The organism is Moritella sp. PE36, from assembly GCF_000170855.1.
In the GTDB taxonomy this organism is placed as follows: Bacteria; Pseudomonadota; Gammaproteobacteria; order Enterobacterales; family Moritellaceae; genus Moritella.
Genome location: NZ_ABCQ01000002.1, coordinates 1 through 115,343, shown reverse-complemented (window position 1 = coordinate 115,343; position 115,343 = coordinate 1). Strand labels below are relative to the sequence as shown.

Annotated in this window: 94 protein-coding genes, 1 tRNA gene, 2 pseudogenes and 1 riboswitch (1 of these 98 running past the window's edge); of the genes and pseudogenes, 50 read left to right on the top strand and 47 right to left on the bottom strand. The window is 41.2% G+C overall.

Translation table 11 applies throughout. From position 1 onward, the window contains the following. The 9 genes from PE36_RS02190 to PE36_RS23655 all read right to left on the bottom strand — a co-directional run. Positions 1 to 99, bottom strand: partial view of an AMP-binding protein gene (locus PE36_RS02190; RefSeq protein WP_006030306.1) — the beginning only. The gene continues 1,428 nt to the left of window position 1, outside the view; only the first 99 of its 1,527 coding nucleotides appear in the window; it begins with the start codon at positions 97 to 99; its stop codon lies beyond the left edge, outside the window. Between the two features lie 15 nt (positions 100 to 114). Beyond that, positions 115 to 1,008 (bottom strand): TauD/TfdA family dioxygenase, encoded by an 894-nt coding sequence (locus PE36_RS02185; protein WP_006030305.1) that lies wholly within the window; start codon positions 1,006 to 1,008, stop codon positions 115 to 117. Positions 1,009 to 1,279: 271 nt separating this feature from the next. Then, positions 1,280 to 1,657 (bottom strand): VOC family protein, encoded by a 378-nt coding sequence (locus tag PE36_RS02180; protein ID WP_006030304.1) that lies wholly within the window; start codon positions 1,655 to 1,657, stop codon positions 1,280 to 1,282. Continuing rightward, positions 1,626 to 2,555 (bottom strand): DMT family transporter, encoded by a 930-nt coding sequence (locus tag PE36_RS02175; RefSeq protein WP_006030303.1) that lies wholly within the window; start codon positions 2,553 to 2,555, stop codon positions 1,626 to 1,628. Before PE36_RS02175 ends, PE36_RS02180 begins: the two co-directional genes overlap by 32 nt. 1 nt (position 2,556) lies before the next feature. Beyond that, positions 2,557 to 3,978, bottom strand: coding sequence for an amidase (locus PE36_RS02170; RefSeq protein WP_043993655.1), 1,422 nt, complete (start codon positions 3,976 to 3,978; stop codon positions 2,557 to 2,559). A gap of 58 nt (positions 3,979 to 4,036) precedes the next feature. After that, positions 4,037 to 4,972, bottom strand: a complete 936-nt coding sequence (locus PE36_RS02165; protein WP_006030301.1) for a hypothetical protein — start codon at positions 4,970 to 4,972, stop codon at positions 4,037 to 4,039. Between the two features lie 99 nt (positions 4,973 to 5,071). After that, the gene (locus PE36_RS02160; protein WP_006030300.1) at positions 5,072 to 6,007 is read right to left on the bottom strand and encodes an NADP-dependent oxidoreductase; all 936 of its coding nucleotides are present in this window, start codon (positions 6,005 to 6,007) and stop codon (positions 5,072 to 5,074) included. A 165-nt stretch (positions 6,008 to 6,172) separates the two neighbouring features. Then, positions 6,173 to 6,907 (bottom strand): LuxR family transcriptional regulator, encoded by a 735-nt coding sequence (locus tag PE36_RS02155; RefSeq protein ID WP_006030299.1) that lies wholly within the window; start codon positions 6,905 to 6,907, stop codon positions 6,173 to 6,175. A 206-nt stretch (positions 6,908 to 7,113) separates the two neighbouring features. Then, entirely contained in the window at positions 7,114 to 7,779 is a 666-nt protein-coding gene (locus PE36_RS23655) for a thermostable hemolysin (protein ID WP_006030298.1), read from the bottom strand. A gap of 442 nt (positions 7,780 to 8,221) precedes the next feature. On the opposite strand from PE36_RS23655, the gene PE36_RS23650 reads away from it, so the two are divergent. Continuing rightward, entirely contained in the window at positions 8,222 to 8,854 is a 633-nt protein-coding gene (locus PE36_RS23650) for an acyl-homoserine-lactone synthase (RefSeq protein WP_006030297.1), read from the top strand. 163 nt (positions 8,855 to 9,017) lie between these two features. Here PE36_RS23650 and PE36_RS02140 read toward each other — a convergent pair whose 3' ends face one another. Continuing rightward, a complete protein-coding gene (locus PE36_RS02140) occupies positions 9,018 to 9,767 on the bottom strand; it encodes a hypothetical protein (RefSeq protein WP_006030296.1) in 750 nt (249 codons plus the stop codon). Positions 9,768 to 10,013: 246 nt separating this feature from the next. Here PE36_RS02140 and PE36_RS02135 point away from each other — a divergent pair, with 246 nt between their 5' ends. The 8 genes from PE36_RS02135 (at position 10,014) to PE36_RS02100 (ending at position 20,039) form a co-directional block, all read left to right on the top strand. Continuing rightward, a complete protein-coding gene (locus PE36_RS02135; protein WP_006030295.1) occupies positions 10,014 to 10,763 on the top strand; it encodes an AfsA-related hotdog domain-containing protein in 750 nt (249 codons plus the stop codon). Next, complete coding sequence (locus PE36_RS02130; RefSeq protein WP_006030294.1) at positions 10,750 to 11,451, top strand: HAD family phosphatase; 702 nt, start codon at positions 10,750 to 10,752, stop codon at positions 11,449 to 11,451. The genes PE36_RS02135 and PE36_RS02130 overlap by 14 nt, the downstream gene beginning before the upstream one ends. A gap of 569 nt (positions 11,452 to 12,020) precedes the next feature. Further along, positions 12,021 to 13,019 carry an aldo/keto reductase gene (locus tag PE36_RS02125; RefSeq protein ID WP_006030293.1) on the top strand — a complete coding sequence of 333 codons (999 nt, stop codon included), beginning with the start codon at positions 12,021 to 12,023 and terminating at the stop codon, positions 13,017 to 13,019. Between the two features lie 97 nt (positions 13,020 to 13,116). Further along, positions 13,117 to 14,622, top strand: a complete 1,506-nt coding sequence (locus PE36_RS02120) for an FAD-dependent monooxygenase (protein ID WP_006030292.1) — start codon at positions 13,117 to 13,119, stop codon at positions 14,620 to 14,622. Then, positions 14,619 to 15,965 carry a condensation domain-containing protein gene (locus PE36_RS02115; protein WP_006030291.1) on the top strand — a complete coding sequence of 449 codons (1,347 nt, stop codon included), beginning with the start codon at positions 14,619 to 14,621 and terminating at the stop codon, positions 15,963 to 15,965. The genes PE36_RS02120 and PE36_RS02115 overlap by 4 nt, the downstream gene beginning before the upstream one ends. Beyond that, the gene (locus PE36_RS23645) at positions 15,949 to 17,763 is read left to right on the top strand and encodes an alpha/beta fold hydrolase (protein ID WP_052298048.1); all 1,815 of its coding nucleotides are present in this window, start codon (positions 15,949 to 15,951) and stop codon (positions 17,761 to 17,763) included. The genes PE36_RS02115 and PE36_RS23645 overlap by 17 nt, the downstream gene beginning before the upstream one ends. 22 nt (positions 17,764 to 17,785) lie before the next feature. Further along, positions 17,786 to 18,688 carry an EamA family transporter gene (locus tag PE36_RS02105; RefSeq protein WP_006030289.1) on the top strand — a complete coding sequence of 301 codons (903 nt, stop codon included), beginning with the start codon at positions 17,786 to 17,788 and terminating at the stop codon, positions 18,686 to 18,688. A gap of 1 nt (position 18,689) precedes the next feature. Next, complete coding sequence (locus PE36_RS02100) at positions 18,690 to 20,039, top strand: hypothetical protein (RefSeq protein ID WP_006030288.1); 1,350 nt, start codon at positions 18,690 to 18,692, stop codon at positions 20,037 to 20,039. 234 nt (positions 20,040 to 20,273) lie between these two features. On the opposite strand, the gene PE36_RS02095 is transcribed toward PE36_RS02100, so the two are convergent. Next, positions 20,274 to 20,816: a hypothetical protein gene (locus PE36_RS02095; protein WP_043993653.1), complete on the bottom strand. Its 543-nt coding sequence runs from the start codon at positions 20,814 to 20,816 to the stop codon at positions 20,274 to 20,276. A 156-nt stretch (positions 20,817 to 20,972) separates the two neighbouring features. Continuing rightward, positions 20,973 to 21,060 (bottom strand) — tRNA-Ser (locus tag PE36_RS02090). Between the two features lie 277 nt (positions 21,061 to 21,337). On the opposite strand from PE36_RS02090, the gene traF reads away from it, so the two are divergent. From traF to PE36_RS02065, 5 genes are all read left to right on the top strand, one after another. Beyond that, the gene (gene traF, locus PE36_RS02085) at positions 21,338 to 22,501 is read left to right on the top strand and encodes a conjugal transfer protein TraF (RefSeq protein ID WP_006030286.1); all 1,164 of its coding nucleotides are present in this window, start codon (positions 21,338 to 21,340) and stop codon (positions 22,499 to 22,501) included. A 171-nt stretch (positions 22,502 to 22,672) separates the two neighbouring features. Continuing rightward, the gene (locus PE36_RS02080; RefSeq protein ID WP_006030285.1) at positions 22,673 to 23,494 is read left to right on the top strand and encodes a crotonase/enoyl-CoA hydratase family protein; all 822 of its coding nucleotides are present in this window, start codon (positions 22,673 to 22,675) and stop codon (positions 23,492 to 23,494) included. Positions 23,495 to 23,511: 17 nt separating this feature from the next. Continuing rightward, positions 23,512 to 25,965 carry a GNAT family N-acetyltransferase gene (locus PE36_RS02075; RefSeq protein WP_006030284.1) on the top strand — a complete coding sequence of 818 codons (2,454 nt, stop codon included), beginning with the start codon at positions 23,512 to 23,514 and terminating at the stop codon, positions 25,963 to 25,965. Then, positions 25,958 to 26,884, top strand: coding sequence for a LysR family transcriptional regulator (locus PE36_RS02070; protein WP_006030283.1), 927 nt, complete (start codon positions 25,958 to 25,960; stop codon positions 26,882 to 26,884). The genes PE36_RS02075 and PE36_RS02070 overlap by 8 nt, the downstream gene beginning before the upstream one ends. Before the next feature lie 68 nt (positions 26,885 to 26,952). Beyond that, positions 26,953 to 27,564, top strand: coding sequence for a LysE family translocator (locus PE36_RS02065; protein WP_006030282.1), 612 nt, complete (start codon positions 26,953 to 26,955; stop codon positions 27,562 to 27,564). Between the two features lie 96 nt (positions 27,565 to 27,660). Here PE36_RS02065 and PE36_RS02060 read toward each other — a convergent pair whose 3' ends face one another. After that, a complete protein-coding gene (locus tag PE36_RS02060; RefSeq protein WP_043993651.1) occupies positions 27,661 to 30,465 on the bottom strand; it encodes an insulinase family protein in 2,805 nt (934 codons plus the stop codon). Between the two features lie 287 nt (positions 30,466 to 30,752). Here PE36_RS02060 and sixA point away from each other — a divergent pair, with 287 nt between their 5' ends. Both sixA and PE36_RS02050 read left to right on the top strand, forming a co-directional pair. Next, entirely contained in the window at positions 30,753 to 31,265 is a 513-nt protein-coding gene (gene sixA, locus PE36_RS02055; RefSeq protein ID WP_232286513.1) for a phosphohistidine phosphatase SixA, read from the top strand. Positions 31,266 to 31,422: 157 nt separating this feature from the next. Next, the gene (locus tag PE36_RS02050; RefSeq protein ID WP_006030279.1) at positions 31,423 to 31,620 is read left to right on the top strand and encodes a DUF1107 family protein; all 198 of its coding nucleotides are present in this window, start codon (positions 31,423 to 31,425) and stop codon (positions 31,618 to 31,620) included. A gap of 105 nt (positions 31,621 to 31,725) precedes the next feature. Here the strand turns inward: PE36_RS02050 and PE36_RS02045 are convergent, their stop codons facing one another. Further along, complete coding sequence (locus PE36_RS02045) at positions 31,726 to 31,992, bottom strand: hypothetical protein (protein WP_006030278.1); 267 nt, start codon at positions 31,990 to 31,992, stop codon at positions 31,726 to 31,728. A 64-nt stretch (positions 31,993 to 32,056) separates the two neighbouring features. Beyond that, a complete protein-coding gene (smrB, locus tag PE36_RS02040) occupies positions 32,057 to 32,683 on the bottom strand; it encodes an endonuclease SmrB (RefSeq protein WP_006030277.1) in 627 nt (208 codons plus the stop codon). 76 nt (positions 32,684 to 32,759) lie between these two features. On the opposite strand from smrB, the gene prmB reads away from it, so the two are divergent. Further along, positions 32,760 to 33,689: a 50S ribosomal protein L3 N(5)-glutamine methyltransferase gene (gene prmB, locus PE36_RS02035; protein ID WP_006030276.1), complete on the top strand. Its 930-nt coding sequence runs from the start codon at positions 32,760 to 32,762 to the stop codon at positions 33,687 to 33,689. Between the two features lie 106 nt (positions 33,690 to 33,795). Here the strand turns inward: prmB and PE36_RS02030 are convergent, their stop codons facing one another. Further along, complete coding sequence (locus PE36_RS02030; RefSeq protein WP_232286512.1) at positions 33,796 to 34,353, bottom strand: hypothetical protein; 558 nt, start codon at positions 34,351 to 34,353, stop codon at positions 33,796 to 33,798. A 442-nt stretch (positions 34,354 to 34,795) separates the two neighbouring features. On the opposite strand from PE36_RS02030, the gene aroC reads away from it, so the two are divergent. Next, positions 34,796 to 35,884: a chorismate synthase gene (gene aroC / locus PE36_RS02025; protein ID WP_006030274.1), complete on the top strand. Its 1,089-nt coding sequence runs from the start codon at positions 34,796 to 34,798 to the stop codon at positions 35,882 to 35,884. A gap of 122 nt (positions 35,885 to 36,006) precedes the next feature. On the opposite strand, the pseudogene PE36_RS24950 reads toward aroC, so the two are convergent. Further along, positions 36,007 to 36,416, bottom strand: a pseudogene (locus PE36_RS24950) (DDE-type integrase/transposase/recombinase); the annotation flags it as partial. Positions 36,417 to 36,554: 138 nt separating this feature from the next. On the opposite strand from PE36_RS24950, the gene galE reads away from it, so the two are divergent. Genes galE through galM form a run of 4 tightly spaced genes read left to right on the top strand, consistent with a single transcriptional unit; the run spans position 36,555 to position 41,017 of the window. Then, positions 36,555 to 37,565 carry a UDP-glucose 4-epimerase GalE gene (galE, locus tag PE36_RS02020; protein ID WP_006030273.1) on the top strand — a complete coding sequence of 337 codons (1,011 nt, stop codon included), beginning with the start codon at positions 36,555 to 36,557 and terminating at the stop codon, positions 37,563 to 37,565. 4 nt (positions 37,566 to 37,569) lie between these two features. Beyond that, entirely contained in the window at positions 37,570 to 38,619 is a 1,050-nt protein-coding gene (locus PE36_RS02015) for a UDP-glucose--hexose-1-phosphate uridylyltransferase (protein ID WP_006030272.1), read from the top strand. Between the two features lie 46 nt (positions 38,620 to 38,665). Then, a complete protein-coding gene (gene galK, locus PE36_RS02010) occupies positions 38,666 to 39,826 on the top strand; it encodes a galactokinase (protein WP_043993650.1) in 1,161 nt (386 codons plus the stop codon). Positions 39,827 to 39,871: 45 nt separating this feature from the next. Further along, complete coding sequence (gene galM / locus PE36_RS02005; RefSeq protein WP_083797964.1) at positions 39,872 to 41,017, top strand: galactose-1-epimerase; 1,146 nt, start codon at positions 39,872 to 39,874, stop codon at positions 41,015 to 41,017. A gap of 31 nt (positions 41,018 to 41,048) precedes the next feature. Here galM and PE36_RS02000 read toward each other — a convergent pair whose 3' ends face one another. From PE36_RS02000 to PE36_RS01990, 3 genes are all read right to left on the bottom strand, one after another. Next, positions 41,049 to 41,435: a hypothetical protein gene (locus PE36_RS02000; protein ID WP_006030269.1), complete on the bottom strand. Its 387-nt coding sequence runs from the start codon at positions 41,433 to 41,435 to the stop codon at positions 41,049 to 41,051. Between the two features lie 51 nt (positions 41,436 to 41,486). Further along, entirely contained in the window at positions 41,487 to 41,843 is a 357-nt protein-coding gene (locus PE36_RS01995) for a cupredoxin domain-containing protein (protein WP_006030268.1), read from the bottom strand. Between the two features lie 62 nt (positions 41,844 to 41,905). Then, positions 41,906 to 44,161, bottom strand: a complete 2,256-nt coding sequence (locus PE36_RS01990) for a heavy metal translocating P-type ATPase (RefSeq protein ID WP_006030267.1) — start codon at positions 44,159 to 44,161, stop codon at positions 41,906 to 41,908. A 253-nt stretch (positions 44,162 to 44,414) separates the two neighbouring features. Here PE36_RS01990 and PE36_RS01985 point away from each other — a divergent pair, with 253 nt between their 5' ends. Further along, positions 44,415 to 44,609, top strand: coding sequence for an SHOCT domain-containing protein (locus PE36_RS01985; protein ID WP_006030266.1), 195 nt, complete (start codon positions 44,415 to 44,417; stop codon positions 44,607 to 44,609). 62 nt (positions 44,610 to 44,671) lie between these two features. Next, complete coding sequence (locus PE36_RS01980; RefSeq protein ID WP_043993646.1) at positions 44,672 to 44,908, top strand: DUF2933 domain-containing protein; 237 nt, start codon at positions 44,672 to 44,674, stop codon at positions 44,906 to 44,908. 94 nt (positions 44,909 to 45,002) lie between these two features. Here PE36_RS01980 and PE36_RS01975 read toward each other — a convergent pair whose 3' ends face one another. Together PE36_RS01975 and PE36_RS01970 are read right to left on the bottom strand one after the other, a co-directional pair. Continuing rightward, positions 45,003 to 46,343, bottom strand: coding sequence for a septum formation initiator (locus PE36_RS01975; RefSeq protein ID WP_006030264.1), 1,341 nt, complete (start codon positions 46,341 to 46,343; stop codon positions 45,003 to 45,005). Between the two features lie 554 nt (positions 46,344 to 46,897). Next, positions 46,898 to 48,184, bottom strand: coding sequence for a sphingomyelin phosphodiesterase (locus tag PE36_RS01970; RefSeq protein WP_006030262.1), 1,287 nt, complete (start codon positions 48,182 to 48,184; stop codon positions 46,898 to 46,900). A gap of 353 nt (positions 48,185 to 48,537) precedes the next feature. Between PE36_RS01970 and PE36_RS01965 the strand changes: the two genes are divergently transcribed. Together PE36_RS01965 and PE36_RS01960 are read left to right on the top strand one after the other, a co-directional pair. Next, positions 48,538 to 49,905 (top strand): sodium-dependent transporter, encoded by a 1,368-nt coding sequence (locus PE36_RS01965; RefSeq protein ID WP_006030261.1) that lies wholly within the window; start codon positions 48,538 to 48,540, stop codon positions 49,903 to 49,905. A 274-nt stretch (positions 49,906 to 50,179) separates the two neighbouring features. Then, positions 50,180 to 51,160: a porin gene (locus PE36_RS01960; RefSeq protein ID WP_006030260.1), complete on the top strand. Its 981-nt coding sequence runs from the start codon at positions 50,180 to 50,182 to the stop codon at positions 51,158 to 51,160. Positions 51,161 to 51,286: 126 nt separating this feature from the next. On the opposite strand, the gene ybaK is transcribed toward PE36_RS01960, so the two are convergent. The 9 genes from ybaK to PE36_RS01915 form a co-directional block, all read right to left on the bottom strand. Beyond that, the gene (gene ybaK, locus PE36_RS01955) at positions 51,287 to 51,757 is read right to left on the bottom strand and encodes a Cys-tRNA(Pro) deacylase (RefSeq protein ID WP_006030259.1); all 471 of its coding nucleotides are present in this window, start codon (positions 51,755 to 51,757) and stop codon (positions 51,287 to 51,289) included. A gap of 52 nt (positions 51,758 to 51,809) precedes the next feature. Continuing rightward, positions 51,810 to 53,684: a monovalent cation:proton antiporter-2 (CPA2) family protein gene (locus PE36_RS01950; protein ID WP_006030258.1), complete on the bottom strand. Its 1,875-nt coding sequence runs from the start codon at positions 53,682 to 53,684 to the stop codon at positions 51,810 to 51,812. 437 nt (positions 53,685 to 54,121) lie between these two features. Further along, positions 54,122 to 54,928, bottom strand: coding sequence for a tryptophan synthase subunit alpha (gene trpA, locus PE36_RS01945; protein ID WP_006030257.1), 807 nt, complete (start codon positions 54,926 to 54,928; stop codon positions 54,122 to 54,124). Further along, positions 54,928 to 56,118 (bottom strand): tryptophan synthase subunit beta, encoded by a 1,191-nt coding sequence (gene trpB / locus PE36_RS01940; protein WP_006030256.1) that lies wholly within the window; start codon positions 56,116 to 56,118, stop codon positions 54,928 to 54,930. Before trpB ends, trpA begins: the two co-directional genes overlap by 1 nt. An 11-nt stretch (positions 56,119 to 56,129) precedes the next feature. Further along, the gene (gene trpCF / locus PE36_RS01935) at positions 56,130 to 57,518 is read right to left on the bottom strand and encodes a bifunctional indole-3-glycerol-phosphate synthase TrpC/phosphoribosylanthranilate isomerase TrpF (RefSeq protein ID WP_006030255.1); all 1,389 of its coding nucleotides are present in this window, start codon (positions 57,516 to 57,518) and stop codon (positions 56,130 to 56,132) included. A 43-nt stretch (positions 57,519 to 57,561) separates the two neighbouring features. Beyond that, the gene (gene trpD / locus PE36_RS01930; RefSeq protein WP_006030254.1) at positions 57,562 to 58,617 is read right to left on the bottom strand and encodes an anthranilate phosphoribosyltransferase; all 1,056 of its coding nucleotides are present in this window, start codon (positions 58,615 to 58,617) and stop codon (positions 57,562 to 57,564) included. A 3-nt stretch (positions 58,618 to 58,620) separates the two neighbouring features. Next, positions 58,621 to 59,226: an aminodeoxychorismate/anthranilate synthase component II gene (locus tag PE36_RS01925; protein ID WP_006030252.1), complete on the bottom strand. Its 606-nt coding sequence runs from the start codon at positions 59,224 to 59,226 to the stop codon at positions 58,621 to 58,623. Between the two features lie 10 nt (positions 59,227 to 59,236). Further along, positions 59,237 to 60,868 carry an anthranilate synthase component 1 gene (locus tag PE36_RS01920; protein WP_006030251.1) on the bottom strand — a complete coding sequence of 544 codons (1,632 nt, stop codon included), beginning with the start codon at positions 60,866 to 60,868 and terminating at the stop codon, positions 59,237 to 59,239. Then, the gene (locus tag PE36_RS01915; protein ID WP_006030250.1) at positions 60,843 to 61,064 is read right to left on the bottom strand and encodes a hypothetical protein; all 222 of its coding nucleotides are present in this window, start codon (positions 61,062 to 61,064) and stop codon (positions 60,843 to 60,845) included. Before PE36_RS01915 ends, PE36_RS01920 begins: the two co-directional genes overlap by 26 nt. Before the next feature lie 148 nt (positions 61,065 to 61,212). On the opposite strand from PE36_RS01915, the gene PE36_RS01910 reads away from it, so the two are divergent. The 6 genes from PE36_RS01910 to PE36_RS01885 all read left to right on the top strand — a co-directional run bounded on the left by PE36_RS01910 (position 61,213) and on the right by PE36_RS01885 (position 66,037). After that, complete coding sequence (locus tag PE36_RS01910) at positions 61,213 to 62,085, top strand: PHP domain-containing protein (RefSeq protein WP_043993644.1); 873 nt, start codon at positions 61,213 to 61,215, stop codon at positions 62,083 to 62,085. Between the two features lie 100 nt (positions 62,086 to 62,185). Further along, positions 62,186 to 62,806 (top strand): L-threonylcarbamoyladenylate synthase, encoded by a 621-nt coding sequence (locus PE36_RS01905; protein WP_006030248.1) that lies wholly within the window; start codon positions 62,186 to 62,188, stop codon positions 62,804 to 62,806. A gap of 3 nt (positions 62,807 to 62,809) precedes the next feature. Further along, positions 62,810 to 63,595 (top strand): ScpA family protein, encoded by a 786-nt coding sequence (locus PE36_RS01900; RefSeq protein WP_006030247.1) that lies wholly within the window; start codon positions 62,810 to 62,812, stop codon positions 63,593 to 63,595. A 14-nt stretch (positions 63,596 to 63,609) separates the two neighbouring features. Then, entirely contained in the window at positions 63,610 to 64,176 is a 567-nt protein-coding gene (gene scpB / locus PE36_RS01895) for an SMC-Scp complex subunit ScpB (RefSeq protein ID WP_369751258.1), read from the top strand. 91 nt (positions 64,177 to 64,267) lie between these two features. Continuing rightward, complete coding sequence (gene rluB, locus PE36_RS01890; RefSeq protein WP_006030245.1) at positions 64,268 to 65,275, top strand: 23S rRNA pseudouridine(2605) synthase RluB; 1,008 nt, start codon at positions 64,268 to 64,270, stop codon at positions 65,273 to 65,275. Between the two features lie 213 nt (positions 65,276 to 65,488). Then, positions 65,489 to 66,037, top strand: coding sequence for a hypothetical protein (locus tag PE36_RS01885; protein WP_006030244.1), 549 nt, complete (start codon positions 65,489 to 65,491; stop codon positions 66,035 to 66,037). Between the two features lie 122 nt (positions 66,038 to 66,159). Here PE36_RS01885 and PE36_RS01880 read toward each other — a convergent pair whose 3' ends face one another. Together PE36_RS01880 and PE36_RS01875 are read right to left on the bottom strand one after the other, a co-directional pair. Then, complete coding sequence (locus PE36_RS01880) at positions 66,160 to 68,691, bottom strand: cache domain-containing protein (RefSeq protein WP_006030243.1); 2,532 nt, start codon at positions 68,689 to 68,691, stop codon at positions 66,160 to 66,162. A gap of 227 nt (positions 68,692 to 68,918) precedes the next feature. Then, the gene (locus PE36_RS01875) at positions 68,919 to 70,181 is read right to left on the bottom strand and encodes a mechanosensitive ion channel family protein (protein ID WP_006030242.1); all 1,263 of its coding nucleotides are present in this window, start codon (positions 70,179 to 70,181) and stop codon (positions 68,919 to 68,921) included. Positions 70,182 to 70,484: 303 nt separating this feature from the next. On the opposite strand from PE36_RS01875, the pseudogene nhaD reads away from it, so the two are divergent. Beyond that, a pseudogene (gene nhaD / locus PE36_RS01870) lies at positions 70,485 to 71,923 on the top strand (sodium:proton antiporter NhaD). Positions 71,924 to 72,048: 125 nt separating this feature from the next. On the opposite strand, the gene PE36_RS01865 reads toward nhaD, so the two are convergent. After that, the gene (locus PE36_RS01865) at positions 72,049 to 74,193 is read right to left on the bottom strand and encodes an MFS transporter (protein WP_083797961.1); all 2,145 of its coding nucleotides are present in this window, start codon (positions 74,191 to 74,193) and stop codon (positions 72,049 to 72,051) included. Positions 74,194 to 74,530: 337 nt separating this feature from the next. Here PE36_RS01865 and PE36_RS01860 point away from each other — a divergent pair, with 337 nt between their 5' ends. Together PE36_RS01860 and PE36_RS01855 are read left to right on the top strand one after the other, a co-directional pair. Beyond that, the gene (locus PE36_RS01860; RefSeq protein WP_006030238.1) at positions 74,531 to 76,768 is read left to right on the top strand and encodes a TonB-dependent hemoglobin/transferrin/lactoferrin family receptor; all 2,238 of its coding nucleotides are present in this window, start codon (positions 74,531 to 74,533) and stop codon (positions 76,766 to 76,768) included. Between the two features lie 270 nt (positions 76,769 to 77,038). Beyond that, positions 77,039 to 79,510, top strand: coding sequence for a DNA polymerase II (locus tag PE36_RS01855; RefSeq protein ID WP_006030237.1), 2,472 nt, complete (start codon positions 77,039 to 77,041; stop codon positions 79,508 to 79,510). 168 nt (positions 79,511 to 79,678) lie between these two features. Here PE36_RS01855 and PE36_RS01850 read toward each other — a convergent pair whose 3' ends face one another. After that, positions 79,679 to 80,305 (bottom strand): arylesterase, encoded by a 627-nt coding sequence (locus PE36_RS01850; RefSeq protein WP_006030236.1) that lies wholly within the window; start codon positions 80,303 to 80,305, stop codon positions 79,679 to 79,681. Here PE36_RS01850 and PE36_RS01845 point away from each other — a divergent pair. From PE36_RS01845 to PE36_RS01830, 4 genes are all read left to right on the top strand, one after another. Continuing rightward, on the top strand, positions 80,304 to 81,137 hold the full coding sequence (locus PE36_RS01845) for an ABC transporter ATP-binding protein (protein WP_006030235.1): 834 nt from the start codon (positions 80,304 to 80,306) through the stop codon (positions 81,135 to 81,137). The two genes, PE36_RS01850 and PE36_RS01845, sit on opposite strands and share 2 nt — an antisense overlap. Continuing rightward, positions 81,134 to 83,650 (top strand): ABC transporter permease, encoded by a 2,517-nt coding sequence (locus PE36_RS01840; protein WP_006030234.1) that lies wholly within the window; start codon positions 81,134 to 81,136, stop codon positions 83,648 to 83,650. Before PE36_RS01845 ends, PE36_RS01840 begins: the two co-directional genes overlap by 4 nt. Before the next feature lie 129 nt (positions 83,651 to 83,779). Continuing rightward, on the top strand, positions 83,780 to 86,188 hold the full coding sequence (locus tag PE36_RS01835) for an EAL domain-containing protein (protein ID WP_157517739.1): 2,409 nt from the start codon (positions 83,780 to 83,782) through the stop codon (positions 86,186 to 86,188). A 118-nt stretch (positions 86,189 to 86,306) separates the two neighbouring features. After that, positions 86,307 to 87,245, top strand: coding sequence for a DUF4382 domain-containing protein (locus tag PE36_RS01830; RefSeq protein WP_006030232.1), 939 nt, complete (start codon positions 86,307 to 86,309; stop codon positions 87,243 to 87,245). Between the two features lie 93 nt (positions 87,246 to 87,338). On the opposite strand, the gene ribB is transcribed toward PE36_RS01830, so the two are convergent. From ribB to nagB, 5 genes are all read right to left on the bottom strand, one after another. Continuing rightward, a complete protein-coding gene (ribB, locus tag PE36_RS01825) occupies positions 87,339 to 87,992 on the bottom strand; it encodes a 3,4-dihydroxy-2-butanone-4-phosphate synthase (RefSeq protein WP_006030231.1) in 654 nt (217 codons plus the stop codon). A gap of 108 nt (positions 87,993 to 88,100) precedes the next feature. Further along, positions 88,101 to 88,373, bottom strand: a riboswitch (FMN riboswitch). Positions 88,374 to 88,959: 586 nt separating this feature from the next. Continuing rightward, the gene (gene yciH / locus PE36_RS01815) at positions 88,960 to 89,289 is read right to left on the bottom strand and encodes a stress response translation initiation inhibitor YciH (protein WP_043993643.1); all 330 of its coding nucleotides are present in this window, start codon (positions 89,287 to 89,289) and stop codon (positions 88,960 to 88,962) included. Positions 89,290 to 89,435: 146 nt separating this feature from the next. Continuing rightward, entirely contained in the window at positions 89,436 to 90,659 is a 1,224-nt protein-coding gene (locus PE36_RS01810) for an ROK family protein (protein WP_006030228.1), read from the bottom strand. Positions 90,660 to 90,661: 2 nt separating this feature from the next. Continuing rightward, the gene (nagA, locus tag PE36_RS01805) at positions 90,662 to 91,798 is read right to left on the bottom strand and encodes an N-acetylglucosamine-6-phosphate deacetylase (RefSeq protein WP_006030227.1); all 1,137 of its coding nucleotides are present in this window, start codon (positions 91,796 to 91,798) and stop codon (positions 90,662 to 90,664) included. A gap of 4 nt (positions 91,799 to 91,802) precedes the next feature. Next, on the bottom strand, positions 91,803 to 92,612 hold the full coding sequence (gene nagB, locus PE36_RS01800; RefSeq protein ID WP_006030226.1) for a glucosamine-6-phosphate deaminase: 810 nt from the start codon (positions 92,610 to 92,612) through the stop codon (positions 91,803 to 91,805). Positions 92,613 to 92,903: 291 nt separating this feature from the next. On the opposite strand from nagB, the gene nagE reads away from it, so the two are divergent. Both nagE and tpx read left to right on the top strand, forming a co-directional pair. Beyond that, positions 92,904 to 94,358: an N-acetylglucosamine-specific PTS transporter subunit IIBC gene (gene nagE, locus PE36_RS01795; RefSeq protein ID WP_043993726.1), complete on the top strand. Its 1,455-nt coding sequence runs from the start codon at positions 92,904 to 92,906 to the stop codon at positions 94,356 to 94,358. Between the two features lie 267 nt (positions 94,359 to 94,625). Next, a complete protein-coding gene (gene tpx, locus PE36_RS01790; protein ID WP_043993724.1) occupies positions 94,626 to 95,123 on the top strand; it encodes a thiol peroxidase in 498 nt (165 codons plus the stop codon). Between the two features lie 115 nt (positions 95,124 to 95,238). Here tpx and PE36_RS01785 read toward each other — a convergent pair whose 3' ends face one another. After that, the gene (locus tag PE36_RS01785) at positions 95,239 to 97,152 is read right to left on the bottom strand and encodes an ATP-dependent DNA helicase RecQ (RefSeq protein ID WP_006030223.1); all 1,914 of its coding nucleotides are present in this window, start codon (positions 97,150 to 97,152) and stop codon (positions 95,239 to 95,241) included. A gap of 144 nt (positions 97,153 to 97,296) precedes the next feature. Here PE36_RS01785 and PE36_RS01780 point away from each other — a divergent pair, with 144 nt between their 5' ends. Continuing rightward, positions 97,297 to 97,926 (top strand): outer membrane beta-barrel protein, encoded by a 630-nt coding sequence (locus tag PE36_RS01780; protein WP_006030222.1) that lies wholly within the window; start codon positions 97,297 to 97,299, stop codon positions 97,924 to 97,926. 132 nt (positions 97,927 to 98,058) lie between these two features. Here the strand turns inward: PE36_RS01780 and PE36_RS01775 are convergent, their stop codons facing one another. Together PE36_RS01775 and PE36_RS01770 are read right to left on the bottom strand one after the other, a co-directional pair. Then, the gene (locus PE36_RS01775) at positions 98,059 to 99,597 is read right to left on the bottom strand and encodes a PAS domain-containing methyl-accepting chemotaxis protein (RefSeq protein ID WP_006030221.1); all 1,539 of its coding nucleotides are present in this window, start codon (positions 99,595 to 99,597) and stop codon (positions 98,059 to 98,061) included. Between the two features lie 202 nt (positions 99,598 to 99,799). After that, positions 99,800 to 101,035, bottom strand: a complete 1,236-nt coding sequence (locus PE36_RS01770; protein ID WP_083797960.1) for a benzoate/H(+) symporter BenE family transporter — start codon at positions 101,033 to 101,035, stop codon at positions 99,800 to 99,802. A 132-nt stretch (positions 101,036 to 101,167) separates the two neighbouring features. Here PE36_RS01770 and PE36_RS01765 point away from each other — a divergent pair, with 132 nt between their 5' ends. The 4 genes from PE36_RS01765 to PE36_RS01750 all read left to right on the top strand — a co-directional run bounded on the left by PE36_RS01765 (position 101,168) and on the right by PE36_RS01750 (position 103,651). Then, a complete protein-coding gene (locus PE36_RS01765) occupies positions 101,168 to 101,812 on the top strand; it encodes a helix-turn-helix domain-containing protein (RefSeq protein WP_006030218.1) in 645 nt (214 codons plus the stop codon). Positions 101,813 to 101,929: 117 nt separating this feature from the next. Then, entirely contained in the window at positions 101,930 to 102,469 is a 540-nt protein-coding gene (locus PE36_RS01760) for a GNAT family N-acetyltransferase (protein WP_006030217.1), read from the top strand. An 81-nt stretch (positions 102,470 to 102,550) separates the two neighbouring features. Then, positions 102,551 to 103,183: a type B chloramphenicol O-acetyltransferase gene (gene catB / locus PE36_RS01755; protein WP_006030216.1), complete on the top strand. Its 633-nt coding sequence runs from the start codon at positions 102,551 to 102,553 to the stop codon at positions 103,181 to 103,183. Between the two features lie 48 nt (positions 103,184 to 103,231). Further along, on the top strand, positions 103,232 to 103,651 hold the full coding sequence (locus PE36_RS01750; RefSeq protein WP_006030215.1) for a GNAT family N-acetyltransferase: 420 nt from the start codon (positions 103,232 to 103,234) through the stop codon (positions 103,649 to 103,651). Positions 103,652 to 103,747: 96 nt separating this feature from the next. On the opposite strand, the gene PE36_RS01745 is transcribed toward PE36_RS01750, so the two are convergent. Further along, on the bottom strand, positions 103,748 to 105,778 hold the full coding sequence (locus tag PE36_RS01745; protein WP_006030214.1) for an FAD-dependent oxidoreductase: 2,031 nt from the start codon (positions 105,776 to 105,778) through the stop codon (positions 103,748 to 103,750). Positions 105,779 to 105,953: 175 nt separating this feature from the next. After that, positions 105,954 to 106,982, bottom strand: a complete 1,029-nt coding sequence (locus PE36_RS01740) for an AraC family transcriptional regulator (RefSeq protein ID WP_006030213.1) — start codon at positions 106,980 to 106,982, stop codon at positions 105,954 to 105,956. Positions 106,983 to 107,282: 300 nt separating this feature from the next. Between PE36_RS01740 and PE36_RS01735 the strand changes: the two genes are divergently transcribed. Further along, positions 107,283 to 108,593, top strand: coding sequence for an acetyl-CoA hydrolase/transferase family protein (locus tag PE36_RS01735; RefSeq protein WP_006030212.1), 1,311 nt, complete (start codon positions 107,283 to 107,285; stop codon positions 108,591 to 108,593). A 181-nt stretch (positions 108,594 to 108,774) separates the two neighbouring features. Here the strand turns inward: PE36_RS01735 and PE36_RS01730 are convergent, their stop codons facing one another. Both PE36_RS01730 and PE36_RS01725 read right to left on the bottom strand, forming a co-directional pair. Then, positions 108,775 to 109,260, bottom strand: a complete 486-nt coding sequence (locus tag PE36_RS01730; RefSeq protein WP_083797959.1) for an ankyrin repeat domain-containing protein — start codon at positions 109,258 to 109,260, stop codon at positions 108,775 to 108,777. A 141-nt stretch (positions 109,261 to 109,401) separates the two neighbouring features. Next, positions 109,402 to 112,254 carry an FAD-binding and (Fe-S)-binding domain-containing protein gene (locus tag PE36_RS01725; RefSeq protein WP_006030210.1) on the bottom strand — a complete coding sequence of 951 codons (2,853 nt, stop codon included), beginning with the start codon at positions 112,252 to 112,254 and terminating at the stop codon, positions 109,402 to 109,404. Positions 112,255 to 112,418: 164 nt separating this feature from the next. On the opposite strand from PE36_RS01725, the gene PE36_RS01720 reads away from it, so the two are divergent. From PE36_RS01720 to PE36_RS01710, 3 genes are all read left to right on the top strand, one after another. After that, the gene (locus PE36_RS01720) at positions 112,419 to 113,324 is read left to right on the top strand and encodes a LysR family transcriptional regulator (RefSeq protein WP_006030209.1); all 906 of its coding nucleotides are present in this window, start codon (positions 112,419 to 112,421) and stop codon (positions 113,322 to 113,324) included. Between the two features lie 66 nt (positions 113,325 to 113,390). Beyond that, on the top strand, positions 113,391 to 114,320 hold the full coding sequence (nudC, locus tag PE36_RS01715; protein WP_043993717.1) for an NAD(+) diphosphatase: 930 nt from the start codon (positions 113,391 to 113,393) through the stop codon (positions 114,318 to 114,320). 89 nt (positions 114,321 to 114,409) lie between these two features. Next, on the top strand, positions 114,410 to 115,343 hold a 934-nt coding region (locus PE36_RS01710; protein WP_006030207.1), incomplete at its 3' end, for a LysR substrate-binding domain-containing protein.

The window sequence follows — 115,343 nt, the reverse complement described above, 5'->3', positions numbered from 1 at the left end:
ATCTATTGATAAACTAGTACCACAACGTTTGAATATTGGGCGATTTTCAGCAGAATTAATAAATTCTTTTATCTGAGCACTTAAAGTAATATTTTTCATTGTCTATTCCTTTATTTATGCCACATAACTTAGGGCATTGTAGAGCTCTCTATCAGTATCGATAATTTCTCTTCGCCCGTGCATAACCCGTGTATTGTCTAGTAAGACGATGTCATGATCTTGCCATTCGATATTACGGGTTTGTTTGTCGGTTTGTTGCTCGATGTGTTGCCAGATAGCGTCAGGAATAGGATCATCATTTTCCATGGTGATCATTGGCTTCTCATAGTTAAAAGAAGGGCCTAACAAACTATTTGAGAATCCCGTAGTATCACTGAATAACGATTTTCTCACTGCCCATACCGAAAATTCAGAATACACATCGTCACTTTCTAGCAAGGTGAATTTTTGCCCATCGACCTTGTTACCTAATATTTGTAAGTGAGAAAAGGTCACATCTTCAGGTGATTTAATGCCATCGAGTTCACTATGGGTATATTTTTTCCACAATTTTTCGGGTAAACAACGGGCATACTTAATACGCTGACCAGCGAATAAGTTTTGTGCTGCTTTATTTAATGTCGGCCATACCGCATTGCCGTCGCAGTATGTCGTTTGAGAACCGTGCTTAGCTGCTTTTTTGCAATAAAACCACGCCAGGTGAGGTAAGATTGGCGCATTGCCGTTTTCTAAATGCAAGCCGACCTTATCAGTACCTGCATCCACTAACTGGGCACTGTCAGTGGCATGATTTCGCGCAGGGTCCAGAGTTACCCGGGTGCTCACCGTTTTAACTAAGGAAGAAAATGCTTCGATGCTAGTATCAAAGCCACGAAACAATACCGCGCCATATTCACTGACCCAGTCTAAAACCTGATTTTTAGTTAATTCACTCACTTGGCTATTTGCTGATGTTGCTTCAACAACCTGAATGTCTCCGGGTTTTCTTGCTAGCAATATATAACTCATATCAATATTCTCTCTGTTTATTAGGATGAGTAATATAATAAATGCAGGACAAAAATAGAAAACTGTACTATTAAACAGGTATTGGTTTTTTTGTGGCTTTATTTAAACTAGAAATCAAATACCAACTCATGCCATAGCTGATTGGAAGTGCTTGAAATTAAAGATAGAAATGTATCATCGAGAAGCTTTAAGAATCGAACTGAAAAGCCTAACCCCGGTAAAATACCGGGGTTAGGCTTAACTTAACGGTTAGAATTAAATATAGAATGTGTTACAAGCCTCCTCCCCATACCTCCGATATTTCAATTTCATAGCCATTGGGGTCGAGAATATAAAGAGAACGTGACTTTTCCCAGTCCAAAATACCGTTATATTTAATCGTTACCTCCATCTTTTCACAGGCCTCCATCGCATCTTCAAAATTGTTAACATGCAGAGATACATGTGAAAAACCATGTTTGTTATAACCATCAAAACCTGATACCTGATACAAGGCCAGTTTTGCCTGATTATTACCGATAATTTTACCTTTCACTGCCGGCATATCCCTGAGTTCTTCAAAGCCAAATAACTGATGATAAAATTCACATGACTTGGCCAGATCGATAACCTGCAGATTAATATGGTCTATTCCGTTGACTTGTAACATTATTTTTCTCCTGAAGTTTGGGTGAGGTGCTTTTTCCAGCAAAGGAAAAATCCAACTGATATAGATAAATAGAACTGATGATAATGAGTAAACTGATGAATATCCTGTTATCTAATCCGGTATCAGCCACTAACATAGACAACAAGACCCCGACTGTTGGTACTAAATAATTACTAAAAGAAGCAAAAGTTGGCCCTTTATTCATAATCAGCGTCATAAAGAGCACATAAACTAAACCACCACAAAATACCCCGAGGTACAATACCGATCCGATACTGGCAGTACTTGGCATTACTGTTGGCATCGTTCCCCAAATCAGCGCCATAGGGATTAATTGTATAGCGGAAACTGCGATAACATCTCTTGCTAAAACAATAGGATGTAAATGCTGCAAGCGTTTTACTAGGAGTAAACTCAAGGCAAAACTTGCCGCCGCAATTAATATTGCGATTGAACCGGAAAAATCCGTTAACCCCTGATGTTGTAGCTGTGGCCAGAACAAATATAATAAACCGCTAAAACCGATCAAACTACAAACGACTGCTTTAAGAGTCATCCTCGTGCCCGCTAAAACTACAGGGGCCAGTAATAACGTTATCAGAGGATTTGTACCAGTGATCACCGCAGCAAATGCCGACGGGGTTGTTTGCTGTCCCCAGGCCACCAGTAAAAATGGCAAGGTCGCCTCAAGTAGACCAATTAAAATGATAAGTGGCCAGTTACCAGGGGAACGCTTCAATTTAAGCATGTAACAAATCAGAATTAGGAATAGAGCGCCAATACCTGATCGCAATGCGGCGATCCAAATGACATCAATCTCTCCTATAGCAACCTCGTTAAAAACGTACTGAGATCCCCAAATGACGCCACAGGCGATCAACATTAATATACTTTTCATGTTAAATATCCTTTAGTTGGTTGCGGGTAAGTTGGTACCCGCCAAAGCGTCTTTCCAGATATTTAGCGACAGCTAACACCTGATGTTCACACCATAAACGACCCACAATTTGAATACCGATAGGAAATCCATTTTTATCGGCACCAATATTAACCGTTGCTACCGGCTGCCCGGTTAAACTATAGGCCATGGTATAGGCGAACTGACGAATATTATGACTCGATTCGTTGTGTTTAAATGCCGCTGTTGGTGTTACTGGGCATAAGGTAATATCGTACTGCTGACTGAATGCATTCATATTGAAATTATATATATCCCAACTACGTAAGCGCCCCCTGAGTTCAGTCACGCCGATATCACAGGATTTTGCCGCGTTGAGAAATGCATTAAACAAAGGGGATGTGGTTTTTGTACCTAATAGTTCGGCTCCTTTGGCCCAACTGAGACCAGAGTCGGCACCAAAAGCAATCATCTCCAGCGCTAACCCTTCAACTTGCTCTAAGCAATCAGGCCTTGCCCATTCACATGATTTTGTTTTACCGTCAAGGGCGTCTGCCGCTTTGGCAATGGCAGCTTTCACTGATTGATCCGGCGTAACTAAACCGTTGTCATCGTACCAGGCAACCGTTAAGTCGGATAAATCGACATCCTGATAATTTTCCAGTGCCACTGGCGGTGAGTTTGGGTCTACTTGATCTGGGCCATGGGTGATTTCCAGTAATAAAGCAACATCATCAACATAACGCCCCATTGGACCATAAGAAGCTGTTCTGACATGTAAGCCTGCGCCTTCCTGAGGTAAACGACCTGTTTGCGGTAAACGACCCTGAGTCACTTTAAGACCGGCGATACCACAATAACTCGATGGCACCCGAATACTGCCCATAGAATCAGACCCCATTCCTGCGGGAGAACAACCTGCACTAATAAGAGCTGCTTCACCACCACTGCTTCCCCCCGGAGAATAATCGCTGTTAAAGGGATGATTGGTACGCCCGTAAAGTAAATTATCGGTTTCAAATGCCATTAATAATTCAGGGGTATTAGTGATCCCTAAAATTAATGCTCCTTGCTGCTTTAAGCGTGCCACTATGGTGGCATCGCGGTCTGCGACGAACGCTTTTAAACCTGATGTACCTAAGGTGCATACAAACCCATTCACCTTGCACATGTCTTTGATAGATAATGGAATGCCGTGTAAACGCCCTAATTGTTCACCATTTTTAACCGCAAGGTCGGCCGCTTTCGCCTCTGTTCTTAGTAAGTCAAAATCTGCCGTTTGTACCAAGGCATTAATTTTGGGATTAATACGTGTTATTTCAGCGATATAATGTTCCGTGACCTGTTCACTGCTGAGCTGCCCTTGGGCAATCAGGGCGACCATTGACGTGATGGAAAGTGATGGGATATCTATTAAATTCATTTATCTGTCCTTAGTCGATAAAGCCTCTTATAGACGGCCTTTTAGCTATACCACGTATTTAATCTTCAATTTTTTCCAATTTATTGATTGGGAACATCATTTGATCATGAATTACGATGCCTGGAGGCTGGGTACTCTGGTAAGTAGAACCATCTTTATTGATTACTGTAGATAATGCAGTAGTGATAAATGATGATGCACCCGTAATTGATGCATTTGGATGATAGCTAATGATTAAATATAATAATTCGCTGTTATCATCACTTGGACGTAACGGGCAACCGTTAACCCGTTTTTCATAACGGGCGCGACCATGTTTATCTGTGATCATCACATTAGGAAGGCCACCAAATGGCTGTACCACTAAAGAACCTTCTTTGTCCCAAACACCTAACATTGAATACATTGAATTAGGGAATAATTTTCTAAAGCGGGCAACTGTTTTTGCGGAGCCGTCGTCGTAACAGATAAATTGATAATTGCCACGAGCCTTAGACCATTCACCTAAGGTTATGTCATCCTGAGGCCCGTCAAAATAAGGCACAGGGTTAGAATGTGTTGGACGGGTACGATCAATATAACCATGGTTACCCACCAAGTCTACGTAGGTCGGTTTGTCCATTAATTTCACGTTTTTTAATCGTGAATCTGCATCTGGCATATCTAAAAATGATTGTAACCAGGCAACATTAATCGGATCTGTAGTTGACGCTAAAATAGTATCGTCATTACAGTTTTCTTCACTGAGTAAAATGGCATCCTGCGCCTGTGGGTCCGGATCGTATTGGCCAACAAACTGAAAAGATAAATCATTTAACGAGGCATAAGCGTCTGGAAATTTAAACAACTTTTTACCGCAGTAATTATTTACACCTGTCGTCAGGTGACCTTTGATGACTTTGTGTTCGATGACGTTCGATTTATAATAGTCAGCGCTGACAGAAAAAGTGGTTATTGCCGATAAAAGCAGAGGTAATATAGATAAAATTTTCATAGTACTTCCTTATACTAATTGCAGATAGGGCAGGCCGGAATTTGGCCGCCCATAAATATCATTTTGTTGTAACAGCGTTTTCTTTTGCCATATAAGGAATTAGATATTGATAACTATTTTTCCGCGCACATGTTCTGTTTCAGAAAGTGCATGTGCCTGAGCAATCTGCTCAAACGGCATTTCTGAAATAGCTGGTACCTGGATTTCATTATTGTCGATTAAGGCTCCGATTTTTGTCAGATGTTCACCGTTAGGCATCACCATGACGCGGGCATGTTCAAAAGTAAATTGTTCAGGGATGTCGTGCTCTTTTAAGGTGGTGATATATTTTCCTTTGGCGTTAACTTTGTCATAAATACCAGCAACATCGTTATCAACGATATCGAAAACTACATCAAAGGTTGCAAGGGTTGTAAGATAATCAGGTGTTTTGTAATCCACCACATTATCGGCGCCAAGTTCACGTAAATAATCATGATTAGCCGCAGAAGCTACCGCTGTAACCTTAGCGCCTAATTGCTTGGCAAATTGAACGGCAAAACTGCCTACACCGCCACTGGCACCATGTATCAAGATAGAATCACCTGCGCTGAGTTGCGACACCTCATAAATTGCCTGCCATGCCGTTAATGACGTCAACGGAACAGCTGCAGCCTGCGCAAAACTAATGGTTTTCGGTTTATAAGATACGGCACTGGCATCCACAGCTACAAACTCGGCATAGGCCCCGTCACGAGTTAAATCACTGAAAGAATAAACTTCGTCACCTACCTTGAAGTTATTGATATTCTCACCAACCTGGGAAATTCGACCTGCGATATCCCAGCCTAAGGTTAACGGTAATTGGTGTAAATCTTCATCAGCCAACCAACCTTCACGCACTTTCCAGTCAACTGGATTTACGCTGGTATTAACCACTTCAATTAATACTTCGTCGGCTGTGATTTCAGGTAAGGTGATTTGTTCGGTACGTAACGTGTGTTGTCCGCCATATTCATGGATACGAACTGCTTTCATTAGTGGATTGGTTTTCATAGTATTTCCCCATTGGTTTATGTTAATTAATCTCAGTGGGTAAATATTATGTTGTTATGGATTATCAGACACCTGTCCTTTAAGTCAGGCAAGGCGATTATTTATAAATGATGTTCATCCCTGTGGGAAAAGTGAGGCCTTACGAGTGTAATGGACTTGGTATGATTAAACGGAAACCAAACCAAAATGAATTGCCCTAGCGATTGCTTGAGAGCGATTTACAACCTCTAGTTTTTTGAAAATATTAGAGAAATGAAATTTAACAGTACGCTCTGAAATAGCTAAAATCAGTGATGTATCCCAATTACTTTTACCTTCTTTAGCCCAGTTAAGTACTTCTAATTCACGTTTTGACAAATTGGGCTTCCATAAACTTTTACGTATGTTTTCCCCCTGACGATTAAATACTTCATGAATATGAGGTGCAATATATTCAATTAATTGATTATGTTCTGCGTCCAGACTGCTTTCCGGTATCACTAAAGAGATCAAGGTCGAACCAACATCCGTTTTAACCAGTATGGAAAGACCGTCACTACCAACATATTTTTTCGACATTTGTTTAAAATCGTCGCTTATATAGTTAGCTTGACTCGTCGCTGTACGCCAGTCGACAGCCGATGTGGTATTTGCAATTGCGCTTAGTATCGGATCTTGATTGAAAAACTTACGCTGAAAGTAAATTTCCTGCCACTCCTCACTGAGATTTTGAGTGAAAATTTGTTGTTTTGCCGTTAAAGCAAATTCTATATTTGTATCGATAGCAATAGTGGCTGCTTGAAAGGGGATCAGTTCATTGGTTTTCGTCAGAATATCCGATATAGAATCCGAATTACTGTTTGCTCTGATACAAGTATCAGCAATATCTAAGAGCTTAATCAGCTTATTTTTGTCTTTCATAATGATGTCCCTATCATTAAATAATTTATATTGGGTTATTAGCACTTAGCTCCCTTGCTCTAACTATATTACTTTATAAGTAAATACACACGATAAAATCAATTTATAATAACAAGTTATTAACAATTGGTAACAATTGCTTAGCAATGTATGACTAAAAAACCTTTAGATAAAAAATTATCTACGAGTGACGTTGTTTATCATGATCAGGCTGCGCTTAATAACTTTTGGCTGACGGGCTCATTTATCTTGATCACATCTATATTAAACCGACCAAATTGTAAAGGTAAGGTGCTTTGGGCGCTAGCAAGAATATCAACGAGGAAGACTGTCGGTCTATGATCGTAATATGATCCCCATTTATGTCGCTGCTCCATCGGTAACTTACTGATATCGGCGACGCCAATAGGATGATAGATATAACCTAGTTTATTGATTATCTTTTCAACAACAGGGGTTAAGGTAACCAGAGTAAATTTCATTCCTTTTGACCATAAGATTTGTGGCAACGTTTCTAGTAATTTATATGCCGCAGTTTTATAGCCAAAAGAAGAAAATGAGCCAATTTCACAAATTTGAGACCGAACAATCTCAGTACCTGCAAATTCAGAAGCAATCATCTCTATTGAATGATCTATATATTTTTCTGAAAACAATGATCCAAATTTCGGATAGGTGACGCCATAAGCGCCAGCAAAATCTTCTTTACTAAAATTACTCACCTGCATCGCAACAAATTCATCCGGCGTTGGTTCAATATGAGCTTTATGTATCGAGAGATAAGATTCGGACACGAGCTTAGCAAGGCTTTTATATTCCTCACTACCTTTACCTACAGTGTAAATGGTACCGCTGCTTGTTAATAATTGCATTTCTGTCTCCTACTAATGATGAACGTTACAACTAGATTAAACGCCAAAAAACAGAAAGTGAATTTCATTATGTTTCAACATCTTACGAGGTGTTTTCACCGTATATCATTGCTTTGAAATGTAAACATGAATGATGGATGAAAGTGCACAGCCCTTATTCATGAGCCATAGTCGAGTGAAATATAGCAATCGATTAAACAACAATTCTTTACGTCTGACCTGAACTACACAGTAAACACAAGCGCAAAAACAGATGAAAAGCCAATAAATATAAGCACGTTCATTGATTAGAATTGGCGTGAATTGCCACTTATCTTCCCCCCTGTACAGTGGTACAGCTGACCTTACGGTCGGTTATTTCGAATACCAAAATTGATTACATTTAACTCAAGAAAACAAGCTAATTAATCAAAAGTTTTATTCGACCAAAGGATGATAAGTCATGGAAAACAATATTTTTATGCAAGAAAACGGTTTTGAGTTAGCAGTAGCAAAAAGCCATACATTATTAAAAAATTGCTTTAAGTTACGCCATGATGTTTTTGCTAAAGAGCTTGGATGGGTTGCCGAAGAAGAGGATAATTTAGAAATCGACAAATTTGACTTTACCAGTAATCATATACTGATTTCTCAAAACCAAAAAGTGAACGCTTATATGCGTATAACTCCTCAACATACCCCTTGGTTATTAACAGACACCTTCTCATTTTTACTTAACGAAGGTAAAGAGCATAAATTTCTTGATAATAGTGTCGAGGTAACGCGACTTGCTGTTGATGAAAAATTTCGTCGACTTAAGTTACATCAGCAGTTTACGTTATGTGATATGTTGATCAAAGGTTTGCTGAAATTTTCATTAGAAAACAATATTAAGCATTGGTATATAGTGGTTTCCCAGGAAATATTTGCTTTACTTAACCATCGAGGGCTTGATTGTAAGCAACTAGGTAAAACCACGATCATGCCAGATAGTGTAAGAACCATTGCTGCCCGTATCGATGTAGAAAGCTTTATCGAAAATTGTCCGGATTATTATTTAGATTACAATATTCTAGAAGAGCAATTTGTGGCGTGATTTTTTGATAACTTAGGCTTGACCTGATTGAAGACCTTGAAGTGATTTTTTTAAAATCAAAAGAGTTACCGACTTTATTTTATTTAAGGTGCACCCCTAATTAAAGCTGGCAACGCTCTGTTTTTATAATTAAATATCAGTCTCAAATCGAGACTAACATAGGTTAATCTATTGGGTAATAAGGAAAAGGATTATTATAGTTGATTTCTGGCCTTAGCTCGGTAAACATTGATTTCACGACTAATTTGTCTATGGTCCATTTACCCGTTTCTGTGGCGATAACACCTAAAGTATTATTACTCATAAACAGTTGTGGTCCGAGGGTTGGCTCGAACGGTAACACCACATCCGTTGACTGAATGATTTCCTGATGCACTAAAACATTAAAATTAAACTCCATGCGGCCAGTACCTGGTTTATTACCCGGTTGATAATGGCTGACATAAAAAGAGGTCGGTGAAAAAATAGCATTTTGTCGTAATTGTGCCAGCCCCTCAGTGGCAATGCTTATGGTCGAGTCTATGCCTGTAGATAGCGATCCATTTAAGTCTAATTCTATATTTGGATTAACGATATCGTAAAAACATTCATTTACTTGCGCCATTCTTTCCAGATTATATTTTTGATTCGAAGCTTCCGGAATACATAAAAAGAAACGTCTAACGATTTGACTACCTTCAAAGTAAGCATGCTGTTTATTTAAACTAGCAAGAAATGTCTTATTTCTTAATCCGCGTCTAAGCATTTGCTTACTGACATGATTTTTATTAAAACTATTTTCATCAACAGTATATTGCTCTAAATATTCATCCTGAATATATTGCTGATAATTATCTTCTTCAGCCATAACTGCAGATGTTGATAAGGCAAACGTTGTTAGTAAAGTGAGTGTTTTATTGATGCTTGTTTTCATTCATATACCCTTTGAATTGAAATTTAATTTAAGTTTGTAGTGCTTGATTCGTGATGAGATAACTATAATCACTCACTGGATGAAATGGTATTTCAGTCTGTTTCATCACCAATCTCTCCCTATTTCAATTTCATCGTTTGTTCCCGAAATGTTTCGATAGCTTGCGTAATTAACTTCTGGCTGTTGTTCCTTTAAAGTGTTGTTCATGTTTTGAATTTAATTTTTAGACCTTTATAGGAGCAAGTTATGAATATTGAAAATATGATTATTGTTGGAGATAAATTTGAGTTTTTTGCGGAAAATGAGGGCGTATTAACGGTGAGTGAAGCGCTACATATATTAAGAAACAATTTAATAACGGATAAAAATATTCGTTTTAAACTAGGGCAAGGTCTTAATGAGGCTCAAGTTTCTTTATTGATTAAGACTGCAAAAAATGTGGGGTTAAGTAACTTATTAGAATTTAAGGAAACGGTTAAATCAGGGCGAAAGTATGTGCATAAACATCAGCCTCGAAATTCAATGTTAGGTCTACCGCGCCGGATATGTGAAAGTAAATTCGAGATAGATGTCATTATTGATGATGCTTGTGATGAAATGAGTGATCATGTTACCGGGCACCATGTACAGGGCATGGTGATTACAGAAGCTACCCGTCAGGCATTTTTAGCCATCACTGAGGCATTCTTTCTTAAAGAAGATGATTTCTCCAGCTACTTTGTGATTAATTCTTTAAATTCACAGTACTTGAATTTTGCGTTTCCGTTACCGATGACCATTGAATATGAAATAAAAACTCATAAAGTAAAAAAACAAGGCGTTCACTATTTTGATGTGGTCATGAATGCGGTGCAAAACGGCGTTGTTTGTGCAGAAGTATCTACAAGTTTTAGCACTTATAGCTCACAGTGGCTGAAGAAAAAAGAAGAGGTGATGGCATGTGATGCAATCAAATATATTCTAAATAATAAGGAATCGCAAAATGTGGCAGCATAATCTGGTAACGACCAAACCTTGTGCTTTTTTCGATGTTGATAACACCTTAATTTCAATTAAAAGTATGTTCAGTTTTATGAACTACTTGCAACGAGAATCTAACCTGATCTCTGCTGAATTGATAGATGAGGTGGACGTTAAGCTTAAATACTTATTTGCTGAAAGTACCCCGAGGGAGCATATTAATGAATATTATTACAGCCTCTTTAACGGTATTTCGGTGAACGCTTTGGTTAAGGAGGCTCAAGCCTGGTATCTGAGTGTCTGCGGGCAAGCCGATTTTTTTCACCAACACACGTTAGCACGGCTAAGGCATCATCAGGAAGAAGGTTATAATATAGTGTTTGTTTCGGGTTCAGGGCTAGCGATGTTACTACCTTTAGCTGAGCAATTAAATGTGAATGCGATTTTATGTGCCCCTCAGACAAAAGCTGGTGGAAAGTATATGGGCACCCTGTACGATCTGCCTTGTATCGGGGAGGGCAAGGCACATTATATTCGCCGTTTTTTTCAGCAATTTGATAATGCAGATGTTAGTGAAATTTCAGTCGCTTATGGTGATGATATCAGTGATTTCCCTATGTTGGATAGCGTAGGGAAAGGCTGCCTGGTAAACCCTGAAGATAAGACTCTGCTGGCAAATAAAACCAAATATTTTTCAGTACTTACGGCTGGTGTTGTGCGATAAAAAAGGGGGTGGTCGTTGGATTTTTATTTTTGTATTTCACAGGTTCGCGGTCAGAGCCGCCAACCTGTGAATTGACCCTGAGTCGATAATAAGATATGACGATGCCAGCCTGATTTCCCAATAACCGGAGTTAAAAAACCGGCCTTACTCATCTATCGAATCCAAAACCCTCTCTTAATGTTAATTGAAAAAATCAATGAACCTCCACTCTGAATGGTAAACCTTAGTCTATTTCAAATTCAGCTCATCTTAATTGGTATTGATACACTGTTAAAACGATTATTCAATCAAGCCATAAAATAAAATGGAAGTCATCACTTCAGAAATAAAACTTACCTTGCCTGTACCTCTAGTCAGTAGGCCGAAAAAATTAATTCAGTAATATAGCGATAACAAAGAATTAGCTGAACGAATTTTAACCCTGGTCATAACCAATGAATACGATGCTGGTAAAAATTAAACCGGATATCGAGGGGACATCAGGCTAAATATTGTTTGTTAGAGTTGTGTCATTAAGTCAAGGCTCATTGATTGAGTCAAATTAATTTTTATTAAATGAGGAAATTGTTATGGGTAGAAGTATCGCAAATAAAACTGTGGCGGCTGTTGGTTTAGGTTGTATGGGCATGAGTGAATTTTATGGTGATCGTAATGATCCTGAGTCATTAAAAACACTTCATGCGGCACTTGATATGGGTTACAACCATTTCGATACCGCTGATATGTATGGCGCAGGACATAATGAAGAGCTTGTTGGACAGTTTGCTAAAGAGCTAGGTTCAAAGCGTGATGATGTCGTTATTGCATCAAAATTTGGTATTCGTCGTGACCCTAATGATAAATACAACTTGATTATTGATAACACGAAAGCCTATGTAAAAGCAGCATGTGAAGCATCGTTGAAACGTCTAAATGTCGAGACCATTGATATTTATTATATGCATAGACGTAACGCAAATACCCCTATCGAAGAGCCTATGGAAGCACTCGCTGAATTGGTTAAGGAAGGTAAAATTAAATCTATCGGTTTATCTGAGGTATCGATAGAGACCCTTGAACGTGCGAGTAAAGTTCATCATGTAGAAGCATTACAAAGTGAGTATTCATTATGGTCCCGAGACGTTGAACAGACAATTTTGCCGGCCTGTAAAGCGTTAGGAACTAACTTTGTCGCCTATAGTCCGTTGGGTCGTGGTTTTTTAACCGGCGGTATAACTAAGGCTGATATTCAACAGGCTGATGTTAACAAGGATTTCCGTGCGAAATTACCTCGATTCCAGGAAGAAAATATCGTTAAAAATCTCGAGCTTGTCGCTAAAGTTCAGGAGCTAAGTAAAGAGTTAAATTGTACTCCAGCACAATTATCACTGGCCTGGTTGTTAAAGCAATATGACAATTTACATGTTATTCCGGGAACTAAACGAGTGAAATATCTGGGAGATAACTTTGGTGCATTACAAGTTGATTTAAGCCCCAAAATAATCACGACCTTAAGCAGTATTTTTTCCAGCGACAACATTTATGGCGCTCGTTATCCTCAGGCTATTCTAGACGGGACTAACTTGTAAATTTAACGTTATCCAAGTGATAAAACTCTTTTAATATTATCGGCTCTAACCTTGATCTAGGGGGAGAGTCTGATTTTTACCATAAGGTCGATTACTTATGAATCAGGAAGTTCTCATTGTTGGTGGCGGACCAACCGGCATGATTACCGCATTACAGTTACATCGATTTGGAATCCCTTTTAGAATTATTGAACAACGTAATAAACAATGTTCTGGCTCTAAAGCCCTAAGTGTTAACCCTGCTACTTTAGATATGCTAGCGGATTTGGGAATAGCAGAATCTTTATTAAAAAAAGGTCAGAAAAATCCTATAGTTAATTTGGTTTATGATGATAAACGCTTATTTAAATTGGATTTTAAACGGGTATCGGCCACATACCCTTATTTTTTAATGCTGCCACAACCGGATACAGAAGCTGCAATGGAAGACAAACTCCGTGAATTGGGTTATCAAATCGAACGGGGCACAGAGCTAGTTTCATTAGAGCAAACCGGGCAAGCAGTGCAGGTCAGGTTAAATACTCGTGATGGAGAAGAAAACCGGGAATACCGTTATGTAGTCGGTTGTGACGGCGCAAACAGTAAAACTCGTGAACAGATTTCATTACCTTTCAGTGGTTATGACTATGATCTGCATTTTATTCTGGCGGACGTTAAGTTAACTTGGGATAGAGATTTAACACAAAGCTATTACTACATAAAAGAACAAGGGTTTATTATTGTTTTACCTTTAACTGAAGGCTATCACAGGATCGTGATTAAAGCCGATGGCCCTATAGCGAAAAAAAATAAACCAACCTTAGATGATATTAAGCAAGCCATCGCCAAACTAGATGTTGATATTAAAATATCAGAACCTACCTGGTTATCTGCTGCGCCTTTTTATAATCGAGCCACACCCTCTTTTCGTCGTGGTAATGTTTTTATTGCTGGCGATGCCGCGCATTTATTTAGCCCTATCGGTGGTTTTGGTATGAATACCGGGATAGGAGACGCGTTTAATTTAGGCTGGAAATTAGGTTATGTACTTAATGGTTTAAGTTCTGAAGCCTTACTTGACAGCTATACAGAGGAACGCCATTGGAATGCAGAGCAATTACTGAAGGTTACCGACCTCAATACTTCAATGATCGCGGGTTTAGACCGCCATCAACTGGAAGATGAAACCAAGTTCTTACCTCTGGTTCGAAATCGTGGCTTCATTAAGGAATTCCCTATGTTTTCATCTGGTTATAAACTTAATTACAGTAAAAAACCGCTTGACCCTGAGCAAAAATATAATGTTGGCAGTTTATTGGCAAGCATCAATTTTTCAGCGGACTTATCGACATTTATCACAGGGGGAGGCAAACACAGTTTGATTGTAAATGATGCTATAACCTCCAATCATTTACAGGCTTTGGAACTCGCTATTCAGGTAAGCTTTGGTGCATCAGTTCGAGTGAATAAACTTAGCGATCCTCAGTATAAGCTGTTAACGGCGGATCAATTTATTTTGGTAAGGCCCGATAACATCATTGAATATGTGGGTGATACCGGAAATATCGCGGACTTTATAGCAAGTTTGTCAGTATATTATTCAAATGTGGCGGCTGCAGCATGAATCATACTAGCCTTATTCGCCCGTTGGGATCGATTGAAAGCCGAATGGCTGTAATGCATGAGTTGGCTGGAAATACCCAGACCACATCGGTGGTTGATCTTGATGTAATGTTAGATCAAGCTAGATTAAAAATTGCAGTTGATTTGTGGCTGCAAACCTTTGAGATATTATCAAGTCGGTTGGTGACAACAAAATCCTCCTTTGAACTGCATAAGACTCATCATGAAGCTGAGTCAATATTTAGCAAGATTACATTAAGTGATAATTATGATTTATCGCATGCAACAACTGTTTGTCTAAATAGTTTGTTATTAGCGAATAAAGCATTAGTTGCAGTGGTCTTGCTAGAAGATGCTAAAAAACAATGTAGCCATATTGCCCTGACTTTCCATCATTCAATTGTTGATGGTTTATCTATTGCCACCTTGGTTGAATCATTATTAGGTTATTATCAAACGGGGGTTAACAGCTTAGCGAGGAATAAACAAACTGTCGCACCGGCTCTAGAACAATTTTTGTCCCTGCAAGAAAAGGGCGTAACGGAAAAAAAATTACTCAAGACTGTCACTAACGAAACGTCGATTGCGAGTAAAGAAACCCCTGATGATCTTCCAGTTGAATTAATAGTACCTCAGTGGAAGGTAGAAGAAAGTGTTGAAATATCAAGACGTAGCAGTGCTTATCTTGAAACTTGTTTTGATCACCAAACAATGCTGCAATTAAAGGTCGTCAGCAAAGAATTAAATTCAACACTGAATACTTTGTTGACCTACGCTTTTTGTCGAGCGATCGCCGAACTGCAACAACGCAATTCAATAAGTTGTCTGACGGCGGTATCTTTACGTAACCGTGTACAAGCGGGCATTAATGACGATGTGATTGGTTGTTATATCAAAGTACTACCTCATACAGTATCAGTATCAACATCATTAAATTTATTTATTGACAGCTACCAGCAGAAACTAAGCAGCAGTGCCCAACAACTTACATCGGTGCAAGATGATATTAGCTTAGCGCTATTACGTCAGAGAGCAAAAAGTTTGCAGCGCATCAAAGCGTTTTCACATGATGTTGCTATGACTAACCATGGTCAGCTTAATTTAATGCAAGACTATGAAAATTTTAGCATTGTTGGTTATCGTAACCTTGCTAACCGTAATGGTGGTAATTTTGCAATCGCATTGCATATTGCTAGCTTAGATCATCAAATGAGCTGTGCATTTACCTATAGTATACCTTTGCTGAATACTCAGACAGCTGAAAAAATTCAAGTATTGTTTGAACAAAATATCAAACGGATCCTGTCAAAAAAACATGGAGTTAAATATGAAAAGGCTATATAAATCACTGCCTTCAGGCACTGTTAGTTATCTGGAAACGACGGGGGTCGGACCGACATTATTATTTTTACATGGTAATTCTTCCTGTGCTGAAGTGTTTCACCATCAGCTAAGTCATTTAGGTAAAAGCTACCGCTGTATCGCTCTAGATTTCTTAGGGCATGGTGAATCTTCTGCGGCTAAAAATAATAGTTCATATGGTTTTTCCGGTTGCGTAATGCAAATTATTGAGTTTATCGATGAACTGCAACTGGAAAACATTATCGTCATCGGGCATAGCCTCGGTGGCCACGCTATTGTTGATGCCTTACCTAAGCTTAACTGTGTTGCTGGGATCTTATTGGTAGGCGCTCCGCCATTTAACAGTAAAACAGCCACTGACGCATTTTTACCTGAACCCACTAGTGGCTTGATTTTTTCCAATGAGCTAAATGATGAGCAGATAATTGAGATGGCTCAGCAGTTTGCCAATGAAGACGTATTACCTTTAGCTGATTGGATCAAAGTGGTTAAATCGATTAACAATACTCATCAGGATGTACGCCCTGGCATTTTAACCGGTTTCACCTTAGATGAATTACAAGATGAAATTCAAATATTGCAACGCACTGATATCGCAAAAATGAGTATCGTCGGCGAACTGGATGGATTCATTAATAATGAGTACTTTAATCAACCCGAACTGCAAGATATTTTTGCCGAAAATAGCTTGTTTATTGCCGACTGTCATCACTGCCCTCATATTGAGTCTCCAGTTATTTTTAATCTACATTTAGAACGTTTTATAAAACAATGTTTTCCAGAGCAGATAATTCGTAGTTTTATATTAGATAAAAAAGTTAAAACGGGAATATTTATTGAACGCTATATGCCATTGCCCAAGCCTGGAACAAACCAAGTAGCAATCAGGGTTAAAGCGAGCAGTGTAAACCCTTTTGACTACAAGATAAGCCGGGGCGAGTTACCGCACTTAGAACCAGAATATCCTACAGTACTGCATTCTGATGTCGCTGGTATTGTTTTGGCAGTTGGTGACGAGGTCTGTGAATTTGAACCCGGTGATCGAGTGTATGGGTGCGCCGGTGGCGTTGCTAGGCGTCAAGGCGCATTAACCGATGTGATGCTGGCCGATAACTGGAGCATTAGTAAAATGCCTGAAAACTTGGATTTTCAACAGGCCGCGGCATTACCTTTAGTTGCCATTGCAGCTTGGGAAGGGCTGGAGGCCGCTGGCATCAACGGTGAGATGAAAGTATTGATACATGGTGGTACTGGTGGTGTTGGTCATATAGCTATTCAGCTGGCGAAGCAACTGGGAGCGTCTGTTTATGCCACCGTTGGCTCGGAAGAAAAAGAAAAATTAGCCCGAGAGCTAGGCGTCGATGATACTGTGAATTATAAAATGGAAGAGGTTGAAGATTATGTTAATCGCTTAACCGGAGGTTGTGGTTTTGATTTGGTTTTCGATACTGTTGGCAATAGTAATATCGACAAATCACTATCCGCCTGTAAAGTTGGCGGCCATGTGGTAATGACTTTAGCCGATGGTAATGTTGATCTTACTATAGCTGCAGGCAGAAAGTTAAACTTACATTTTATCAATGTCTTATGGCCAATGCTATCGGGGCGTGATACCGAGTCTTATCGCTATATATTGAAAAAAATAAAAACGCTTATTGAACGTGACGAGCTAAAACCGTTACTGGATGATAAACAGTTTTCATTTGAGCACGCTGAATTTGCGCATCAATTTGCAGCTTCTGGGGCTGCTATTGGAAAAGTAATATTAGTAAACGAATAAATAATTAAACAGGAAGCTAATTATGACCTATTCGAGATCAAACATTACCCTAGCGCTGCTAGCTAATATCTGTGCCTTTTTTCTCTGGTCGCTGGCGACATTAATTTTCAACGCCTTGTCCACCATTGATAATTTACAGGTACTGGCTTTTCGTATCATTTTTTCGATGATGTTTTGTGGTTTATTATTAATACTAATCCCCTCGACCTGGCAGATTATTCGTCAGCTAAATAAGAATGAGTGGCAGGTATTATTTATCAGCAGTGTGCTGATATCGAGTAACTGGTATTTAGTCATTTTTAGTATCAGTTTAAATCAACTTAGTTCAGCCAGCTTTGGTTATTTCCTGGCGCCGCTATTAAGTGTAGCTTTACTTAAATGGCGTCAAAAAGAAGGTGTTACCCGGGCTGAAATGATTGCAATGAGTTTATGTTTTCTTGGTGCGGTAATTGTTGTTAATGAGCGTTATACCGACTCACTGCCTTGGATTAGCATTACCATCGCCGTAACTTTTGCCTATTACTCGGTACTAAAGAAAACGAAGGCCATCGCACCATTAGCAACACTCACGGTTGAAACGGGTTTTGCTGCAGTGCCTGCACTGATTTTTATCGTCTTGAATTTCACTCAATTGAGTTTTAATTTTAGCGCGAGTCAGTGGGGGTTATTGCTCTCACTTGGTGCGATAACAACGTTACCAATATTGCTTTACATTGGCAGTGTTGTTTTTTTATCGGCAACTACCATAGGGTTGCTGCAGTATCTAAACCCCACGTTAATGCTATTTGTGGCGATAGGGATTTTTGGTGAAGATATATCTACAGGTGTTCTGAGAGGATTTTTCATTCTTTGGTCAGGCATCGCGGTATACGGTATTTGTTCTGTCTACGATACTGTAAATACCACAACAGCAAGGAAGAACTAAAATGAAAAATGATTGGAATAAATATATTTACCCAGAAAGCTTTCATGGTTTTATTGATGCAAGTAGCCATCAATATAATGGGCCACTGTTAAATGCTTTTGGCGAACAAAGAGGAGAAAACCTAGTTAACTTGAGTCAACAAGCTGAGTTTGATGGGCAATTACTCGATATAAGCCTGTTAAGCGGTTTATATCATCACCAACACGTTTGGGGTAAAGTTTCCTATGAACAGCTTAGATATTACTTCACCTCGGAAGAATCTGTAGTACATCATCAGATTTATGTGGAGCTTAATTTGGACGAGATATCGAGTTCAGCAGCTATAAATCGTTGCGCAGAATTATTGGAGTATTTTATTGACACTGGTGAAGTAAGTATCCGATTATTACTTAAAAATGCCTTTCAAATATCCCAAAGTCAGCTGATTAAAATTGTCAGAATGTGCGAATTGTCCGGTGTACAGCGTATTTGTTTTAATGATGATTTGTCGTTATTTTCTCCTTCGGGAATTAAACGTTTTTTAGCGGCGTTAAATGCCACTAATTATTCAAAATCATTAGAATTTGAATGTGCTTTTTCTGGCGTTGGATTCCACACTAAGGAAAACGCAATTATGGCGATAACTTCGGGTATTAATTATATACATGTTACCGCCAGTTATTTAGAACTTGCCTATCAAGCATTGCCTGTCACCTTGTTAATGCAAGCGTTTAGCAACCACAACGAACCCTTGAATAAGCAGGCTTTGCAGAGGTATATTATGTATCTTCATGGGCTTACCGTTGATGATTCATCTTTAACCCACATTGGAGCTGATACGGTAAATGATGATGTAAATAGGGGGGCTGTAGCGAATATGCTAAAAAATAATAGCGTGCCGGAGGTTGAATTAAGCAACAATATCGCCATTCGTTTTGATGTAAGCGCCAACGACTGGCATGTTAAAATGCAATTGATGGTTAATGGTGTGATTGAGGAACTTGGTGAACGCGTTCATCATTATGTACTCTTATTACTTGCTAGGGAATATTACCAGCAATATCAAACGATGTTAACTCGTGATGGTCATGTCGATCCTTTATTGGTTGGCTGGGTGGAACGAGAAGCTTTGCATCAGATGATCGGAGATAATGAAGCACAGTTTAATGTTAAATTATGTCGAGCCAAAAAGCATATTATCGGTGCGGCAGAAAAGCTTGGGTATATTGAATACCAGCCTCTATCAACAAGACAAGGCGCTATTCGACTCAATTGTGGTAATGTGACTGTAGTACAGGGATCAAAAATTGAATTTGAAATGGAAAATTGGCAGTTTATTGATAGTCATTATACGGAGCTTAAACAAGCTTAATTTGTGTGATGTAATGGATGCCTCAGCACCAAATATGGGCAGTTTATACCAAACTTAATTGCTGGTATTAAGACTGATGAGGCATTCATTATAACATTAAAGTGATTGGCATTGGTCTCGCTAAAAACGGATTTAAAGTTTGCGTTTACCTTGCTGATAAATCATGTAGGGTTAATCCCTGTTCAGCATGTTATAAGCTGACTCGCATCAAATCGGTTATGTGACTACGCCACTTCAACCCTCGATGATTGGAATTATAGCGGTATTTTGTGCGAGTGAAAATTCAATCAGTTCCAGCATTTTATCTTGGATCATCGGCAGACTTCTAGCCTCTACAGCAGCCGCTAAAGGTTTATTAAGAGAGGTGCTATAACTACGATAACCTTGCTTAATTGGAATAGACATAGACATAGGAATGCCTTGGGCAACACCACCACCAATTAACTCGATTGCTTGTGCTGTAATAAATACGGTTTTAGGGTCGTGAATCGGTTGGAAAATAATACCATTCTCATCTGAGCGAACCATGATCCCTGATAGATCCGGTCTCCAGCTCTCATCTAACTGCGGCATGAATCGCCATGCACAATGCCAGTCTTGGCATACAGACGGTCTTTTGGTATAGATCTTACAGCCGCCTTTTTCCATTAAATTTTTACAGACTTGATCGGCAGGCTTTTTAAAGTTTTCATCATCAATCTGAAGTACAACGCAGCATGCTGTGCATTCTCCACATTCTCGACCGGCAACTAAATTTGATTCGTTATTTTTACTCAATTTTTTACCTACGTACGACAATTTAAAAATGAAAGATATCTGCTACGTTAATATTAATTCATCTAAGAAAAGATACAAAGAACAATGGTGGTATTATTAGTTTTACTGAATTTCAGGTACAAAAAAAGATGCGCTAAGCATCTCAATGTAGTTTGATGGCGGTGACGGAGAGATTCGAACTCTCGAAAGGTTACCCTTTACACGCTTTCCAGGCGTGCTCCTTCAGCCACTCGGACACGTCACCTAATCAGAATGTTATATAAAATATAACGATGCGTACTGTAGGTAATCACCTCGTAAAGGTCAATCAAAAACTCATATTTGCAGTTTGACTGCTGCATTACTGAGCATAAAAGTCTGTAAAAGCCACTCGTGACTAACCCTTAAGCAAGGTATCGTGCTGTTTTTTTGTGTGAGTACACGAAATTAACTAAAGTTGTTAGCTGAAATGACGATATAAACCTTATAATTTGTGCGATGGAACATGTCGCTATTCAAATATCATAAGGATTCATGATCTGATGAAAACTCAACTCAGCCAATCATTATTGTTGTCTTTATCATTGGGCATTGCCGTTACAAGTTGCCAACTTTCTGCAACCGAGTTCGACGCGCGCTCATATGCAATGGGTGGAGTAGGTGTTACTACTGCAGATTATGTTACTGCTTCTTTCCACAATCCTGCGATGGCCGCCAAGCATGACGTACGTGATGACTTTGGTTTATTAGCCCCGGTACTGGGTATTCAATTCGATGATCCTGATGAATTATTCAATGATGCCTCAAATCTTTATGATGTTATTGCTAATGCGAACTTACCTGCTGATGCTTTGATCGTTGATGCCGCATTAACCCAACTTGCGGGCGATAAAGCCTATTCAGAAGCGGGTTTTGGTCTGGTTGCTTCTGTGCCAACGCGTTATTACTCCACCAATGTGTTTATTAAAGGTTATGCCGATGCCTTTTTGTTTGCCGACGTCTTAGATAATGATCTGGCTGATACCGATGTTGATTCTAAAATGAGTGTCTATGCTATTTCGGTGGTTGAATTTGGCATGACCTTCGCGCGTAAGTTCGATACTCGTTATGGTGGCATGCACTTTGGTATATCACCGAAATACAATATTATTTCAACCTATAATTACTCACAAACTATCGACAATTTTGATCCGGATAAATACAAAGACGGTGCGAGCAGTGATAAGAAAGGCTTCAACCTTGACTTAGGTATGGAAGTTGGCCTGTTATATGGATTAAGCGCGGGTGCTGTAGTGAAAAATTTGATCCCGCAAGAAGTGGATTTAAAACCGATGAACGGGTCAAGCGCGAGTTATAATCTACACCCTGTTGTGACCACAGGGCTAAGTTGGAGTAGTGATTATGCAACGCTGGCTATGGATATAGATATAAATAAAACCCAGCGTTATGAAGATGTCGTTAGCTTGTCAGGGGTCAATGATGATTTTGATGATACCCAGATGCTGAAGATTGGTGCAGAATTTGGTTTGCAGTCGGCAATGCAACTGCGTGCTGGTTATACCAACGATTTGCAAGGTAACAAAGGGCAGGTATTCACGGCTGGTATTGGCTTGTCACCATTTAATGTTTTCCACCTTGATCTCGGCGCCAGTTATGGCGGTTCAAATAAATTTGGCCTAGTAGCACAAACCATGCTGTGGTTTTAAACACCTAATTCGGGCATTTGCTCTAAGCATGTAAAAACTTGAGATATGTCATAAACTAAAGTCACTCTTTGCTCTACTATCTTGTTATACGATTTATTATTGAATCGCATATCAATTGCATTAAATGAACATTTATTTATTGCGATTGGTATCACACAAGGAATGTAAGAGATGCCAAATAGTCAAGTTGCCGCACAACAACCACGTGTTACCGTGGAAATTATCGATGAAGTGGCGATAGTCACCCTTAATCGAGGCCCTAAATATAATGCGTTAGACATGGATATGTTTTATGCATTAGATAATACTGCGACAGAACTCGCTAGTAATAAAGCCATCCGAGCAGTGATCATACGCGGTGATGGTAAGGTGTTCTGCGCGGGTCTTGATGTCAAAAGTATTATCAAAAACCCCCTCAATCCCGGTAAACTCTTAAAACGTGAAGAAGGCGAGCTGGCTAATCTTGCACAAAAGGTGGGTTATCTGTGGCGTCAAATTCCGGTGCCAGTCATTGCTGTGACTCATGGTGTGTGTTTTGGTGGTGGTTTACAAATAGCGCTCGGTGCAGATTTTCGTTATAGCACGGCTGATTGTGAATTCTCGGTGATGGAAATTAAATGGGGATTAATTCCTGATATGAGTGGCATGGTCACCATGCGTGAACTAACCCGTATTGATATTGCTAAAGAGCTAACCATGACGGGGCGTAAGTTTAGCGGTATCGAAGCTGAGAAGTATGGTCTGGTTACTCATGTTTGTGATGATCCGATGGCGGCGGCGATGACCTTTGTCGAGAGTCTCAAAACCCGTTCACCAGATGCGATTGTCGCAGCGAAATCGTTACTTAACGAAACATGGGTGGCATCAGAGCAAGCAGTATTAGTAATGGAAACTCAAACCCAGAGAAAAGTCATGGGTAAGTGGAATCAAATTGTGGCTGTAACTCGTAATTTTGTCAAAAAATCATTACCCTATAGAAAACGTAGTATTTAACAGGCGGTCTTATAACTATGTCCCAACTGAATATTAAAGCATTATTAGAACCTTCATCAATTGCCGTTATTGGCGCTAAAAATAGCACCGAGAGTATTGGTTATTGGGTCGTTAAAAATTTAATTGCCAGTCAGTATGATGGTCCGATTATGCCGATATCATTAAAGGCTAATAATGTCTGTGGGATTTTAGCGTATGAAAAACCGAGTGATTTACCGATAGCGCCGGATCTTGGCGCAATCTGTACACCGATTCGTTTTGTTGCCAAGATCGTGAAAGAACTGGGCGAGGTTGGTTGTAAAGCGGTTATTTTATTTAGCGATGAACCTTATGAAGGCAATGCTGATACCTGGGAAAAGATTGGCTTAATCGCTGCAAAATACAATATCCGAGTATTAGGGCCGAGCAGTTTAGGGGTATTAAATCCACGCCTAAAATTAAATGTCAGCTTGGCTCATGTTGCCCCGCCAGCTGGTGATGTGGCGGTTATTTCACAATCGGCCGCGTTTGCTACATCTATGATTGATTGGGCTGAAACCCGTGGCGTTGGGTTCTCCTGTTTTATTTCTATTGGTACGCGGATTGACGTTAACTTTGCTGATTTGATTGATTATTTAAGTCGTGATCGCTTTACTAAATCGATCGCGCTGTATGTCGACAATATTATTGATACCCGTCGTTTTATGTCTGCAGCCAGAGCCGCGGCATTTAAAAAACCGATTGTGGTGGTGCGTTCAAGTTCCAACATCGGTGGCGCAACGGCGTTACTACAAGACCGCCGCAATAAGATCTCTTATAACACCGCTTACACCGCCGCATTCCAACGCTCGGGGATGTTACGGGTGAATGATACCTTCGAGTTACTATCTGCTATCAAAACCATTGCGACGGTCAAACGTTCTGTGCGTGGTGATAAAATGTTGATCATCTCCAATGGTGGCTCTCCAGCCTATATGGCCATTGATGTATTGATTAAATCAGGCTGTAAATTAGCTGAATTAAGTTATGAAACCGAGCAGAAATTGTTAAAAGCCCTGCCGGGTAAAATTACCAGCATGAACCCGATTAATATTCTCGGTGGTGTTGATGCCGAGGCATACAGTAAGGTGATAGATATTGTGTTAGAAGATGCACAGTATGATGCCTTATTAATTATTCATGCACCGCAGGTGACGGAAGAGTGTCATATCACGGCAGAAAAACTGATCCCTCAGCTGGTTAAAAACAACAAAAAAGGCCCGATTATATTCACGTCATGGATGGGCGAAACCAGTGGGCGTATTGCCCGTCAAACCTTGATTAAAGCTGGTATTCCGTCATACGGCACACCGGAAGTCGCAGTCAATGCCTTTAATTATATTGTTAAGTTTAGACGTCACCAAAAGCAACTGATCCAAACACCTGAGACATTAGCTGATTTAAATCCTGGCTTGATTGCTGACGCTAAGATCATGGTCGACAAAGCCATGCGTATCGGCGTCAAAGAAATTAACGACAAAGGGATTAACTTATTACTCAGTGCATACGGCATTATGTCAGATACGACGTTAACCAAAGATGAGGTAAATAAGCTTCGGATTGAGGTGATTGATGACGCTGCGTTTGGGCCAATTATTTGCCTAGGCGAAGCGGGTGGAGACTGGGATATCGATCAAGATGCTGGTGTGGCTTTACCACCGCTGAATATGGCGCTATCTCGTTACCTTGTTGTCGGCGCTATCAAGCAAGGCATTATTCGAGAACGCAGTTTATCGGTACGCTTAAATATGGACGGACTCTGTGAGATATTAACCCGTATATCTCAGATGATTATTGATTTCCCGATGATAAAGTCGATCTTGTTGGAGCCATTAGAATTAGGACGTACTGCTTATAACATCAAGGTAGATAACGTTAGCATTGGCCTACGTGGTCGCCGTTCACAGCAAAAATTAGCGATCTTACCCTACCCGAAAGAGCTTGAAAGTATCTATACCATGAAAAATGGTAAAGCGGTATTATTAAGACCTATTCGTCATGAGGATGAACCAGAGCATCAAGCATTTGATTCTTCATTAACCGCAGATGATCGTTATTTACGTTATTTTGGCGCACGTTCTAAATTCAGCCACTTTGAAATGGCAATGCTAACGCAAATTGATTATGAACGTGAGATGGCCTTTATTGCCAGTGCGAAAAACCCGATGGGTCAGCCTGAAACATTAGGGGTGGTACGGGCAATTTTTGATTGGGATAAGTCTGAAGCCGAGTTTGCCATTTCAGTACGTTCAGATCTAAAAGGGCAGGGCTTAGGTAAAGCATTAATGTTGAAAATCATTGAGTTTTGTCGTCAATTAGGCTTAAAAAATATGGTCGGATTCACCATGCCAACCAACTCGGGCATGATTAAGTTATCGAAATATTGTGGCTTTAAAGTGACAATGGATTATCGTGAAGGCAACGCAGATTTAAAATTAAAGTTAAATGATTAATTTACAACGTATCAACCTAAACTTATTACTCAGTTTGCAGTACTTGTTGCAAGAGCAGCAAGTGACGGCGGCAGCACAGCGTCAATACATCACTCAATCGGCAATGAGTAAAAACCTGGCTAAGTTACGCGAGATATTCGCCGATCCTTTGCTCATTAAAATGGATAATAAAAGTCAGTTAACCGAAAAAGCCAAGCAGTTAAAACCCGAGCTGGCGCAAATTTTGAATAACATCGATGGTTTATTGATGACTGGGGGCTTTGACCCCTTGCAATCACAGCGTGAATTTACAATTGCTTCAACCGATTATGTCACCGATTATATTTTGCCAGCGGCGCTTGCTCATTTGTATCTGCATGCACCAAATATTAAACTTAATCTCACCTATTGGGATAAGTTTACCCTGGCAGCGATGGAGCGTGGTGAGATTGATTTAGGCGCCACGATTATTCGTCCTGAACATAAACACCTTTCCTATTTACCGCTAGAGAAAGATAACTACGTGTGTATTATGCGCCAAGGGCACCCGTTAGAAAATGAAGTATTAACGTTAGCGAATTATACGCAATATCCACATAGTATTATTACCTCGGGTGCGGATAAAGCCAGTGACATTGATGTGGCGTTATCAGCACAAGGGCTATTTAGAGAGGTGGCATTACGCATCCCATCTTATTCTTCGGCCTTTAGCATTTTAGCTAAAACTGACCATTTATTAACCATCCCCAACTCTATAGCCGATAAATTGATCATCGGTGAGCAATTTATTCGCAAAGATTTACCCATTAAATTACCTATTTTACAGGCCGCAATCATCTGGCACCCCCGTTTTGACCATGATTTGGCGCATAAATGGCTGCGTGATGAATTATATGCTCAATTAACTATCAACATTCCAAATGGGACTGCTGATAAGTAGGATAAGTCATTTTATTCATTTCAACTTACATTCTATGATTACCTCAACGCAATGGAGTGGTGATCAACATGTACGAAATAATAGTGTCATTATTAATTATTAACTTTTTTGGCATGCTCAGCCCTGGGCCTGACATGATGTTGGTCTTAAAATACGGTAGCCTAAGTGCGAAACGCGCTGCTTGGTACTGTGTTGGCGGTATCATTAGTGGTTTGGCTGTGCACATTATGTTAGGTTTATTCGGTATATCGTTTCTTATTTCGAGCAACCCTATGTTGTTCAACGTGGTGCGTTGGTTCGGTGCCGGTTACCTTATTTATATTGGTATTAAATCATTGCGTGCAGGGAAAAGCGAAATAGCGGTTGATACGAGTTCATTAGTTTTTAGTCCTGGGAAAGCTTATTTAGACGGTCTGCTGTGTAATTTATTAAACCCTAAGATCTTGATGTTCATGGTGGCAGTATTCAGTCAGGTGATTGCACCGGAAACACCAACATCAGATAAGTTATTAATCAGCTTGTCCATCTTCTTAGAAACCGCGGTACTGTGGTCATGTTTCATCATATTGCTTAATCGTGGCTCGTTAAAACAAATGCTTAATCGCTATCAAGATAAGATCAATAAAGCCACAGGTGGTCTGTTAATTACGTTAGGTGGCTTCATTGGTTTAAGTAGCTAACGCTATTTAGAACCGATCAAGCTTAAAAAGAAAGGCGCTGTGGGTGAGTAACCGACAGCGCCTTTTTTGTGCTTGTTATGTTAGTTCTGTTTAGCGCTACAGCTCAAAGATATTACTTTGCTGCTGGAAGGCTTGTACATCAGCAATATAGGTACCTTCAAACTTTTCTACATGACGTTCTTCGTAGTCATCTTCATCGTCATGTTTATTACCTTGGTTAATTGTCGCCATTATCAAGCGGTCTGAGGTGCGAGACTTTAACTCCACCATGAAGCGAATCAGGTCGACACGTTCAATTTTTTCCAATTCTTCGGCAATTTTATCGGACTTGTTAAAGTCTTTATCTTTAATGCCAATAGCATGCCACAGACGTTTACTTTTACCGTTTATATTAGCGTCAGGTTCGCGTAATTTAGACACTAATCCCTGCTTACTGGATTGCCATTGCTGCTCGGTAAAGGAGATCATCCCGAACGGGAAGAAATCAATAAAATCATTGATCGCATTGAGCAGTTTTGTTGGTTGCGTATGGGGTGATTGTACGTACAACATCAATCCTGCATGACGATTAAGCGGGATGTTACCGGTCCCGACGACATAACCCAATTGTTGCTGGGTGCGCAGTTCATAGAAAAATTTCGATGACATAACATGATTTGCCAAGCTGTAATAGGCCAATTCTTTGGGTGATATTTTCGGTGCTTGGTAGTACACAATCAGCGCCGAATCGTTATGTTCAACAGCCACTTCGTGTACCAAAGAACCAGTATCCTGGATATCCACCAACTTACGTATTGTCTCTTTACCTGGCGTGCTAATTGGATGCAGTTTATCTTTGACGTATTGACCTATCTCTAACGCTTGAGATTGATGCCAGTCACCGTGTATCAATATTTCCACACTGATGTTTTGATATATTTTTTCCAGATACTGCGGTAATTGTTCCTGCTTAATACCCACCAAGGCTTTAGCAAGACGCTCACTTGACGGATTATTCGGTTGCAGCAGTGAGGTTAACTCTGAAAACAAGCGATTGATTGGTTTCGCTTGTTTCTGGTTTTCCCACGAAATAAGTAACTGGTTACGAATACTCGAGAAGGTCTCATTATCAACGGTTTGTAAGTGACGATGACCAATGATCAGTTTTAATAACTCGAACTGTTTCTGCGCAAACCCGGCAAGGTGTAAGGTAAATCCGCCTTGATGGGCGTAGATATGGTAATTAATACCGGCAATTTCGGCTTGATAAGTCAGGCTATTTAATTGCTCCATCAATAGCTCAACCGCTAATCGGGTCATGGCTATATTATGGGTATTGGCAATGGCGTATTCACTATCAATTGAAATGAAGATATTACCTTTTGGCAGGTGGAACTCATGTTCTTGCATAAACCAAGTTTTAAACCCTTCACTCTCATCAATTAAACGGGGTTGTTCAGTGAGATTGGCTTTATCAAGCGCAAGGGCTTCTAAAGTCGAGCTCATGAATAGGTTTTTAATTGGTAGCGCTAGGCGGTCATCAATCTCTACATTCGCCCAGCGTTGTTGCTGGCTAGGTGTAAATGCATCAACGCGATAAGGGGTATCATACCAAGCGGCCTTTTTATCGGTCTCTAAGTTTGGTGCTGATATCATCAAGCGCATATTTGTCGGGTTAAGCTGCTGCAAGAAGAAACGACACGCCTCAATATCAAACCCAGTCATCATATAATCGCCGTAAATCACATGCTCAGGCTGATAGATATGCAAGTTTTGTGATAGGTGTGACACATTTTTAACGGCGGATATTTTTTCTTGGTAGCGAAAAGCTTGTTCCAAGAAATTTTTCTTCTCGTCATAGCGCCACGCCTGTAAACCTTGCTCGGTGATCAGTTTGATATATTGCAGGCAAAACTCAACAATCTCGGTGATATGGTTAAAACCATCACTGGTTAAACCGACAATGACATTATAATCTTTAAAGTTAGCGCCGCTTTGACCACTGCCTGCTGATAACGCGGTTACCCAGCCTTTACGTTTCAGTAATGACAGTAAACTGCCATCGGTTTCATCACCGATTAGCTGGCTAATGTAACTCAGTGGTTTAATTTGGTAGTAGGGTACGATATCGCCTAGCGGGAAGCAGATGTATAATTTTTTATGGCCGCTGAGCGATTCCACCCAAATAGCTTGTTGTAATTGCGCTGTTGTATATAGCGGGGTTGCTAAAGGAACTGCATTGATCCCGCGATTAGGCACAGTCGAGAACATTTCCCTAAGCATGTGTTCTTGCTTATCGAGTGTCAGTTCGGATTGGATCACTAACTTCATTAAGGATGCGCAGTAATGTTGCTCATAAAATCGTAACAATTCATCACGCAAAGTGTAGCTTTCGGTGTCGGCTAATGTCGTGAGGTTACCCACCGAGAATTTACTAAAAGGGTGGGTTGGATTAACGGTTTCTTTGTGTGCTTGGTAGAAGCGACGTACATCATCTTTAAGCTTTAGTTTATATTCAGAATCAACAGCGTGACGTTCGCGTTCTAACAAATCCGCATTAAAGCTTGGCGCGATAAAAAATTGAGCGAAACGGTCTAGGGCGTTATGGAAATAGCGATTGTTAATATCAAAATAATAGTTGGTATATTCGGTGCCGGTCCAAGCGTTGTTACTGCCACCATGCATGGAAATAAACGACTGGTATTCGCCGGGTTTTGGGTGTTTTTCAGTCCCCAGAAATAACATATGTTCGAGTAAGTGCGCAAGCCCTTCATGCTGCAAGGGATCATCAAAATGACCAACGGCAACGGACATGGATGCGGCTGACTTTTTACATTGATCATCTTGGATCAGTAATACAACTAAACCATTAGGGAGCGTGATGTGACGATATTGTTTGTAATCATTAGGGCTAGTTATCAAGGTGAATGCTCCATGTGATGACTGCATCAGAAAAAGAGTTTAAATTAGATCGGCTTCAAAGAATGGCCAATTTAAAATGCAGTAATGAATGCTGAGGTTTAATCTTACTGAATAAAATTGATACCGCGCGATGGCGATACCGCTTACTCATAATATAAGTTCAGTATGGCGCGAAAATAGCAGTAAGTAAGTATTTTTTGAAAACAATGTTTAAAAACATAAGCTAAACGTGATTTTTAATATTTTTGTCATCAAGTTGCGCTACCATGCAATCGTTTTAAGGCGCTGTGTTAATATCTATACAGTATTCAATAGATAATATGCGTGGTGGTATGAAGATTTATATTATGCGACACGGTCAAGCAGGACTGTATGCCAACAGTGATGCTGAACGTGAATTAACGGGCACAGGACGACAACAATCCGCTGATATGGCTAGTTGGTTAAGTGCAATTGAACCGACGTTAGATTGTGTATTACATAGCCCATATGTACGAGCTGCACAAACTTGGCAAGTTATCGGGAACTTTTTCACCGTAAACAAAGTCCAAGTATGTGAAGACATCACCCCTTATGGTGATGCCGAATTTATTGCTGATTATATTCGCGCACTAGTCGCAGAATATAACTATGAAACCATATTGTTAGTTTCGCATTTACCTGTAGTGAGTTACCTCACTGCTGCATTAACAAATGGTAAACACATGCCTGCTTTCGCAACGTCAGCGATTGCTTGTTTAGAATTAAATGAAAATGATTGCCAACTGAAGTGGTTAGAGACATCTCACAGTATAAGTTAGTATGTTGTTTAATAATGCATATTATGAATGGTGCTTATACTTTGCACAACGGTTATTGTAGTGTTAAATAGCTTTGCATTGATGTTTTGTTAGTATATTATGCCGCCTCTGTTTGGGTACTTGGATGGTACTTATATAAGCGTATAAAGGAGTGCTAATGCGTAGTTTTAAACAGTTTAACTCGTTCCGTATTGCAAAATATGTAAAGAGTTTTTTTCGTGGAACCCTCTATGTCACAGGTTTGGGATTATTAGAGTTCCAGCAAGGTATGTTAATCATGCCGAGCAACGCAGGTAACAATGTTAAAATGCGTATCTCGGAAGTGAATCGTGAAATTAAACGATTTGCGGTTTAACAGACTGAGCTTGAAAGGTTAGTGTTATGCACTAACCTTTTTTTGTGCCTGTCGTTTGGTACTGAACTATAAACAGCTCGGTACTAAACGATAAAAACGTTGATGTTAACCGATAAACATAGACACATTAAATGCCACCGTAATGAGCAGAAAAAGCAGCATCATGATGATGACATTGTAACGTTTTAGAAAGCTTAGCCTTGGATGTTTCTCGTTGAAATCTGCAGCTGATGCCGCCTTTTTCCTTACCTTCTCAGTTTTGATTCGGTGCAATTTATCCTTGGTCTGCATTGCTTGTTCAAGTTGTACCAGACGCTCATTGTTTTCTTTTTCTAGTTCTGCAAACCACTGATCTTGTTTATCAGTCACCATACTTGTATACCTTTATTACCTTCGCGATAATCATCAATAAATGCTGCCAACACGTGGCAGACAATTAACAGAAGTCTTCTTTCGTTGTCAGCTCAATCAAGATGGATATGGCTGCACTGCCACCCCAGGTCTTGGTTGCTTGATGAAATGCTTCAATATCAGGATGCTGGGCTAACCACATTGGTAATTGGCGTTTAAGAATATTTTTACCATGACCATGCATGATGTTACAGCAGCGAATATGCTGTTTACGGCATTCTGCGATTAATGCTGATATTTCTACCTTGGCTGTTTCTTGGCTTAAACCATGTAAGTCTAACAGCAGCTCAGGCTCGTAATCACCACGACGCAATTTCTTCAACTCATAAGGTGAAACGCCATCTCGTATATAGCGAGTTGGGCCTTCGTCAGCAATATGTGGTTCAAATTGATCGGAGAAAAAATGTTCACGTTGCGCTGATTCTTGTCGGATTGAATCATTTGCTTGCGTTTTCGGTTTATTTGCCCTGATTTTTGTTTTGCGTATGGTATCCTGTGCCAAAGGTTTTATACCTTTCATACTATCAGAGAAAAGAGCGTGTTCATCTGGTTTCAACGCTGCTTGCGATACTTTCACTTGCGCCGCTTGTGCCTGTTCTTTTGCTACATCTATTTGCAGCAACATCTTTTTTTTCATTTGTTTATTAAACATAATGTAGTTACCCAAATTCAACTGCTAAGCTCAGTTGATTAAACATTTTGTTACTTTACCAAAATTGGAGTCAATTGTGGACAGGATTTTTATTGACGAAGCAGTCAAAGAGTTAATTACAATACAAGATATTATCCGTTGGGCGGTTAGCCGTTTTAACGATGCTGGTATTTTTTATGGTCACGGTACTGATAATGCGTGGGATGAAGCTGTACAGTTAATCTTACCGACATTACACCTGCCATTGGATATTGACCCTCAAATTCGTCATGCGAGACTGCTTACTTCTGAACGCCAAACATTGGTTGAGTTAATCGTTCGCCGCGTGAACGAACGTATCCCTGCGGCATACCTGACTAATAAAGCTTGGTTTGCTGGGTTAGAGTTCTTTATTGATGAACGTGTATTAGTGCCTCGCTCACCGTTTGCAGAACTGATCATGAATGGTTTCCAACCTTGGTTAACAAACGAGCCAATGCGTATCCTTGATATGTGTACAGGCAGCGGTTGTATTGCCATTGCACTGTCTCATGCATTCCCGGATTCTGAAATCGATGCGGTTGATATTGAACATGGTGCGATTGAAGTTGCCGAGATCAATATTCAAGAACACGGTGTTGAGAATCAAGTAACACCAATTCAATCTGACTTGTTCTCGAACCTTGAAGGCTTACGCTACGACATGATCGTATCGAACCCGCCTTATGTTGATCAAGAAGACATTGATAACTTGCCTGATGAGTTCAAACACGAACCAGAGATCGGTTTACAGTCTGGTTTCGATGGACTAGAACTAACGTTAAAAATGCTAGCACAAGCACCGGATATGCTAAACGACGGCGGTTTACTGTTTGTTGAGATTGGTAACAGCATGGTTCACATGCAAGAGAAATTCCCAGAAGTACCATTTACATGGTTAGAAATGCAAAATGGCGGCCACGGTATCTTCGTGATCAGCAAAGAGCAGATCTTAGATTCAATGGAACTATTTGCACCGTTCAAATAGCCTTGCGAATAATAATGCTGTAATAAAATTACTGTGTAATTAAAGTGAAGAGCAGCCTAAAGTGGTTGCTCTTTTTTTATTGTTATAACATCAGAAAATAGTGTGATCAATCGAGTATGATCACAAATAAACAATCAAATGCAATTGGCTCACCTAAAGCGCCAAAAAATTGCGACATATCAACCATGCCAGACAAACGTACCGTCCCGGTGCTGTTCTTAAATCTTTTTGTTCCTCCTAAGATAGCGTTATCGGTACCTGCAGCGCCAGTGACATGCGTTATTAATTGCCCACTTGCAGTGGTAATACCTTGTGTCACAGGCTGCACCGTGGTACTGCCTCTCGTGACTAGGGTCCCTTGTGGTAAATTAAAATAAGTTGTGCCAACTAAGGCTTTGCCGGCACCGACGTCCGTAATGTTAGATAGGCAATCAGTAGCCGTCCCGATCTGTTGGCCATTTTTTGCATTGAGTAAGTCGACATCAAAACAGATAGCAGGATCGTCGGCCCCGTCGCCGTCAATATCTGGAACCATTCTTTCATACATCGGCCCAGAGCCAACTAAGTTCCAAACCAAGGTCTTCCCACCAATACTCTCTGCCGCTGATACCGTGCCTAAGAAAATAGACATAACAGTTAAAATTACGATTTTTATGTTCATCATAAGGGCCCTTTCGTAGAAATACTGACAGTGAAAAAATCGCAGTTGCGATAATTGGCACATGAAAAGTACTTCGATGCTGTGCATCGTTTCTGAATTAATTTGTATCGTAATGAAAGGTGAGTGATTTTATGTTGATGTGTTTAGATGTAAGGACGTAATAAAAACAATAGCACATCACTTACACTTTACAAGGTGATCACGCTGTACGTTTCTTGGTATGCAACGTTAAATGCTGCACTTAGTTTTTTATCTTTAGGCGGATGATATCTTGTTGACTGATTCGATAGGTTTTTAACTGAGAGTATAGCTTGCTGGTTGTTTTTTACTGAATATAAGCTAATTTGCTCAGCCTTAATTTTTTTAGCGATTTGCTATTGTCGCTAAGCCTTGGGTCTTGTATTCTCGAAGGTATTAGTAGGCATTATATAAAGGAAACGCTGTTATGGCAGGGAATAGTATTGGGCAATTATTTAAGATCTCCACATTTGGAGAAAGCCACGGACCAGCACTTGGGTGTATTATTGATGGCTGCCCTCCAGGACTAGAAATTTCAGTTGAAGACCTTCAGTTTGATCTCGACCGCCGTAAGCCTGGCACCTCTCGCTATACTACTCAACGACGTGAAGCTGACGAAGTTCAGATACTTTCTGGTATTTTTGAAGGTAAAACCACAGGTACTTCAATTGGTCTGATGATCAAAAATACCGATCAACGTTCACAAGATTATTCCAATATTAAAGATACCTTCCGCCCAGGTCACGCTGATTATACTTATCATCAGAAGTTTGGTCATCGCGATTACCGTGGCGGCGGTCGTTCATCGGCGCGTGAAACGGCAATGCGTGTAGCGGCTGGTGCAATTGCGAAGAAATACTTGAAAGAACAACACGGTATTGTCATTCGCGGTTATTTATCACAACTGGGCCCAATCAAAGCAGAAGCACTGCAATGGGATCAAGTTGAGAAAAACCCATTCTTTTTTCCTGATCCAAGCAAATTAGAAGCGCTTGATGAATATATGCGTGGATTGAAAAAATCAGGTAATTCAGTGGGCGCTAAGGTAACAGTGGTTGCCCAAGGTGTTCCTGTTGGTTTAGGTGAGCCGGTATTCGATCGTTTAGACGCTGACATCGCTCATTCATTAATGAGCATCAATGCTGTGAAAGGTGTTGAAATTGGTGACGGTTTTGGCGTTGTAGAACAGCTTGGCAGCGAGCACCGTGATGAAATGACACCAGAAGATGGTTTCCTTTCTAATCATGCTGGTGGCGTACTGGGTGGCATCTCAAGTGGCCAAGACATCATTGCGCATATTGCCATGAAGCCGACATCAAGTATTACCATTCCAGGTAAATCAATTGATAAGTTTGGTAACGCCATTGAAGTGGTTACCAAAGGTCGTCACGATCCATGCGTCGGTATCCGCGCAGTGCCAATCGCTGAAGCACAACTTGCGATCACGCTAATGGACCACTTACTAAGACACCGTGCGCAAAACCTACATGTAGTAACAGACACACCAAATATGTAGTGACCCCCTCCCAACCTCGCCCTTGACTTTTTATTGTCGAAAATAGGGGGGAGGAGCTACAACTTTATTATCAATTACCCATCAGCTTAGGTTGATGGGTATTTTTTTGTTTGTTTGAGCGTATCTCGCTCAGCTTCTGCAAAGGTGTTGTAGCATTCCTTCGGCATCCACTCTGTTTTGAAGCTTATAACAAATCGTTCCATTGGCGCAGTCCAAACAATTTCCACATCGGCTAATACTTTGTGTTATTTGGTATTTCCACAACGCTTGTCTGAATTGAATACTCGTGTAATGACAGCCTTGGTCCAAATGAAAGAGAACATTTTTTGGTCGCCCTCGGTTTTCGTAACGCCGCACACGTTAAATCGGTATTTGGGCTATCTGAGCATGCCCAACTCACAATTTTTCGAGTAAACAATCCATTTTCACAACTAAGTACATCCATTGATTTCCAGCCTATACAGTAAGTGACATCGTTACACCAAACTTGATTAACGGTTTCAACATCGAACTGCTTATTTAGTCGGTTTGGTGCTACTTTCGATATTTTAGTAAAATGTTTACTCTTGAATGATAGTTTTTGTGGAAACGTTTACATTTGAGGCGTAGGGTGTACGAATAGCTTATAGATTCACGTATTTGGTGTTGATAAATTGCGGGAGAATGAATTGTGAAAGTATTGGTAACAGGTGGAATGGGCTACATTGGCAGCCATACGTGCGTGCAGATGATTGAAGCAGGTATTGAGCCAATTATTATCGATAATTTAGATAACAGTAAATTGGCTGTGCTTGATCGTATTGAAGCATTAACGAATGTACGACCGGTTTTTTATCAAGGCGATGTGCGTGATGAAGAATGTCTGGGGCGCATTTTTAGTGAGCATGCTATTTCATCGGTTATCCACTTTGCCGGTTTAAAAGCCGTCGGTGAGTCAGTGAAAAAACCACTGGAATATTATGATAACAATGTAAATGGTTCATTAGTGCTAGCCCGTGCAATGCGTAAAGCCAATGTGAAAAGCATGGTGTTCAGTTCTTCGGCGACGGTTTATGGCGACCCAGACGTTGTGCCAATTACCGAAGATTCACCGACTGGCGCGACGACCAACCCGTATGGTCGCAGTAAATATATGGTTGAGGAATGTTTTTCTGATCTGTTTGCTGCGGAAAATGATTGGAGCATTACTTTACTGCGTTACTTCAATCCGGTTGGCGCCCATCCGTCTGGCACCATGGGTGAAGATCCACAAGGTATACCAAATAATTTAATGCCGTTTATTGCGCAAGTTGCGGTTGGCCGTCGTGATTCTCTGTCTGTATTTGGCAATGATTACCCAACACCTGATGGTACCGGGGTTCGAGATTATATCCACGTGATGGATTTAGCCGATGGTCACATTGCCGCGTTAACAGCGGTAGGCCAAAAAGCAGGCCTACATATTTATAATCTAGGCACAGGTAAAGGTTCAAGTGTATTAGAAATGGTCGAGGCTTTTGCACAAGCGTCTGGTCAGCCTATCCCTTATCAATTATGTCCACGCCGCGCTGGTGATATTGCCGAATGCTGGGCCAATACTGAAAAAGCTGAAAGAGAACTTGGTTGGAAAGCCAGCCGTAATGTAATGGAAATGAGTGCCGACACATGGCGCTGGCAGTCAACCAATCCACAAGGATATTAAGCTTATGTCTACGTTTAACCCAATTGATCATCCGCATCGTCGTTATAACCCATTAACGGGGCAGTGGATCTTGGTATCACCACACCGTGCGAAACGTCCGTGGAGTGGTCAAGATGAAGAACCGGATACGGCTGTGTTATCAACGTATGAAAAAGCATGTTTCTTATGTCCGACCAACAAGCGTATTTCCGGTGATGAAAATCCAAACTATGACGGTACACATGTGTTTAGTAATGACTTTGCTGCGCTAATGCCTGATTCACCGGAAGCGCCAAAATCAACCAACCCGTTGTTTAAGACTGAAAGTGTGCGTGGACTAAGCCGTGTGATCTGTTTTTCACCGGATCACAGTAAAACATTGCCAGAGCTACCCGTAGACCAGATTCGCGGGGTGATTGATACCTGGGATGAACAAATTGAAGAATTAGGCAAAGATTATCTCTGGGTGCAAGCGTTCGAGAATAAAGGCGCCGCGATGGGCTGTTCGCAACCGCATCCGCATGGCCAGGTATGGGCGAATAGCTTTTTACCTAATGAAATTGAGCGTAAAGAAAAACTGCTTAAAGCCTATCAACAAGAGCACAGTTCGAACTTATTGGTCGATTACGTTGAGTCGGAATTAAAAGACGGTGAACGTACTGTCGTTGAAACGGAACATTGGCTTGCTGTTGTTCCGTATTGGGCGGCGTGGCCGTTTGAAACCATGTTACTGCCGAAAACACACATTCGTCGTATGAGTGAATTAACGAGTGAGCAACGAGATGATTTGGCGCTAGCGATTAAGAAACTCACTTGCCGTTATGACAATCTGTTTAAATGTTCATTCCCTTATTCAATGGGTTGGCATTACGCGCCATTCTTTGAGGAAGGCACTGATATTGAGCATTGGCAATTACATGCATTGTTCTATCCGCCATTATTGCGTTCTGCCTCGGTCCGTAAATTCATGGTGGGTTATGAAATGTTAGCCGAAAGCCAGCGTGACTTAACCGCCGAGCAAGCCGCGCAAAAATTGCGTGATGTCAGCGACGTACACTATAAAGAACAAGTGTAAGAGCAAGATCAATAATTAGAATCCCGACAAAATGTGGAAGGCACCGATGACCAATTTAATTAAAAACGTAACAGATGCATTTAATTCAGTACTTAATTACGCACCGACTCATATTGTGCAGGCGCCAGGTCGGGTGAACCTGATTGGCGAACACACCGATTATAACGATGGTTTTGTATTGCCTTGTGCTATCAACTATCAGACCGTGGTGGCCGCGGCAACGCGTGATGACAATATTGTCCGTGTGATTGCGGTAGATTACGGTAATGAAACCGATGAGTTTGATATTACCCAGGCCATTACATTTCAAGATAATAAAATGTGGGCGAATTATATACGTGGTGTAGTGAAGTACTTGCTGGAACGTGGTTTTGAATTTAAAGGGGCAGACATTGCAGTGAGTGGTAATGTGCCACAAGGCGCAGGGTTAAGTTCATCTGCGGCCCTTGAAGTGGTTATCGGTCAAACGTTTAAAGAGCTATATAATTTGGATATCAGCCAAGCTGAAGTGGCGTTAAATGGTCAGCAAGCTGAAAACGAATTTGTCGGTTGCAACTGCGGCATCATGGATCAAATGGTGTCGGCAGAAGGTAATGAAAATCATGCCATGTTACTTGATTGCCGTAGCCTTGAAACGACCGCGGTATCAATGCCAGAAAACATGTCTGTGGTGATCATTAACTCGAATAAAAAACGTGGCTTGGTTGATTCTGAATACAATACCCGTCGCGAACAATGTGAAGAAGCAGCCCGTGTTTTTGGGGTGAAAGCGTTACGCGATGTGTCTATCGAAACATTCAAGGCCAAGGAACATGAACTTGATGAAATGGTAGCGAAACGTGCTCGCCATGTGATCACCGAGAATGATCGTACTGTTGAAGCGGCAAGCGTATTGGCGTCGGGTGACATGCAGCGCATGGCAGAACTGATGGCTGAATCGCATGCGTCAATGCGTGATGATTTTGAGATCACGGTAAAGGAAGTTGATACCTTAGTCAACATCGTCAAAGACGTTGTCGGCATTGCTGGTGGTGTGCGTATGACGGGCGGTGGTTTTGGCGGTTGTATTGTTGCGTTAGTACCACCTGCATTAGTTGATTCGGTTCGCTGTGCGGTTGAAGAACTGTATGAACCTGCTACTGGTTTGAAAGAATCTATCTATGTGTGCCAAGCAAAGAATGGCGCTGGCTTAGTGGCAACACTTTAGGGCATGACTATAGATCACGACTATAGATCAGGATAATAAGGCATGATGATGAATGAGCAAGCTAACTTGTTCGACAGTATGACGGCCGAGGCGGCTTTTGATGGCCGCCCAGCTCAGTTGTTCGAACTGAAGAATAACAACGGCATGACTATCGTACTGATGGACATTGGTGCTGCATGGTTAAGCTGCAAAGTGCCTGTAGATGGCGAACTACGTGAAGTATTGCTGGGTCAACGTAATATGCCAGACTTTCAACAGCAGCAAAGTTATATGGGGGTGACAGTCGGGCGCGTTGCTAATCGTATTGCCAAAGGACAGTTTTCCATTGCTGGTGTTGATTACCAAGTCGATATTAACCAAGCTGGTAATACCTTGCATGGTGGTACGACTGGCTTTGATAAACGCCGTTGGGCAGTGATTGAACATAGTGATGCAAACTGTGAAAACAAACAAAGCCCGAGTCAAGACAACCAAAGCATTAGCCAAGACCGAAATAGTGTTGAATTTGAACTTGTTTCACCGCATGGCGATCAAGGCTTTCCGGGTGAGCTAACAGTTAAAGTCAAATATCAGCTTACCGATAATAATGAAGTGGTGATCAGTTATTATGCCACTACGACCCAAGCGACACCGATTAACTTGACCAATCATGCTTATTTTAATTTGTTGGGCGCTGACAATCATTTATTAAGAATAGACAATCGTCAACTTGCTTTAGGGCATACATTAACAGTGAATAGTGATGCCTTTTTACCGATTGATGATGTTGGGATCCCGACGGGCGATTGGCTGCCGGTAAAAGACAGTAGTTTTGACTTCACTGCCGCTAAAGTCATTGAGCAAGATTTTATGCAAGATAGTCATCAACAAGCTGCTAAAGGTTATGACCATGCGTTTATTTTAAATAAAGCATGTTTAGATGGGGACTTGGCTGCAAGGTTAACGTCGCCAGATAATTTACTGACGTTAGGTGTGTTTACCACGAAACCTGCCTTGCAGTTGTATACCGGAAACTGGTTAGCGAACACGCCTAATCGTCATGGCGGCGAGTATCAAGATCATGCTGGTATTGCGCTTGAAACTCAGTTTTTGCCTGACGCGGTGAATAATCCGCAATGGGATCATCCAAGTACGATCCTGCAACCAGAAGAAACCTACCAGCATCAAACTTGTTATCAGTTTAGCGTGTAGGTGGTGTGTTACTGACAAGTCGCTCCTATGTTTATTTATGTGATTGTGTGCGCTTATTTATAGGCCTAGCTAATGGCGGTTTGTGACAACACACGGGGATGTGCTCGGCATTGTCCTTTATATTTTTATCAATAAACTTGTAGTAATTTTCTTTGGTATGCGTCCACCAATCGTCGTGAATCTCAGCCCCATGTTTTTGGATTATGTCTTCAATACCATCGAGGCAAAGATTACTGGCATCGTAGGCTAGATATATTTTATTTTCTTCATCATTATATGATACATCATCAATGCCAAAGAGATGCTCGATCTCATCGAGCAGCGCATGGCGATTGGCTGCACTCACATTATTTAAACGCAGATTGCGAATGACTAGGTTAGCTTCTTTGACACCCGCTCTGTGTGTTAGGTTATTCATCGAATTATCCTTATATTGATATTAACGAATTGTTGTCGCTGTATATTCGGTTTAACTGACTATTAAAGTACCTGAGTACATTTTCATCGGGCAATGAAAGGCATATTCACCTGGCTCCATTGCTGGTAACTCGATAGTTAAACTTTTATTAAGCGGCAGTTCTCTGCTTATTTCAAAGTCAGGAAATATAACGGTTGTTGCACATGGACTGCCATCTTTTCGTAAAAACTCAATTGTCGTATTTTTACCCGATGGAACCTTGATCCTCGCGGGTTGATAAATACCACTATCAACGACAATGGTTTTATTTTCTGCGGTTAGCTCTGTTGCATCTGAGGGCTTGTAAATCCAAAACCACCAAACAATGAATGCAATTAACCCTAAACCTAAAATATTGATGAGTATCATAATAAACTCTCTATTGTTAAATTATATTGTTCATTTATCTTGTTAAAATAGCGTGTTAAGTTCTAGTGATTTTGTGGTTTAAACAAACGTAATCTATTTGCATTCATCACTACGGTTAATGATGATAATGCCATTGCCGCACCTGCGACTACCGGGCTAAGTAACAGACCAAAGAAGGGGTAGAGTACACCTGCAGCAATAGGTACACCTGCCATGTTATAAACGAAAGCGCCAACCAGATTTTGTTTGATATTTCTTAGCGTTACTTTACTCACTGCTATAGCATCGGCAAGCCCATGCAGCGAACCGCGCATTAAGGTAATATCCGCGCTTTCAATCGCGACATCGGTGCCGGTGCCGATGGCAAATCCGACGTTCGCGAGCGCTAATGCGGGTGCGTCGTTGATACCATCTCCTGTCATACCAACGATCTCGCCCTGATGTTGTAACTCAGCCACTTTATTGGCTTTATCTTCAGGTAGTACTTCAGCAAAGAATTCAGTGATCCCAACTTGTTTGGCCACGGCTTGGGCTGTGTCTCTATTATCACCAGTCAACATGATCACGCGAATGCCATTATTTTGAAGCCGTTTTATTGCGGATATAGAATCTTTTTTGATGGGATCGGATACCGCTATAATCGCGCTAAGTTTATTATCAATAGCCAGATACATAGGGGTTTTAGCATCGTTGGCCAATGCTTGCGCTGTTTCTATGTATTCATCAAGACTTATTCCATTTTCAGTCATGAGTTTTTCATTACCAAAAAGCAAATGTTGCCCTTTAAAGTCAGCTTTAACACCGCGACCTGAAATAGCCTCGAAGTTACTGACGTCTTCTAAATGAAGATCACGCGCAGTGGCTGATTCAACAATCGCTTGCGCTAAGGGATGTTCAGAGCTTTGCTCAATATTAGCGGTCAGATTCAATATAGTGTTTTCAGTATAGGCATCATGGGTAACGATAATATCGGTGACTTTTGGCGAACCTTCGGTAATGGTGCCTGTTTTATCCAAAATCATGGCGGTAATTTTTGACGCTGTTTGCAGCGCTTCACCATTGCGAATAAGCACACCCGCTTCTGCAGCTTTGCCTATCCCGACCATGACTGACATTGGCGTGGCTAAACCGAGAGCACAAGGGCAGGCAATGATAAGCACGGTACTGGCTGATATGATGGCAAAGGCGACTGCAGAATCGGGGCCAAAGTTAAGCCATACCAAGGCACTTACAACCGCAATGATCATGATAGCGGGCACGAAATATGCTGAGATCACATCGGCTAAACGACCAATAGGCGGTTTAGAGTTTTGCGCTTGTTTAACCATATTAATGATTTGCGCAAGGGCTGTATCTTTGCCTATACGGGTCGCTTTGAATAATATGGCCCCTGACTTGTTGATTGTCCCAGCAATTATTTCATCGTCGATGGCTTTTTCAACCGGCATCGGTTCACCGGTTAACATGGATTCATCGATTGAGGTATATCCTTGAATGACAATACCATCAACCGGTATTTTTTCTCCTGGTCGAACGCGTAATACATCGTTAACAACCACATCTTCAATTGGCATATCCATTTCTTTGGTTTCACTGATCACCCGCGCGGTTTTAGCTTGTAAACCGATTAAGCGTTTAATAGCTTCACTGGTTCGGCCTCTGGCTTTGACTTCTAATGCTAGGCCTAAGTTAATTAAACCGATGATCATCGCACTGGCTTCAAAATAAATGTGCCGCGCCATTTCAGGTATGATAAAAGGGAAAAGCACAACGACCATGGAATAAAGCCAAGCTGTGCCTGTACCTAAAGCAATTAAGGTGTCCATATTGGCGTTATGGTTAACGAAAGATTTCCAGGCGCCGACAAAGAAGTGTTTACCAGAAAAATACATGATGCCAGCACATAATAGACCGATGAATAACCAAATCCCACGCTCCAAGCTGGTATCAACAGTCATGGTGCCACCAATAATACTGTAGACCATGAGCGGTACACCAAGACCAAGTGCAATGGTCATCTGCTTTAGTAAAAGGCGGTAATATTTTTGATCTGCAACTTCTTTTTCATCAAGTAATTGGGCAACCGTTGCATCACTTGTGCTTTTTGCGCCATAACCTAACGACTTAATTTTGTTAATTAATGTTTCTGGGTTGACGTTTCCTATGACTGATACGGTTCTGAGTGCAAAGTTCATGTGCGCACTTTCAACACCATCAATTGCTTTTAGTGCTGCTTCTATTTTACCAACACAACTTGCGCAGCTCGCACCTTCTACAACGAATTCATGACCATCGTGACTTTCTTTGGATCTATTCATTAGTAGCATCCTTTTATGTGATTGAAATATTGTTCGCTTATTTATCGGCTAAATTTTGTCATTAAGTTAACAATAGCCTTTACCCTAACTGGAAGGTCAATCTTCTGTGAGGGTTTAAATTAATTTAAAAATAATGCCGTAATAATTTCAAATTAGGCTTTACCTTCCAGCTAAGGTAAACCTTAATGTTTATCTCAAGGTCAAACCTGAAACAAGGTAAGTAGTCATATATTTAAACTTCTGGAGGTTACATATGTTTGGTTTTCATGAATTTCATTGGTTAATGCCTATTTCAATGGTGATATTTTGGGGTTTACTTTTCTACCTGTTATTTTCGGGTCTAAATAAAAAATTGAGCGTGGAGTCGCCTGTTGATATAGCGAAACGACGATTCGCAAGCGGTGATATTAGTGCTGAAGAGTTAGATGAAATAAAGACAAAGCTGTAAGACACTCGGGTCGTACATTTGCAGCTAGATAATAATTGAAGTAAGACAAAAGGTGAAAAATTATGAAGATGAATAAACTGTGTAAATTGATGTTAGTACTGTGTTTAGGTCTGCCATTAGCCTATTTTGTATTCGTTGGGAATATGTCGCTGGTGGCGATAAGTAGTAGCTTACTTATACCGCTGATTTTATGTGTAGTAATGATGTTCTTTATGATGAAAATGATGGGTTGTGATAAGAAAGAAGAAGATAAAGAGACGGATACAGAAATTAAAAACCAAGAACATGATAAGAATTAATAATGTCACAAAATGCAGATACAAAAAAACCGGCGAGGTGACTCGCCGGTTTTATTCGTTATTAACTTAACTGTTAATCACTGTAAGGTACGATTTAGAATGAACCGTAGATTACTGAAGTGATAGCCATAAGACCACAGATAGTAACGAAGATGTTAGCTGCTTTATTGCTAGCATATTTTTGCATCGCAGGTACTTTCTTGATTGCGTACATTGGCATTAGGAACAAGATAGCTGCAATCATTGGTGCGCCAATTGTTTCGATAAGACCTAGTACACTTGGGTTGATAATTGCTACAGCCCATGTAGTTAGTACGATGAATGCGATAGAGAAAGTACTGATGTTCTTCTCTGATGCTTTTGGTGCAACTTGCTTAACTAGACCGTTTAGACCTTCTTGAGCACCTAAGTAGTGACCGAAGTAGCTAGACGTAATCGCTGCGAATGCTACGAAAGGACCAAAGTATTGAATTAATACTGAGTCATGTACGTTTGCAAGGTAAGACAGAATTGAGATGTTTTGTGCTTTAGCTTCTGCTAGTTGCTCAGGTGATAGTGATAACACACAAGAGAATACGAATAGCATTACAAAACCAAGTAACATTTGACCGGCACGTTTACAGATAAGATCTGATTTTTCTACTGCGTTGTCACCGTAAGATGCGCGTTGTGCTTTAGCAAACTGGCTGATTACTGGAGAGTGGTTGAATGAGAACACAATCAGTGGAATCGCTAACCAGATAGCAGGTAAGAAAGATGATGCTTCAGGTACCACTGTTACCATGCTTGTATTCCAGCTCGGAATTAAGAATATCGATAGACCGAATAAGATGAATACGAGTGGGTAAACTAATGCTGATGTTGCTTTAAGCATTAAGTCTTTGCCGAATAGGATCATCGCAGTCATTGCTAAAATTAGACCACCAGATAGTAACCAACGTGGAATACCGCTTACTTTATCCATTAATTGAACACCAGCTTCGTTAAGCATCGGTGCGCCATCAGCCGCTAGGCGTGGGATTTCAGTGAAGATATCAAGTTGGTTAACAATGAAACTTTCGAATGTATTAGTAATACCAACACCGTAGATTAATACGATAGGGTAGATAGCAAAGAAATAAGCAAACGTAATTAGTTTTGCAGCGCCTTTACCAAAATGTTCTTCAACAACATCAGTGATGTCTGAATCTGGATTTTTTGATGATAGAACGAAGCGAGCAAGTGATCTATGCGCGAACCACGTCATTGGACCTGCAAGCAATGCAAGAGCTACTAACGGCCAAAAACCACCTAAACCTGCTTTAATAGGTAAGAATAAAACACCAGCACCTACTGCTGTGCCGAATAAACTTAATACCCATGTTGTGTCTGCTTTGTTCCATTTAGCAGCGTTCGTAGTGCTGTCCGTGATAGTTGTAGTTGCTTGTTCTGACATTTCTATTTCACCTGTAATATTGCGCTGTATCTTAACTGCTGCCTAGGATAATGATTTGAATTTTATTTAAAGTGATGCAGATCGCCTTTTTGCCTCTAACCTAAAAAATCCCCTGTATTTATCAAAATAATTTGATTTTTTACGTATTTTTTATTAACAATCTTTGCGTTTGTATGTTTATCGAGCGCTTGGTTGTTTTTGTTCTGGTTTGTGTTGTCGTTAAGTTCCATTTCAGTGTTTTATGCTTTCATTTGGGTGTAAATTGGTTTTAACCTTGTTCCTATAATGATCTATAAAACACGAAGGTAGCTAATAAGGGGTAGTTTCGTGTGTTTTAACAAGTTGTTAGCAATTGATTTATATACACAGATCACACTAATGCTAGTAGGCTTCAACTTTATTTGAGTGCTACTTTCAGATGTTTCAAGGTGAAATCAGTGCATATGCCTAGTTTTGAGTATTCATCTAGTAGTAATATCGAGTTTTCGGCGGATATTTCTGCATCTAAAGAGAATAGATGCGGAAATATTTATGCGTAGAGTTTTATCCTGCTATTACTTGGTCGGGTAGATAAAATATCCGCGAGCAGCGTAATGGTCTGATAAATCCCAATTTCCCCAAAGCGATTTTGTCAGTACGCGAGGGGCGAATATTTCTTGGCTGGCACTGATTGGCTGTAAATTATCATTCCCTGTTAATGTGTAATCCAGATATTCTAAATAAGGTTTTTCTGCCCAATTGTTAGTGTTGGAATCAAAAGACAGATTGTGACCTTTATTCTCTGGTTCGGTGGCATTAAGAATATATGCCATTTGATCACGATCACCGGGCAAGCCAATTTTGTTGACGTTGAAGTCACCCGCTAAAATGACAGCTTCGTCGGCAGGAATGTTTTGTTCGCGAATAAACTCACCCATTTCTTCTAGCTGGGCTAAACGTGCCGTGCGGTTAGTATCGTCATCAGACGATTGTGTGTGCGTAGCAAAGACATGGTAAATGTAACCTTGCTTATTAATACGGGTATAAATAACCCCACGTGTTGCAGCACACTGAATACCACTACAGTTGGTATACTTTAGGCTCTTTTCTGCTTCTACAGGCCAAGGCGTTAAGATACGCGTACCTGATTGCATGATTTTACCTAACTTAAACATTTCGCTGCTGGTAAAACTATATTCTTTACTGAGCTGTTTAAGTAATTTGCTTGTTCGGATTGGATCAAAGACCTCAGTGAGTACCAAAACATCATAACCTGACATTACCGCGGGCATTTCCGTTAAACGGCTATCGACTTTTTTAGAACCGAATATGGTGGTGGCCCAAATGTTGTAGCTTAATAAGCTAAATTCGTTACCGGGTCCGATAGTGGGCTTTTTATCATGCAACTGTAATACGTAATTTACCTTGCCACCTTGGTGTAGATTTTCACTATTAAAGGCGATGGTATTGTCATTATCGGCAAGTTGGATCTCAAACCGCTGAATAGTATTGTCGGTTTGTGGCGCGATGGTCAGTTCACTGCTATCGAAGCCAAAAGCGAGTTCATCCTCGGTTACCTTCTGCGTTAAATTAAAGCTGTAATCAGCGTTACTCAGTGAGATAGTTATATTCTGTTCTACATTAGTGCGGGTAATATTAGCCACGTCAACGGTACTCAATGGCATCACTTCTGTTGTTAATAAGTCGACATTATTACCTTCTTCAATATACGCATATAAAGTATGAGGCGTACTATTGGTGAATTGAATAATAGTATGGCGTTCCGTGGGCACTTGGCTCATCGCCATTAATGCTGGCGTGAACATGTACAGCCAGAATAAGACGGTTACTTTCTTTAACATAAAGATCCTTATTTTTGTGTGCGTTTTATGACTAACCCAGCGGGAGTATAAAATATTATTTTATATATTAAGTACGCATAGTAGGCAGTTTTGGTGACGGTTTGATTAAAGTGTTATTTTTTATGTTTAAAGTTGATTGGTGACACTTGCTATTTCAAGGATGAATTTAGATTGTTTGCGCAATTTAAAATGCATATTTATTATTTTTGTAGTTGGGTATTGCTTTTAGTTGACATTTTTAGGTGTTAAACACTAGTGTTTATGGGTTTTTATAGATTTTAATACTTGTCTTTGCTGTTTATTTGGGTATAACACCTGCTATTGATTGAATTTAGCAAACTTGGTACGGATAAATGGCTGCAATACAGAATAATGATGGTGCGTCTCGAGGACATTTTGGTTCTCGTTTTGGTTTTATAATGGCCGCGGCAGGTTCTGCTGTAGGTATTGGTAATATTTGGGGTTTCCCTACGCAAGCGGCAAGTAATGGCGGCGGTGCGTTCTTAATGGTGTATTTATTCCTTATCTTTCTACTTGGCTATCCAATGTTAGTTGCCGAACTGATGGTGGGTCGTCATGGTCAAACTAACCCAGCAGATGCGATGGCTAAACTAGGTCGCTCTCCTGCAACAAAAATTATTGGTCGTTTGATTGGTCTCGCGTCAATTATCTGTGCGGTGATGATATTCAGTTTCTATGCCATACTTTCTGGCTGGTTCGTCAGTAACACACTGGCACCTATTGCGGCTATGGTTGGTGCCGAGGAGGCAAGCCGTTGGTTAATCGATTTCTCATTATCTCGTAATATCGTATTTACCTTAGTATTTACATTGATGTCTATTTATGTGATTCAAAAAGGCGTACAAGATGGCATTGAAAAATGGTCAAAGCGTTTAATGCCATTATTATTTTCTATCTTGATTGCAAGCGTGATTTATATCTTGTTTCAACCCGGTGCGAGTGAAGGTGTTGCGGCGTTATTTACGGTTGATTTTGAAAAAATAATGCACTCAGATGTACTCATTGGAGCGCTTGGTCAGACATTCTTTTCGTTATCTATTGGTACCGGGGTGATGATGATTTACGGCTCATACCTTAAACCAAAAGAAAACATCAGTAAGTTAGCGGTACAGGTAACCTTTATAGATACAGGAGTAGCCTTCTTAGCCGCGATGTTAATCCTGCCAGCTATGTATGTAGCTAAGCATAATGGTGTCATTATCTTTGATGCTGACGGTAACTTGCTAAGTTCAGATACACTGGTATTTACAGTACTTCCAGCGTTGTTTGCGACGATGGGTGCGGTCGAGCATATTGTGGCTATCATCTTCTTTGCGTTGATGTCAGTAGCTGCATTAACATCGGCAATTTCGGTAGTCGAAGTGCCAACCAGTTATATCGCGGATAGAACAGCTATGTCACGTAAGAAAGTAACGTGGATTGTTGGCGCGGCACTGACAACATTAGCGATGGTTGTTGTGACGAACTTTGATTTGATGTTTGGCTTCATGATCACGCTATCAACCGAAATTATGCAACCACTCATATGTTTAGGTCTGGCTATCTTTACGGGTTGGGTATGGCATCGTAATAGCCTACTTGCTGAAATAAAAGGTCAAGATGGTGCTGATGTAAATGGTATCTTCTGGAAAATATGGCCATTGTATGTGAAGTTTTTTTGCCCTGTTTTAATTATCGTATTAATCAGTACAACGCTTTAACAAGACCTTGCGCCTCAAGCGGTAATCAAGAGATAAACTTGTTTAGGCCAAGGTAGATAGTTTAAAAAAAAGTAAAATAAAAAAGTAAAAACCAAAAGCTCAGTAGCGCAATCTATTGGGCTTTTTCTATTTATACGGTTAGCCATTACTTTCTAGTAAATAGCTGCAAACTCATCAATTTCACAGAAAAGAACTACCCTTGACTAGTAGCCCGCTGTAAGGCTGTAAACACTTACCTCGAATAAAAAATTACTTAAATAGACAGGGAAGAATCATGAAAAAGACATTATTAGTCACAGTAATACTCGCTAGTCTTGTTCCTACAGCACAAGCCACCGTTAATGTGTACACAGATGATGCCCACCAGGTTGATTTGTATGGCCGTGCTTATGGCGCTTATATTTATCAAGATGGTAACGATGTAAAAAGTGATGGTCGTTCAGATAGCTATTTTCGCACTGGCTTTAAGGCCTCTTCAAATTTAGCTGATGATTTAACTGGGCTTGCGCGTATTGAGATGCAATTTGAATCGAGGGATAACAGTGACGCTAATTCAACCTCTAAAACGCGGTTGATGTATGCCGGATTAAAAAATGATCGGGGACAACTGACCTTTGGCCGTAACTATGCCGCCGATGAAATTATTGCGGATTGGGCCGATGCTGGCACCACTAACTATTCGGGTAATCCCGCGATTGGCAACTTAAATCGACAAACCAATCTTTTAAAATTGGAAATGAAGGTGCTTGATGATGCCCTTAATTTAGTGGCGCATATTCAACCGGAATCCAGTGTTGATGCTAGTAGTGGTAATGACAGCCAATCAAGTTATTCGCTTGGGGGGGTTTATGGTTTTGATTTCGGTCTGGAGTTAGGCGCAACCTATACCGGTGTCATGACAGATGATTATGGTGCTAACTCAGATTCTGATCGTTCCACCTTTCTAACTGCTGTGCGTTATAAATACCAAGGCTTAACCGCATCTATTGTCGGAGATATTACCAATAATGACTCGGGAGTCGATGACTGGACGGCCTATGAGTTATCTCTCGCTTACACCTTGGATAAACTAACGGGTACCTTTACTTATAAACAACGTGATACGGACACTATAAGTGATAATACGGTCGACCAAGCCGCAGTTGGACTTGCTTATAAGTTTAATTCCAACTTCCGTGTGGTGACTGAATATGTCATTGAAGGCGTTGATGCTAAAGAAGATCAGTGGCATATGGCTGCACGATATGACTTTTAGTTAATTACTTACTATTTAAGTTTCATACAAAATAGCCCAGTAGAGCGATCTACTGAGCTATTTTTATTTTTTTCTGATAGAAATTGATAATAGATTTTACTACTCACAGATTGCGACTATTAATCATTAGTCACTGCTAATCGCAGCAAACTCCGCATTGGTTAGCTGCTTTAGGTCTAACGGGCTTAGTTCGATCTCTAAGCCGCGACGACCCGCGCTGACATAGATTGTTTCATGTGTTTGTGCTGAACTATCAATGATAGTGAGTAAGCGTTTCTTTTGTCCCAACGGACTCACCCCACCAAGTACGTAACCCGTCGAGCGCATCACATCATTCTTATCCGCCATTACTGCTTTTTTGGCTTTTGCTACTTTGGCAATGGCTTTTAAATTCAACATTGCGGTAACTGGCACTACAGCAACGACAAGCTTCTTATCTCCAACATCGACTACCAGTGTTTTGAATATGCGTTCGGCGGCGACGGCCATTTTTTCCGCCGCTTCTAAACCATAAGATCCAGCACTCGAATCATGTTTATATTCATGGGTTTTGTGGGCTACTTTTGCTTTTTTAGCTAATTTTACTGCTGGAGTCATACTATTTATTCAGCCTTTTTATGTAGTGTTATTACTAAATGTCGCTGTATTATTAAATATCGAAGTGTAGTGGTTTTTCAGACTTATCTTTATTTTTCATCACGTCTGCTAAGCTGTCTTCAAGTTGTAAATACAGGTCACGATAAGCGGTATTAAACTTATCGTCTTCGCTATTATTCAACCAGGTTTGGTATAAGGTTGTTTTACTTTGCTTTTCAATTTCTTTAAAGGTGAGCTCTACTTCTTTTGCTTGGTGTTCACTAAAGCCTAAATTAGTCAGGGCATGAGAGCCGAGTATTAAGGCTGAATGATAGGTTTCGCTGACCACATGATCAGCGCCTGCATGGCGTAGGGAATAACCATGGCCACGGTCATAGGCACGGGCTAATATTTTGACTTGTGGGTAATGTTGCTTGATGTAACGTACCAGGTCAACGGCTCTGGCTTTATCATCAATGGCGACGATGAATAAACTGGCGTTAGCGATCCCTGCTGTTTCAAGTAAACGTAGTTGGGTTGCGTCACCAAAATAACTTTTCATGTTAAATGAGCGCACTCTTTGGATCATACTAACGTCATGATCCAGTACCACGGTTTTCACGCCATTAGCAAGTAACAGACGATTGACAATTTGGCCGAAACGGCCGATACCAGCTACGATCACATCACCTTGTTCATCAATATCATCGCTTGCTTGTTGATTAGTTTTATCGACATAGCGGGGCAGTATCACGCGGTCATAAAAGATAAATAACGCGGGCGTTAAGAACATAGACAGGGCAACAGACAATGATAAGGTCTGTGCTAAGTCAACCGGTAGTACATGGTTGCTCACAGTAAAGCCGATTAATACAAAGCCAAATTCACCAGCCTGCGCCAAGCTGAGGGCTAATAACCAGCGATCACTGCCTTTGATCTTAAATACTAAGGTTAAAATAAACAGCACTAAACTTTTGACTAACATTAAGGTTAGGGTGATCGCGAGAATGGTACTGATGTCGTTAAACAAGATAGTAAAATTAATACCCGCGCCCACGGTCATAAAGAATAAACCGAGTAACAGCCCTTTAGATGGTTCTATCGTTGTTTCTAACTGATGTCTAAACTCACTGGTTGCTAGTACCACACCGGCTAAGAATGCACCCAGAGCAGGAGATAGCCCGACTAAATTCATGAGTGCGGCAATACCTATTATCAGCATTAATGCTGCGGCCGTAAAGATCTCAGGTACTTTAGAGCTTGCCACAAAGTTAAATAATGGTCGACTGAGGTAATGACCACCGACAATCACACCGGTGATCGCCACTATGATCACCAGCGCGTAATAAATGCCAGAAATATTGGCGACTAAGGATAACTCTTCATGTTGCGCGCTGGCTGCTTGTACGGCATTTTGTGCCTGCTCCACTAACTCTGGAATAGCTAATAAGGGAATTAACGCCAGCATTGGGATCACGGCGATATCTTGAAACAGTAATACTGAGAATGCAGAGCGCGCACCTTCGGTTTTTGTCAGGCCTTTTTCGTTAAAGGTTTGCAATACTATCGCGGTAGATGACAGTGAGAATACCAAGCCAATGGTCAGCGCAAGTCCCCAGTCTAAATTAAGCGCAAGGCCGATGCCCATTATTGCAGCCGTCGTCAAACCAACTTGTAATCCACCTAACCCTATCAGACGATGGCGCATATCCCAGAGCATGCGCGGTTCTAATTCTAGTCCCACTAGAAACAGCATCATCACCACACCAAACTCGGCAAAATGCTGGATGGTGGCGGTTTCACTGCCGACTAAGCCAATAACAGGGCCGATAATAACCCCGGCAATTAAATAACCGAGTACAGAACCTAAACCCAGACGCTTGGCGATAGGTACAGCGATAACTGCTGCAAACAGATAGATGAATGCTTGAATGAAATAACCTGTCATAGCGCTTCCTTGTTCCTTAAGGGGGCAATGCGATGAATGATCTACAGTACTAAAAAATAAATTGTAGTGCTAAAAAAGCCCTTAGCACCATTCTATCATCACCATCGTTTGCGATAGTCATAATAATAGGCACTAAGGGCTTAATTGGTAAAGCGTTATACCCAAGCTATTTCAAGATGCACAATCAGCAAACCGAACGGAGAGGATATTCAAGGCATTAAGTCGATGATTTAGTTATTCTCAATCAAGACGTCTAACGCCGAAGATGCCTTCGTTCGGCTTGCCCTAAGGGAGGCGAGCAGGAATAACAGCACCGCGTTACAATATTTGAAAATGGAATAACCATTATCTACATATTGCGCCTTGTTCTGATATCCCTGTTCGTCTCTGATATAGCATCTTGAAGTAACTTAGGTATATATTTTGTTTATGTGCGACTATTTAACTGTCGCAGCTTTCATTGGCGTGACAAACTCAGCCAGTTCTTGCAGCATTTGTGCATTATCACCTAGATTTTTCTCGATGATATTTACAATGGCTGAACCGGAAATTGCACCTGCAGCACCTGCTGCGACAGCTTGTTTCACTTGCTCTGGTGATGAAATACCAAAACCAAGTAGACAAGGCGCGGCATTAAATGATTTTAGCTTGTCTAATAACGGACCAATAGGCATTCCTGCTTTGGTTTCTGCACCTGTTACACCTGCGCGGCTAAGCAGGTAAGTGTAACCAGACCCTTGCTCTGCTACCAGTTGCAGTGTCGCGTCATCGGCATTTGGCGGTGCGATGTAGATACTTTCGATACCGACTTTATCGCCAGCTTCTTTAAATTGCTGACCGTATTGTACTGGTACGTCGGCAATCAATAATGAGTCAACGCCAGCCGCAGCGGCTTTAGCCATAAACTTATCGGTACCGTTACCGTAAACCAGGTTGGCATACAGTAATAAACCAATGGGTATTTGCGGGTATTTCGCGCGGATCTCGGTGAGCATTTCAAAACAGATATCTGGGTTGATCCCCACGTTTAATGCACGTGATGTGGCTTTTTGGATCGTTGGGCCATCAGCCACCGGATCCGAGAATGGAATACCCAGTTCTAACGCGTCAGCACCTGCTGCAATTAGCGTTTCGATGATCGCCATTGATTGTTCGCGGTTTGGATCGCCAATCGTTACAAATGGAACGAAAGCGCCTTCATTTTTTTCTGCGAGTGCAGCAAAAGTTTGTTGATAACGTCCCATTATAATGCTCCTTTACCTTCAAGAATATCAGCAACGGTAAAGATATCTTTATCACCACGACCCGATAAGTTCACCACTAAAATTTGTTCTTTATCCATATCCTGTTCCATCATCTGTAGTGCATACGCTAATGCATGTGATGATTCTAACGCAGGGATAATGCCTTCTTTACATGATAATAACTGGAATGCGGCTAATGCTTCATCATCGGTTACTGACGGGTATTCTGCACGGCCAGTGGTATATAGATGCGCATGTTGTGGACCGACTGATGGGAAATCCAAACCAGCTGATACTGAATATGATTCTTGGATCTGACCATAGTTATCTTGCATCAATAATGAGTGCATACCAAAGAATATCCCGTTAGTACCTTCGGCAATTGGCGCGCCATGCTGACCAGTCGCAATGCCTTTACCTGCAGGTTCAACACCGTACAGTTTGACACCTTCTTCCTCGATGAAGTCATTGAATATACCAATGGCATTCGAACCACCGCCTACACAGGCAATCACAGCATCAGGTAAGCGACCTTCTGCTTTTAAGATCTGTTGTTTGGCTTCTTCACCGATCATTTTTTGGAATTCACGCACAATCGTTGGGAATGGGTGAGGACCTGCAGCAGTACCCAATAGGTAATGGGCATTTTCGTAGTTGGCAGACCAGTCGCGTAATGCTTCGTTACAGGCATCTTTTAATGTGCCTGCGCCAGAATCAACGGGAATGACTTCGGCACCCATTAACTTCATGCGGAATACGTTGGGCTTTTGGCGTTCCATGTCTTTCACACCCATGTAGATGCGACATTTGAGACCCAGTAACGCACAGGCTAGCGCAGATGCAGTACCGTGTTGGCCTGCGCCTGTTTCTGCGATGACCTCGGTTTTACCCATGCGTTTAGCCAGTAATGCTTGACCCAATACTTGGTTAGTTTTATGCGCGCCACCGTGAAGTAGATCTTCACGTTTTAGGTAGATCTTAGTTTTTGAACCTTTAGTAATGTTACGGCATAGCGTCAATGGTGTTGGACGACCCGCGTATTCATTTAACAGTTTCTGAAACTCTGCTTCGAAGGCCGGATCATTTTGTGAATCGATAAATGCATCTTCTAATTCATCTAATGCAGGTATTAAGATTTGCGATACGTATTGGCCGCCAAATTCGCCAAAAAAGGCATTAAGTTTTGCCATGATAAGTTCCTTTAATAATGTCTAAGCGCGCTAAATGCCGCGATAATTTTGTCTGTATCTTTAATACCGGGTGCTGATTCTAATCCTGAGTTTAGATCTAGCCCTAAGCAACCGAGTTTCGCTGCGTCTTGTACGTTGTCAGGTGTTAAACCGCCTGCCAGCATCAGTTGACTGCAATCTTCAGGTGTTAATAACGACCAATCAAATGTCTGTCCTGTGCCACCTGATTGTCCCGCCACCTTACTATCAACTAAATGACGATCAACCTTGGCTTGGCTTAAATCGGGTGCTTGTTCGCTAACCCCGTGCGCTTTCCAAATTTGTATGTCGTTATTGAGTAAGGTTTTTAATATCGCAATGTAGCTTGCATCTTCGCTGCCGTGTAATTGTACCGCGGCTAAACCTAAGTGATTAGCCAGCTGGGCCACGACTGTTGCTTGTTCATTCACAAATACACCCACGTAAGCTAGTGGTGCAGCTGCAATGACCTGTTGCGCTGTTGCTACGTTAACACAACGTGGTGATTTTGGTGCAAAGATAAGTCCGCCATAAATAGCGCCTTGTTCATACACTACTTTTGCATCTTCTGGACGGGTAAGGCCACAGACTTTATTGTCACCTAAAATTAACCGGCGACAAGCTAAATCAACGTTGTCTTGCGACATTAATGAACTGCCAACCAAGAAGCCATTTGCGTAGTTGGCTAAATCACGGACTTGTTGGTTATTGTAGATGCCCGACTCTGAAATGATGATACGATCACTTGGGATCTTCGGGGCAATCTCTTTGGTGCGGTTTAAGTCAATGGATAAGTCGCGTAGGTCACGGTTATTAATGCCGATCACTTTTGCATCTAGCGCAATCGCACGCACTAATTCTGCTTCATTACTGACTTCGGTAAGCACGCCCATGTTTAAGCTGTGAGCGACTTTTGCTAAGGCGATATATTCTGCATCATCTAATACAGATAACATTAATAGCGTTGCATCGGCTTGGTATAAACGGGCTAAGTAAATTTGGTATTCGTCAATGATAAAATCTTTGCAGATCACCGGTTGCGTAACGATATTACGTACTTTAGTGATGTAGTCAAAGTCACCTTGGAAGTATTTCTCATCCGTTAATACAGAAACTGCAGCCGCATAGTTTTTATAGACGCCAGCAATTAACTCTAAATCAAATTCTGGGCGAATGAGCCCTTTTGATGGGGATGCTTTTTTACATTCCAGAATAAACTTGGTTGGTTTACCCGATAACGCGGCATAAAAGTCACGATCTGTCGGTGTTAAATCAGCAATGAAACTCGCTAATGGTTGGCTGATTTTGCGCGCGGCAACCCAAGTCACTTTATCGTCAACAATATTCCCGAGAATGGTTTGCTGTAACTCTTGCGTTAACATTTATGCTTCCTTCCTGTTGTTAAGACTAAGGTTAAGACCAAGACTAAACTTGCTGACTTTTTGCTGCTAGCTGGTGGATTAGGGCTAATGCACGGCCATCATCAATTGCCGCCATGGCTAATTCTGTGCCCTGTTTAAAGTCGGTGGCTAACTTGGCTATCACTAATAATGCCGATACGTTGATGGCAACGGCGGCTTTTTGTGCGTCACTGCCGTGACCTGATAACAGACGTTCGATAATAACTTTGTTTTCTGCAGCATTACCACCACGTAGTTCGGCCACGTCATAACGCTGCACACCAAAATCGGCAGGGCTTAAAGTGTACTCAGTGATCATGCCATTATTTAATTCGGCAACTTTGGTTTCACCGTGTAGGGCGACTTCATCTAAACCACTGCCGTGCACGACTAACGCACGGCGCACACCGAGTTTATCCATGGTTTCGGCGATTGGGCGAATTAAACATTCATCATATACACCCATTAACTGTACTTGTGGACGCGTCGGATTTAGCAGTGGGCCGAGCACATTAAAGATGGTGCGGGTTTTGAGGGCTTGGCGCACTGGCATCGCATGGCGAATACCGGCGTGGTATTGCGGTGCGAATAAAAAGCAAATTCCCAATTCGTCCAGGCAGGCTTTTGCTTGTTCTGGGGTTTGGGTTAAATTAATGCCAAACGCTTCCAATAAATCTGACGAGCCTGATTTACTGGATACGCTGCGGTTACCATGTTTCGTCATTTTCAATCCGCAAGCAGCCGCGACAAACGCAGCTGTTGTGGAGATGTTAATGGTATTCATGTTATCGCCACCGGTACCACAGCAGTCGGCATGCAGTTCGTCTATTGCCGGGAAAGGTGTAGCTGCGGCCAATAATGCTTGCGCGGCACCTGCAATCTCGTCTGGCTGTTCACCACGTATTTTTAATGCCGTTAACACTGACGAAAGTACGATAGGGTCCATTTCACCTCGTACCACCGCCGTAAACACGGTTTCTGATTCTTCAAGCGTCAGTACTTGGTTTGCGTATAACTTTTCTAGAATAACGGTGATTGTTGCTGGTGCCGTGTTTTCCGATACGATGTTTGATGCTGCCATGACCTACTCCTTAGGGCTGGTTACTGATGCTGTTGCCCATGCTAGGGTATTTTTTAACAGCTCAGCGCCTTCACTGGTTAATATTGATTCTGGATGAAATTGAAAACCAATTACTTTATCTTCTGGTTGAATAATTGCCATTGGCATACCGTTAAATTCGGCATTAACGGTTAAGCTGCTCGGTACTTTGGTTGCCACTAATGAATGATAACGGGCAACAGGTAACGGCTGACTTAAACCGGCAAACATCAACTGACCATCATGGTTAATCGATGAGGCTTTACCGTGCATGATTTCTTCTGCACGGCCAACGGTGCCACCATACTGTTGTACCAGTGCTTGATGCCCTAAGCAAATGCCAATCATAGGATATTGACCGCGACATAAGCGGATAAGTTCCAACAAGCAACCGGCTTCAGATGGATTACCTGGGCCCGGTGAAAGTACCACAACGGGGTCGTTCTCACATTGGTCTATTTGCTGTTTAATCACTTGTGCACTGATGCTATTACGGTAAATTTTAACCTCATGACCGAGACTGCGGAATTGATCTACTAGGTTGTAAGTAAAAGAGTCAAAGTTGTCTAATAAAAATAAAGTGTTGCTCATGTTGCCTCCGTTACTTAGCGTTGTTAGTTGTTGAGTTAGCTTCTGCTTTCATGATGGCAGCTAATGATGAACCTTGTGCGAGGGCTACGGCATTTAATACCGCGGCTGCTTTACTGCGGGTTTCTTCGGCTTCGGCTTGTGGGTTTGAATCGTAAACTACACCTGCACCAGCTTGTACATAGGCAGTGCCATCTTTAACAAATGCAGAGCGAATAACAATACAGGTATCCATGGTGCCATCACCCGTTAGGTAACCAACGGCACCGCCATAACTACCACGGCGTTGTTGCTCTACTTGACGAACCAGTTCAGCGGCACGGATCTTCGGTGCGCCAACTAACGTCCCCATGTTCATGCACGCTTGGTATGCATGCAGGGCATCAAGGTCGTTACGTAGTTTACCTTTTACACGAGACACTAAGTGCATCACGTAGCTGTAACGATCAACATTTAATAGGTTAGCGACATAACGTGTACCGGGCTGACTGATACGGGCTACGTCATTACGCGCCAAATCAACCAGCATGATGTGCTCGGCTGTTTCTTTCTTGTCTTGGCGCAATTCTAATTCGATACGGCCATCTAAGTCGGGGCAAATCGAACCATCGGCACGGAAACCACGACGGCGAGTACCGGCAATCGGATAAATCTCAACGTCATTGGTTTGCGCATCATATTTCAATGCACTTTCTGGCGATGCGCCAAATAACACAAAGTCAGAATCGTTCAGATAGAACATGTACGGACTGGCGTTGGTTTGTTTTAGTTTGGCATAAGCGGCTAACGAATCTGGGCAAGGTAAGCTAAAGCAACGTGACGGTACCACTTGGAAAATGTCACCTTTACGGATGTAGTCTTTTAAATATTCAACTGTCGCGCAGAACTCACTGTCGCTGATATCAACCTTGATTGTTAGCGCTGCGGCTTTAGACTCTGGCGTTGCCGTTAATACCGTTGTGCACTCCGTTTGGATACGGGCTAATTTTGCTTGGATTTGGTTAAGTGCAGTGGCAAAGTGCTCGCCACCAAAGACACTACCGATTAATTTCGATTGTTGGGTTTGACGATCAATCACAATTAACGTTTCGGCAATATAGAATACAAAATCAGGACAGATATTGGCGCCATCCGGCACACTGGGTAACTCTTCAACACTGGCAATCATGTCATAGGCAAAACAGCCACCGAGGAATAATGCTTCATGAAACGGTGTTTCTGGAATGACACGCTTGATAATGGTCCGCAGGGCATCGAATGGTGATGATGACTGTAAACGTGAATCTTCATCCAAGCTATCGTCAGTCGGCGCAAAGGTTAATGCTAATTTGTGATGACTCAGAGCGGTAATCGCATCGTTGCCAAGTTGAGCTTTAAACTCATCGGCTAAGAAAGGCAGCAGGTTTTCACCGTTCAGGGTTAATGCGGTGAATTCAACCGTGCGGCCAAAACAGGCGATCTTAACGGCGGCATCGAGCAAGATTAAACTTTGCAGAGCGGTCTTGGTGACGATATCAGCCGATTCTAATAATAGGCTGTTACCACTGGGGTGATACATGTGGCGATAAAACGCAAGGGGATCGTCAATGTGCGGACAATCTTGCTGAATCGAATGTAATTTACCTGGCGCTAATAGTTGCGTCATCGCACTTTCCTTGCTTTAGAGTGTCTAAATTTCCAATAAAAAAGCCCGTTTCAATGAAACGGGCTTTAATGTTTATTATTTTTTGTAGATTTACATTTACTGCAGATATCACAAAATCACATGCCCGTTTAGAGAGGGATGTGCCACCACCAACTGATTGTTTGGTTTGTAATATTTTGCATTGCGTTTGAGCCATAAAGTTATCTAAGTAGGTTAAACTTAGGCGGTTAGGGCTATTACTGTCAATACATTTATTAATTTTTGTGTGAAATTGTTAAATAAAACTTATAATGGGGCCTTATTGTGCCTTTTTTGACTTTTTATCGCTGGATATACTCTATTTTATGATTTACGATCTACATTCTCATACCACAGCCTCTGACGGCTCTCTAAGTCCAGCTGAATTAGTCCAACGCGCGGTTGAACATCGTGTTGATGTGTTCGCTATTACCGATCACGACACCACTAATGGCTTACAAGAAGCGCATGACACGATTGCCGCGCATGCATTGCCTATTACTTTGATCAATGGTGTTGAAGTTTCAACTAACTGGCAAAACCATGAAATTCATGTAGTTGGCCTAAATGTTGACCTCGCTAATCCGGAACTGCAAGCATTTTTAGCTGAACAGCGTAGTAAGCGTGAAGAACGCGCGGTTGAAATGGGTAATCGTTTAGCGAAAGCGCGTATTACTGGTGCCTATGAAGGCGCTAAAGCGCTTGCTGGGGATGCCAGTATCACGCGTAGTCACTTTGCCCAATACTTGGTTGAGCAAGGTGTTGAGAATACCTTTCAAAATGTATTTAAACGTTTCTTAGCGAAGGGGAAAACTGGTTATGTGCCACCCAACTGGGCAACAATTGAGCAAACAATAGAAATAATACATCAATCTGGTGGGCAAGCTGTACTGGCTCATCCGCTGCAGTATAAACTGTCAACTAAATGGATTAAAAGATTATTAGCGGCCTTCGAAGAAGCGGGTGGTGATGCCCTCGAAGTGGGACAGCCACAACAAGGTATTACCGAGCGCACCCTGTTGGCCAGTTATGGTCGCGATTATAATTTAGCTGGCTCTGTTGGTTCTGATTTTCATCGACCAAGTAGCTGGACTGAGCTAGGCCGCAATTTATATATCCCCAAAGATTGTACCCCAGTGTGGTCGTCTTGGCTTGAAGCCGATGCGAAACCAGTCGCCACTGCCGAGCAAAATGCTTAAGTGGCGCGAGGAGCTCAAACTAAACAAGTATGAGCTAGAATGGCTAAATAATAGTTAAGCAGTATCAGCAAGGGTCATAAACAGTTAAGGAATCATTATTATGAGTCAATTTTTTTACGTGCATCCTGATAATCCGCAAGCGCGTTTAATCAGTCAGGCCGTTGCTATTTTACGTGATGGTGGTGTGATCATTTATCCCACCGATTCTGGCTATGCGCTAGGTTGTCATCTTGGTGACAAAAACGCATTAGAGCGTATTTGTAAGATCCGTAAGTTAGATAAAGATCATAATTTTACCTTGTTGTGCCGTGATCTATCAGAATTGTCGTTATACGCACGTGTTGAGAACCAGGCTTACCGCGCGCTTAAAAATAATACCCCAGGTCCATTTACGTTTATTTTTAAAGGCACGAAAGAAGTGCCACGACGTTTAATGAATCCGAAGCGTAAAACCATCGGTATTCGTGTGCCTGACAATACGATTGCATTAGCAATACTCGAAGCGTTAGGTGAACCTATGATGTCGACGTCGTTAATCTTACCGGGTAATGAAGGCGCTGAATTTGATCCGGAAGCGATCCGTGACCAACTTGAAAACCAAGTCGAGCTGATTATCAATGGCGGCTACTTAGGTGAGCAAGTAACAACGGTTGTGGATTATTCTGAAGGTGATGCTGTTATTGTTCGTCAAGGTGCCGGTGATGCATCCTCGTTTGCTTAACCAGTGGTAGAGTCTAGCGCTGCGATTGCCAAGGTTAATGGCGAGTTATTACGTAAAGTTCCCAAGGATTTGTTTATTCCGCCAGATGCGCTGAGTGTATTCTTAGACGCATTTGAAGGACCATTAGATTTATTGCTGTATTTAATTAAAAAGCAAAAACTCGATATTCTGCAGTTACCGATGCAACAAATTACCGCGCAATATATGGAATACGTGGATCTAATGACCACGTTGAAAATTGAACTTGCCGGTGAGTATTTGGTGATGGCGGCCTTGCTCGCGGAAATCAAGTCGCGTTTGCTACTGCCTAAATTAGTGGTGGCAGAAGAAGAACTCGAAGATCCACGTTTAGTGCTGATCAGACAGTTACAAGAATACGAAATATTTAAGAATGCGGCAGAAGATTTGGACCTGCATCCAAGGATCCAGCGCGATATTTTTGTTGCTAACGCACAGCTGCCAGAAAATATTACTACTACACCGTTATTAGCTGAAGTATCTCTGCGAGACTTGGCGTATAATCTGCAAAAATTGCTGAAGAAAGCAGAACACTTCGAGCATCATCAGATCCAACGTGAAGTATTAACCACGCGTGAAAAGATGACCCATATATTGGCATTACTGCAAGATGGTAAAGTGCGAACCTTCTATCAAGTGCTCGATCCTAAAGAAGGTCGACGCGGTATTGTGGTGAGTTTTCTGGCGATCCTTGAGTTACTTAAAGAGTCTTTAATTAGCCTTATCCAGAATAATCCTTTGGGTGAGATATACTTAAGTTTAGCCGAATAAGTATGGATCAGAGTGTGAATACAACACCTTATAAACAGATTATTGAAGCAGCTATTTTTGTTGCCAAGAAACCGTTATCATTAGCGGCTTTATGCCGTGATGTGCTTGCCGACGAAGATTTAAGCCGTCAGCAAGTGACCGCCTATATTAGCGAAATAAGCGCCGATTATCATGATAAAGGTATCGAACTGGTGGAAGTAGCCAGTGGTTATCGCTTTCAAGCGCGTTCTCATTTAACGCCTTGGCTGCAGCGTATGTTGCAAGATAAACCGGCGAAATATTCGCGCGCGACATTAGAAACATTAGCACTGATTGCTTATCGTCAACCCGTGAGTCGGGGTGACATTGAAGCAGTTCGTGGGGTCGCTGTGAGCAGTCAAACGATCCATATGCTTGAAGAGCGTGAATGGATCAAAGTGATTGGCCGCAAAGAAGTACCGGGTAGACCGGCTTTGTATGCGACAACGACCCAATTCTTGGATTACTTTGGTATTAAAAGTATCCAAGAGTTACCCCCATTGGACGAAGCGTTATTGGCTAAATTAGCCGCCATGGACGAAGAAACATTGTTAGATATTTAACGGGTTCAACAAAGGACATTGTTAGATATCTAATACATACAACATTTTATAATTGCGAAATAAGATCGTAACTTAATATTTAGGAAAACTGATGAGTGAAAAGCTACAGAAAGTACTAGCACGTGCTGGTTTAGGTTCCCGTCGTGAGATGGAAGCTGTGATCGCAGAAGGCCGTGTCAGCGTTAATGGTGAAATGGTTACATTGGGTACCCGTGTTGAAGAAGTGGATAGAATACGTCTCGACGGTAATCCGGTAAGTGTAGTCAAGGAAGAAGACGCTGTATGTCGTATTCTTGCATACCATAAACCTGAAGGTGAGTTATGTACGCGTAAAGATCCAGAAGGTCGTAAGACTGTATTTGATCGTCTACCGCCACTTAAGAGTGGACGTTGGATCGCGATTGGTCGTCTTGATATCAATACATCGGGTCTATTATTATTTACCACAGATGGTGAGCTAGCAAACCGTCTAATGCACCCTAGTCACGAAGTAGAGCGTGAATACTCTTGTCGTATCTTTGGTGAAGTAACACCAAAAATTATTCAAAACCTGCGTATGGGTGTTGAATTAGAAGATGGTCCTGCCAAATTCCAAAAGATTAAAGGTGTTGCAGAGGGAACTGGCGGCGAAGGTCTTAACCAATGGTACAACGTATTATTGAGTGAAGGTCGTAACCGTGAAGTACGTCGTTTATGGGAATCTCAAGGTATTCAGGTAAGCCGTCTTATCCGTATCCGTTATGGTTCTTTAGTACTTGATCGCCGTTTACCACGTGGCGGTTGGTCAGAGTTAGCACTTGAAGAAATCAACTATTTACGTACTCTTGTTTCATTACCACCAGAAACAACAGCGCGTAGCTTAGAGCGTAAAGAAACACGTATCCGTCAAGGCCGTATCCGTCGTTCATTGAAAAATAATGACGCACGTCAAAAGCCGACGAGAAGCGGTCGATTGGGTAAAGAAATCGAAGAAACCACTGAATCGCGTGGTAAAAGTCGTACTAAGCCTACAGGTTCTGGTATCCCGCTCCATAGAGGTAAGAAAGGCCCAGCTAAACAGCAGCGCGGCCCTAAAGCGAAAAAACGTACTCGTATCTAATTACACGTTTAAGTACAATGCTTTGGTTATAACAGAATAAACTTTACTGCTAACGCGCTAATCTTGTTATCTAATGGATACAGGGTTAGCGCGTTTTTTTATGCCTGTGTCCTGTCATCTTACTGTCAAAAAACTGCAATACCTTAGTCACTAACAAGCCTTAATATCATCCTCTTAATTGATGTAAAATTATTATATTGGAAGGATCCCAGAATGAAAAAAACGCTTGTACTCACTATGGCTATTTTACTTGGCGGTTGTGCTACGTCTGAAACAGCTTCAACAACATCTGCTGCTCAGGTTGCAAATGCACAAACTGAACAATTCTTTGAAGTACACAAAGGTGGCCGTATTTATTTGTTTAGCGATTTCGACCTGTATCAAGATTTCATGCAATTAGGTCATACCGCTTATTTTAAAGCATTTATCGGTGCTGGTCCGCACGGCGAAACGCTTAAATTTGCGTTAACAGGCGAGCAGAAAAAGAAACTGGATGGCGTCAAACATGTCGATCTATATCAAGGTAAGCGTGATGTAACAGGACCTTTCTATGGCGAAATGTTCATGGACAACCGTTACTATGTATTTAGTTCATGGGCGGATATGAAATTAACGCGTGACTCTGGCGAAGCTGCATTACGTTTCAGTGATATTGGCGCTGGTCCTGACGGTAAAACAGTCATTTACGTACTAAATAGTAACAATAAAAAACAACGTCCAGAGGCATTAATGGCGGAGTTTAAGAAAGCGCATCGTATTTAAATACTGAAATAGAAATAGAAATAGAAATAGAAATAGAAATACGTCAGCATAAATGTAAAAGGTGAGCCTGGTGCTCACCTTTTACACATCTGTAATATTTCAGTTATTAAGGGGCTGAGATATTAATTTTGAATATGCGTAATTTGGGGTTCTGTCTCATGACTGACTTGATAGGTAGCGATGAGAGCCGCCAACGAAAGTGGTCGGTCAAAGTAATAGCCTTGAACCAAGTCACAACGATAATGACGAAGATGGTCATACTGCTCTTTTGTTTCAACCCCTTCGGCGATAACCGTTAAATCACAGAATTGACCAATGGCGATAATCGTTTTTACTAACGATTCACTTTGGTCATTGGTCAGTAATTTATCAATAAATGAACGATCAATTTTTATTTCATCGATTGGCAGGTTGCTCAAGTAGCTTAATGATGAGTAGCCAGTACCAAAGTCATCAAGTGACAACTTCATCCCACTGTTGCGGATAGATTGCAAAACGGGCTGTACTTTAGCTAAATCGTTAATCAGCACGTTTTCAGTTATCTCTAACGTAATTAGGCGGTTATCAACGGCCATTTCATGAGTGAGATTTATCACATTGCTGACAAAGTCGGGTTCCATCAATTGCTTAGGTGAAATATTAATGGATAGGTGCAATTGAGTATTGCTACGATTATTAAACTGTAAAATATCTTGTAAAGATTTTTTAATGACAAAGTTACCGATGTCGTTGATTATACCAACATCTTCCGCCACTTGAATAAACTCCACAGGTGAAACATGTCCCAGTTTGGGATTGTACCAACGCACTAATGCTTCAACGCCGTAAATCTGTCCTGTTGCAGCATCAATTTGTGGTTGATAAAGCACGTCTAATTCATTATTCGCTATCGCTAAATGTAATTCAGATTCGAGTAATAGATCCCGTTGTACTTGGGTATTGATAGTGTCATTAAAAAATAAAAAGTTGCCCTTTTGTTGTGATTTTGATTTATACAGGACGATATCAGCCTTACTAATTAGTTGCTCGCTGGCATCACCATCATCTGGATACATAGCAACACCGATACTGCAACTTGAGTAAATTGATTTACCATTAATAACAAAGTGTTGTTTGAATATCTCTGATATGCGTTTTGCTTTTCTCTCTGCATCGGCCAAATTGTCTAGTTCTGGGAAGCAAAAAATAAATTCGTCGCCACCAAAACGCGCAACACTATCTCCGGCAGATAACATCTGATTAAATATAGTGCCAAGTGTCGCGAGTAACTCATCACCAACAGAATGCCCATATAGATCATTTATTTTCTTAAAATCATCGAGATCGACAAACATCAGTGCTAATTTTGTATTATTTTTCTTTGAAAGAGCAATACCTTGTTCTATTTGAATATCGAGTAATATTCGGTTTGGTAGTTTCGTCAACGAATCGTGTAATGCTTGATATTGCAATTGCTCTTTAACTTTAATTAGCTCCGAAAAATCGGTGCTAATTTGGTTTTCGTACAAGGCAAAGCGACGGCCTAAATAATTAGCTAAGAAAAGCGACAAGGTAACAAAAAACAAGGTGACGAATAAACTTAGCCATAAAATGTCGGATAACTGATCCTTATGTTGTTGGCTAATCGCTTTTTCTCGTGTGGCAAGGTAATTTTCAATGTCGCCAATATAGACCCCTGAGCCAATTGCCCATTCCCAGTCTGATAATCCGACAATATAGCTAATTTTATCGGCTGGTTTAGCGGTGCTTGGCATTACAGAGCTGATATAATACAGGTAGTCTTCACCCTGCTTAGCCACATCTATAATTCTCTTTGTTGTTGTTGTTGTTGTTGTTGTTGTTGTTGTTGTAAGTGATTGATTGTGATTGTTATTTTTTTTGAGGTCTTTTGTGTGATGCGATAAATAGTTACCTTGATAATCGATAACAAAAATATAACGATTGGTGCCATAACTTATATTGGATATTCGCTGTAATAGACGTTGTTTAATGTCATTTTCTACATCTATTACATATTCACCTGTACCGATGAACCAATCATAAGGTGAAAAATGTTTACTAAAACCAATTTTTTCAAAATCTTTATTTTTGTTCTGTGGTTTTTCAAACCACCATCGGGAGAAACCTTCGCCCTTACTTTTCGCTAACTGTCCCATCTCACGGACAACGTAGTTCCCCTTTATATCCTGATAATCCCACTTTGAAGTTCCCTCGATTACAGGCAGTGTCGAGTGCATGACATTAAGACCATTGGTTTTATATATGAAATAATAACCACGTCCTTGATTAAAACGAATACTTCTCAAAGCGTCGGTAATTAATTTGGTGACTTGGACTTCGGGTTTATGTTTATTTGCTTCATAAATAGTCATGGCAATGCGATGAGCCTGATACACACGAGATTTAATGTCTTTTTTTAATAAGGCTCTAGTACTGTTTTTTTCGTAATTGATTTGCTGAACAAGCTGCTTAACCTGAGACTTTACTAACTCTTTTTCTGTTTTTATAAAATCTTGGCGAAGTGTTTTTATATCAGCTTTCAGTGTTGCTTGATTATTGCTAATAATAATCACGTTAACCAAGATAGCGAAGATAATGACAATGATAGGGGGAATTATTTTTATCAACCGCAGTATTTTAAGATCTTGAGTCATTTGTATTGAATAGCTTACGGTTGATTAGGAGAACTTAGCAATATAATAAAAACGGATATAAAAAGAAAGGTGTTCTGGCTTAATAAAACCAGAAAACTACTCTTTTTTGGCTAGAACAGGCTGATTTATTTAAAACCATTTTTGGTTGGGCTTAATCTAACGTTAAAATGTTTGGACGTAGGAGCAACTCAGATGTATCAGTTATTCAGTTATTTAGGTATTCGCTATTAAGATTGCTTAGGACGTAGCGCTTGCACATCATTGCCACTTGGTTGCTGAAAAGCCTGCAAACCAAATGCCGGTAATACCGAGAAGATATGGTCAAAGATATCGGCTTGTATGTCTTCATAAAACGCCCAGCGAATTTCATCGGTAAAGATATAGATCTCGATTGGCATGCCTTGTGTTGTTGGTGCTAATTGTCTGACCAATAGCGTCATGTCTTTACGTACTTTTGGATGCAGCTGTAAATACGCTAATAAATAAGCACGGAATGTGCCTATATTGGTCAAACCTCGGCTGTTTACTGCTTGTTCATCTTCATTAAAATCTAGATTGAAGGTATTGATATCAAAGCTTTTGTCTGCAAGGTAGTTTTTTAATAAATGAATTTTACTAAGACGTTGTAACTCATCTTTGGTTAAAAAACCGATGCTTTGAATATCAATAAAGAGGCTACGTTTGATACGACGGCCGCCCGATTCACTCATGCCACGCCAGTTTTTGAAGGCGTCAGACACTAAAGCATAGGCAGGCAACATGGTAATGGTTTTATCAAAGTTACGCACTTTCACTGTCGTTAGTGAGACTTCCTCAACGGTACCATCAGCGCCGTATTTATCCATTTGGATCCAATCACCTCTGGTCACCATCTGGTTGGTGGCTAATTGAATACCAGCGACAAAACCCAAAATGGTATCTTTGAATATCAGCATGATGAAACCAGTCGCGACACCAAGGCCACTTAAGAAGTAGAGGGGCGATTGGTTGGACAAAATTGAGATGGTAATAACGGCGGTCACAAAAAATAAAAAAAGCTTAATTAATTGCAGAAAGCTGGTGATCGGTAATCGCTGTGTTGCCTCATGCTTGTCTGTTATTTCAGCAATGGCATTAAGAACCGCATAAACACCGCGGATAAATAAGATCACTAACATCGCGCTAAGCAGACGACCTAAGACTTCGGTAATAAAGGGGGAGAATACCGTAAACAGTGGTAATAGAATATCAATGACCAATAGCGGCACTAACAAGGAAAACTTCTCTAATACGCCATGGGCCACGAAGGTATCATCCCAAGTTACTTTAGAGCGCTCCGACATCACCTTCATGGCTTTAATGACAACACGTTTTACCAATAAGTATGAGGCAGCAGCCAAACTTAAACATAGAAAAACCAGTATTAAGTTATAAGTGTTTGAATCTGCATTGTTTAATGTATCGCTATCGGCGAGCCACTGGGAAATGATTAACCTTAATTCTTGATCCAATGTGGGTATCCTTGCTGATGCCGAGCGGCGGTAAGTGACGTTAATATTTAGTGTTAATAGTTACTCGATGGTAGGCAATAGACTGTTTTTTATCAAGTGCTTATCTCGCATTTTATTTAATTTCAATCTGATATATTCATTTACTGACAAGGTTTTAGTCGTAAATGCTGAGTTAATGGCTAATTGATAAGAAACATAAAAATTGTAATTATTTCACTAAAATCGATTTTGCTAATAGCATAAAACAAGTTATTAACATACATTATACAGGTTTTTATCATTTGGAGAGGGAAGGCACATAACATGGCAATGAAGCTTATTTTAGTTATCTTGTTTGGATTGGCACCTGCAACGTTTGCGTTTGCATCAGGTGGCGGTGGGGAAATCGTTGATCTCACTACGTCCAGAATAGGCTATTTTGCTGTAATTATCTTTACCTGCGCATACTTGCTGGTAATGGCGGAAGAGCACTTACATTTACGGAAATCAAAACCTGTGCTGGTAGCAGCGGGTATTATTTGGGCCCTCATTGGTTGGCACTATGCTAGCTTGGGCATGTCAGATATAGCCGAAGCCGCATTTAGGCATAACCTGTTAGAGTATGCCGAACTATTGCTGTTCTTACTGGTTGCGATGACTTACATCAATGCGATGGAAGAGCGTCAGTTATTTGATGCATTACGTAGTTGGATGTTAGGTAAAGGTCTCGATCTTAGGGGCTTATTTTGGCTAACCGGTATTCTCGCATTCTTTATTTCGCCGATTGCCGATAACTTAACCACGGCACTGCTTATGTGTGCGGTGGTAATGAAAGTGGCGGGGGAAGACAAGAAGTTTATTAACCTTGCTTGTATTAATATCGTTGTTGCCGCGAATGCGGGTGGTGCGTTCAGTCCATTTGGTGATATTACAACCCTAATGGTATGGCAAAAGGGTATGGTTGAATTTAATGAGTTCGCTGCGTTATTCTTACCATCTGTGGTTAACTTCATTGTACCTGCGACGATCATGACGTTCTTCATTCCTAAAAATGCCAAGTTATCTGGTGTACAAGAAGTCGTACATACTAAACGTGGTGCCAAACGTATTGTGTTGCTATTCCTACTAACAGTTGCCTCTGCGGTTGCTGCGCACAGCGTGTTACACATGCCGCCTGTATTAGGCATGATGACAGGTCTGGGTTATCTGCAATTCTTCGGATACTTCTTGCGTAAAACGCTGCCAATCTCGTTAGAGCGTAAACGTGCGAAAGCAGAACTTGCTAACGACGAAAAAGCCTTAGAACAGCTTGGTGGTGTGGTGCCATTTGATGTGTTTAGCAAGGTTGCTAAAGCGGAATGGGATACCTTATTATTCTTCTACGGCGTGATCATGTGTGTGGGTGGTTTAGGCTTTATGGGTTATCTCAGTCTGGCTTCTGGCATTATGTACGGTACGTGGGATACACAGTTGCTAACGTTGTAGTCGGTCTCTTGTCTGCGGTTGTAGATAATATACCGGTGATGTTTGCGGTATTAAGCATGCAACCTGATATGTCACTTGGGCAATGGTTATTAGTGACGTTAACAGCTGGCGTGGGCGGTAGTTTACTGTCTATCGGTTCTGCTGCTGGTGTGGCGCTGATGGGTCAAGCGCGTGGACTGTATACGTTTGCAGGCCACTTACGTTGGGCTCCAGTGATTGCACTGGGTTACATCGCTTCTATTCTTTGTCATCTATGGCTGAATGACGCGTTGTTTTAATTTGTAATGAATAAACAAATTAACCTGTGATTGATAAACAGAACTAACCCTATACTTGTAGGTTAGTTCTGTTTTTTATTTGTCTTTGATATTCAGATTTTCTATTTACCTTCCTATTGCATATATTAACTATTCTTATCAATCTCATCTGCTTGCGTCTGTACGGCATATTGCAATTGTTCTTCTAGCGCATCATGCTCTGGTTTATCCTTGATCGACATACTCAAGTCACTGTCATCGAATACATCAGAACATTGTAAGATTTCGACCATGTCAGAGGCGATATCGGGAACTGAGTCAATCATAGTACTGGCAATATCGACGGCATATTCAGGGATACTTTCTGCTAGTTGACTCACATAATCATTAACCGCACTTTCAATGTTCGCAGTCGCATCTCCCGGTGTTGCTTCTTCACTTTCAATGAGGTTGCTGACGTAGGCTTCCGCGACCACATTTGATGACTCTGGTAAGGCTTCTGATACCGCCAAAGCGAAGTCGGCTGACTGGGTAGGGGAGATATCGGTTAAACGGTTATATAGCTCGGTTGCCGTTTGTTCAGAAGCCGCTGCGGTACGATCGACAGGACGCATATCATCTAATGAATCAGAAAGATTTATCATGTACTGGTCGGTCATTTCGAGCAATTCGTCTTGATGATCGTCAACCATGTTTTCAGCCGCAATTTCCATCATATCAATACCGTTGTCTGGCATAGAGTTAGCGATGGCAACAATAATATCAGTAAATTGATCAGGGCGCTCGGTGGTGATCCAGTCGACTAATTCCTCAGCCTGTTCTGGCGAGGCATTGGTTAACGCTTCGGCAATATGAATACTCATCTCTGGTGCGGCTGCTGTGATCGCACGGTATAGACGGCTAATATCAATTTCGTCAATGGTACTTAGTGCCGCGGCTAAGTTTGAGGCATCATTAGGGTCGCGCATGGCTAAAGTTTTAGCCATGTTTACGGCGGCTGCGGGATTGTTAGCGGCCAAACTAATAGCCACTTCAACTTCTGTTGTTTGTTCAAAAGAAGGCTGAGCATACTGAGTACGAGGATCCAGTTCTGATGCCACGCCCGATGGGGTTTGCATGATAAAGTTTTCTTGTTCATCGCGCGGTAATGCTGTCTGCTTGAACATATTACCAATGATCAAAGCCAGTAACGTAATGGCCGTTATGCTAATAAATGAAAATAATGCGGCACTGCCAAACATATTCATGGCGATTGACGCGAGATTCGGTCCCAGAATACTACCCAGTGCGTAAATGAGTAGCAAGGAGCCCATTGCCGCGAGGATCTGTTCTTTTAATACTTTATCAAAGGTTTCGGACATGCTCATTGGGTAGAGGCAAGCGGTTAGCCCCATCACGACCGCAATCGTCAACAAGGTGAGATTAAATTGTGATGAACTAATCAGTTGCGGCACGAATAAAGACAATGCCGCAATAGTTAATACCATACCGATCATGGTTTTACGACGGTCAAAGCGGTCGGATAAATAGGCTATTGGGTATTGAAAGATAATAGCACCAAAGATTGATGCCCCCATGAATACGGATAAGTTAAAACCTTGAATGCCATTATCACTGGCAAAAATAGGCAACATGTTGACTAAACCTGCATACAGAAAACCACCATAAAAACAGCAGATCACCCCGAGTGGTGACAGTTTTATGATAGTCATTAAGGACATGGACTGACTGTCTTCAATCTGTGGCCCTTGATGCTTGCTGATCACCATGGGGGTAATAGAAAGACTAAATAGAATACCGGAGATAACAAACAAGGTGACATCGGTAACGGGGGCCACGTTTAACAAGAATTGCCCAGAGAATAGCGCAGACATGATCACCATCTGGTTAATCGATAATATTCGCCCACGGCTTTCTTCTGTGGCGCTATGACTTAACCAGCTATCGAGTGTGGCATTGGCACAGGCCATACAAAACCCAGTGAGCATGCGCATTGCGGCTAACATTAATGGTTCTGGATACAGACCTGAAAGCAAGATAGCAACCGATGTTAAGCTACCGCACATGGCAAATATGCGAATGTGACCAACCCGTTGTAATAGCGTGCGACTATAGATAGCACCCAGTAAGAAGCCCACAGACAGCATAGATAAGATGATACCTATGTTATCGACGCTGATACCGTCATTTTGCATGCGTACAGGCAATAAAATGTTACTCAAACCATAACCCAGCATGAGCAAAAAGCCACTGATGAGCAGTAATATGAAAGGTTTAAGGGTTGTGACCACAGGCGTATTCTCTTATCTGTTTAATCTAAAATTGTTTATTAATGATTCCTATAAACCTTATAACATATTTTAAACAAATGTTGATATCGGATTATGTTATTTCTACTGTTAGTTCTTATTCCCTTTAAATTAGTCTAGTTACTTATTTCATTTATCAATTTAAATATATTTATCTGTTTGTTAAACCACCTATCTGAATTAATTTGGTGTTTAAAGCCTGTAAGATTCACCTTGAGGCTTAATTGGCTGCTTTTATCGCTAATGTATAGTCATAAATATTGACACGAAATGGACATTGAATGATAATTGTTTGCATTCGTATCTAGGTCTTTTTTAAATGAATAAAATAATAAAAGTAACATTAATTCCTCTTTCATTATTAACTTGTAATGTTTATGCCACTGATATAACAACAGTTCAAGAGGTTGTCATTACAGCAAAAAGAGAGTCTTCATTAAATGAAGCAAACATCGAAATCAGCAATCAAAAAATAGATGATGAAATGGTGGGAGATATTAATGATTTGGTTAAAGGTGAATTAGGCGTATCAGTTGTACAAAAAGGAAGAGCTGGAACCAGTGGTTTTAATATACGAGGAGTTGATGAAGATCGGGTTTCAATTCTAGTTGATGGTATTCATCAGGGTGAAAGTTTTGAGAATGACATTTATAAAGGCTATGGTTATTTTAATGGGTCTATTAATGATATTGAATTAGATGCCATAAAGTCGGTAGCAATAAAAAAAGGAAGTGATTCATTATTTACTGGTTCTGGCAGTTTGGGTGGTGCAGTGTCTTTTGAAACTAAAAGTGCAGAAGATATAATATTACCAGGTAATGATTATGGTTTTTACAATAAAACGATGTATGGAAGTAAAAATAATGAGCTGAAGAATACGACCGGGCTCGCATTCAAAAAAAAATATGGTGACTTATTAGTATTATATACGGACGTAAATGGACATGAATTAGAGACCAGAGATGAGGGTATTGATATTTATGGTAAGTCTAGATCACGTGCTGATCCTATCGATAAGAAATCATTTAATTTACTTGTTAAATCAACGTTAACCCCAAATGAGAATAATAATGTCATTCTTACTTATGAGCAGTTCAGTACCCAAAAAGATATTGATGAAAAATCTTGGGAGTTATTCGGTTCAAGTCATCGTATTATCGATAGCTCTGGAGATAGAAGCCGCTACTCTTTAGAGTGGGAGTATTTAAGTAATCATATTTATTTAGACCGATTATCTACTAAAATATATAATCAAAAAATTGATCAAACAGATAATAGTTATGTTTACTATTTTAAAGATGAAAAGTTAAGCCAGCATTATGAAAGAAGCATAAAGCAGGATTCATTTGGTATTGAACAAAAAGCAACAAGTAAAAATTATGAGGTATTATCTATTCCAATGATAAATTATTTTATGATTGGCTATAAACGGAAAAAACTTCAAAATGATAATGTTGATATTAGTATTATTGGAGGGAAATCTTACGTCTCTGAAAACAGTATTATTGAACCTGTAGAAACAGATTCTTTTTATATAGCAGGAACTCATGAGATGATCGTTTCTGAATCAGAGTTAATATCATTTGGAGCGAGGTATGATTTCTTTCAAAATGATGTGACCTTGAGTGGAAAATCAATATCAAATCACCTCTATGGGACATCATTAGATGCACCAGAGGATACTAAATTTTCAGGAATCACTTTATCTGCTATTTATGATAATCAGCTAACAGATAAAATTAATGTTAAATATAAAATAAACAGTGGCTTTAGAGCACCAAACGCAAATGAATTATATTTTTCATTCGGCGATAAAGTCGCCGCAAATAGAATTGAACCAAATGAAAATCTAAAGCAAGAAACTGGAATAACAAATGAAATTCACTTTGAATATGTTGAAGATGATTGGCAGTTTTATTTAAATCCTTATTACACTAAATATCATAATTTCATTGACTTAAAATCGGAAACAATAAAAGTGCCAAATCCATGGTCTGCTTATCCTGGTCAGCCAGAGTTTAACGATCAGAATTATATGCAATATCAAAATGTAGATGAAGCTTACATTTATGGATTGGATATGAGGTTTGACATGAACTTATCTACATTTTTAGATATTTACGATGATCTTAAATATCAGACTGGGATCAGTTACAGCAAAGGTAAAGGAAGTGATGGAGATTATTTAATGGGAGTTAATCCATTAGAGATAATGAACAATATTATTTATACAACATATGATTATAGAATTGGATTTTATAGTAATTTCATCGACAAAAAAGACCCTAAAGAAACGGTTCGTAATGGAAAGCAGTCTAAGTATACTAGTGATAGCGTTTTATTGATGGATTTAGTCATTAATTACACGATGACTAAAAATATTAAGATAAATGCGGGAGTATTTAATCTGTTAGATAAGAAATATAAAACTTGGGATTCAGTTAGAAGTATTCCTGAATTTGGTTCGACTAATATGGTTGATAGTGATGGGGTTGGATTGAATAGGTTCACTGCACCTGGAATTAATTATAAAGTAGGTTTGGCAATAAACTTTTAAAAATCTGTTGGTCAGATGAAAATATCAAGACTTAAGTTCATTGATTAAAAAATGAAACTTCAACTATCGTATAGACAGGCTCGACCTAAGTTGTGATTTAAATGATGACAGCTAGCTCACTTACAATTATGTTTGAGAGCTAGTTTGTTAGATATCCGACGTTGTGAGTCATTTGATACGCAGGCTACTGTCAACGATTAAGTACTATGTTCACATTTCTAAAAATGCTGTACACTTAACCAGTCTTAAACTACTTTTTACTGGTTAATTTTGTCTGCTATATATCTAGGTTTTTTATTATCGCGCCATAGCCGTGATCGCAATGGTAACAATGAATTAAGTTACTGGTTAGCATCTGAAATGGGTGCGGTTAAACTGATCCCGGCAACTCAGCCGCTGGTTATGTTCATTCCTCAAGATCAACTTACCACAGCCTTAGCTTGTTTAAGTGAATTGAATCCGCGTTTTACTTATAAAGATCTGAAAATGCGCAGCTTTGATTTAGAATTCATGAGTGCTTTTTATTTCCGTACCTCGCATGACTTTCACCGTGCACAAGAATTATTAAGACGTAAGCTGGTCACGGTATTAGAAGCAGACATTCGCCCAGCAGAACGTTACTTAATGGAACGGTTTGTTAAAGGGGCTGTTGAGTTCACTGGTACGCCAGTACAACGCAAAGGTTATGTTGAATTTCAACAAGCACAGCTTAAACCTGCCGCGTTACCAGATAATCTCGTCGACAAAATTAAACAGGTCTCACTGGATATAGAGTGCTCAGAACACGGTGAGTTGTACTCTATTGGTTTGTATTCATTAAGCCCTGCGTATTGCCCAGACGGTCAGCCTTTTAAACGGGTATACATGATTGGCGAACCTCTTGATAAAGACCTAGAAAAAGCTGAGAAAGACTTAGCGCAAGATCCCGAAAGTGAGCCGTTGATCCACTGGGTGGCTGACGAAAAAAGTTTATTACTGGCACTGCAAGCCTTTGTCATTAGTTACGATCCTGACATCTTTATTGGCTGGAACGTGATTAACTTTGATTTCCGTTTATTAGCCCAACGTGCCACCTTCCATAACCTTAAATTAGCGCTTGGTCGCGGTGGTCAAAACTTGCATTGGCGTGACGGCCGAACCCCACAACAACAAGGATTTTTAACCTTACATGGTCGGGTGGTAGTCGATGGTATTGATAGCCTAAAAACCGCAACTTATAGCTTTCCTAGTTTTAGTTTAGAAAATGTCGCACAAGAAATACTCGGTGTCGGTAAAGATACTGATGATGTTGATAACCGGATGGAACAGATCAATCATGACTTTCATTTTAACAAGGTCAAGCTAGCGAAATACAACCTGCAAGATTGCGTATTAGTGTGGGATATTTTTGTTAAAACCCGGTTGTTGGATTTCTTGTTATTACGCTCGCAGTTAACGGGATTGGAATTAGATCGTAACGGTGGCTCGGTATTGGCGTTCACCAATGTGTATCTGCCTAAGTTACACCGCGCTGGTTATATCGCCCCGAATCTACGCGAGAGCGGAGTAATGGCGAGTCCTGGTGGTTACGTGATGGACTCATTCCCGGGGTTGTATGATCACGTGATCGTACTGGATTTCAAAAGTCTGTATCCGTCGATTATCCGCACTTTCAAAATTGATCCAGTTGGGCTGCTAGAAGGGGTACAGAACCCAACTGAAGCTATACCCGGTTTCCGTGGTGGTTTGTTTGATCGGGATAAACATTACTTGCCTGATATTATTACCGAACTGTGGGCGCAGCGTGATCAAGCCAAACTCGATAAAGATGCCGCCCGTTCACAGGCCATTAAGATCTTAATGAACTCGTTTTATGGGGTATTAGGATCCGGCGGTTGTCGTTTTTATGATACCCGTTTAGCTTCGTCGATCACTATGCGTGGTCAAGAGATCATGCAGACCACTGCGGGTTGGATCGAAGCCAAAGGGTACAAGGTTATCTACGGCGATACTGACTCTACCTTTGTATTACTCGATGCAGATAAATTTGCCGATGGTTATAGTGGGTCGTCAGCTGATCGCGGTTTACAAGCCGACCGCATGGGCGCAGAGCTGTCGGCGTATATTAACCAGCAATGGCAACAACTCTTACGTGAAGATTACGATATTGACTGTTTCTTAGATATTGAATACGAAGTGCATTATCACAAGTTCTTAATGCCCACCATTCGTGGTTTGGATAAAGGCAGTAAAAAGCGTTATGCCGGATTAGTGCATACTAAAGACGGGGAAAAGCTGATCTTCAAAGGGCTGGAAACCGTACGCACCGATTGGACAGATTTAGCCAAGATGTTCCAGATGGAGTTATACCATCGCGTATTCCATAATATTGCGGTTGAAGATTACGTGCTGGAAATTGTCGAGAAAACCTTAGCGGGTGAATTTAACGACAAGTTGGTTTACCGTAAACGTTTGCGCCAAGAATTAGCGCTATATGTGAAAAACGTGCCGCCCCATGTAAAAGCTGCGCGCGCCGCGGATGAGAAGAACCGTCAATTAGGGCAACCATTACGTTATCAACACAAAGCGTGGATCAGTTATGTGCTTACTTTGAATGGCCCTGAAGCGGTTGAACATCAACATTCAGTATTGGATTTTGAGCATTATATTGAAAAACAAATTAAGCCCATTGCCGATGGTATCTTGCCCTTTATTGGCTTGAGCTTTGATTTGATAACCGATCAACAAATGGGATTATTTTAATTCCAACCATTCTTTTTCATCGCTATTTTAGACTCACATCTAAAATAGCGATGAGCAAATAAAGCGTCCTGACAGTACTTTACCCGCATTTGTGAAATCTATCCTGACAGCGCCGGACAAACTGGTTTATCTTATCCAGTTACATTGTTGTTACATAGCTTTCAACGACTAGTTCTGCTCACTGTAAATTCTAGCGAGTTGTTTTGACATGATATCGGCAATTTTAGCTTGGGCGGTGCGGTTGGGGTGAATACCGTCATTTTGCATCAGGCTTGGGTCTACGGCGATCTGTTCCATGAAAAACGGCAACACGGTAATGTCTTTTTCACTGCCAACTTGGGTAAATACATCAGTAAACATTTTACTGTAGCGTGGGCCATAATTAGGTGGAATACGAATACTCATCACATACACGGGAATATTCTGCGCGTGTGCGAGATCCACCATTTGCGTTAGGTTACTTTTTATTAACTTAGGCGGAAAACCACGTAAACCGTCATTACCACCGAGTTCGATGATCAGGGCATCAATTGATTGCTTAGCCAAAATTCCCGGTAAGCGAGACAGGCCGCCAGCGGTAGTCTCACCACTGATACTGGCATTGATAATGTTATACGGGGCATTTTGCTTTGCTAACTGTTGATTAAGCAGGGTTACCCAGCCTTCATTTTGTGTCATACCATAACTGGCACTAAGGCTGTCACCCAATAACAAAATTTTATGGTTAGCTGTGGCATGTGCTGCAGGTAACAAGATAACCATCAATAATAATACTTTAAAGGCATTTTTAAACATGAAGCTAAATTCCGACGTTATATTAAAAGTAAGTGCCTTAACTAAATCAGTTAAAACAGAGGCTAAAACCCTCGATATCTTATATCCGATGGATTTAACGGTGGTAGCTGGTGATTCATTAGCGATTGTTGGTGCGTCTGGCTCAGGTAAGTCTACCCTATTGTCTATTATAGCGGGGCTAGATTTACCGTCGAGCGGTGAAGTTTTTCTAAAAAATCAGCCCTTGCACCAATTGAATGAAGAGCAACGCAGTGCGGTTCGCGCTAAACATGTTGGCTTTATTTTTCAGCAGTTCTTATTAATCAATAGCTTAACTGCGTTGGAAAATATCATGTTACCGGCAGAGTTAGCTGGCATGGCTAACCCAGAACAATTAGCCCGAGAATTATTAGCCAAAGTTGATTTAACCGATAGAGCTGAGCATTTTCCGTCACAGCTTTCTGGTGGTGAACAACAGCGTGTGGCGATTGCCCGAGCGTTTATTTCTAAACCGGATATTTTATTTGCCGATGAGCCAACGGGTAACTTAGACACTAAAACTGGATCTCACATTGCAGATTTGTTGTTTGAAATTAATAAGCAGCAGGGCACTACTTTGATATTAGTGACCCATGATCCAAAATTAGCGGCGCGTTGTCAGCGTCAAGTGATCATGGAAAGTGGCCAGCTAAGTGAAGCCAATGTTGCCCCAGTAATTGCTGAGACTGTCGTTACAGAAGCCGTAGTTACAAAACCTGTCGTTACAAAACCAATGGCGACAGAGCCTGCAACTGCAAACCCTGTAGTTGCCGAATCGTCAGCAACAAAACAGCCGCTGAGTGAGTCATTATGAGTTATTGGCGTATTCATTCCCTGCGATTATTAAAACATGAATTAAAACGCGGTGAACTGACTATTATTTTGTTAGCGATCGTACTGGCTGTGTCTGCGGTATTTGCATTGTCAGGTTTTTCTAGTCGGGTTAAGCAAGCATTAACGGCTGAGAGCAGTACCTTTATTGCGGCTGATCGAGTATTGGATACCGGCAGTGTCATTGATCCTGCCGTATTAGCCAAAGCGACTAGTTTAGAATTAATTCAAGCCCAGCAGATCCAAATGTCATCAATGGTATTTACCGACGAAACGATGGCGCTCGCGGCTTTGTCTGCTGTTTCGGCAGATTACCCATTACGCGGTGAATTATTGGTGAGTCCGTCGTTAGATGCCACCCAAGCGGTTGCATCGAACTCGCCAAAATCCGGAGAGGCTTGGTTAGAGGCGAAGGGATTAAGGCAGTTGGGCATTAAGCTGGGCGATAGCATTGAGGTTGGGGTTAAGCGTTTTAAAGTCACCGGGATTATTACCCAAATACCGGATGCCTCTTTTAGTGTGTTTAGTTCGGGTCCTGTGGTGTTTATTAATGCTCAAGACATACAGAAGACAGAACTAATCCAACCCGGTAGCCGATTAAGTTATAAATACCTGTTCGCCGGAGAAGCCGACAATATCACTGCATTTGAGCAATGGTTCAAACCACAGTTGACTGATAATCAGCGTTGGTATGATATCAAATCACAAAACTCACCCTTAGCGAGAGCGCTAACGAAAGCGGATAAATACTTATCATTAGCCAGTATGCTCGGTATTGTTTTAGCATCTGTCGCTGTCGCGGTGGCCAGTCGTCGTTATAGTCAGCGCCATCAATCAGTGGTCGCGGTATTTAAAGCCATGGGCGCATCCAAGGGTTATGTGACTAAGCTGTATTGTCTGCATTGGTCGCTGCTTAGTGTATTGAGTATCAGTTTAGGGCTGGTTGCCGGTTATCTGATATTGAATATTGGCTTGTATGCCATGCGCGATTATCTTGATACCTCGACCACCGGTAATATGGCTTATCCTTTCTTAGTCGCGATTGTTACCGGCATTATTTGCGCCGTTGCGTTTGCTATCACGCCATTAAGAGAGTTGGTAAATACTTCGCCTATGACCCTATTACGTGGCCGTGATAATGGTGCCAATACCAGTTTATTCACGCGGTTAATGAATCCTGTGCCGTCGTTATTGGCTATTTTTACGCTGCTGTATTTGTTTAGCCAAGATGCAGTGCTCAGTGCGGCGTTATTAATTGGTGGCATGCTGGTGGCATTAGTGTTGTTAGTGATTGGTCGCTTGTTTATGTCGGCAGGACGTTCTGCAGGTAGTAAGGCGGGTAAGTCATGGCATTTAGCATTAGCTAATTTAAAACGTCGCGCTAATGAAAATGCGGTGCAATTAATCAGTTTTACCATCGCTATTCAGCTGTTATTGATTATCGTGGTCATGAAGAATGGCCTGATTGATGATTGGCAGAAGCAATTACCCGATGACAGTGCCAACCGATTTTTAGTCAATATTACCGCTAGCCAAGTCGAGCCAGTGGACAACTTTGTTGCTTCGTTAGGCATACAATCTAGTGGTCTTTTTCCTGTGGTTCGCGGTCGGTTAACCAAAATTAATGATGACCAAGTGACCAAACGTGTGAGTAAGGAAGAAACCAAGTCTGCTGATAACGGCCGCCGTGGTGTGGGTCGTGAGTTAAACCTGACGTGGCGCGATGCATTACCTTATGAAAACAGTTTAGTTGCAGGTAGCTGGTGGCAACCAGAGGATACCCGCGCGTTAGTGTCTATTGAATCGACATTAGCAGATAAATTAGATGTCGAGATAGGGGATAACTTAACCTTCCAATTAGGCAGTGAAGAAGTAAAGGTGATGGTGAGCAGTATTCGTAAAGTGAACTGGCAAACGCTGCAGCCTAATTTTTACATGATCTTCAACCAACATGTGCTTGCGGACTTCCCTGCGACCTATATTTCCTCGTTATATGTGCCGGACGATGCGAAAGATGCGCTACAGGATTTCTTAACTCAATATCCAACCATCACCTTGATTGATGTGGATGCTATTATTACCCAGTTAAGAAGCGTGATAGGGCAGGTGTCCATTGCTATTGAGTTTATTTTGGTGCTGGTGGTGCTTGCTGGCAGTTTAGTGTTGGTGGCACAAGTACAAGCCAGCATGGAAGAACGTGAACGTGAGCTCGCTATTTTACGTACGCTTGGCGCGAGTGGACGCTTACTTCGTAATAGTGTGTTGTTTGAATTTGTAGCACTGGGCGCGTTGGCTGGGTTAATGGCAAGTATTGCCATGGAGCTGGGCGTGTATATTTTACAAAACCGTATCTTTGAGATGCCGGGTACTTTCCACTTTGAGTATTGGTTGTTAGGGATTGGAGCTGGTGCGGGCTTTGTTGGTCTGATTGGTTTGCTAAGTTGCTGGCGTTTATTAAATATGTCGAGTGTGACGTTAATTAGACGGACAATGTAACGTTAATGTTATTTAAATGTGGCTTAGTTCACATTGTAAGGTTCACATTTGTTAACTCTGTCGGTAAACTACATCTCATTATATAGATTAACTATATTGCTAAATGGATTTTTAGCTTAAGGGAATGGTTTGCCGGTAATTAGACCTATAGGGATTAAATTTTTTGTTATTCTGAGCGTGGCGTTAGTGCCAGCGCTAACGCTGATGTTGTTCAATATATGGAGTGAATTTAGCGACGAAAAGCAAAAAATACGTGATGACGCGTTGTTATTTGCGGAAACGGTGGTTACTCAGCAACAAAATAAAATTTTTTATACGAAAAATATCTTACTTAATTTAGCGAATGAGCCTATCGCTAAAACCCCAGCGGCCCCTGAGTGTTCCGAATATTTACAACGTATGCTACGCCTGAATCCCTTATTTGTTAATCTGGGTATACCATTAGCAAATGGTGAATTATTGTGTAATGCATTACCTTTACAGAAAGCGGTTAATGTCACTGACCGTCGTTATTTCAGGAACACGATTGATCACGGTGCATTTGCAATGAGTCAGTTCCAACAGGATAAAGCAACTGGTATTGCATTCATGAATTTCTCGGTGCCAGTATATGATAACGGTACTATCATCGCTGCCGCTGTTGTCGTTCTTTCACTTGAGTGGTGGGGAAGACAGCTCACCGATAATTATTTTCCAGAAGATGGCGTGGCGTTTATTGTCGATAGTGGTGGCCAAGTGATCGCATCGCATTATGGCGCGGTGAGTATCAAAACAAAAGATGATTTATCATCGATATTTACGGATAAATTATCAGCCCAAACTGGCGTATATGAGAGCACCTCGACAGATAATATTCGTCGCCTTATTGCTTATACGCCGATGTTTGCCGACGATGCTAATCATAATGTGTATGTGGTGGTTGCATTACCGTTAGAGAGTGCATTTGCTAATGCTTATGCGGGTTTGCGGCTAAATTTACTGACTTTATTATTTAGCTTTACCACATTAGGCCTCTTATTGTATTGGGGCTTACGCATTGAATTCATCCTGCCTATTTATAAATTACTGGATACCACTACCAACTTTGTTACCGATTATTACAAATCATCTCCCCAGCAAGCCATATTAACGGCAGGCTCCGTCTCTCGAACGGGTAATGAACTGTCGCTATTATCGGAACATTTAGATCAAGTACTTATTGAGCAAGTGAATAACCAGCAAGAACTGGAACGTTTGGTATATGTTGATCATTTAACTCAGTTACCTAATCGTGTTTCACTGTTAAAAAAAATAAATGCTGAATTAGCACACAGTCAGACTCCTTTTGCATTGGTGCTGATCGATCTTGATAATTTTAAGCGAATCAATGATCGTTTTGGCCATGATACCGGTGATATGTTATTAATCGATATTGCTAACAAACTAACGACACAATGCGCAGCGGATGAAATTATCGGTCGCTGGTGTGGTGATGAATTTATTTGTATTTTGCATTATCCCACCCAGCAACAGCTTGAAACGCGAGTTAAGCGTATTTTACAATTGATTGCAGAGCCGATTCAACTTGGGGAGGTTCGACATACCTGTCCGGTCCGGTGTGGTATTGCTTTAAGCCAAGATAGTGATGATAAAGATGCAGGACAATTGATTCGTTATGCTGACTTAGCTGTCGCTAAGGCGTATGAGCATAGCGCTAACCGAATCAATTTTTTTGTGCCTGAAATGGAAAAAGCAGGTCGGGAACGTTTCGAATTAGAAGTTGAGTTACGCGATGCTGTTAGTCGTGGTGAACTGTGTCTGCATTATCAACCTATTATTAATCTAAAAACGGGTCAGTATGAACTTGTAGAAGCCTTGGTTCGCTGGCAGCATCCGACCCGCGGTATGGTGCCGCCTGTTGAGTTTATTGAATTGGCAGAAAAAACCGGTTTAATTATTGGTATTGGCCGTTGGGTCGTGTGTGAAGCAATTCGACAATTAGCACTATGGCACAGAGGAGCGGTGCTAAGTATTAATGAAGTCGCGGTTAATTTATCGCCTGTTCAGTTTCAGGATCCAGAACTGATTGAAATTATTACGTTGGCACTTGCAGAGCATGAAGTTGAAGCGCAATTTTTGACTTTGGAGATCACAGAGTCGGTATTACTTGATGGTGATGATGAAGCGTTAGCTAAAATTGCCCAGTTCAGGGCGATGGGGATCAAAATCGCCTTAGATGATTTTGGCACGGGTTATTCAAGTCTAAGTTATTTATCACGGATCCAACTTGATAAGATAAAAATAGATCGTTCATTTGTGAATAAAATTGGTAATACGCGCGATGAAATTTTGATTGAAACCATTATTGCTATGTCACATAGCATGAATTTAGCTGTGGTGGCTGAAGGCATTGAAGAATTATCACAGCTTGAATTCTTAGCCAGCAATAAGTGTGAGTATGGCCAGGGTTATTACTTTAGTAAACCGCTGCCTGCTGCTGATATTGTAACATTTATTCAAAATATTAAAATTGAACAGATTAATATAACATCAAGTTAATATTCACGTTTTGATTGTTTCGTTACTGTCGCGATTACTAGTAATTTAGTCTGAGTGTGATTCTTGTCACACTTGGGTCTATAGTTAATTTATAATTAATTTATAGACGGTGATATGTGTGAAATTAACCCAAATTTTGGTAGCTGCCTCCCTTCCTTTGTTCCTCGCAGCCTGTAGTGATAGCGATTCGAATTCCTATTCCAGTGTTGATTTTTGGGTTTCCGATGCACCTGTTGAGGGGTTATCAGCTGTGGTAATTGCTTTTGATCGGCTTGAGTTTATTCATTCTGACGGCGAACGTACTTTTCATGATATAGCTGGCTATGAACAAATTAACTTATTAGAGTATCCCGACACTCAATCGGCATTGATCATTAGTGATATAGTATTACGTACCGGTGAATATAAAAACCTCATCATCCATATTGAACCTGATCAAGATCTAAACTATGTGATCAAAACAGATGCTCTTGGCGTACAAGAAGATTTAAAACAACCCAGTAATAAATTAAAATTAGGTAGTTTTACCGTTACTGATGAAGCTGTGCAGGCATTTACCATTGAATTCGATTTACGCCAATCTCTAGTATTACGTGGTAACAATAATAACAATAATGGTTATAACCTTAAACCACATGGAGTGACGATTATTGATAATGATGGTGCAGCTTCGCTGAGTGGTAGTGTTGATGAGATGTTACTTGAAGCTGGCGGTTGTGACGTTGATACAGGAAATTTTGTCTATTTATATCAAGGTAAGAATCTCGTAATATCTGCTCTGGCTGATAATTTTGATCCGTTAGATAGCGAGTTTGATGATGGTGCTTTGTCTGCATCTGGCTTCATCGCGCCATACGCGTCAACTGGTCTCGATGCCGTTAATGATTTCGCATTTGGTTTCCTTCCGGCGGGTGATTATACCTTAGCGTTTAGCTGTAGTGCGGTTGCGGATGATCCGATACAGTTCGATGGTTTAACGATACCAGATCCTGTTGGCCAGCTCGTTGAGATTAGTTTATCGGCCGGTGACTCAGGCTCGAATACGTTTAACTTATAACAGGGTGATTTAATACCAACATGCTTATTAAATGAAGAGGGCACGGCAAGTATTCTTGTGTGCCCTTACTGGTTAACCTACTTGATCTAACTATTAACTTACTTGTTCTAACAGTGCATTACGATAAGTCACAATATCTTCAATCGTTAATACGGGCAAATCGTGCTTTTCACCAAAGGTGATGATCTCAGGTAAACGCGCCATGGTGCCGTCTGGATTGGTTACTTCACATAATACCCCTGCTGGTTTAAGCCCGGCTAGTTTCATTAAATCGATAGTACCTTCGGTATGGCCGCGACGGGTTAATACACCACCCGGTTGTGCGCGTAGCGGGTAAACATGCCCTGGACGGGCCAGATCGTTAGGTACAGCGCCATCTGCAATAGCTGCTTTAATGGTTGTCACGCGATCGGCGGCAGATACTCCCGTTGTAACCCCAACAGCGGCTTCAATACTGACAGTAAACGCAGTACCGTATTGGCTTGAGTTGTTCTCGACCATAGGTGCAAGTTCTAACTGTTTAACCCGCTCGTCAGGTAAACAAACACACACGATACCACTGCCTTCGCGGATCAGTAATGCCATTTGCTCATTGGTTAATGACTCTGCGGCATACACCATATCGCCTTCATTTTCGCGGTCTTCATCATCAACAACTAAAACCCCTTTGCCTAAACGTAATGCTGTTAGTGCTGTTTCAACACGTGTGATCGCGTCGCCAAAAGGGGAAAGTAAAGACTGATTCATGGTTTAAATCCTTAATATACAACTATAAAAATATTGGGTTCCAGAATCAGGGCGTGCAGAATTAGAGGTGCGTGATTAACCATCTACCAAGGCAGACGTTAACGCATCTTACATTCTCTCTCATCCGGACTTCGACATACTCGATGAATATGTTCATTACCGTCGGCTCTGGACTAGGCTATGAGGCATAGCGTTCACCAGATCTGCTGACCCTAAGCGATGACTTTATTAAATTAGGTTACTTTATAAATCAGATAACTGTATTAATAATAGATAGCTTAGGCGCTCGCGGGCTGAAATAGGAATACGATTGCATCTTAATGAATCATATACCTTATTATTACCGCCGGTGGGGAATTACACCCCGCCCTGAGAATTATATCGAACAGGATCGTATGATCATTGTCGACTAGGTCATGTTGCCTTGATTTGATACAAATGACAAGTATTTAAAGACGCAGAGAGGCGTGGAGCTAAGGTGACGGTTATCGTGGTTGGGGCTATAGTTAATTTATAATTGATTGATCATTAGTATGTATCAGTAATAACATGAGGAGAAAATGATGAAACTTATGCTGATAGCCATCTTTATGTTCGGCTTTTTATCCGGTTGTAGTAATACGAGTGGGGAGCCCACTAATTCTGAATGGCCTGATAGTAAGCGGGGAGGGGGACATTATTTTGATGGGCGAATAGACAATAACCCAATGCCCTATTTATATCCTCACCCACTGGGGGAACTCGAATATATATTTAGAATGGCAAAATGATGCCGAGGTATCTACAGATAACTATTCTACAAATAACTATAGTGCGTTTAATTACCCTTATGGTAATTCTGGTACCCACCTTAATGACTAACTTACAGCAAATAATGGCTTATCAATGTTCTATCTGCTATTACATGTCGCACATTGATAATTGCCTTTATTAAGTAGTTATAACTACTTTGATCACTATAGGGGATTTAACCGCCAGCGAGTTTCACGGTATAGCCTTTTTTCTCTAAAAATTCTTTTGCCATATCTCGCTGATCTCCTTGGATTTCGATGATGAAATCTTTCACACTGCCACCAACACCGCTTTTCTTTTTCAATTCTTTGGCGAGGGCTTTTAATTCTTTTTCGGGTAATTCGATACCGCTAATTGTTGTCGCGCCTTTACCTTTACGGCCTTTGGTTTCGCGGCGAATACGCACTATGCCATCACCTTCAGGTGCCGTTTCAACTTGTTTTTCTTCTTTAATACGGCCGCTTTCGGTGGAGAAAACCATGCGGATATTGTCATCGAAATGCATATCAATACTCATTAGCAATAATTAAAAAGGGTTATCAGCTTGGCTGAATTGGTATGATTATAACAAACAAAAATGAAAATGATAACCAAGCAGGGGCAGGGTAACCCAAACGTACTGAAATTGTTTAGGTACCGTCATCGGCTAAATTAAGCGCTATGCTCATGAATAATGTGGCTCAGTAGGCTGCCTTCTAATAGTGCTTTACGGACTAAAGCAACACCAGCCATTGATGGCTCATTTTGAAATTTAGCTTCATTAATCACTAGGTTTGGCACGAAGCTACCTAAAGCATGTTGTTGTACAGAGTGCTCAATCATCGGGAACATGAGTGCTTTTGCCGCCACGATCTCACCTTTGATTAACACTTTTTGTGGGTTAAATAAGTTAACTATGATTGCAATGGCTTGACCGAGTAATTTACTCACCCGTTGCAGTACTTGTACCGCTAATTCATCACCGTTATTTGCAGCAGTACAAATCGCTTCGATGGTCAAGTTTTCGGGCGTTAGACAGGTTTCATGACCTTGCTTAATTAACCCCTTGATCTGTTTCAGGATCGCTTCATTAGAGGCAATAGTCTCTAAACAACCATGACTGCCACAGTGACAAGGCAAGCCCAGCGGATCAATGCGAATATGACCGATTTCACCAACTTGGTTATTGTAGTTAGTAAAGATTTTACCGTTATTAATAATGCCGGAACCAACACCGTCATGCACAGACAATAATACGCTGTCTTGGCAATCTTGCGCCGCACCAAAATATAACTCTGCTAATGATAACGATTGGGTATGATTGGCAATATACGCAGGCACATTAAACTCTTCAGTGAGCATTTTTCCGAGCTGGATATCTTTCAAATTGTGTTTTGGTAGATATACAATGGTGCCTGATTCACGGTCGATCAAGCCGGGTGATGTTACCGCAATCGCGATCAGATGTTGTTCATTAGGGTTAATATTAGCGCTAATGAAGTCAGCTATTTGTGCTAATAAAAACGGGATCACATCATTGTTGGGAGCTGAGTCTAAAGCGACTCGGTAATCGATCAGCTTAGTGCCTGCAATGTCATGCAAGGCGATGGTTAAATTATTACGACCCAGTTTACAACTTACAAAGATAAATGGATCTATTTCACAGGTTAGTGAGATTGCCGGTCGACCACCTGTAGAGGCTTGTTGTGCAACTTCTTTAATTAACCCCGCCGCCATTAATTGACGTGTCATCTTAGTAATACTTGCAGGCGCTAGCTCGCTAAGTTTGGCTAAATCAACACGTGAAATTTGTTTCTGTTCATCGATAAGGCGATAAACAGAGGCGGTATTGACTTGTTTAATAAATTCAATATTGGCGACTGGGCTATGTTTCATAATTAGAAGCTTTTCACTTGTCCGTTTACGATCGTTTTGATAACAGTGAAGTCCGCATCAAAGGCTGTTAAATTAGCAACTTTGCCTTTGGCAATGCTACCGAGTTTATCGTCTACACCAATGGCTTTTGCTGGGTATAGATTTGCCATGCGCAGTGTTTCATCTAGCGGTATGCCAACATGTTTCACTGTATTTTCAACTGCTTCGATCATCGTTAATGCTGAGCCGCCTAGTGTACCATCGGCACCCACACATTTACCATCACGATAGAACACTTCTGTGCCCACGAAGTCAAAAGACTTGATGTCAGCACCTGCAGGCGCTACAGCATCAGTGACTAAGACTAACTTTTCGCCCATTAGTTTATGGCTCATACGCACATTCGCGTAATCGACATGGTGACCATCAACGATAATACCGGCGTAAACGTCTTTATGATCGTAAATTGCGCCTACCACACCTGGGTCGCGACCTGTAATTGAGCTCATAGCATTAAATAAATGCGTCGCAAAACGCGCGCCAGCTTCAAAACCTTGCATACACTCAGTATAAGTGGCGTTACTATGACCGACAGAAACCAATACGTCTGCAGCGCTAAGTTGCTGAATATGTGCTGGATCCGTATTTTCTGGCGCTAAGGTTACTTTGCTGATCACGGCACTGTGACTGCAGATATGATCGATCATGGTTTGTTCACTGCGACGAATAAGGTCAATGCTGTGAATGCCTTTTTTCGCAGTAGACAGGTAAGGACCTTCTAAATGCAAACCCAGTGCTTGGTTGCTGTGCTTGTCTAAATACGCTGCCATGGTATCAATAGCAGATTTCATTTCTGTATCAGTAGCCGTGATCAATGTTGGCAAGTAGCTAGTACAACCAAAGCGTTCATTGGTTTGTTGCATTATTTCAAGGGTGTTAATACTAATATCCGTATTAAACAATACACCACCACAACCATTGAGTTGTAAATCAATAAAACCAGCCGTTAAGCTTGCACCTGCAAGGTCAATACGTTCGATATCTGTTGGGCAATCTGTAAGCGCAACAAGATCATGAATGAATTCACCATCGACAATTACACAGTGCTCAGTTAACACTCTGTCGTTTGTGTAGATAGTACAATTAGTGAGTGCATACATGGACTTACTCCGTAATAAAGCTTTGAATGTTCTGTGCTTCTAATTCTGTAAAGTAGCGCACAGTTTTAACTTTTAATTCCATCGTTGCTGGTTCGTCACAAGCAATAATTGATTTTGGGTGTAACTGTAGCGCAGAGATAGTCCAAAGGTGGTTTACGCTACCTTCAACCGCTGCTTCAAGTGCTAATGCTTTGTTGTGGCCAGTGATCAACACCAAGATTTCTTGTGAGTCCAATAATGTACCTACGCCAACCGTCAGTGCTAGTCTTGGTACTTGGCTAATATCGTTATCAAAGAAACGTGAATTAGCAATCCGCGTGTCTTGTGTTAGTGTTTTGATACGAGTGCGTGAAGCCAGTGATGATGCTGGTTCGTTAAAAGCGATGTGACCATCAACACCTACGCCACCCATGAATAGGTTAATTTTACCGTAGCTCTTAATTTTATCTTCATAACGTTGGCACTCAGCATCAAGATCTTCTGCATTACCATTCAACAAGTTAACGTTTTTATCTTGAATGTTTACATGATTGAAGAAGTTACTGTACATGAATGTGCGGTAGCTTTCTGGGTGATCTTTATCTATACCTACATATTCGTCCATGTTGAAAGTAACCACGTGTTCAAAGCTAACGTCACCCGCTTGGTGTAATTTGATCAGTTCTTTATATGTAGTAAGTGGAGTACCGCCAGTTGGTAGCCCTAAAACAAACGGCTTATCTGCAGTTGGGTTAAACGCGTTAATTTTATTAACGATGTAAGCTGCGCTCCAGCGACCGACTTGAGCAGGGGTAATTAAAGGAATTAATCTCATGCGATACTCTCTATAGTTTTTAAATGGTAATTGATACTTTTTTTTAATTGTAAATTAAGTTTTAGGATCCAGCTATCAAAACTTACCTTTTTCTGCTCAAATCGTTGAAATAGATCACACTGCAGGGAATTAAAAGTGAATTTGGTTTGTCATTAACGCCATCTTACTTTACATTACGAAATAAGTTGTGGTGTAAGTACAAAGTCTGTTCTTTTAATGGAACTGCAACAGTTCTATAACAAGAACAAAACATTTAATTGGATTTTAAACTTAGATAAGGATGATGGCTGTATGTTTAGCTATTTACAAAAGATTGGTCGTGCACTAATGGTTCCAGTGGCAGTTCTACCTGCTGCTGCGGTATTAATGGGTATTGGTTATTGGATTGATCCAGTAGCATGGGGCGGTGAAAGCATGCTTGCAGCATTCTTCATCAAATCTGGTGCTGCAATCATTGATAACATGTCTCTTCTATTTGCTGTAGGTGTTGCTTACGGTATGTCAAAAGACAAAGACGGTTCAGCCGCGCTTGCTGGTCTTGTTGGCTTCCTCGTTGTGACAACGCTACTTTCACCGGGTTCAGTTGCTGCTATCCAAGGTGTTGGCGCTGACGAAGTGTCTGCTGCATTCGGCAAAATAAACAACCAGTTTGTTGGTATTTTGGTGGGTGTTATCACTGCTGAACTATATAACCGCTTCAGCGAAGTTGAGCTGCCTAAAGCGCTTACCTTCTTCAGTGGTCGTCGTTTAGTACCAATTGTTACTTCTTTTGTAATGATGGGTCTGTCATTTGTGCTTATGTTCGTCTGGCCAATGATTTTTGATGGTCTAGTAACTTTCGGTACTAGCATTAAAGATATGGGTCCTTCAGGCGCTGGTATCTACGCATTCTTTAACCGTATGCTTATCCCAGTTGGTCTTCACCATGCACTTAACTCAGTATTCTGGTTTGACGTTGCTGGTATTAACGATATCCCTAACTTCCTTGGTGGCGCACAATCAATTGCTAACGGTAATGCGACTGTAGGTGTTACTGGTATGTACCAAGCTGGTTTCTTCCCAATCATGATGTTTGGTCTATTAGGTGCTGCACTAGCGTTCATCCATACTTCTAAGCCTGAAAACAAAGCGAAAGTAACGTCTATCATGATGGCTGCTGGTTTCGCAACATTCTTCACGGGTGTTACAGAGCCTCTAGAATTCTCATTCATGTTCGTTGCGCCGGTACTATTCGTTTTACACGCATTCTTAACAGGTGTTTCTGTATTCATCGCTGCTTCTATGCAGTGGATTGCAGGCTTCGGTTTCAGTGCTGGTTTAGTTGATTTAGTATTATCTTCACGTAACCCACTTGCTGTTAACTGGTACATGCTACTGGTTCAAGGTGCTGCATTCTTCGTAATCTACTACGTTTCATTCCGCGCTATCATCATTAAGTTTGACCTTAAAACGCCAGGTCGTGAAGACGCTGGTGAAGAATCAGTTGCTCCTGCTAAAGCGGGTAAAGCTTCACACGCTGAAGTCGCGGCTAAAGTTTTCGAACTTGTTGGTGGTAAAGATAACCTAGTACACGTTGATAACTGTGCAACACGTTTACGTCTTGACGTGAAAGATTCTTCACTTGTAAATGACGCTGAACTTAAGCGCCACGTACCAGGTGTGATCAAGCCAAGTAAAACTGCGGTACAAGTAGTGATTGGTCCACAAGTTGAATTCGTTGCTAACGCACTTAAGAAACTTGTTTAATAGCCTTGTATAGAGATTAGCTACTTTGTAGTTAATCTCCAAGGGTTAAAAAGGGCGATGCATTTAATGCATCGCCTTTTTTTGTGGTTGAATTTTTTGAAGAAAACAACATAAAAAATGTAATAGGTCAGACCTGACAAATACTTACGCTGTGGAGTGTACACAGGTGTAGGGACGTTATATATTAAAAATCACTTTGTTGATCTAGATCAATTTTTGCTAGCGGTTAAATCAATGATTACATTCATTTATAAAACGGATAAAAATATGACTCAAGTTACTTTTCAAGGCGATGCTGTAAATATCTCAGGTACAATCCCTACGGTTGGTTCATTAGCGCCAGCTTTCTCATTAACTGCTGGAGACTTATCTGATTTAACTCTGGCTAGTTTACAGGGCAAGAATGTTGTACTTAACATTTTCCCAAGCATCGATACGCCTGTATGTGCGACTGGCGTACGTAAATTCAATGAAGCTGCTGCAACATTAGAAAATACAGTTGTGGTATGTGTGTCTGCAGATCTTCCTTTTGCGACAGGTCGCTTCTGTGAAGTTGAAAGCATTGCTAACGTACAACATGCTTCAACATTCCGCAGCCCTGAGTTTGCAGAAGCTTACGGTGTTGCGATTCCTGATGGTGCTTTACGTGGTTTAACGACGCGTGCTGTAGTATGTATCAATGCTGAAGGTGTTGTGACACACAGTGAATTAGTTGCTGAAATCACAGATGAAGCTAACTATGAGCTAGCACTTAAAGCACTATAACCATAAGTGGTTAAACATAAATAGTGACTTAAAGTTTCTAAACTTAGTTTGGAATAATGAATATGAAATAGCGCTGCAGGATCTGTAGCGCTATTTTTTATGCGGGTAGAAAAGTCTACTGGTTGTTGGTGAGCAAGGTTAATACTTGCTGATAAGGATAGGCTTGCAGCGCGGCAAAGTTACTGATCTTCTTGGCTTTCATTTTCATGAATAACGGGGTACTTATGCCGGATAAGAAACGGGTGATTAATACTGGCGTAGGCTGTTTTCCGCAAGCATTAATAAACGCTTGGCTGAGTTCGACAACGTGCTCTATCGATAGCGGTGGCATGCTGGCGGGTTGTGGCAACTGCGCAATGCGCCCCTGACAGACAGAGCAAGTTCCGCATTGTTCTGGCGCTTTGTCATCTCCAAAGTAAGTTGATAAGCCTTTGCTTAAGCATTGCGAACTCTGAATATATTGGCCTACTGCATGCACGCGTTTAATTTCACTTTGTTCTTTATTGGCAAATTGTTGATGCAGTGTTTCGGCTAATTGTTGGCTATCAAAGCGTGAATTTAATATCTGATATACATCGGTCATTAACTTGCTTTCAAGCACAATGTTATTGCGTTCATGCAAAAATTCCAGTGCGGTGATCACGCGACTACGCTGCTCTTGATAACCCTCACTCATACGTTCAAAGTTAACTGTTGCCCAAGTGCGTTTCGCCGGTGATGCGTTAAATATTTCTTCAATAAATACGCGTTTTTCATCATTGAATTGATTAAGTATTTGCGCTGGATCTTTTAAGAATTTAAAGCGGTATTCAGCAAAATAGGAATACAGAGGCTTGATGATGCCTTGCATTTCTAAATACACCAATAAGGTTTTTAACGGCGCTTGGCGCAAGTTACTACTCATCGATAACCCGTATAAAGTATGTTCCCATTCAGTCCCAGCTGCTTGGATTTCGCTAAGTACCGTTTCAATGCCATTGAGCTCGGGCGTATCACCGTAAACAAAGTTTTCGAGAATACTTTGGTTATCTAAATTAGCTAATACCAGACATTGTGAATCATTACCGTCACGACCTGCACGACCAATTTCCTGGCTGTAGTTCTCAATCGACTTAGGTAAATCAAAATGCACGACGTTGCGGATATTACTTTTATCAATGCCCATACCAAAAGCGATAGTTGCAACAATACAGTCGATGCCATTACGCATAAATTTTTGCTGCACTTCTTCACGGATCTCGGTGGGCATACCGGCATGATACGCCACGGCTTCAATCCCCGTTTGTTGCAGAGCGCTGGCTAGCTCTTCTGCCGTTCTTTGCAAGGTGACATAGACAATGGATGCTTGTCCGGCCTTTTTACCTAACCAACGAGTTAGCGCATGCAGTTTCTTGTCTTGGGCAATCGGGTGCATTAATAAGCTGAGGTTAGCGCGATGAAAACCAGTTTGTATAATATCTTCTGGTTTGATATTAAACTTGGTTTCCATGTCTTTAATAACGGCGGGTGTCGCGGTTGCCGTTAATAATAAAGCTTGTTTAATGTTTAGCTCTTTTTGGTACTGCGGCAGTTTCAAGTAATCGGGACGGAAGTTGTGTCCCCATTCTGAAATACAGTGGGCTTCATCGATCACCAATAATGAAATCGGTACTTGTTTGATGAATCTACGGAAGCGTTCATTCTTCAAACGTTCAACCGAGATCATTAAGATCTTAACTTCCCCCTCGCGTACCTTTGACATGGTCTCTCTGACTTCATCGACTGACATGCTCGAATCAATTTTAGCTGCCGCGACGTTATGTTTCTTTAAAAATAATAACTGGTCTTGGATCAGGGCTAATAACGGTGAGATCACTAAGGTTAAGTTTGGTAAATGTAATGCTGATATCTGATAGCATAATGATTTACCTGAGCCAGTTGGAAAGATGGCTGCACTTGAATTTCCACTGACAATACTGTTAATGACAGCTTCTTGGCCTTCTCTAAATTGATCATAGCCAAAGTAGTGTTGTAACGTCTGATGCAGCATATCTGTCTCTCGTATTATGAAACCAAAGGGCGGTTGAGCAGGGCAGTATATCGTTTTTTGTTGAAAAAGTGATCCTGTAGATGGGGATAAAAGTGTGGCAATGCTATATTTTTAACAGTCAATCATGATATTACAGGATGTATTATGAAGTATAAGCAACAATTTGGTGCTATTTTGCTATCGATTAGTGTATTGATGCACTCTGCAATTGCTGCCGCTGAGGTATTTGTCGCTCCGTTTGGTGGATATGGCTTTGGGTCGAATGATTTTTCAACAATCGATAGCAATACCCAAGAAGAAAGTTCAGTCAAAATAGCAGAGTCAGGGCATTGGGGCATTATGGCGGGTGTGACAACCCCAGATCCAGGTAGCATTTATTTACTTTATAGCCACCAATCCACAGAATTCAGTATTGGCGATAACTTAAATCAATCCGAGGTGACCGGTCTTGATACTGACTATTTACATTTGGGTGGCGCGTTATATTTCCCGCAAGGTAAGTTTCGCCCTTATATCACCACCAGTGCTGGTTTAACACAAATGCGCCCAAGTGGACGTTTCTCTAATGAAACGCATTTTTCTATGGCTATTGGTGGCGGTGCTGAATATGAATTGACACCCGATTTTTCACTATTCGCCGATTTACGTGGTTACGCAACATTTATTGGCAGTTCACAATCGTTATTTTGTAATAGCGGTAATTGTAAGTGGTTGGTTGATGCTGAACTCATGTGGCAAGGGCAGGTGAACCTTGGCGCAAAATTGACGTTTTAGATTGTGCTAGAGAGTTATTAGATTGTGCTAGAGAGTTATTAGATTGTGCTAGAAAGTTATTATTTGTTCGGTGTCGTTAATTTAAAAAAGTCCACGAAGACGGCATAAGGCTTCATGGACTGTCATTCGGTATTATTTAAATGTTGCGCTTAATTTTTCAATTTCTTCGGCGCTCTTGTTTACTTCAATGCCATAGTTATTCACTTGAGTGGCATGTATGGCATTTTGCTTAGAAATACCATCGATAGTATGGATACTTTGAGTCATTTGTTGAGCTACGATACTTTGCTCTTCAGCCGCGGTGGCTATTTGTGCGGTCATATCACTCACATCGTCAACATTGGTAATAATATGTTCCATTGCGAGTTCTATTTTTGCGCTATCTGCAGAGCACTCTTCCGCGTTAGCTTTGCTGGCCAGCATCACCTTGCTCCAGGTTGTTAAAGTATCTTGTAATTCGACCACAGAGTTCTGGATCTGTATGGTGGCTTCTTGCGTTCGACTGGCTAAATTTCTGACTTCATCAGCAACGACAGCAAAACCTCTACCTTGTTCGCCAGCTCTGGCTGCTTCAATTGCGGCATTAAGTGCTAATAAGTTGGTTTGATCGGCAATGCCTTGGATCTCACTCATAATAGCCGAAATATGATTAACATCATCAACCAATTCAAGCGCGTTTGAAGCAGCTTTATCAACGTCACTCACTAAATTATTAATTTTACCTTGGTTTTTTTCGATAATTCGAATGTTTGCTTGGCATTCATTTTGTACGATTAAGACTTTATCGTGGGCTTGATTGGTATTTAAACTGACCTCTTCAATGGTGGAACTCATCTCGGTAATTGCGGTTGCAAATTGGGTCAACTGATCACTTTCTTCTTGGATTCCTTCCAACATTTCTTGAGATGCTTGCTCTAATTCATTAGCCAGTTTTACTAGTTTTCGTCCGGAATCTTGGCTTCTGCCTAGGATGGTTCTGATCCGAGCTTTATATAATTCTAATGGATAAGAGATAATGCCTAATAAACCGTTACCTGAAAAAATAATACGTGACGGACTATCGAATAAAACTTTCGTTTTGGCGACGTAATTTGGAAACAAAAATAGTTCTTGGGTAAAAATCAGAGCAATAACACAAACAGAGACGAGTAGTACTATTGATGGCAGAATAGAATCGACATACGCCAAGTTAGTGAGAAAAGCCGCGATAATAACCACTGCTGCCATCATTCGTCTTACGTTAATGTTGGCCTGAAAATCAGAAACTGACTTGCCGTTGTTTAATGTATCATACAGTTTCTGAGCTTGTTGTTTTTGTATGGCATTTGGTAGTGTTCTAACCGATTGGTAACCGACTACTTTGTTATTCTCATAGACAGGTGTTACGTACGCATCTACCCAATAATAATCGCCATTTTTACAACGGTTTTTAACCATACCCCGCCACGAATCGTTACGCTTTAGCTTCTCCCATAAATCGGCAAAAGCGTCTTTAGGCATTGATGGGTGACGAACTATATTGTGGTGCTGACCGACTAATTCTTCAAGCGTATATCCAGCAACTGTACAGAATTCATTATTCGCGTAAGTGATCCTTCCATCAAGGTCAGTAATAGAGACTAATTGCGCTGACGATGCGAAAGTTCTTTCTTTATTTGTTGTATGAGTCATGTCTTCCCTTAAGCTCATAAGACAGCATAAATGAATGTGCCGACCGTATAATAAATTGAGGGGAATCAATAGACTACAATATGGATTAAAGTTCAAGCTCTAAAGTGTGAAGCATGTCACGATGGTGGTCATAAAACGCAATTTGAATCACAGTTATAACAATAAAATTAGGGATTTATTGATCTGAATCATGAGTCTTCCGTTATTTCACTTTAAGGGATTGAGTTATTTGGTTCTTTGGCTTAGCGCTTGAGTTTGAATCGGTATTAATGGGTCTCTTGAGCGCGGCAGTAACCGTGATAATGACCATCGTGATTAAGCCCGCTAATATCCCCCATAATGCTGAGCCAATATTCCACAAGGTAAAATCCGATGCGGTGACTAAAAAGGTCATGAGTGCGGCTTCTTTGTAAGGCGATTCAACAAAAGCTTGCTGTAAACTAGTACCTATAGTGGAGAACAGAGCAATACCGGCTAACGCATATATCAAGGCCGACGGCATGGCCTGGAACAAGGTCATTAGGCTTAACGCACAAAGTCCCATTAACAGATAGAAAGTGCCTGCACTGACCGCAGCCCAATAACGCTTTTTCGGATCTGGGTCGGCTTCTTCTGACATGCATATTGCTGCTGTGATCGCTGCTAAGTTAATACCAAAACCACCAAAGGGCGCAATAAGCATATTGGTGATACCTGTCACCGTCATTAATTTTGATACTGGGGCATGATAACCATGGGCTTTTAAAATGGCGATACCGGGCATATTTTGAGTCGCCATAGTGACAAGAAATAATGGTAAGCCGATATTGATTAACGCGGCGATACTCCACTCAGGCTCAATATATACCAGTTGGCCGATACTCCATTCTAATTCAGGAACGACAAACAACCCCTGCACCGATGCCGATGTAACTGCCACAATTAAAATCACTAACATAGCAAAGCGTGGAATAAGTGCTTTACAGACTAAATAGGTGATAAACATCAGACCAACAAGCTGTGGTGAAGCGTTCATGACATTAAATACCTCAATACCAAATGACAGTAAGATCCCAGCCAGCATGGCACTGGCGATTTGGAGCGGCACGCGATCCATTAACTTTTCAAATAACCCTGAAACACCTGACAGGGTAATTAAACAAGCGGAAAAGATAAAGGCAGCCACGGCTTCATTAATGCTAAAGCCTTGGGTACTGGTGATCAGTAACGCGGCACCGGGTGTTGACCAGGCTATTAATAATGGAGTGCGGTAATAGATAGATAAACCAATCGAAGTGAGGCCCATGCCAAGTCCTAATGCAAACACCCAACTTGATATCATCACTAAGTCTGCCCCAAGATTAGACGCGGCTTGATATATCAAGGCAATAGAGCTGGTAAAGCCGATTAAAGCAGCAATAAAGCCCATGTTTAATCTATTTAAAATTGTGCTGATCATTGCTGCTACTTCTCCAATTATCGATTACGTGATAAAGTGTTTGTACGTAATAACGCACAAATATTTATTCAAAATAGCACTGTATGTTATAACGCACAAGCTTCTTTTTTTACAGCAGACAGCTTTTAACAAATGAGTTATTACAAAGATAACTTTACAAAAAGAGCGATCACCAAGGGCATTATTATCAATATTCACACATCTTTAGGTAGTCGTCTTAAAACGGCGCGCAGTAACAAAGGCTGGAGTTTAGATAAAACCAGTCAACATACTGGTGTATCAAAAGCTATGTTAGGGCAAATTGAACGCGGGGAATCAAGTCCAACCGTGGTGAAATTATGGAATATCGCTAATGGTTTTGAGCTGCCGCTGTCTTACTTTCTGACCGACTTAGCGCAAACGCAGGCAGAAACTTCGGCCAATACATCGTTAAATACAGCCCTAAATAAATTGCAGAATAGTGAAGATGATATTCACATCGTGACATTATTTCCTTATGACCCACTGACTAAACTGGAAGTATTCCAGATCACTTTAGATCCACAACGTGAACATATTTCGGCACCGCATAATGCTGGCGTGGTTGAACATATCATTGCTGTTGATGGCACTATGGAATACTTCTTAGCACTCACAGCCGATGGCATTGCACAGCAGTGGCATGCCTTAAAGCAAGGGCAGAGTATTAAATTTAATGCTGACCAGCAACACGGCTACCGTAATATGACCGAGAAGCCAGTGACGATCCACAATATCATTAGTTATACCCAAACCTAATTGCCTGCGAACCATCGCCATTGGCTCATTTTTATTTTGCATCTGTGAGCGAATACCTTGTTTGAGGTATAAATAAATCTTAATATGAGGGTAGAGAAATCATATTCAGGAGTATGGATGTTTACATTAAATATTGGACCAGATTTACAGTTAGCATTGGTACAGCCGTCATTCGCTCGTCGTTATTTAGATATAGTGACAGCCGAACGTGCCTATATATCAAAATGGTTACCGTGGGCGACACATGCCAATAACGAAGCCTTCTTCCTTGAGTTTATTCGTAAATCATTGCAAGGATACGCAGAAGGTAAGTCGATGACTTGTGCGATTGTTTATCAGCATACTGTGGTGGGTAATGTCAGTTTTAACAGTATTGATCAAGAATTAAAAAAGGTTGTAGTGGGCTATTGGTTAAGTGAGAAATACCAAGGTTCGGGCATCGTAACCAAAGCCGTGAGCTTTTTAATTGAATACGCATTCTCTGAGTTAAACATGGACAAAGTCGAGATATGTGCCGCTGTCGACAATACCGCAAGTCGTCGAGTCTGTGAGCGTTTGAATATGGTGTTAGAAGGTATTATTAGTAACACTGAAAACGTTAATGGTGAGATAATCGACCATGCGGTTTACGGTATCCATCGCACTGATTTACGTTAGGATTATCAGTCCAACAATGGGATAATCGGTGCGTTAATTTGATTAGCTCGTTATAAAAAGCATAAGTAAAAAGGGTCTAGGTTGAACAATTATTTTGAAAGCCCATTCGTGGGAAAATCACTGAAAGAGCAGGTCACAAACCCAAACATTATAGTGGGCGAACACAGTTATTATTCTGGCTATTATCATCATCATAGCTTTGATGATTGCGCGCGTTATTTATTACCCGATCGCAGTGATGTTGATAAGTTAATTATCGGCAGTTACTGTTCTATCGGTTCGGGTGCGGTATTTATGATGGCCGGTAATCAAGGCCATCAACATCAGTGGATCAGTACCTTTCCGTTCTTTTACCAAGATAATGAAAACTTTGCCGATGCTAAAGACGGTTTTCAACGCGCTGGTGATACCGTGATTGGTAATGACGTTTGGATTGGCACCGAAGCGATGATCATGAGTGGTGTTAAAGTGGGTGATGGGGCGATTATTGCCAGCCGCGCCGTGGTGACTAAAGATGTTGCACCTTATTCTATCGTCGGCTCAAATCCGGCCAAGCACATTCGTTATCGATTTACCCAGCAACAAATTGAGATATTACTCGAGATCCAGTGGTGGACATGGACGGAAGCACAGCTGAAAGGCGCGATGCCGCTTATGTGCTCTGAAGATATCGACGGGCTATACCGTTATTGGGAAAGCCAAGTTCGAAGCTAATTATAAGCTTATATATGGAAATCATGGTTATATAGAAGGAACAGCTATATGGAAATAGCAGCATACTCACCGCAATATTTACCGGCATTACGTGCGCTTTATATGGCATCAAGGACGTCAACTTTCACTTGGTTGGATAGCCGCGGTTATCAGTTAACGGATTTTGATGCGCATGTTACCGATGACACTATTTATGTAGCCGTGACTGGTGACAGGGTACTTGGTTTTATCGCCGTTTATGAACCGGATAATTTCATCCATCATTTGTTTATTGCCGATGATGCGCAGGGTATCGGCGTTGGTACTAAGTTACTTGCTATGCTAACTGAGTTTAATGGCCGACCGCAGATATTGAAATGCCTGGTGAAGAATGAAAAAGCGATGCAGTTTTATCTTGCGAAAGGGTTTGTCGAGGTGGGTAAAGGTACGGGTGTAGTGGGTGATTATTTAGTGTTACGAAATGAATAAGCACAGCAAGGAAACTTGTTGTGCTTTCGTGTTTATTTATCGTTTACTAATATGGCGTTTTAAGCGGCAGGTTATAGCGACAAGTTCGCATCAATTTTACAATGAGCGAGCGACTTCATAACCTTCCCAGATACTCGCCATAATGGTTCGGGCTGCTTGGCTATCACCAATGTTAAACACATCTTCAACATCCAGTTCATTTGCTAACTCATCAAACAAGCTATGCTCTGCTTTATAACCCATCGCAAGGATAACGTGATCGACGCTGATTTCGCTCACTGCAGTTTGGTCATTCGCAGGGCAAATTTCAATGCCATTATCAGTGATTGATTTTAAGAAGGTTGAGGTTTTAATTTCAACGTTTTCTTGAACCAATAGTTCTTTAAGCATCTGGTAGTTAGCAAAACAAGTACCGTGTGGGCCACCGATAATATCGTCAGCACCTTCAACCAAGATTGCTTTTTTGCCTTTTTGTGCAAGCCACAGAGCCGTTTCGGAACCAACTAAACCACCGCCAATCACCACTACACTTTCGTCAGTGATTAGGTCTGGGTTCATCAGTACATCTTCTGCAATGGCAACATGTGCTTTGTCTTGTCCGGCTAACCAAGTTGGAGTCGTTGGACGAGAGCCTGTTGCAAAGATCACACTGTCTGGTTGTTCAGCTTCAATAGTTGCTTTCGTTGCCGTTGTATTCATACGTACGTCAACATTTTTACGAGTCAGTTCACCTTCAAACCATGTGATAAGTTGCTTATCATCGTGCTTGAATGGCGCTTGTGAACCAGGGATAACATTACCGCCTAGGTTATCTGATTTTTCAAACAGCACAACGTTATGTCCGCGTTCAGATGCAATACGTGCCGCTTCCATACCGGCCACGCCACCTCCAATCACCACCACTTTTTTCGCTTTATGCGTTGGTGTTAGTTTATATTCTTCTTCTCGACCACAGCGCGGATTGACTGCACATGAGATGTTGCCTATTTCAGCCATACGGCCGAGGCAGCCAAGGTGACAGGAAAGACATGGACGGACTTCTTCAAAACGACCTCGGCGGATCTTGTTAACCACATCAGGATCAGCAAGTAGTGGGCGACCCATCGAAATACCATCAGCGGCATGTTCAATGACAGCACGACTCGCCATGTCTGGGTTCTCCATACGACCAGACATCAGTACTGGAATATCAACGACTTCAGATACCGCTTTACAGTAGGGTTTGTACATACCAGGTTTGAAGTAGTTAGGCGGATGGTTCCAATACCATGAGTCGTAGGAACCTGCGTCGACGTTAAGGGCATCGAAGCCTGCATCTTGCAGGTACTTAGCTGCTTGTAAGCCCTCTTCCATATCACGACCCACTTCAACCGCATCTTCACCCGGTAGAATGCCCTCACCAAAGGATTTCATGTTACTTTTTACTGAGTAACGTAAGCTAACGGGGTAATCTTTACCACAAACAGCCTTGATACCTTTAACTATTTCTACCGCAAAACGGTAACGATTTTCGAAGCTACCGCCATACTGATCGGTACGCTTATTGAAAAACTCCATGGTGAACTGATCAAGTAGGTAGCCTTCATGTACCGCATGGATCTCGACGCCATCAAAACCAGATTTTTGGGCAATAACAGCACTTTCGATGAATTTATGAATAAAGTATTTAACTTCTTCCGTGGTGAGTTCACGGTGAATGATAGTAGGGTCGAAACGGTTAGGCGCTTCAGATGGTGCAATGGATTTGTCTGCTGGCGTAAAACCTGGCACACAAGAACGTCCCCATCCAGCTGTTAATTGAGCAAATATTTTTGTCCCATAAGCATGGACTCGTTCTGTCAGCTCTTTACCATTACGAATGTACGAAATGGGATGATTAGTCGGGCAAGGTAACGATGGCATTGGGAAGGGTTCAAGCGTATTCTCAACCATGTTAACGCCAGTGATGATCAAGCCTACACCACCTTTAGCCCTGGCGGTGTAATACTCAATACCACGTTGGTTATACGCGCCATCGGCATCCACACATCCAAGGGTACCCATAGGGGCCATAGAATAACGGTTTTTTAGTTTGAGCTTACCAATATACATAGATTCAAATAACACTTTATGCGATTGTTTTAACATTGTTTCACTCCAGTAACTGATGGTAACAATATTGTTTTTGTTACACTAACTGAGGTTAATTAGAACAATTCATTACGCATATTACTTTGCATTCCAAGCCATAGATTTGACACTTTAGGTCATTAGTAACTAAGTTGATTTGGATCATCCTTGGCGAGTCTTTTGCTCCATTCCGTTATGTTGATTTTGTCGGGCTGCAGCCAGTCCAGCGTTTAAAAGCGCGAGAAAATGTACTTAAATCTGAAAATCCTAAATGAAAGGCAATTTCGGTAATATTACTATGCGGTTGATTGAGTAGTTGCAGTGCTTTTTCAAGTTTATATTTCTCAACTACGCTCCGATAAGACATTCCTACTTCAGCTAATCGACGATTAAGAGTTCGCACACTGAAAAGCATCTGTGAAGCGATGCTTTCAGCAGATAAATTATCTAAATTAGCTTGCTTATCGAGCGTGTTATATACCTGTAATAAAATATCATCGGCTTCAAGTTGAGCGGCTTTATTAAGTAATAGGGAACGAGCGCTGGCATATATTTCAGGATTTTGTGTGACCAATGGTCTGTGAAGGTATTTACGCATTATGTGGATCTTTCTCACGGGCGAGCCTGTGGAAATTTGACAGCGCATTATTTTCTCAAATTCAGCTAAGCGATTATCATCATACGGCCAAGTAATGAGTTTCACCGCCAACTCATCGAGCTGATGCCCCGTGGTTTCATGAATAATCTGAACAAGTGTTGCCAGATACAACGTGACCCCTAAATGGGTGATGTGAGATTCTTTGTTTAACGGTTCTTGATTAAATAACCAAATTTCGGCATCCCCTTGCGGCGTCAAATGAAAACTGAGTCGAATAGGCGAACCTAGCGTAATACAAAACGCTGCCGCATCTTTTAGCAAGGTTAAAAGATCGGGGCATGTCCATAAACAGAGGGAGTAACTATCGAATGTAAGCGGCGTTACTTGTTTGGCTGCATCTAATGTAAATGTTGGATCACCCGAATTGAGATAGAGTTGATAATGAAAATCTCTGATTTCGCGAACATCCATATTCTTGCTCGATTCAGACGCCATAATACGATTTGAAGCACCATACGAAATTTCAATATTCACTTTATCCGCGGCTTTTGTTAATAGGTTCATCCAACCGGGATGAATGTAATACGATAACAATGGCTTAATCGATTTATTTTTTATTGGCATAACTCAAAAACAAGAATAATTAACTGTAATTCAGACTAATATAATCATGCACGCTTCACAACCGTTGACGTCCTATTCTGCATCGGCACATGTGTGACCCAAGTCTCAATTTTAATACTTGACCCGTTTTGTCATACGCTTGACCTGAAATGCAAAATCATTCAGACCTTTTATCAATATAGTAGAGCCAAAGAGCAAGGATTACGCGGCAGCAAATAAAAAGATCCTAACTGATAACAACGGAACGTTATGAGTGAATTTAAATACAGATAGGTTCTTATTTTCTATTATTGAGAGGTTATGATGACAACTTGGAAAAATACTTATGAAAGTAAAACTGTTTCTCTAACGGATGCAACCAAACTAATAAAATCAGAAGATAAAGTATGGGCTGGTGGTCTACTATCTACTCCGGTTCTGTTTTTACTTGAATTAGAAAAACGTGTCGAAGAAGTTAAAAACTGTGAGTTATATACGGGTCTTATCACTCATCCATATGGTTTTTTGAAACCCGAGTTTCGCAGTAGCTTTAAACATATAAGCCTGTTTATGGGGCCACTTGAGCGTAAAATTCAAAAAACGGGTAACGTTGAAACGATCAACTTCCATTTCTCTCATTTCCCGCAGCTATTTAATCAAATTCAACCCAATGTTATGGTTGTAGAGATGACCCCGCCAAATGAAAAAGGTTACATGAGCATGGGCGCTTGTGGTGGTGTCGGTAATAACGAAGCAATGAAGCATGCTGATACCATCATTGCCATTATCAACAAACACCAGCCTTATATTGCTGGTGAAGATAACTTGATCCACGTTGACCAAGTGACGCATATTACAGAGGGTCATCACCCTGTTGCGGGTCCTAAAGCTGGCGAACCATCTGAGCTTGAAAAGACGATCGCTTCACACGTTATCCCTTATGTTAAAAATGGTATGACGATCCAAATCGGTATAGGTACGATTTCAAATGCGATGGGCATGGCGTTAAAAGATCATCAAGACCTTGGTATTCACACTGAAATGTTTACTGAGTCAATGATGGAACTGTGTAAAGCAGGCGCGGTTAGTGGTGCCAAGAAAAACTACAAGCCCAACAAAATCATTACAGCGTTTACAGCAGGTTCGCAAGAGCTGATAGATTATGTTCACAACAACCCAGAAATAGAAATGGGTTGCGTATCGACAGTTGTAAACCCATATGAAATTGCCAAAAATGATAACTTCGTGTCGATAAATACTTGCATCATGGCTGATCTAACCGGGCAAGTTGCTTCTGAAGGTGTTGGTTTTAATCAAATATCTGGTTCTGGCGGTCAAGTCGACTTTATCCGTGGCGCACAAATGTCAAAAGGGGGGATCAGTATTCTTTGCCTTGCTTCTCTGCATAAAGGTAAAGATGGCCTCACGTCAACGATCCGTGTTGCTCTACCTACTGGTACCCCTGTGACAACACTACGTAATGATGTTCAGATTATTGCTACAGAATACGGCAGCGCTGATCTTCGTGGTCTTTCTGTTCCTCAGCGTGTAGAAGCGCTAATTCAAATTGCTCACCCTGATTTCCGTGACGCACTGCGCGAAGAAGCGGTTTTTGTCGGCCTTAGCAAGTAATCTGACTGGATATATAACGACTATTATTTAGTATTACGAAATGAATAAGCAGGCCATCGACCTGCTTATTTTTTGTTAAGAACTGTGGGTCAAACTATTTCTAATAACTTACTGTCTATCTATTGCTGTTATCTAGACTGCAGGCTTCTCGCTCACTTTACTTACTGGATACAATTGCGAACTACGAGTTACTTGCTGTTTCTAATATCTGAATGATTTCACTGAGTTCTTTGGTCGGATTAACTTCATATGTTTTTATAGCCCAATCTAATGCGGTTAACCCATTTTTAGTTTTAGCATTAATGTCTATTCCATGTTTCAGTAAAAATAAGACATTGTCTGTATTTTTAAGTAAGACCGCGGAATGTAACGCGTTTATATTACGGTCACTGGAATGATTTATACTGTTAATATCTAACCCATTATCTAAAAATATCTCAGCCGTCTGATACTTGTAATTATTCGAACCATTCAATATAAATTCAATACCCGTATTGTTTTGCAATTGCTGAATATCATTTTCTGTAGTTCCATTACCATTATTATCCGCATATGAAATAAGGTATTCAATATTCATAGATTCTAAAGCATATATAGCGATAGAGCTGGATATAAGCACTGCGGAGAGTGATGATACTAAGAGTATTTTTTTTATTTTTAGCACCATATTTTTTCGACGTCAGGAAAAGGAAAGTTATCAATAATAAAATTATCATAGAGAGAAAAGAGTTAAAAAAGTATAAATGTATACTCATTCAGTCAAATTGATAAGCAGGCCGCAACCTGCTTATTAATCACTACTTATCTTTTAGCTAACACGCTTTTCGCTCACTTTATCTACCAGATACAATATCGAGCGGTATTCAATTCCACTGTGCTCTGATAAACCAATCTCACATGTTCGGCTATTCGAATAACCCTCACTGCAATTGCTCGGTACTTGACGTGCTAATGGAGACAATGCCGATGCGTTTAATTCTGGGATGGTAAAGCCTTTATCACCGGCAAAACCACAGCATTGAATGTCGTCTGGAATAATCACTTGTTGCGCACAGGCTCGACTGACTTGTTCCATTACATCTGCTAAACCTTGCTTACGTGAGGTACAGGTAATGTGCAACATCACAGGCTCAGCTTGTGGCGTTATATCAACATGCGGCATCACGAACTCAGCCACAAAGCGGAACGGTTCATAAATCGCGATGTCTTTGGTCATCATCTCAATACTGGTACTCGCGCAGGGGCTGGTATCCATTAATACTGGTAGTTTACCCTGCTCAGATGCTTCCCATAATGCCGCTTCTAACTGCGCCGATTTACTCAAGGCGGTATCCACAAAACCTTTGCTCTTATACGGCATACCACAGCATTTTTCTGATAACTTGCTTGGCATAACCACTTCAATACCGGCTTTTTGTAATACCGCTTGTGTTACTTCAGCAAGTGGGCGGTTATCCATGGTATTCTTTGCAGTGCCCATATTACGTGCGGCACAACTTGGGAAGTAGACGACTTTTTTATGCGCCAGACCATCACTGGCTAATAGCTTCACTTTACCTGCTGCTTTCGGCATGCTCGGCGTCCATAATGGTACAGCTCCGCCACTGAGTTTACGGGTGGCTTTGGTCACAGTACGCATCACTTTAGTGCCTAATACACTGTGGATACCGTTCGCGACAGTTAACCCTGCTTGTGTTGCCGTTGTGATCCCAGAAAAGTGATCGCTACTCCAACGGGCTATAACATTGGCGATGGGTGAATGTTGTTGGCGTAACTTGCGAATGAGGTCACCGGTATTAATATCCACTGGGCAGCGCTCTGCACATAAACCTGTTGCGGCGCAGGTATCAATGCCTAAATATTTAAACGATTTCTCTAATTCGGCAAGACGCGCGGGATCTTCTTGGCTACGCTGTAAGCGGCTGATCTCTCGGTATACGGTATTACGTTGTCGGGGCGTTAGCGATAATTCGCGTGATGGGCAAACCGGTTCACAAAAACCACACTCGATACATTTATCAATCAGTGGGTCTGCTGCTGGCATGATTTTTAAATCGGTAATGTGGCTATTTTTATTATCATTTAAGATCACGCCGGGGTTTAAAATACCGGTCTTATCAAAGATGCGTTTGATTTCTTGCATCAAGGCATAACCTTCGCTACCCCATTCCAGCTCGACATACGGTGCCATGTTACGGCCAGTACCGTGTTCGGCTTTTAATGAACCTTGATACTCGACCGCGACTAACTGCGCCACATCGTCCATGAAACTACTGTAACGATTGATTTCTTTTTCTGTTTCGAATGCTTGGGTAAACACAAAGTGTAAGTTGCCCGCTAATGCATGGCCAAAGATGATCGCTTCATCATAATGGTATTTTTTTAACAAGATCTCTAAGTCACGTACTGCCGCGGCTAATTGTTCGATAGGAAATGCCACGTCTTCGATGATCACTGTGGTACCCACTTCACGCACCGCGCCTACTGCGGGGAACAGCTCTTTACGGATCGCCCATAACTGGTTGTAGATCTTGGTATCAGTACTAAATTCAATCGCGTCAGTTGGGGTAAACTGGTTTATCAATGCACTAATTTCGGCTACTTGCTGCTTTAACGCTGTTTCATTTTCAGCGTGGATCTCAACTAATAATGCCGCGGCTTCGGAATTTTTTTCAGTGGGGTAGTTGCCTTGAGATAGTTGAGTGATAAACGCTGGCATCCCCGGTCTATCTGCCACCGAATTTAAGGCGCGATTATCCATTAACTCCACAGCGGCAACACTGGTATTAGCAAGTGCGCTTACGGCCAAACAAGTTTGCTCAATATCGGCAAATAAATACAGACCCGTGGCTTTGAAACTATGGTCGATCACCGTATTGTAAGTGACATCCGCGATGAAGCCCAACGTGCCTTCCGAACCAATAAACAAATGCTGTAACACATCAATCGGGTCGCTGTAATCGGTTAACGAATTAAGGCTGTAGCCTGTGGTATTTTTAAGGCGGTATTTGTGGCGGATCTTATCGGCTAATGGGGTATTGTCTTTACACGCTTGCGCAAGGTTAGTCAGATCATCGAGCATCTCGTGATGACTGATTTTAAATTGCGCCACACTATAACTGTCTAAGGTATTCAGTACGGTACCGTCGGCGAGTACCACTGTCATGCCTGCTAAGGTTTGATAACTGTTTTGCGCGGTGCCACAACACATTCCCGAGGAATTGTTGGCGGCAATACCACCGATCTTACAGGTATTGATCGAGGCTGGATCTGGACCTATCTTACGTTGATAAGGGGCTAAGATCTTATTGGCGTCAGCACCGATAATACCCGGTTGTAGCCAGATCTGTTTGCCGTTGTCTAAGACTTTATGTTCGCGCCAATCAGAGGTCAGCATGATAAGTACCGAGTCTGACAAGGCTTGTCCTGATAAGCTAGTGCCTGCTGCGCGGAAGGTCACGGGGATAGCCATGTCATAGCAAGTCTTAATGACCAATACCACTTCGTCTAAATTAGCCAGTTGTAAGATCAGCTTTGGCACTAAGCGATAGAAACTGGCATCCGTTCCGTAAGCGAAAGTGAGCGTCGGGTCGGTGATAATACGTTTTTCATCAATGGACTGGCGTAATTTTCTAATCAGTATGTGGTAAGGGTCAGACATTGCAGGCTCCTAATAATGCGGCGATGTTATTTTTATTTTGTTTTTAATGTGCCACATTATGTTTATTTAATTTTGTAATGATGCGGTTCAAACATAGTACCGTCATTAAACTGTTTGATATACTAGCCCGATTACACATGACTGTTTCATAAAGTGGACCAATAATGCGAAGTACCGATGATTTTTTAATTTTTTATCACCTAATCGAACAAGGTTCTTTTAGTAAAGCTGCTGATATTGTTGGTTTAACTAAGTCAGTAGTGAGTAAACACATTACCCGTTTAGAAAAAGAAATGGGTGTGCAATTGATCTTCCGTACCACGCGTAAGTTAACGTTAACGGAAGCCGGTAAAGTGTTTTTTGAACACGCCAGAACCATATACCAATCGGTGCAAGGTGCCGTTGATGCCATGAATGGGCTAGGGGATAGTTTGTCCGGCTCTATTCGGTTAACCGTACCGACTGTGTCTGGCGAAATAATCCTAGCCGAAGCGATAGCAGATTTTAGTATCAGTTACCCCGATATTCATGTGCATATGGATCTGGACAATAGCTTTGTCGATTTAATTGATAACAACTTTGACTTGGCTATCCGTACTGGTGCATTACAGGATTCGAGCTACATTGCCCGCCGTCTAGTACAAGCGCAATGGGTGATCTGTGCATCGCCAGCCTATTTAGCTAACAACGGCACACCGAAACGCCCCCAGGATTTAGAAAAATATAATTGTTTGGCGTACAGTCATCAAGAAAGCGGCGCGAATGAGTGGTTGTTTAAAGGCCGTGAAGCAGACTACAGCGTAAAAATATCAGGTAATTTCAGTACCAATAACTCTGCGGCATTACGCAAAGCGGCGTTGTTTAATTTAGGGCTGATATATGTACCTAAAGTGCTGGTGGCCGATGATTTACAAGCGGGAACCTTGGTTGAAGTATTGCCAAAACAGGTAGCTAAGTCGTTAGGTATCTATGCTATTTACCCGTATACCAAGCTTCAGCCATTAAAAGTGAAGTTGTTTATCGAACACATTTATCAGTTTTATCAACGCCAAGCAGATAACTTTAGTTAAGCGTTGACGAACGACCAACAGAATACATGCCAACAAAAAAATAAGAAAACAGCAAGGATGATAATGATGCTTAAATACAGTGAGATGTTACTTGACCGTGCATCTAATCAACGTAAAAGCCCCGAGTGGCTAGCAACTCAAAAGAATAATAATAGCCGTTGGGTATTAACCCACACAGATCAAAACTATTTTAATAAAGCGAATAACGCACCGTTATTTTTAACGCTTGAGGCTGTCCAGCATCTTAATTTAGAGGACGCTGTATTTTTAGGGCTTGATGAAAATAATGACAATACGCCTTATTTTGCGTTGGACTTAACCCATGTTGATGACGTGTTAGTGGCGGCATTTTTGCTTGAGGGTGAATTTAGCGATCTGCGTAAAGTCGCGGTGATACTGGATAACCAATCGGCTTCACTACTGGCACTGGCGCGTGGTTTAGGTTTTTGGCATCGTTCGCATGGTTTTTGTGGACGCTGTGGCACGGTGAATAAATCCGCGACTGCGGGACATGCGCGATTATGTACTAATCCAGATTGTAAGCATCAAACATTCCCACGTACCGATCCTGCGGTGATCATGATTGTGCGAAAGCTGTTTGCAGATGGTATTGAGCGTTGTCTGTTAGGCCGTCAAGTCGAATGGCCAGAAGGCGTGTACTCGACCTTGGCAGGTTTTGTTGATCCCGGTGAAACATTAGAAACTGCTGTTGCCCGAGAAGTACAAGAAGAGTCGGGTATTGCCGTTACCAACGTGCAGTACTTAGCCTCACAGCCTTGGCCATTTCCATCCTCTATCATGCTCGGTTTTATTGCCGATGCCAGCAGTGATGATATTCAGGTCGATAAACATGAAATCGATGATGCCCGCTGGTTTTCTCGCGCTGAAATACAATCGTTTGGCGAGTGGGGTGATGACGCTCCCGGCTTTAAAGTACCAAGAGGCGATTCAATTTCGAGTTATTTAATTGCTCACTGGCTTAGTCTAGGGGATTAATTTTTGTAGTCGTACAGTTAGTTACGTCGTTATAAGACGGCGTATTACCTCGTTAAATACAGCCTTTTCCATGTCATACAGGCAGATAAATGAAAGATTTTTTACAGCACAGAGCCTATCAGATCGTATTTTTTAATGCCTTGGCTACTAGCGGTAGCCTAACTAAGGCGGCAGAGATGCTCAAAGTGTCTGTCTCCCATGTGAGTAAGCAACTGCATAGTTTGGAAGAAGATCTGGGTGTTCAGCTGATTAATCGCAGCACCCGAACTCGAACCCTGACTGAAGAGGGCAAGCGTTATGCGGAATACAGTGCCCAAATAGTTTCCCTTATTCAGGAGGCTGATACTTTGGTGACTGATACCCGAGATGAAATTTCAGGTCATATTCGTCTGGCACTGTCGCGATCTTTTGCCACATTGCATATCATCCCGGCTTTGGATAAGCTGCAAAAAAAATATCCACAACTCACTATCGATGTCAGCTTGTTCGATCACAAGGTTGATATGCTGGCGGAGGACATCGATCTCTGGGTCACCACTTATGAAGATATTAGCGAAGGTTATGTAGCTCAGCGCATCGCTGATACTCGCTTCTTGTTACTCGCCGCGCCCGAATATTTGCAGGCTCATGGTACTCCGCAACATCCGGATGAGCTGACCCAGTACAATTGCGTGACTTACCACAGCAAGAGTCGTAGTTGTAATCATTGGTCTTTCGCCAGAGGGGATGAAGAATTCAGCATCAGTGTCTCAGGAAACTACCGTGTCAACCTCGCTGAAGCGGTCAGAGATGCATTGATTGCTGGCAAAGGCATCGGTTATCTTGCCAGTTATCTGCTCACCGATGAATTGGAAACTGGTAAACTGGTGCAGCTGTTACCAGACTGGCGCGCTAATCAAAAGATGCCAGCCTATGCCGTCTATCCACGCAATAAGCATTTACCAGCCAGAGTGAGAACGACCATTAATTTCTTGAAAGACACCATAGGTCATCCGCCATATTGGGATAAAGCATTAGCCAAAT

Excerpts from the sequence above, each read along its gene's own strand:
- PE36_RS01760 (WP_006030217.1), top strand. The coding sequence starts at position 101,930 with ATGTTTACATTAAATATTGGACCAGATTTACAGTTAGCATTGGTACAG.
- PE36_RS01910 (WP_043993644.1), top strand. The coding sequence starts at position 61,213 with ATGATTTACGATCTACATTCTCATACCACAGCCTCTGACGGCTCTCTA.
- nagB (WP_006030226.1), bottom strand. The coding sequence starts at position 92,612 with ATGAGATTAATTCCTTTAATTACCCCTGCTCAAGTCGGTCGCTGGAGC.
- PE36_RS01745 (WP_006030214.1), bottom strand. The coding sequence starts at position 105,778 with ATGTTAAAACAATCGCATAAAGTGTTATTTGAATCTATGTATATTGGT.
- ybaK (WP_006030259.1), bottom strand. The coding sequence starts at position 51,757 with ATGACTCCAGCAGTAAAATTAGCTAAAAAAGCAAAAGTAGCCCACAAA.
- PE36_RS02130 (WP_006030294.1), top strand. The coding sequence starts at position 10,750 with ATGTGGCAGCATAATCTGGTAACGACCAAACCTTGTGCTTTTTTCGAT.
- nagA (WP_006030227.1), bottom strand. The coding sequence starts at position 91,798 with ATGTATGCACTCACTAATTGTACTATCTACACAAACGACAGAGTGTTA.
- PE36_RS01775 (WP_006030221.1), bottom strand. The coding sequence starts at position 99,597 with ATGACTCATACAACAAATAAAGAAAGAACTTTCGCATCGTCAGCGCAA.
- PE36_RS02175 (WP_006030303.1), bottom strand. The coding sequence starts at position 2,555 with ATGAAAAGTATATTAATGTTGATCGCCTGTGGCGTCATTTGGGGATCT.
- PE36_RS01730 (WP_083797959.1), bottom strand. The coding sequence starts at position 109,260 with ATGGTGCTAAAAATAAAAAAAATACTCTTAGTATCATCACTCTCCGCA.
- PE36_RS02160 (WP_006030300.1), bottom strand. The coding sequence starts at position 6,007 with ATGAAAACCAATCCACTAATGAAAGCAGTTCGTATCCATGAATATGGC.
- PE36_RS01765 (WP_006030218.1), top strand. The coding sequence starts at position 101,168 with ATGAGTTATTACAAAGATAACTTTACAAAAAGAGCGATCACCAAGGGC.
- PE36_RS02070 (WP_006030283.1), top strand. The coding sequence starts at position 25,958 with ATGATTAATTTACAACGTATCAACCTAAACTTATTACTCAGTTTGCAG.
- PE36_RS02065 (WP_006030282.1), top strand. The coding sequence starts at position 26,953 with ATGTACGAAATAATAGTGTCATTATTAATTATTAACTTTTTTGGCATG.
- galM (WP_083797964.1), top strand. The coding sequence starts at position 39,872 with ATGATGAATGAGCAAGCTAACTTGTTCGACAGTATGACGGCCGAGGCG.
- aroC (WP_006030274.1), top strand. The coding sequence starts at position 34,796 with ATGGCAGGGAATAGTATTGGGCAATTATTTAAGATCTCCACATTTGGA.
- PE36_RS02165 (WP_006030301.1), bottom strand. The coding sequence starts at position 4,972 with ATGAAAATTTTATCTATATTACCTCTGCTTTTATCGGCAATAACCACT.
- ribB (WP_006030231.1), bottom strand. The coding sequence starts at position 87,992 with ATGAATCAGTCTTTACTTTCCCCTTTTGGCGACGCGATCACACGTGTT.
- PE36_RS01980 (WP_043993646.1), top strand. The coding sequence starts at position 44,672 with ATGAAGATGAATAAACTGTGTAAATTGATGTTAGTACTGTGTTTAGGT.
- trpD (WP_006030254.1), bottom strand. The coding sequence starts at position 58,617 with ATGGCAGCATCAAACATCGTATCGGAAAACACGGCACCAGCAACAATC.
- PE36_RS01880 (WP_006030243.1), bottom strand. The coding sequence starts at position 68,691 with ATGACTCAAGATCTTAAAATACTGCGGTTGATAAAAATAATTCCCCCT.
- PE36_RS01950 (WP_006030258.1), bottom strand. The coding sequence starts at position 53,684 with ATGACAGGTTATTTCATTCAAGCATTCATCTATCTGTTTGCAGCAGTT.
- PE36_RS02015 (WP_006030272.1), top strand. The coding sequence starts at position 37,570 with ATGTCTACGTTTAACCCAATTGATCATCCGCATCGTCGTTATAACCCA.
- PE36_RS02170 (WP_043993655.1), bottom strand. The coding sequence starts at position 3,978 with ATGAATTTAATAGATATCCCATCACTTTCCATCACGTCAATGGTCGCC.
- tpx (WP_043993724.1), top strand. The coding sequence starts at position 94,626 with ATGACTCAAGTTACTTTTCAAGGCGATGCTGTAAATATCTCAGGTACA.
- smrB (WP_006030277.1), bottom strand. The coding sequence starts at position 32,683 with ATGTTTAATAAACAAATGAAAAAAAAGATGTTGCTGCAAATAGATGTA.
- trpB (WP_006030256.1), bottom strand. The coding sequence starts at position 56,118 with ATGGCAAAACTTAATGCCTTTTTTGGCGAATTTGGCGGCCAATACGTA.
- PE36_RS01885 (WP_006030244.1), top strand. The coding sequence starts at position 65,489 with ATGAAAAAAACGCTTGTACTCACTATGGCTATTTTACTTGGCGGTTGT.
- PE36_RS02050 (WP_006030279.1), top strand. The coding sequence starts at position 31,423 with ATGCGTAGTTTTAAACAGTTTAACTCGTTCCGTATTGCAAAATATGTA.
- PE36_RS02030 (WP_232286512.1), bottom strand. The coding sequence starts at position 34,353 with ATGATGAACATAAAAATCGTAATTTTAACTGTTATGTCTATTTTCTTA.
- PE36_RS01920 (WP_006030251.1), bottom strand. The coding sequence starts at position 60,868 with ATGACGCAACTATTAGCGCCAGGTAAATTACATTCGATTCAGCAAGAT.
- PE36_RS02105 (WP_006030289.1), top strand. The coding sequence starts at position 17,786 with ATGACCTATTCGAGATCAAACATTACCCTAGCGCTGCTAGCTAATATC.
- PE36_RS01965 (WP_006030261.1), top strand. The coding sequence starts at position 48,538 with ATGGCTGCAATACAGAATAATGATGGTGCGTCTCGAGGACATTTTGGT.
- PE36_RS01720 (WP_006030209.1), top strand. The coding sequence starts at position 112,419 with ATGCGAAGTACCGATGATTTTTTAATTTTTTATCACCTAATCGAACAA.
- PE36_RS01905 (WP_006030248.1), top strand. The coding sequence starts at position 62,186 with ATGAGTCAATTTTTTTACGTGCATCCTGATAATCCGCAAGCGCGTTTA.
- PE36_RS01740 (WP_006030213.1), bottom strand. The coding sequence starts at position 106,982 with ATGCCAATAAAAAATAAATCGATTAAGCCATTGTTATCGTATTACATT.
- PE36_RS01990 (WP_006030267.1), bottom strand. The coding sequence starts at position 44,161 with ATGAATAGATCCAAAGAAAGTCACGATGGTCATGAATTCGTTGTAGAA.
- PE36_RS01770 (WP_083797960.1), bottom strand. The coding sequence starts at position 101,035 with ATGATCAGCACAATTTTAAATAGATTAAACATGGGCTTTATTGCTGCT.
- galK (WP_043993650.1), top strand. The coding sequence starts at position 38,666 with ATGACCAATTTAATTAAAAACGTAACAGATGCATTTAATTCAGTACTT.
- PE36_RS02180 (WP_006030304.1), bottom strand. The coding sequence starts at position 1,657 with ATGTTACAAGTCAACGGAATAGACCATATTAATCTGCAGGTTATCGAT.
- PE36_RS01850 (WP_006030236.1), bottom strand. The coding sequence starts at position 80,305 with ATGTTTAAAAATGCCTTTAAAGTATTATTATTGATGGTTATCTTGTTA.
- PE36_RS02140 (WP_006030296.1), bottom strand. The coding sequence starts at position 9,767 with ATGAAAACAAGCATCAATAAAACACTCACTTTACTAACAACGTTTGCC.
- nagE (WP_043993726.1), top strand. The coding sequence starts at position 92,904 with ATGTTTAGCTATTTACAAAAGATTGGTCGTGCACTAATGGTTCCAGTG.
- PE36_RS01840 (WP_006030234.1), top strand. The coding sequence starts at position 81,134 with ATGAGTTATTGGCGTATTCATTCCCTGCGATTATTAAAACATGAATTA.
- PE36_RS01725 (WP_006030210.1), bottom strand. The coding sequence starts at position 112,254 with ATGTCTGACCCTTACCACATACTGATTAGAAAATTACGCCAGTCCATT.
- PE36_RS01750 (WP_006030215.1), top strand. The coding sequence starts at position 103,232 with ATGGAAATAGCAGCATACTCACCGCAATATTTACCGGCATTACGTGCG.
- PE36_RS23655 (WP_006030298.1), bottom strand. The coding sequence starts at position 7,779 with ATGCAATTATTAACAAGCAGCGGTACCATTTACACTGTAGGTAAAGGT.
- trpCF (WP_006030255.1), bottom strand. The coding sequence starts at position 57,518 with ATGTTAACGCAAGAGTTACAGCAAACCATTCTCGGGAATATTGTTGAC.
- traF (WP_006030286.1), top strand. The coding sequence starts at position 21,338 with ATGAAAACTCAACTCAGCCAATCATTATTGTTGTCTTTATCATTGGGC.
- PE36_RS02000 (WP_006030269.1), bottom strand. The coding sequence starts at position 41,435 with ATGAATAACCTAACACACAGAGCGGGTGTCAAAGAAGCTAACCTAGTC.
- PE36_RS23645 (WP_052298048.1), top strand. The coding sequence starts at position 15,949 with ATGAAAAGGCTATATAAATCACTGCCTTCAGGCACTGTTAGTTATCTG.
- PE36_RS02125 (WP_006030293.1), top strand. The coding sequence starts at position 12,021 with ATGGGTAGAAGTATCGCAAATAAAACTGTGGCGGCTGTTGGTTTAGGT.
- PE36_RS01925 (WP_006030252.1), bottom strand. The coding sequence starts at position 59,226 with ATGAGCAACACTTTATTTTTATTAGACAACTTTGACTCTTTTACTTAC.
- PE36_RS01915 (WP_006030250.1), bottom strand. The coding sequence starts at position 61,064 with ATGGCTCAAACGCAATGCAAAATATTACAAACCAAACAATCAGTTGGT.
- PE36_RS01970 (WP_006030262.1), bottom strand. The coding sequence starts at position 48,184 with ATGTTAAAGAAAGTAACCGTCTTATTCTGGCTGTACATGTTCACGCCA.
- PE36_RS01780 (WP_006030222.1), top strand. The coding sequence starts at position 97,297 with ATGAAGTATAAGCAACAATTTGGTGCTATTTTGCTATCGATTAGTGTA.
- PE36_RS01735 (WP_006030212.1), top strand. The coding sequence starts at position 107,283 with ATGATGACAACTTGGAAAAATACTTATGAAAGTAAAACTGTTTCTCTA.
- PE36_RS01785 (WP_006030223.1), bottom strand. The coding sequence starts at position 97,152 with ATGCTGCATCAGACGTTACAACACTACTTTGGCTATGATCAATTTAGA.
- nudC (WP_043993717.1), top strand. The coding sequence starts at position 113,391 with ATGCTTAAATACAGTGAGATGTTACTTGACCGTGCATCTAATCAACGT.
- PE36_RS02185 (WP_006030305.1), bottom strand. The coding sequence starts at position 1,008 with ATGAGTTATATATTGCTAGCAAGAAAACCCGGAGACATTCAGGTTGTT.
- trpA (WP_006030257.1), bottom strand. The coding sequence starts at position 54,928 with ATGGGACGTTATCAACAAACTTTTGCTGCACTCGCAGAAAAAAATGAA.
- PE36_RS02115 (WP_006030291.1), top strand. The coding sequence starts at position 14,619 with ATGAATCATACTAGCCTTATTCGCCCGTTGGGATCGATTGAAAGCCGA.
- PE36_RS02120 (WP_006030292.1), top strand. The coding sequence starts at position 13,117 with ATGAATCAGGAAGTTCTCATTGTTGGTGGCGGACCAACCGGCATGATT.
- PE36_RS02045 (WP_006030278.1), bottom strand. The coding sequence starts at position 31,992 with ATGGTGACTGATAAACAAGATCAGTGGTTTGCAGAACTAGAAAAAGAA.
- PE36_RS02080 (WP_006030285.1), top strand. The coding sequence starts at position 22,673 with ATGCCAAATAGTCAAGTTGCCGCACAACAACCACGTGTTACCGTGGAA.
- PE36_RS01860 (WP_006030238.1), top strand. The coding sequence starts at position 74,531 with ATGAATAAAATAATAAAAGTAACATTAATTCCTCTTTCATTATTAACT.
- yciH (WP_043993643.1), bottom strand. The coding sequence starts at position 89,289 with ATGCATTTCGATGACAATATCCGCATGGTTTTCTCCACCGAAAGCGGC.
- PE36_RS01810 (WP_006030228.1), bottom strand. The coding sequence starts at position 90,659 with ATGAAACATAGCCCAGTCGCCAATATTGAATTTATTAAACAAGTCAAT.
- PE36_RS01960 (WP_006030260.1), top strand. The coding sequence starts at position 50,180 with ATGAAAAAGACATTATTAGTCACAGTAATACTCGCTAGTCTTGTTCCT.
- PE36_RS02155 (WP_006030299.1), bottom strand. The coding sequence starts at position 6,907 with ATGAAAGACAAAAATAAGCTGATTAAGCTCTTAGATATTGCTGATACT.
- PE36_RS23650 (WP_006030297.1), top strand. The coding sequence starts at position 8,222 with ATGGAAAACAATATTTTTATGCAAGAAAACGGTTTTGAGTTAGCAGTA.
- PE36_RS02075 (WP_006030284.1), top strand. The coding sequence starts at position 23,512 with ATGTCCCAACTGAATATTAAAGCATTATTAGAACCTTCATCAATTGCC.
- PE36_RS02135 (WP_006030295.1), top strand. The coding sequence starts at position 10,014 with ATGAATATTGAAAATATGATTATTGTTGGAGATAAATTTGAGTTTTTT.
- PE36_RS02100 (WP_006030288.1), top strand. The coding sequence starts at position 18,690 with ATGAAAAATGATTGGAATAAATATATTTACCCAGAAAGCTTTCATGGT.
- PE36_RS01975 (WP_006030264.1), bottom strand. The coding sequence starts at position 46,343 with ATGTCAGAACAAGCAACTACAACTATCACGGACAGCACTACGAACGCT.
- PE36_RS01995 (WP_006030268.1), bottom strand. The coding sequence starts at position 41,843 with ATGATACTCATCAATATTTTAGGTTTAGGGTTAATTGCATTCATTGTT.
- PE36_RS01845 (WP_006030235.1), top strand. The coding sequence starts at position 80,304 with ATGAAGCTAAATTCCGACGTTATATTAAAAGTAAGTGCCTTAACTAAA.
- rluB (WP_006030245.1), top strand. The coding sequence starts at position 64,268 with ATGAGTGAAAAGCTACAGAAAGTACTAGCACGTGCTGGTTTAGGTTCC.
- PE36_RS01985 (WP_006030266.1), top strand. The coding sequence starts at position 44,415 with ATGTTTGGTTTTCATGAATTTCATTGGTTAATGCCTATTTCAATGGTG.